This is a genomic window from Kitasatospora sp. NPDC001683, from assembly GCF_053596495.1.
In genome coordinates this window covers 1-82724 of the sequence record NZ_JBSFGK010000035.1, presented here as the reverse complement: position 1 = coordinate 82724, position 82724 = coordinate 1, and the positions used below count along the sequence as shown (strand labels likewise).

Genomic DNA, 82724 nt, shown 5'->3' with positions numbered 1-82724 from the left:
TGCTACCAGAGCACGTCCTACTTTCAGTAGGAAGAGTCCGTGCAACCCGGGCCTGGCGCTCCACAGTCGGACGGGCCCGGCACCTCCACAGGTGCCGGGCCCGTCCGCATTTGCCACCAGCGGCTCATGAGGGCAGGAATCCCTCCTTCTGGGGTGCTCCCTCGAATCCGTGACCGAGCGTTCGGCACGACGGCGACCCGCCACGGGACCCGCAAGGGTGCGTAATCCAAGTGGAGTCCGTGCACGAATCAGGTTGCCCCGAATTGCCGCAAGCGATGGAGCTGTTCGGGTTTCCGTCGTCAACGGCGGTTTCCTCCGGCCGGATCGATCGCGATCAGCCCTGCTCCGGGGCCGCCGACACCCTCCGCTCGCTCTCGCTCTTGCTCAGCCGGCCGAGGTACCACCGGGCGAAGGTCACCGGCTCGCCGCGCGCATCGAGCAGCGGGGCGAGGTCCTCCTCCTCACACGTTCCGCGAGCAGTGCCCGCACCAGTTCGGGATCGGGCCCCTGCCGGGGGAACGGCTCGGCCAGCCGGGACAGGTCGGCCAGATCACGAGCCGAACACCGCCCCGCTGCGGGGATCGTCCGCCAGCGCGCGCACCCGCTCCCGTACGCCCGCCCACACCTGTCGTTCGACTCGTTCGGCCATGGGCCCGCAGCCTGGACGGGAGTCCGGACACCGCCGGACCGGGGACCGGCGGAGTAGGACCAGCGTCCGATGGCAGCCCGCCCCGTGATCCCTAGGCTAGCTGCGCACCGACACCGCACCCCGCCCCCGCACACCTGGAGCCAGACCCATGCCGGCCGACGCCACCGCACACATCCGCATCGCCCGCCCCTCGCGGGACTTGGCGGCCGCCGAGCGCTTCTGGGTCGCGGGCCTCGGCCTCGACGTCCTGCACCGGCACACCACGGACGGCACCACCCCCGGCGAGCACTCGCTCCTCATGGTCGGCTGGCCCACGGCCGCCTGGCACCTGGAACTCGTCCACGACCCCGCCACGCCCGTCGAACCGCGGCCCACCGCCGAGGACCTGCTGGTCGTCTACCTCGGCGAACCGGTCAGCGACGCACTGGTGGAGCGGCTGGAGCAGCACGGCGGCCGGCGGGTGCCGGCGCACAATCCGTACTGGAACACCTGGGGCGTGACCGTCCAGGACCCGGACGGCTACCTGCTGGTGCTGTCCACCCGTTCCTGGGGCAACGCGTAAGCCTGCGGCGGGCGTTGAGGGGGACTCCTTCGTGCCGGAACCGGATTCCGGGGCCCGGCCGTCCTCTCAGGGTGCCGTCGTTCGCGGCAGGGAGGGGGTTCGGATCGTGATGTGGGCCGTCGTCGGGGTGCCGTTCGCGCTGCTACCGGTCGTCCACTGGCTGCTGCGCGCCCGGGCGACGCCGCTGCGGGCGCCCGTCGCCGCCGCGCTGCTGCTCTGGCTGGCGCTGGTGCTCGCGGTGGCGCTCGACCTGCTGCAGCTGCGCAGCGAGGCCGAGTTGTACCTGCTGTACACGCCGGTCGCCGAACTCGCGGTGCTGCTCGGGCTGTGGCTGGAACGGCGGATCGCCGGCCCGCGCACCGACCGCCCCGGCGGCTGGTCCCGGGTGGCGGGCATCGCCTTCCACACCCAGCTGGCCCTGGTCCTCACCGTGACCCCGCTGCTGGCGCTCGTGTTCTTCCACGAGGCGGACGTCCCCTCCGCGCGGGCCCTGCCGGCGCCGCCGCCCGGCTACACCAGCCTCGGCACCGGCCAGGGCTGCGGCAACGGCAACGGCGCCACCTGCTGGCGCACGCTCTACCTGGCGGGCCCGCCCGACCTGCCGACGGCGGAGGCCGCCGACCGGCTCCGGCCCCGGCAGCGCTGCGAGGCGAACGGCTGGCTGATCGACCGTCGTGAACTCTGCACCGAGGTGAGCACCGACGGCGCCACGATCGTCTACCGCGTCCACCTCGGCGGCAGCCTGTAGCTGCGGGAATGTCGTACCGGAACGGCACGATCAGCGCATGTCCGAAACCTTCGTCGACCTGGGATCCGTCACCGCACCGTCCGGGGTGCTGGTGCTCGGCATGGCCAGTTGGATCGACTACTGGCCGGAACCGGGACAGCCGCTCGCCGAGCGCGCCCGCACGGCGGCCGCCGCAGGCGGAGCCCACCTCCGGGCCGAGCAGTGCGAGGCCGTCGCCGTCCCGGCGGCCGCCGACCGGCCGCTGCGGGTACGGGCGACCACCTCGCCGTCGCCGTTCGACGGGGAACCGACGATCGCGACCCTGGAGATCGCCCTCGGACTCCCCTGGCCCGCCCGCACCTCGGAGCCCGTCCCGCTCGGCGACCTGCCCGTCGACCGGTGCGGCATGGTGATCGGCGACGCCACCGGGCTGGAGGCGTGGACCGGGCTGGACCACGAGAGGACCGACGGACTCGCCGACCTCACCTACTGGGGCCGCTACGCGGACGACGCGCACGCGCGGTTCGGCGGCGAGCGGATCGCCCGGTACGGCGCCGTCGGGCCGCACGGGTGGCTCGACCTCCCGATCGCCGAGGCGGCAGCCCGCGCGGCCGAACTCACCGCCTGGCGGGACCGCCACCACGGCAAGGGCCTCATGGTCTCGATCGACCAGCACAACGACCACTACCGCTTCCAGCGGGCCGCGTGGGGCCACCCGCTGCACGTCGGCGCGATCGAGGTCGGCGGCTGCCAGGTGCTCGGCCTCGACTGGGACCAGGGCGACCACTCGATCCGGCACCACGGCGAGCGGGAGTGGGGCCAGGTCCATCCGGTCACCCTGGCAGCCGACCCGGCCGGCGGTGCGGTGCTGCGCTGGACCATCCCGCCGTACGACTTCGACGGCTCGGATGCCTGACGGGGCTGTCCCTCACCCGGCCCGTCGGCGGCGGCGCAGTTCGCCGAGCCACTCCCGCACCTGCTCGTCGTCGTGCAGGTACTCGCCGCCGGGACCGGTGGGGAGGTCGATCCCGAAGAGCTTGCCCAGTGCCCAGAGGGAGAGTTCGTCCCACTCCAGCCAGTCGTCGAGGAACCACCGGGCCGCCCAGCGGTCGGCCTCGTCCCGGCTCACCCGGCCCTCGGCCACGGCGGCGAACCAGCGCTCGATCTCGTCCAGGTCGGGCTGGGGCCCGGCGGTGCCGCTCACTCGTCCTCGTCGCTGCCGGCCAGGGCGGGGCCGAGGTCGGCGGGCAGGTGGGCGACGGCCAGCGCGGCGGCTTCCTCGGCCGTCCCGACCTCGGCGATCAGGCCACCGTGCGGGAACCGTTGCACGCGGTACGGGTCGCCGTCGCGAGCGGGGTCGATCGCGACCACCGGCTTGCAGGGGTAACCGGTGCGGGGCAGGAAGCAGAGCGTCCCATGGCTGGTGACCGGGAACAGCTGCCGGAGCCTCGGCTGCGCGTGGGCCGCCTCGACCAGCAGGCCGAACCCGGTCAACTCCGGCTCCTCGGCGGCCTGTTCCCGGAGCCAATGCCACTGCAGCTCGACCACGGCGGCAGGCCCGCGCTCGTGGGCCTCGGCGGTTTCCGTGTACGTGAGGAACGGCACCTGTGCGCGCATCTCCCGCAGGCTCCCGCCGCCGCCCCAGGCCTCTGCGGCCCGGATGACGTCCCGGAGGTCCGTGGTGAAGCCCGTGATCATCTCGGCGCCCCGGCTCCAGCCGCTGACGCTGAACCAGCGCTCCTCAGCCCCGATGTGGACCTGGAGCGGCTTCCGCCCGGGGGCCGGGACCGCGATGCCCGCCGAGGAGGGCCCGCCCCAGGCGCCGGGCACCACGGTGATGTCCACGGCCAGTTCGGCGGCCGTCGCCTCCAGTGCGGCGGAGAGGCTGCCGGCGGCGACCAGGTCGGGGTAGAGATCAGGTTTCACCCTTCAAGTCTGACGATCCGACTTCCCGAAATCCAGAAAACGTCCTGATCCCATCGCTTCCGAACGAACCCGGCGGAAGCCGGTTTTCCGCTCGCGGAGGCATGGGTAGTGCGGAGGCGTTCGCACTCCGACGATTCCCAAGTCTCGCGCGGAGGCGAACCTTTGGGATTCCCATGGAAGGATTTCGAATGAACAGGATCGTCCGCAACGCCCTCGTGACCGTCGTGACCGCCGGTGCCCTCACCGCCGCCGTCGCCCCCGTCGCCATGGCCACCGAGCAGACCCGGTCGGTGGCCGGGGTGCAGGCGCAGATCAACAACCCGAAGACGGTCAAGGCCGCCGCCTACAACCAGGCCCGCAGCATCCTCGCCCAGGCCGGCAGCCAGACGGCCGCCAAGTCCCACCCGGCCCACGGCACCAGCGACGTCCCGGTCTCCTACGGCACCAGCCTGCTCGCCGCCGCCCGCGACGAGTTCCGCGCCGCCGACCGGAACCTCCCGGCCGCCCAGAAGAAGTCCGACATGTCGATCCCGCACTACAACGCCATCCACAGCGCCGCCAACACCATGGGCATCGACCGCTGGTGACCCACCCGGCCTGAGGCCCGCACCTCCTCCGGACGGAGGCCCGGCTCTCCTCCGAAAGACGGAGAGCCGGGCCCTTCGCCGGAAGGAGGACCGCCACCACCGCCCGGTGCGAGCGTGGCGCCATGACCACAACTCGCCTTTCCCGCCGCCGAATCGGCGTTACGCTCCTGGCCGCCGCCCTCGCCTCGCTCGCACCGGGTGCAGCGGCAGCCGCGCCCGCGAGCCAGGCCGCCGCCGGCTTACAGCCCGAACTGAACGCGCTGGTCGAGCAGGGCACCAGCACCGCCGCCCTCGCCGAGGTCCGCGACCAAGGGCGCATCACCTGGCGCGGCGCGGCCGGCACCGCCGACCTGGCCACTGGCCGATCGGCCCACGCCGACGGACGGTTCCGGATCGCCAGCGTCACCAAGACCTTCGTCTCGACCGTCACCCTGCAGCTGGTCGGCGAGGGGCGGATCGGGCTCGACGACCCGATCGAGCACTACCTCCCCGGCGCCGTACCGAACGGCGCCGCCATCACCGTCCGGCAACTCCTCAACCACACCAGCGGGCTGGGCAACTACCTGGACGACCCGAAGGTGCGCGACACCACCGAGGCGGGCAACCGGGAGTTCCTCGCCACCGGCCGCTGGATCGAGTACACCCCGGAACGGCTGCTGGCCATCGGCGCCGCCATGTCGCCGTACTTCGCCCCCGGGCAGGGCTGGCACTACTCCAACACCAACTACGTCGTCATCGGCATGCTCATCCGGCAGGTCACCGGGAACAGTTGGCGGGAGGAGGTGGAGAACCGGATCATCCGGCCGCTCGGGCTGCACCACACCACCCTGCCCACCACCTCCACCGCGATCCCCGGCCCGCACGCGCGCGGCTACTTCAAGCTCTCCGAGGGCGCGGCGGACGTCACCCGGCTCTCCCCGACCATCGCGGACGCGGCCGGCGCCGCCATCTCCACCACCGACGACCTCACCCGCTTCCACGCGGCCCTGTTCAGCGGCCACCTGCTCGCCCCGGCGCAGCTCGCCGAGATGACCGCCACCGTTCCGATCCCCGACGCGCCCGACCACGCCGAGTACGGGCTCGGCGTGGTCCGCTACGACCTCTCCTGCGGCCAGTTCTGGGGTCACCCCGGCGAGATCCCCGGCTACTCGACCGGCCTGCTCGGCACCCGGGACGGCAGCCGCCAGTACGCGATCTCCTACAACGAGTACGACAAGAGCGACCGCCGGAAGTCCGACCGGCTCTACCGGGCCTTCGAGGAGAAAGCCCTCTGCGACTCCCCGGCCACCTCGGGCTGAACCCCACCTCAACGGGCCCGCGCGCTCAGGGCTCCTGAGGGCGCGGGGCCCGGAGGTGGTCCGGTGATGCTAGAAGCCCGCGCCGGCAGTCGCATCCTGCCTGGGCAGCACCCGGGGCACGCTCGGGCTGCCGTCGGGGAGGACGTCGAAGACGGTGAGCTTCTCGCGGCCGGTCACGGTGATCTGGTCCGGGCCGGACCAGTCGATGCGGACGAAGTCACCGCCCCGGGTGTTCCAGGTGCCCATGCTCCAGTGACGGGCGGACCAGCCGCTGCCGGCCTCCAGCTCCACCTGGTAGACGGGGTCGGTCGAGAAGGCGACGTTGGTGACGGTCAGCACCCGGTCCGGACGGTTCGGGCTGACGAACCGATCCTCCCGACCTCCGTGGCTGCTGAACACCAGGGACAGGGCCAGGACCGGCACCGCGGCTACGACGAGGGGTGCCAGGACGGCCGCGCAGCCGATCTGCGCGAACCGGGTGCGGAACTCCAACTCGATCAGCAGCGAGGCCACGATCAGCACCACCGCCGTCCCGATGAGCAGGATCGGACGGTTGAGCCAGTGCTCGAGCACCACCAGGCCGCCGGAGCGCGAGGCGTGCCAGCCCGGCAGGTACGCCAGCAGCGCGAGGAGTGCCGCGCCTCTGAGCCCCCAGGCGATCTGTCTGCGACGCCTCGCCGTCATCCGTCCCCCCGGGCGGTCTTTTGTCGATCTTTGCGCGGACTTTACTACAGGGGGCTGCCGCGCCCGGGGCTGCTGACGGACCCTCCGTTACGGGACCAGGGACTCACCGCCCTGGAACCCGAACCCCAGGGCCTCAGGGCGCAGTGCCAGCCGGGGCCGTCGGGGCCGAAGGCCTGCGCGAAGACGACGTCGCTGTCCATGACGTGCAGGACGAGCACCCGCCCGGTCTCGGCGACGATCTCGGCGGCCGTTTCGACCAGGAGGCCGGTGCCCGGGGACGCCGGCGCGGCCCGGGCGGCGAGTCTCCCCGCCTCCCGGGCCGTCCGGCGGCACCCCCGTCACCGCCGGTAGAAGACGCTCCGCGACCAGAAGTAGCCGACCAGCGTGAGGCCGGTGCACCAGGCGACGGCTATCCAGCCGCTGTTGCCGATCCCGGTGCCCATCAGCAGGCCGCGCAGGGTCTCGATGATCGGGGTGAAGGGCTGGTACTCGGCGAACCACCGCAGGACGGTCGGCATCGAGTCCGGCGGGACGATCGCGCTGCCGATGAAGGGCAGGAACGTCAGCGGCAGCGGCGTGTTGCTCGCGCTCTCCGGCGTCTTCGAGACCAGCCCGATGCCCGCCGAGATCCACGTAAGCGTGAGCGTCACGAACAGCAGCAGCCCTGCGGCCGCCAGCCACTCCACCGGGCCCGCGCTCGACCGGAACCCCATGGCGAAGGCCGCACCGATCACCAGCACGAGCGCGACCACCGTCTGGATCACGCTCCCGACCACGTGCCCCGTCAGGAACGCCGATCGCGAGATCGCCATCGTCCGGAACCGGTTGACGATCCCCTCGGTCATGTCGACGCAGACGCCCACCGCCGTGGCGACCGAACCCGCCGTCGCCGTCATCAGGACGATCCCCGGCGTCACGTAGTCGATGTAGCTCCCGCCCCCGATGCCGGCTCCCAACGCGCCCCCGAAGGCGTAGTTGAAGAGCAGAAGCATCATCACCGGCATCACCACGACGGAGAAGGTCATCGCCGGATACCGCTGGGCGCGCTTGAGGTTCCGGCGCAGCATGGTCAGCGAGTCGCTGACCGCGTAGGTCGTCATCGCGCTCATCGCGCACCCTCCCCGGTGAGTTGCAGGAAGACGTCGTCCAGGTCGGCCGTCTCCACGACCAGCGACTCGGCTCGCACGGAGGCGTTGTCGAGTGCGTCCAGCACGGCCTTCACGGTGACCACGGAGTTGTCCCCCGGGATGTCCAATCGCAGCGCCTCCTCGTCAGCGGTGGCGTATTCGAACAGCGTGGCGGCGGCGTCCAGTTGCCCGGCGTCCGCGAACTGCAGCCGGATCCGACCGCCGGGGACGAACCGCTTCAGCTCCTCGGCCGTGCCCTCGGCGACGATCCGGCCGCCGTCCAGGACGGCTATCCGGTCGGCGAGTTGGTCGGCCTCCTCCAGGTACTGGGTGGTGAGGAAGATCGTCACGCCGTGGTCGGCGACCAGCCCCCGGATGATCTCCCACATGGTGCGCCGGCTGCGCGGGTCCAGTCCGGTGGTCGGCTCGTCCAGGAAGATCACCTCGGGGTCGCCGACCAGCGTCATCGCCAGGTCGAGCTTGCGCCGCATGCCGCCGGAGAAGGTGACGACGGGCTTGCGCGCGGCCTCGGTGAGGTCGAAGCGCCGCAGCAGTTCCTCGGCCCGCCTCCGCCCCTCCCGACGGCGGAGGTGGTTGAGGTCGGCCATCAGCAGCAGGTTCTCCTCCGCGGTGAGCAGGTTGTCCACCGCCGAGAACTGGCCGGTCACCCCGATCGCCTTGCGCACCCCGTCGGCCTCGCGGACCACGTCGTGGCCGGCCACCCGGACCGAGCCGCCGTCGGCCGGGATCAGGGTGGAGAGGATCTCCACCGTGGTGGTCTTGCCGGCGCCGTTGGGCCCGAGCAGGGCGAACACGGTGCCCGCCGGGATGGAGAGGTCGATGCCTCGCAGGACCGCCTTGTCCCCGTAGGACTTGGTCAGCCCGACCGCCGAGATCGCCGCCATCAGGCCCTCCGGATGGTGATGCTGCCGACCTGGGTGGTGCCACGGATCTCGACCGTCTCCCGGGCGTCGCCCGGGCCCTGCGCCGGGCCGAGGTCGTTGCGGACGGCGCCGAACTTGCTGTGCACGTCGAGCCAGGCCGCCGTGCCCTCCGCGATGCCGACCTCGACGTCCCCGACGCCGGCCTGCAGGTTGACCTTGCCCCGGACGACCTGGCCGAGCCGGATGTGCCCGTTCGCCGTCTTGGCCTCCACGCCCGCCTCGGCGGAGCCGACGTGGATCCGGCCGTTGGAGGAGTTGGCCGTCAGCTCGCCCCGCACCTCGTCGATCTCGGTGTCGCCGTTGCTGTTCTTGACGGTCAGCCAGCCGTCGACGGTGCCGACCTCGATCCGGCCGGAGCCGGTCACCTCGGCGTTCCCGGCGACGGTGCCGATCCGGATGTCCCCCATGTCGGTCTTGATCCGCACGTGCTCGGCCCGGTCGAGCTGGATCCGGCCCATGGAGGTCTTGATCCGGCAGTCGCCGAGCGGGCCCTCGGTGACGAAGTCCGACATCGGGGACTCGGCGTGCACCTCGGAGCCGAGGGGCAGCTCGACCGTGATCTCGATCGAACCCTTCCGGCTGGAGAACACGGTGCGCTGCTTGGGGCCCTTGACGGTGAGCCGACCGCCGGAGAAGTCGACCTGGGTCAGCTCGGCGGCCTTGACGTCGGCGTCCCTGGTCGCGGCCGTGGGCCGGACCTCGATCGTCGCGTCGGTGCGCTTGCTCGCCCGGATCCACACCGAGCCGATCTCGAAGTCCAGGGCGACGGAGATCGGTCCGTCGGTCTCGTACGTAGGCATGGCTGTCCCGTCCTCTTGGCTCGTGTGGGTGTTCCCGCTGGTCGCAGCGGGGGTGACGTTGAAGGGGCAGATGGTCGGTCGGTGCCGGAGGTGTCAGTGGACCCAGCCGGTGAAGCCCTGGCCGCCCACGCCGCGCGTGGTGCGGGTGCCGAGGTCGGCGGCCGGTCGGGCGGGCGGGCGGCCGCCCTCCACCGCGCCGGCGACGGCCCGGACCAGCCAGGCGTTGAGCGAGAGGCCCTCCTGTCCGGCGGCCTCCTCCGCCCTGGCCTTGAGGTTCGCGGGCAGGCGCAGGTTGATCCGGGCGGTGCCCGCCTCATCGGACTCCGGCACCACGGGCGGCACGAGTGGCGCCACCGGCGACGCCATCGGTGATGCCATCGACGGCGCAACGGGCGGCACTTCTCCGTGGAAGCCACCGGAGCCGGGCGGCGCGGTCACCACGAACTCGGGATCGAGGCCGCGCAGCCGCACGTCCACCGAGCCCGGGGCGAGGTCACGGGTGACTTCGCCCATGGCGGCCGAGAGGGCGTTGAGCAGGGTGAGCCGCACGGCCGACTCCAGTGGGAGCGTCAGCCGCTCGGCCAGCGCACGGGCTTCGTCCCCGCCGGTGGCGGCGGCCACCGCGAGCTCGTTCCGGAGGTTTTCGACGTACGGCGTGAGGTCCATGGTCAGAGCATGGCACAGCCATGGTGCCATGTCGAGGCATTTGTGGCAGCACTTTGGCACCACCACCCGGAAGGCCCGGCGCCACCAAACGGAACCGCCCCGCCGACCGAGGTCGACGGGGCGGTTCACCAGCGGAGACGTCAGCCCTGCTGCCAGCCGGCCAGGTAGGAGTCGATCTCGCCGACCAGACGTGCCTTGCCCGCCTGCTCCAGGAAGGAGGCCTCGACCGCGTTGCGGGCCAGTGCCGCCACCCCGGTCTCGTCCAGCCCCAGCAGCCGCGCCGCCACCGCGTACTCGGTGTTGAGGTCGGTGCCGAACATCGGCGGGTCGTCGCTGTTGACGGTCACCAGCAGCCCGGCGTCCACCATCCGCTTGATCGGGTGGTCCTCGATCCGCTCGACGGCCCGGGTGGCGATGTTGGAGGTCGGGCAGACCTCCAGGGGGATGCGGTGCTCGCCGAGGTGGTCGAGCAGCGCCGGGTCCTTGACCGCCTGGGTGCCGTGCCCGATGCGCTCGGCGCCGAGCTCGCGGATCGCGTCCCAGACCGTCTGCGGACCGGTGGTCTCACCGGCGTGCGGCACGGAGCGCAGGCCGGCCGCCCGCGCCCGGTCGAAGTACGGCTTGAACTGCGGCCGCGGCACACCGATCTCCGGACCGCCCAGGCCGAAGCTGACCAGGCCCTCGGGGGCCAGCTCGGTGGCGAGGCGGGCGGTGACCTCGGCCGCCTCCAGCCCGGCCTCGCCGGGGATGTCGAAGCACCAGCGCAGCACCACGCCGAGGTCCTTCTCGGCGCGCAGCCGGGCGTCCTCGATCGCCTCCATGAAGGCCACGTCCGGGATGCCGCGCTTGACCGAGGAGTACGGGGTGAGGGTCAGCTCCGCGTACCGGATGTTCTGCCGGGCCATGTCCTCGGCCACGCCGTAGGTGAGCGCGCGGACGTCCTCGGCGTCGCGGACCAGGTCCACCACGCTCAGGTAGACCTCGATGAAGTGCGCGAAGTCGGTGAAGGTGAAGTACTCGGCGAGCGCCGCCGGGTCCGTCGGCACCTTGGAGTTCCCGGCGTGCCGGGCGGCCAGCTCGGCGACGATGCGCGGCGAGGCGGAGCCGACGTGGTGGACGTGCAGTTCCGCCTTGGGCATCCCGGCGATGAACGCCTCGATGCTCCGGTCCGCGGCGCTGCCGCTACCAGTGGGGTTTCCGATCCGACTTCCGTCCGGCTGGACCACGGTGGTTCCCTTCTCCTGCTGCTCCGCGCCTTCTACGCGCGTATCGCGAATATCGGCCCAGGATAGGCCCAAACCCGGGCGCCCGGCTCTGGGCGCCGGGCCGGGGGCGGGCCGGGCGCCGGCCCGGGGTCAGCCGCCGAGCGCGGACGCCACGGTGTGGATCAGCAGCCCGGCCAACGCGCCGACCACGGTGCCGTTGATCCGGATGAACTGCAGGTCCCGCCCGACGTTGGCCTCGATCTTGCGGGAGGCGTCGTCGGCGTCCCAGCCCGCCACCGTCTCCGAGATCAGCGAGGTGATCTCGGCCCGGTAGGTGTCGACCAGGTACTGGGCGGCGTCCTGCAGCCAGCCGTCCACCTTGGCCTGCAGCCTGGCATCGGTGGCCAGGCGCTCACCGAAGCGGCGCACGCCCTCGCGGATGCGCCGACGCAGTTCGCTGTCCTCGTCCTCGGCCGCGCCCATCACCAGGGTGCGCACCGCCGCCCAGGTGGAGTTGATCAGGTCCTGCACCTCGGGGCGGTTCAGCAGCTCGCCCTTGGCCCGCTCGACCCGGGCGATGGTCTCCGGGTCGGTCTGCAGCTCGGTGGCGAAGTCGGCGAGGAAGTTGTCGATCGCGCCGCGGGCCGGGTGGTCGGGGTCGTCCCGGATCTCGGTGACGAAGCGCAGCAGTTCCTTGTAGACCCGCTCGCCGACCTGGTGGTCGAGGAACTTCGGCGTCCAGCCCGGGGTCTTCTGGCTGACCTTCCGGACCACGTCCTCGTGGTTGGCGGTCAGCCAGCCGTGCGCCCGGACGGCGACGAGGTCCACCACGCCGCGGTGCCCGCCGTCCGCGACCACCTTGCCCAGCATCCGGCCCATCGGCTCGGCCACCGAGGTGGCGGCGGCCCGCCGGGTCACCGCCTCGGCCACCACCGCCCGCACGTCGTCGTCGCGCAGCACCGCGAGCAGGCCGCGCAGCGCCGCCGAGGCCTCCTTGGTGACCCGCTCGGCGCTGCCCGGCGCGGCCAGCCACTCCCCCAGCCGGCGGCCGACGCCGAGTGCGGCGAGCCGGCCGCGCACCACGTGTCCGGCCAGGAAGTTGTCGCCGACGAAGTCGCCGAGCGAGCGCCCGAAGGCGTCCTTCTTGGTCGGGATGATCGCGGTGTGCGGGATCGGCAGGCCGAACGGGCGCCGGAACAGGGCCGTCACCGCGAACCAGTCCGCCAGCGCACCGACCATGCCCGCCTCGGCGGCGGCCGCCACGTACCCGGCCCAGGCGCCGGCGCCGGTCGCCTTGGCCCAGGTGGAGAGGGCGAAGACCAGGGTCGCGAAGGCCAGCAGGCCGGTCGCGATGGTCTTCATCCGGCGGACGCCGCGTCTCTTCTGCTCGTCGGCCGCGGTGAACCGGACTCCGGGGCCGGTCCCGCTGAAGGCTTCGTCACTCACCCCGCCAGTCTGCCCGGTGCCCGGCGCGGACGGGGGCGTGCCCCGCGATCACGCGCCCTGACCGGCGACCACCCGCCCTCAACCCCCGCCGCACGCCCCGGCTCACGCACCCAATTCACGCCCCGCCCGGCCGGCTCACGCCCCGCTGCACGCCCCGACTCACGACGCACCCCCGGCCCCGCCCACGGACGGCCGCCGAGGCGGCCACCGCGGCCGTGGTGTCGGTGGTGGCGCGCAGCCGGCCCGGTCCTCGGCGACCACCCGCTTGAGCGCCTGGCCCAAACCCTCCTCCCGAGGGAACGGCCGCTCGCCCCGGTTGACGCTCTCCACCACCCGGGGCGCGATGTCCGCCCCGATCACCCGGTGCCCCTTCAGCGCGAACCGCACGGCCGGCGGCAGACCCGGCCTGCCCGGCCCGCCGTGCAGACGTCCGGGCGCGTCATCCCCGTCGTCGGTTCACCGAGTTGGCCAGCCGGCGCCACGCCGGATGGCGCCGCAGGCCGCGCCGCAGCTGCTCCGGGACGACGCCCCGCCACAGCTGCTGGGCGAGGTTGAGCGGCGGGGCGTCCGCGACCAGCGGCTCCTCGCGCAGCAGGAACAGCTCGTCCGGCAGCGCGAGCCGGGCGTCCCGCAGCGCCGGGTAGCCCGCGTAGTGCCGCCGGCCGTCCACCACCACCGGTGGTTCGCCGTGCGCCGCCTCGTAGCGGATCTGGTCGCGCAGCGCCTCCGGCCGTACGGCGACGGCGAGTTCGAGCCGCAGCCGGGCCGCGACCGGCAACCGGTGGTACACCGCGCGGGCCCCGAACCGCTCGACCAGCCGGCCGACCTCCACGCACACCCGCCGCTGCAGCCCGTCGTCCAGCAGCAGGAAGCCGTCCTGGAGCAGCCGGGGCACGTCCCAGCCGAAGCTGCGGGCCCGGATCGCGTCCAACTCCTCACCGGGCTGCGCCAGGTCGGCGGCGACCTGCTGCAGCGCGGCGATCCCGCGCAGCCGGTCCGGCACCGAGGCCCGCTCGGTGACGTTGCCCCGGTCCTCGCGCAGCACCAGGAAGTAGCTGTCGTAGCCGGCGAGGACGGACACCCGGCCCGCGCGCAGGCAGGCCTCCAGGGTAAACGACTGGTCCGAGAAGACCTTCAACTCCTCGTTGTGGCACAGCCCGTGGCGCCGGATGAGGTCGAGCCGGAACAGCTTGGTGTCGGACAGCGCCCAGGCCAGCGCCGAGTCGGTGAAGCCGACCGACTCGGCGTCGGCGTGGAAGATGCCCTGCGGCACCAGCCGCCCGTTCACCCCGACCTGCTTGGGCACCACCACGTCCGAGCCCCAGGCGTCGGCGGCCGCGACCAGCCGTTCCAGCGCTTCCGGGCCGAGCCGGTCGTCGGCGCCGAGGAACAGCACGTAGCGGCCGCGGGCCATCGCCAGCCCCCGGTTGGCGGGGCCGGCCGGGCCGCCCGAGTTGGGCTGGTGGACCACCCGGAACAGCTCCGGGTGCCGGGCGGCGTACTCGTCCAGCAGCGCCTCCCCGCCGTCCGTGGAGCCGTCGTCGACGACCACCGCCTCCAGCCGCCCCGGCGCCAGGGACTGCCCGACCAGCGAGTCCAGGCAGGCGGTGAGGTACGGCATGGTGTTGTAGACCGCGACCACCACGGTCACGTCGGGTACGGTCATCGGGCGGCGGGCCTCCGGGGTGTGGTCGAGCGGGGTGCGGCCGAACGGGTTTGGCCAAGCGGGGTACGGCCGGGCGGGTTTGGCCGAGCGGGGGGTGCGGCCGAGCGGGGTTTGGTCGAACGGAACCTCGCCCCGTCAACTCGGCCGCCCGCCGGGGAGTCACGTGCCCTCCCCGGACGGGTGACCGGGCCCGAACACCCTCGCGAGTCGGCCGGCCGATCGCGACCTCGGCGAACGCCGGCCCGACCGCGCTAACCGATCGTGACCCTGGCGTACATCCGCGCGATCACGTCCTCGATGGCCGGCTCGCGCACCGAGAGGTCCACCAGCGGGTACCGCGCCGCGACCTCCGCCACGATCGGCGCCGCGCTCTCCCGCGCCGGGAAGGCCAGCCACTGGCGCGGCCCCTCGACCTTCACCACCCGCGCCCCGGCCACCTCGATCGGCGGCCGGGCCTCGGCCAGGTCGACCACCAGCGTCCGCTCGCTGCGCCCGGCGGCGTGCAGCCCGTCCAGTCCGCCGTCGTGGACGACCCGGCCGTGGTCGATCACCATCACCCGGTCGCAGAGCTGCTCGATGTCGGTGAGGTCGTGGGTGGTGAGCAGCACCGTGGTGCCGCGGTCGCGGTTGACCTCGCGCAGGAACTCGCGCACCTTGCCCTTGCTGACCACGTCCAGGCCGATGGTCGGCTCGTCCAGGTAGAGCACCTGGGGGTCGTGCAGCAGCGCGGCCGCGAGGTCGCCGCGCATCCGCTGGCCGAGCGAGAGCTGCCGGACGGGTGTGTCCAACAAGCCGGCCAGATCGAGCAGTTCGACGCAGCGGCCGAGGTTCTCGCGGTACCGCCGGTCGGGGATGCGGTAGATCCGACGGGCGAGTTCGAAGGAGTCGCGCAGCGGGAGGTCCCACCACAGGGTGGTGCGCTGGCCGAAGACCACGCCGATCCGGCGGGCCAGCGCGACGCGTTCGCGGGCCGGGTCGACCCCGGCGACGCGCAGCCGGCCGGAGCTGGGGACGAGGATGCCGGTGAGCATCTTGATGGTGGTCGACTTGCCGGCGCCGTTGGGGCCGATGTAGCCGACGCACTCGCCGGCCTCGACGGTGAAGCTGAGCCCGTCCACCGCGCGCACCTCGCGCTTGACCCGGCTGAACCGGCCGGTGCGGGCCCGCACGGTGAAGCTGCGGCGGACGTCCTGGAGTTCGATCAGTGCCATGGAAGTTCCTTACGGAGTACGGAGGTTCAGCTGCCGGTGCCGCGGTAGGCGCGCAGTCCGGCCCGCCAGGCGGTCCCGGCGGCGGCGACGCACAGCGCGGCGGCGACGGGGGAGGCGTACTGGAAGGCGGTGGGCAGCCCGAGCGGGTCGGGCCGGTCGAGGATGCGCAGGCTGGGCAGCCAGTTGACGAAGGCCAGCGGGACGCCGAAGACCACCCCGGCGACCAGTTCCTTGGCGAAGATGGTCGGCGGGTAGTGCAGCAGGGTCGCGCCGCCGTAGGTGAAGGAGTTCTGGATCTCCTTGGACTCGCCCCACCAGAACTGGACGGTGGCGCCGCCGACGTAGATCGCGCCGAAGATGACGGTGCCGCACACCAGCAGGACGGGCACCAGCAGCACCCGGTCCCAGGTCCAGTGCACGTCCAGGGTGGCCAGCGACCAGACGAGCACGATCACGGCCTGGAGCGGGCGGCCGAGCCGGCGCAGGCTGAAGCGCTCGGCGCACAGCTGGGACAGCGCGGGGGCGGGGCGGATCAGCATGGTGTCCAGCGAGCCGCTCATGATCCGCACGCCGAGGCCGTCGGCCGAGCCGACCAGCAGGTTGGCCATGCCGAGGGAGAAGGTCGCGGTGGCGTAGAGGAAGGCGATCTCCGGCAGGTTCCACCCGCCGAGCCGGTCGGTGTGCCGGAACATGATCACCAGGACGACGAAGTCGAGGGAGTGGGTGACCAGGCTGGCCAGCAGGTTCAGGAAGAAGGAGGCCCGGTAGGCCATCATCGAGCGCATCCACATCCGGGCGCACAGCCACCAGGAGCGGACCGCCCAGGACGTCCGGGCGGCGAACGAGTCAGCGGCGAACGAGTCAGCGGCGAACGAGTCAGCGGCGAGCGGCTCAGCGGCGAGCGGCTCAGCGGCGAGCGGCTCAGCGGCGAGCGGCTCAGCGGCGAGCGGCTCAGCGGCGAGCGGCTCAGCGGCGAGGGGATCAGCCACCCTGAACCACCACCCGGCGGGTCGCCAGCCACTGGGCACCCCGCCCGGCGGCGAGCAGCACGGCCGCCCAGCCGAGCTGGAAGCCCAGCGCCGGGAGCAGCCCGCTGCCCTCGGCCCGCTCCAGGAAGACGTCGGTCGGCACCTTGACCAGGGCCGCCCAGGGCAGCACCCGGCCGAGGTCGCCGAGCCAGCCGGGGAAGAGCGCGATCGGCAGCAGCATCCCGGAGAAGAACATCGAGACCACCAGCATCACCGCGCGCACCCCCTCCGAGTCGTGCAGCCAGAAGCCGGTGATCGAGACCAGGAACCGCAGCCCGAAGCTGACCAGCAGCGCGAGCAGGGCGGAGAGCAGGAAGAACACCCAGGTCAGCGGGTGCTCGGGCATCCGGGTGCGGAACACCAGCGCGCCCACCAGCATCGGCACGGTGCCGCGGACCAGCGCCTGGAAGCCGGCCCGGCCGAGGTCGGTGGCCAGCCACCAGCCCTGGAAGTCGACCGGGCGGTAGAGGTCGACGGCGATGTCACCGCTGCGGAAGCGGTCCTGGACGTCGTCCTGGAAGCCCCCGCCCCAGACCGCGATGGTGACCAGCAGGCCCTGGCTGACCCAGATGTAGGTGACGGCCTGGCTCTGGTCGTAGCCGCCGAGGCCCGGGCGGGCCTGCCAGAGCGCGAGGAAGGAGGAGGCCAGGATGATGCCGAAGACGGTGTTGGTGAAGGTGCCGGCCAGGGTGGCGGCCCGGTAGGTGGAGTAGCGGCGGAAGGCGCCGCGGGCGACGGCGGCGTACAGCCCGGCGGCGGATCCACCGGAGGTATCAGGGGGCCTCGCCCCGACGAGTGCGGCGTTCGGCATATTGTCTCCTTGTCGACAAATACGGGCAGACGGCTGCCCGCAGACGTCCGCGCACACCCCAGCGGCCCCGACCGACCACACCCGGGGGTACCGGGCTCGGCGGACGGAGCTGTCAGAAGTCAGTGCGCTATGCGATTTGCACCTTTCACCGTACCGCCGGCCCCCATCACCCGCACCCAAATTTCCGAGGCACCCCAAGACGCATCCCAGGACGCATCCCAGACGCACCCGGGGCGCCCCGAGACGCACGCCCAGGGCGCACGCCGCCCCCCGCACAACCGCGCACCTCAGCCCCCGGCCGCCGCTGAACTCACGTCAAATAGCAGATAATCCCGTCATGACCTCGAGCACCCGACGCCAGGCCAAACGGGCCGCCCGCCGCGAAGCCCGCCGCGCCCTCCCCCTCTGGCGCCGGCTCCTGCCCACCTGGCGGATCACCCTCGGCACCCTCACCGCCCTCCTGCTGCTCGCCGTCGGCGCCTTCGCCGTGCTCTACGTCATCGTCCCCGTGCCCGACCCCAACGCCCACGCCGTCGCCCAGAACAACATCTACCTCTACGCCGACGGCACCACCGAGATCGCCCGCACCGGCGCCGTCAACCGCACCGACGTCACCATCGACCAGATCCCCCTGCAGACCCAACAGGCAGTCGTCTCCGCCGAGGACCGCACCTTCTACCAGAACCGCGGCATCGACCTGAAGGGCATGCTCCGCGCCGGCTGGAACACCCTCCTCGGCAAGGGCATGCAGGGCGGCTCCACCATCACCCAGCAGTACGTCAAGAACTACTACCTCACCCAGGACCAGACCTTCGCCCGCAAGGGCCGCGAACTCTTCATCGCCCTCAAGGTCGACCAGCAGCGCAGCAAGAACGAGATCCTCGCCGGCTACCTCAACAGCAGCTACTACGGCCGCGGCGCCTACGGCATCCAGAGCGCCGCCCACGCCTACTACGGCGTCGACGTCTCCCAACTCACCCTCGGCCAGGGCGCCTACCTCGCCTCCCTGCTCCAGGCCCCCAGCCTCTACGACGTCAAGACCGCCACCCCCGCCAACCGCGAAAAGGCCATCGCCCGCTGGAACTACGCCCTCGACGGCATGGTCCAACTCGGCTTCCTCACCACCGCCGACCGCAACGCCACCACCTTCCCCGAACCCATCGACCCCCAGCCCGCCACCGGCCTCGCCGGCCAGGCCGGCTACCTCGTCGGCGTCGCCGACGACTACCTCATCTCCTCCGGCACCATCGACGCCGCCACCCTCAAGGCCGGCGGCTGGCGCATCACCACCACCTTCGACAAGCCCAAGCAGGACGCCTTCGTCAAAGCCGTCCAGGACGAACTCACCGGCGAACTCGACCCCAAGGCCCGCCCCACCACCGACACCGACGTCCGGGTCGCCGGCGCCTCCGTCGAACCCGCCACCGGCCGCGTCGTCGCCGTCTACGGCGGCCCCGACTACGCCAAACAGCCCTTCAACGACGCCCTGCGCCAGGACAACCAGATCGGCTCCACCTTCAAACCCATCGACCTCGCCGCCGGCCTGATCGCCCAGCACACCGTCGACGGCCACCCCATCACCACCGAAACCCGCTACGACGGCACCAGCGAACGCCCCGTCACCGGCGGCCCCACCCCCTACGCGCCCCCCAACGAGGACGACGTCGACTACGGCAACATCACCCTGCGCTACGCCATGGTCAAGTCCGTCAACTCCGTCTACGCCCAGGAAGGCGTGGACGCCGGGCTCGCCCGGGTCCGCGACACCGCCGTCAAACTCGGCATCCCCGACAACGTCCGCGGCATGGACCCCGCCAACACCTCGATGACCCTCGGCACCGCCACCCCCAGCGCCCTCGACCTGGCCGGCGCCTACGCCACCCTCGCCAACCACGGCCAGGCCCACACCCCCTGGTCCGTCCAGAAACTCGAACGCGTGAACCCCGGCGGCGCCATCGACGTCCCCAAGATGCCCGACCACAAGGCCGTCGACGCCATCGGCCGCACCGTCGCCGACTCCGTCACCGACGTCCTGCGCGACGTCGTCAGCCCACGCGGCACCGGCGCCGCCGCCCTCGACCTCGGCCGCCCCGCCGCCGGCAAGACCGGCACCACCGACGCCAACCTCTCCGCCTGGTTCGCCGGCTACACCCCCGAACTCACCACCACCGTCGGCCTGTTCCGCGAGAACCCGAAGAGCCACGCCAAGGAACCGCTGGCCGGCACCGCAGGCCTCACCCGGATCAACGGCGGCGCCTTCCCCACCAAGATCTGGACCGCCTACATGACCGCCGCCCTCGGCGGCACCCCCACCCAGCAGTTCGACCTCCAGACCGGCCACAGCGCCCCCGGCCCCGACAGCTGGCCCACCACCGGCACCCCCAGCAGCAGCTCCCCCAGCACCACCCCCAGCCCCGCCACCACCGGAGCCCCCGCGCCCACCCCCAGCCACGCACCCAGCGCACCCGCGGCCGTCACCGACCAGCCCGGTCCCGGCCCCGGCCCCGCCGCCCCCAGCCCGCAGAACCCCCAGCCCACCCCCAGCCAGGACCAGCCCCTCCCCACCAGCCGCCCCACCCAGACCCGACCCGCCCAGCCCAGCAACCCGCCCACCGCCACCACCGGACCCACCAGCACGGCGGTCGCCCCGGCCCCGGCCCGGTGACCCCGCAGCGCTACCCCTTCGCGACCAACTCCCGCTCCAACGGCGTCCGGAAGCGCGGCGTCACCCGCACCTCCCCCAACCACCCCGCCAACCGCCCCGCCTCCACCGCGACCGCCCGCTCCGCCTCCACCCCGACGTCCCGGAACAACCGCCACACCACCTCACCGTCCGCCCGCTGCGCCCAGCCGCCGACCACCTCACCGCACCACCACACCGTCGGCCCGGCGTTGCCCGCCCGGTCGAACAAGGCCGGCACGTCCTCCGACCGCAGGTACCAGTCCCGCCCCCGCCAGCCCATCACCGCCGGATCCAACGCCGGCAGCAGCGCCGCCCACGGCTCCACCGCCGCCACCGGCCCCTCGTCCCCCGGCAGCACCAGGGCCGCCGCACCGTCCGCCAGCGCCACCCCCCGCGCCCCCACGTCCGCCAGCGCCGCCCGGACGTCCCCCAGCGTCCAGCCCGTCCACCACTTCACGTCCTCCACCGTGGCCGGACCGTACGCCCCCAGCCAGCGCCGCACCACCTCCGCCTTCGCCGCCCGCACCGGCACCTCCGGCCACTGCGGCACCAGCGCCCACGGATAGCTGCTGCTCAACCACGACCCGCGCGGACGGCACCGGCGCACGTGCCCGTCCGAGGCCAGCAACCGCAGCAGCCGACTGCCCACGCTCTGCTTCGCCTCGTACGCCTTGCCCGCCGACATCAGCATCGTCTCGCGCAACTGCGGCACGTCCCGGCCGAGTTCCTGGGTCGTCGCCTCCCCGCGCACGGCCAGCGCGGCCAGCACCTCGCGCTCCGTCTCCGCCAGCCGGGCCGCGTCCCAGCCCTCGGCGTGGTCCCGCAGGTGCTTCAGCAGCGTCGCCCGCTCCTTCGCCGCGATCGCCCGCGCCGCCCCCGCACTCACATAAGGGGCCAGGCCCTCCGTCACCGCGAAGATCGTCCGCCGCATCGACAACAGCTTCACCAGCGAGACGTCCTCGTACAGCGCCCGGTCCACCTCCGCCGCCGACGGCTCCGCCAGCCGCGCACAGGCCGACAGGTACACCGTCGCCGCGTCCGTCGCGTGCAGGCCGACCACCGCGTCGGCCACGTCCTCCACCCGCGCCGCCCGCACCGAAGGCGCCAACAACTGCCGACGCCCCAACCGGGCCCGCCGCTCGCCATCACCAATCACCGGGACGCCCATACCCGGACCCTAGCGGCCGCCACCGACAGAACCCGCCAAGTGCTCCACCGCCAGCTCCGCGAACTCGGCCAGCAACGGCGACGACCGCCCCGCCGCCCAGGCCAGGCACACCCGGTGCGGCGCGACGTCCGAAACCGGCACGTGCACCACGTCCGAACGGGTGTAGAAGGCAGCCATCGACAACGGCAGCACCACCATCCCCTCCCCCGCCGCCACGTACTCCAGCTTCTCCTCCACCGTGTCCGCCCGCGGCCGCGACCGCTCCGGCCGCCGCCCCGACACCCCTGGCAGATCCCGCCACTCCGGCACCGAGTCCGGGTCCTGCAACAGCAGCTCACCACCCAACTCGGCCATCGCGACGGACACCTCACCCGCCAGCCGGTGCCCGGCCGGCAACACCGCCACCCGCGGCTCGGCGAACAGCGGACGCAGCACCAGCCCCCGCCGCTCCACCGGCAAGCGGACGAAGGAGACATCCACCCGGCCGTCCAGCACCACCCCCGCCTGGTCACTCCAAGACGTCCGCACCACCTCCACCACCAGCCCCGGATGCCGCCCACGCAACGCCCGCACCGCCGCCGTCACCGTCACCCCCGGCATGAACCCCACCACGAACCGGTCCGGCCCCTCACCCGACCGCCCCACCCGCCGCCGCAACGCCTCCGCCGCCGCCAGCAACGGCGGCGCATCCTCCAACAACTGCCGCCCCGCATCCGTCAGTTTGGTGGAACGACGATCCCGCCGGAACAACCGCGCACCGAACTCCGCCTCCAACGCCCGGATCTGCCGCGACAAGACGGGCTGCGCGATGTGCAACTCCACCGCCGCCCGCCCGAAGTGCAACTCCCGCGCCACCGCCACGAAATACCGCAGCTTCCGCAGATCGACGTCCACCGCCACCCCCGACTCCCCACTGATACCCCGAGGGTATGACAGCCGGCCGAACAGGTCTTGGACGGCAACACCCCACCCGCCGCAAGATCGACACAACACCCCAGCCACACGACGAAAGGCACCACCATGCCCCTCAAGGACCAGCACGTCGTCGTCCTCGGCGGCACCTCCGGCATCGGCCTCGCCACCGCCGCCCTCGCCGCCGAACGCGGCGCCCGGGTCACCGTCGTCTCCAGCCGGCCGGACAGCGCCGAACGCGCCCTCAGCACCCTGCCCACCGGCACCGCCGCCGAGACCGCCGACCTCACCGACAGCCACCAGGTCACCGCCCTGTTCGACCGCCTCGGCCCCCTCGACCACCTCGTCTACACCGCCGGCGACCCGCTCACCCTGCTGACCGTCGACACCATGGACCTCGACGCCGCCCGCGCCTCCTTCACCCTCCGCTACTTCGGCGCCCTCGACGCCGTCCGCACCGCCGTCCCGCTGCTGCGCCCCGGCGGCTCCATCACCCTCACCTCCGGCACCGCCGGCATGCGCCCGGTACCGGGCTGGAGCGTCGCCGCGAGCATCTGCGGCGCCGTCGAAGCCATGGTCCGGGCACTGGCCGTGGAGCTCGCCCCGATCCGGGTCAACGCCGTCCGCGCCGGGATGATCCGCACCCCGCTCTGGTCCGGCCTGCCCGAGACCGACCGCGAGCAGATGTACACGCAGACGGCCGCCGCCCTCCCCCTCGGCCGGATCGGCGCCCCCGAGGACACCGCCAAGGCCTACGCCTACCTGATGGAACAGCGCTTCGCCACCGGCACCGTCCTCACCGTCGACGGCGGCGGACTGCTCGCGTAGCCCGTCCGATCACAGGCGCGGCCCGATCACGGACAGAAGCCGATCACAGGTACAGGCCCGTCGAACCCTCCGTGTCCCCGAAGCGCGTCGCCGCCACCGCGTGCAGGTCGCGCTCGCGCAGCAGCACGTAGGTCGCGCCCCGGACCTCGACCTCCAGCTTGTCCTCCGGGTCGTACAGCACCCGGTCACCCGGCTCCACCGAGCGCACGCTCTGGCCGACGGCCACCGCCTCCGCCCACGTGCACCTTTTACTCAGCTCCGCGGTCGCCGGAATCAGGATGCCGCCGGTCGAGCGGCGCTCGCCCTCACTGCCCTCGATGCGCACCAGCACGCGGTCGTGCAGCATCCGGATCGGCAGTTTCTCGCCCAGCCGGTCGTGCCGCGTGGAGTCGTGCCCGTGGTCGGAATGCGTCGGGTTGTCGTTCGTACTCACGGTCCCGAAGGTACCGCCCCGGGGCGCGGAGCGTGACGCTGGCCCGGCATGCGGAAGGGCCGGTCCCGCCCAGCGGCGGTCCGGCCCTCCGGAACCACGCTCAGTCCTTGCGGCGCTTGCGGGACGAAGCGATCAGCACCACCAGGCCGACGCCGACCAGCGCCGCCGGAACGATCCGCTCCTTGCGCGGCTGTCCCTTCTCGTCCACGAACTGCGCCCGGACCTTCTCGACCAGGCCGTTCGCGGCCACGTACGCCCGGGCCGTCCGCTCCTCGACGGAGGCCATCGCCTTGGCCTTGACCTGCGCGGAGATGGTGCTCGGGTGGATCCGCACGGCCAGCTCGTCCAGGTTCGTCGCCAGCCGCTCACGGGTGCGCTCGATGTCCGCCTCGATCTGCGCGGCCGTCCGCTGCGGCTTGTCCTGCGTGCTCGACTCGCCCACTCGGGCCACCCCATTCACTTGCCGATTCGTTCCTGTCGTCCTGTGCGACCGACCCAGTTTGTCAGCTGCCGAGCACGGCCGCGCGGCCCCACCCACCAACGGGGGTAAGTTTGCCGTGGTACGACCGCCCGTCCCAGCCTCCAGGAGAGTACGACCGTGACTGAGCGACTCCAGCCCGGCGACACCGCACCCGCCTTCAGCCTGTCCGACGCCGACGGCAACCAGGTCTCCCTCGCCGACCACCTGGGCCGCAAGGTCATCGTCTACTTCTACCCGGCCGCCCTCACCCCCGGCTGCACCAAGCAGGCCTGCGACTTCACCGACAACCTCGAGGTCTTCGCGGGCGCCGGCTACGACGTCATCGGCATCTCCCCCGACCAGCCGGAGAAGCTCGGCAAGTTCCGCGAGAAGGAGGACCTCAAGGTCACCCTGCTCTCCGACCCGGACCACGAGGTCCTGGAGGCCTACGCCGCCTACGGCGAGAAGCAGAACTACGGCCGCACCTACCAGGGCGTGATCCGCTCCACGATCATCGTGGACGAGCAGGGCAAGGTCGAGCGCGCGCTGTACAACGTCAAGGCCACCGGGCACGTCGCCAAGCTGCTGCGCGACCTCAAGGTCGAGGCCTAGGAACGGAGCAGCGGTGGCGTCCCACCCCCCAACCGGGTGTGCCGCCACCGCCGGTCTCTGTCCAACTGCCCGGCCGGATCACGACTTTGACGTTCGTGTACTGCTCCGTCAACTTCTCGGGGCCGAAGCCCCGGGCTTGCGGGTAACACCCGGCTGGCTGTCGGGTGGCTCCAAACCCCCGACGGGCCGTAACCATTCACCCCGCTCGAAATCGACACCTCCCACTTCACGGGGCAGGCACACGGCCGCGGCAAGCACTCGCCCACCAGAATTCCCGCCGACCAGCTCCTCGTCCAGCGCTCCTCGAAGGCCCTGCGGCTCCCCGGCTCGCGGATCCGTAGCGCCCCCGCCGAACTCGGCCGCCCGGAGCTGTGCGAGGCCTGCGGCACCGGCCCCGAGTGGCTCGGCCAGCCAATGACACTGGAGGTCGACCACATCAACGGCGACTGGTCGGACAACCGGCCGGACGACCTCCGATTGCTCTGCCCGAACTGCCGCTCTGTCACTCCGACCTATTGCAGGCGGAAGAAGAGTGGCCGCTCCGCGCCGCACTGAATCACAGTATCCCCACCCCGGCCAAAGCCCTAGACTAAAGGCCATGCGGCCTTGGCGTAACAGGCAGCCGCGCGGGTTTTAGATGCCCGTGGGAGTAATCCCGTGAGGGTTCGAGTCCCTCAGGCCGCACCAGCCTTTGAATCGAAGGCCCGCCACCGAAGAGCATTCGGGGGTGGGCCTTCGTCGTTTCGGACTTCCCGTCAGCCCAGCAGGTCCTTCACCACCGGCGCCAGGGCGCGGAAGGCCTGGCCCCGGTGGCTGATGGCGTTCTTCTCGTCCGCCGTCAGCTCCGCGCAGGTGCGGGTCTCGCCCAGCGGCTGGAGGATCGGGTCGTAGCCGAAGCCGCCGTCGCCCGCCGGGGCGGTGCGCAGGGTGCCGAGGAGGCGGCCCTCGACGACGCGTTCGGTGCCGTCCGGCAGCGCCAGCGCGGCGGCGCAGAAGAAGTGGGCGCCGCGGTGGGCGGCGTCGATGTCGGAGAGCTGGGCGAGCAGCAGTTCCAGGTTGGCGCGGTCGTCGCCGTGCTTGCCGGCCCAGCGGGCGGAGAAGATGCCGGGCGCGCCGTTCAGCACGTCGACGCAGAGGCCGGAGTCGTCGGCGACGGCGGGCAGGCCGGTGGCGCGGGCGAGGGCGTGGGCCTTGAGCAGGGCGTTCTCGGCGAAGGTGACGCCGGTTTCGGGGACGTCCGGGATCTCGGGGTAGGCGTCGGCGCCGACGAGTTCGACGTCCAGGCCGGCGTCGCTGAGGATGGCGCGCAGCTCGGCGACCTTGTGCTGGTTGCGGGTGGCGAGGATCAGACGGGTGGACATATCGCCCACCCTACCGAGACCGCGGAGGGGATCAGCCGGTGCAGACCGAGGTGAGGTTGCCCGCCGCGTCGCCGAGTGGCTTGAGGTCGGGGGCCTGCTTCCGATCGATGGCCTGCTGGACCTTGTCGGCCTGCTTCTGCAGGTCGGTCACGGCTTTGGCGACGTCGGTGTTCTTGGAGTTCCTGCCGATCTGGTCGAGGTCGCCCTTGAGTTTCTGCAGTGCCTTGCCGGCGGCGGCCGAGTCGTTGCTGGAGTCGTCGTAGGCCTTGGTGAGGTCGGCGATGTCGCCGGTGACCTTGACGGCGGTGTTGCCGCAGTCGATGGCTTTCTGGGCGGCGGAGCAACTGACCATGCTGAGCGGGAGGATGGCGATCAGTCCGGCCACGGCGAGGGCGGCGGGGCGGGCGATGCTGGACTGCATCCGGTCCTCCTGGTGGGCGGGGGTTCCGTGGGGAGGGACGTGCGCCGCCGGGTGCGCGGTTCCCGCAGCGAGGGCGCTGCGGGAACCGTACGGGCTGGGGGCCGGGCGTGTACAGCGGGCCGTACACGTGTCCGGGGACGGGGACGGGGCTTCAGCCTTCGAGTGCCTTGCGCTGGATCTCGTCGAGTTCGGCGCAGCCGAGGGTGCCGAGGTCGAGGAGCCGGTTGAGGAGGTCGCGGTCGAAGGGGGCGCCTTCGGCGGTGCCCTGGACTTCGACGAAGCGGCCGTCGGCGGTGCAGACGATGTTCATGTCGGTTTCGGCACGGACGTCTTCCTCGTACTGGAGGTCCAGCATCGGGGTTCCGTCGATGATGCCGACGCTGACGGCGCTGACGCCGCCGGTGATGGGCTGGCCCTTGGCGCGGAGGAGTTTGCGGTCCCGGGCCCAGGAGACGGCGTCGACGAGGGCGACGTAGGCGCCGGTGATGGCGGCGGTGCGGGTGCCGCCGTCGGCCTGGAGGACGTCGCAGTCGAGGACGATGGTGTTCTCGGCGAGGGCGCGGTGGTCGACGACGGCGCGCAGGGAGCGGCCGATGAGCCGGCTGATCTCGTGGGTGCGGCCGCCGATGCGGCCCTTGACGGCTTCGCGGTCGCCGCGGGTGTTGGTGGCGCGGGGGAGCATGGAGTACTCGGCGGTGACCCAGCCTTCGCCGCTGCCCTTGCGCCAGCGCGGGACGCCTTCGGTGACGCTGGCGGTGCACAGCACCTTGGTGTCGCCGTAGGAGATGAGGACGGAGCCTTCGGCGTGCTTGCTCCAGCCCCGCTCGATGGTGATGGGGCGGAGCTGTTCGGGGGTGCGGCCGTCGATGCGTGACATAGCCACTGAGCGTAGCGGCTCGGAACTGCGGCCCCGGACATGCCCCGGACGTGCCCGGGACATGCCTCGGCCCGCCGTGCTGGTGAGCGGATCGGCGGGCCGTGGGGGTTCGAGCCGGTGGGCTCAGCTCACATCATGTCCTCGATGTCGGCGGCGATGGGGTCGGCGTCGGTGCCGATGACGACCTGGATCGCGGTGCCCATCTTGACGACGCCGTGGGCGCCGGCGGCCTTGAGGGCCACCTCGTCGACGAGGGAGGCGTCCTTGACCTCGGTGCGCAGGCGGGTGATGCAGCCTTCGACCTCTTCGATGTTGTCGATGCCGCCCAGACCGGCGACGATCTTCTCAGCCTTGCTGGCCATCTGGTTTCTCTCCCTCTGTCTCGGCCCTTCGGCGGCTCTGCCGGGTGCCGTCGTGCGCTGTGTCGGGTCCTCGACCGTCAGGTGGTGAGGTCCGTGCCGGTGGCTGACGCGAATTCAGTTGCGGGTGCGCTGCCGGGCAGCGCGACCAGCATGACCCGGGCCGGTCCGGTCTGCCACGTTAGTCCACTTTTGGCCCATTCCGGCGCGCAGGGTCCCTGCCGCCACCCGAGGATGACGATCAGCGGGGCTCGCGTCCCGGTGTCCGGCCTGCGTCCCAAAGTGGTCTACACCAATATATGGGTACTCCGATGAACGCAGGAAGGACCCCGGGTGTTCCCGGGCCCCGCCCGAGGGTCCCGCGGTGGGTCTCGCGGCGGCGACTGCGCTCGGAGGGCGGATGATGAGTTCGGCAGGTGCCGCGGCCCCGCAGACCACGTGGTGGCACGGCTTCTACGGCGGGCTCCAGAAGATGGGCCGCTCGCTGCAGCTGCCGGTCGCGGTGCTCCCCGCGGCAGGCATCCTCAACCGGCTCGGCCAGCCGGACGTCTTCGGCAAGGACGGCCTGGGCTGGACGGACGTCGCCAAGGTGTTCGCGGCGGCCGGCGGCGCCCTGCTCGACTCCGCGCTCGGACTGCCGCTGCTGTTCTGCATCGGGGTGGCCATCGGCATGGCCCGGAAGGCGGACGGCTCGACGGCGCTGGCGGCCGTGGTCGGCTTCCTCGTCTACTACAAGGTGCTGCACGCCTTCCCGGAGAGCTGCAAGCCACCGACGGTGCTGGTCAGCGACCAGTGCGTGGACTACTCCTCGGCGAAGGCGGCCAGCGCGACGTACCAGAACCCGGGGGTGCTCGGCGGCATCCTGATCGGCCTGATGTCGGCCTGGCTGTGGGTGCGGTTCCACCGCACCAAGCTGGTCGACTGGCTGGGCTTCTTCAACGGCCGCCGCCTGGTCCCGATGATCACCGCCTTGGTCGGCATGCTGACCGCGGTCGTCGCGCTGTGGGTGTGGCCGCCGATCGGCCGCGGTCTGAACGACTTCTCGCAGAACCTCGCCGATCTCGGCGCGGGCGGCGCGGGCGTCTTCGGCGTCTTCAACCGCGCCCTGCTGCTGATCGGTATGCACCAGTTGCTGAACACCTTCGTCTGGTTCCAGTTCGGCGAGTTCACGAAGGCCGACGGCGCCATCGTGCACGGCGACATCCCGCGTTTCCTGGCGGGCGACCCGACGGCCGGCCAGTTCCAGTCCGGATTCTTCCCGATCATGATGTTCGCGCTGCCCGCCGCGGCACTCGCGATCGCCCACTCGGCCAAGCCGCACCGCCGCAAGGAGATCTACGGACTGATGCTCTCGGTCGGCCTGACCTCCTTCGTCACCGGCGTCACCGAGCCGATCGAGTACTCCTTCGCCTACATCGTCCCGGCCCTGTACGGGGTGCACGCGCTGCTCACCGGCGCCTCGATGGCGGTCACGTGGGGGCTCGGGGTGCACGACGGCTTCAGCTTCTCGGCCGGCCTGATCGACTACGTCATCAACTGGGGGCTGGCCACCAAACCGTGGCTGATCATCGTCATCGGACTCTGCTTCGCCGTGGTGTACTACGCGCTCTTCCGGTTCATCATCGTCAAATTCGACCTGAAAACCCCGGGGCGCGAGGACGAGGCGGAGGTGGAGGACGTCACCAAAGCCTGATTGACCGCCGCCCGGAACACCGGTCACAAAGGCCCTCGGACCCATTGGACCCGGGGTCTTCGGCATTTCTGGAAAGGACCGAATTCCCTATTCGCCGCCCACCGAAAAGTCAATTCGGTCGCGATCCGTCCGGCCGGTGGCGGTCCGGACGGGTGCCGACCACAGACGGGGGACGTCCCACCGGCACGTCCGCGACCCTCCGGTCACTCTCAGCAGTCGCCGCACGCACCGGGAAGCAGCCCGGTCGTCCGAGCCCGAGCCCACGACCCCACCCCGGCCCGGTCGCCGCACGGGCTCCGCGCTTTTTGTTGCGCAAATAGCCAAAATCACAATCGTGACTGAAATCATGATCGTCGTTCCGCGGCCAGGTTTCGATTTCATAGCGCTTCCCGGTGGCAGCGCTATCCGGGGTTCCCCGACTTCTCCACCCGTGCTACAAAACTGGTCTACACCACGTGTGGTGTAGACCAGTTCGCGGTTCGGCCCCTGTGCCTCCCCCGACCGACCGCCATGCCGTTAGGAACCCACCCCCATGAGTCAGTCTGCGCAGGCACCGGCGCCCGCCACGGCTCCGGCCACCCCCAGCCCCGCCAAGCAGTTCGGCCAGAACCTCCTCCAGGGACTGCAGAAGATCGGCCGCAGCCTCCAGCTGCCCATCGCGGTGCTCCCCGCCGCCGGTCTGCTGATGCGTCTCGGCCAGGACGACGTCTTCGGCAAGGACGGGCTCGGCTGGGACAAGGTCGCCTCGGTCTTCGCCGCCGCCGGCAACGGTGTCTTCGGTGCCCTTCCGATGTTGTTCGCGGTGGGCATCGCGATCGGCTTCGCCAAGAAGGCGGACGGATCCACCGCCCTCGCCGCGCTGGTCGGCTTCCTGGTGTACCAGAAGGTGCTCACCGCGTTCCCGGTCGCCGAGGGCCACATCGCCGACGGCAAGTGGGTCGAGCCGGTCTACCAGGACCCGGGCGTGCTCGGCGGCATCGTGATCGGCCTGCTGGCCGCCGTGCTGTGGCAGAAGTACCACCGCACCAAGCTGGTCGACTGGCTCGGCTTCTTCAACGGCCGCCGCCTGGTCCCGATCATCATGGCCTTCGTCGGCACCGCCGTCGGTGTGCTCTTCGCCCTGACCTGGGGCCCGGTCGGCGATGCCATCAAGAGCCTGAACGACACCCTGATCGGCGCCGGCTCGTTCGGCGCGGGCGCCTTCGGTCTGGTCAACCGTGCTCTGCTGCCGGTCGGCATGCACCAGTTCGTGAACTCCTTCGCCTGGTTCCAGACCGGTGACTTCACCGGCCCGGACGGCGTCGTCGTCCACGGTGACCTGCACCGCTTCTTCGCCGGGGACCCGACCGCCGGGCAGTTCATGTCGGGCTTCTACCCGATCATGATGTTCGCGCTGCCCGCCGCCGCGCTGGCGATCGCCCACACCGCCAAGGCCCATCGCCGCAAGGCCGTCACCGGCATGATGGTGTCGCTGGCCCTGACCTCCTTCGTCACCGGTGTCACCGAGCCGATCGAGTTCTCCTTCGTCTTCATCGCCCCGCTGCTGTACGTCATCCACGCGGTGCTGACCGCCGTCTCGATGGCCGTCACCTGGGCGCTCGGCGTGCACGACGGCTTCACCTTCTCCGGCGGCCTGATCGACTACGCGCTGGCCTGGAGCAAGGCCACCAGCCCGTGGCTGATCATCCCGATCGGCCTGGTCTTCGCCGCGATCTACTACTTCGTGTTCCGCTTCGCGATCACCAAGTTCGACCTCAAGACCCCCGGTCGCGAGGACGACGAGGAGATCGAGGACGTCACCAAGGCCTGACGCCCCGCCCGGCCGCTCCGAAGGCCCCGCCCACCGCCGCTCCCCTCTTGGCGGCCGGGCGGGGCCTTCGGCATGTCCGGCAGGTGGAAACGGCGGTTGACGAACCGACGGACGCCCTGGTCAACTGAAACCGTGTACCCCTCGTGCCCGCTGGTGACCCGTAGCCACATCGACTTCGGTCGCGTGTGGTCCGCGGCGTGTCGCGGCTGAGCCGACCCCTTCCCCCGCCGCCGCCCGGCTGAGTCCCCGCCCGGCGCCGGCCGTCCTCCTCCCCTCTCCACGCGACCGCGCGCCCGTACCCGCACCCGCACCGCCGTTCCGGTACGGGTTCCGCCGCAGCCGCGCGCATCCGCACGAGGAAAGCCAGGCTCGCCATGCCCCGCCAACTGCACCTCTCCGCCGCCATCGATGCCGCCATCGACGCCGCCCCTGACCGCCCCGGCCGCTTCGACGCCGGCCACTACGCCGCCCTCGCCCGCCTCGCCGAGCGCGCCGGCCTGGACTTCGTCACCCTGGACGACTCCTTCACCGCCGAACCGAGCCGCCCCGACGCGCTCGCCACCCTCGCCCGGATCGCCCCGCTGACCTCCCGGATCGGCCTGGTGCCCACCGTCACCACCACCCACACCGAGCCCTTCCACACCTCGATCTCGGTCAACACCCTGGACTGGGTGAGCGAGGGCCGGGCCGGCTGGCTGGTCGGCGTCTCCACCACCGAGGCCGAGGCCAAGGCCTTCGGCCGCCGCCCGGTCGCCGCCGAGGACGAGCTGTGGGCCGAGGCGGCCGACGCCGCCGAGGTCGCCGCCCGGCTCTGGGACAGCTGGGAGGACGACGCGGAGATCCGCGACACCGCCACCGGCCGGTTCATCGACCGCGACAAGCTGCACCACATCGACTTCGAGGGCCGGCACTTCTCGGTCCGCGGGCCATCCATCACCCCGCGCCCGCCCCAGGGCCGCCCGGTGGTCACGGTGCCGGTGGCCGCCGCCGACCTCGCCCAGGACGCCTCCCCGGGCGGGCGGGCCCGGGTCGCCACCGCGATCCGGTACGCCGACGTCGTGCTGCTCGACGCCCCCGACGGGGCCACCCGACTGACCTCCGCCACCGAACTGCGGCTGCGCTCCGGCGAACAGCTGCGCGTCCTGGCCCGGCTCGACGCCGCCCTGCCCGACCGGGCCGCCGAGCACCGGCTGCTCGCCGAACTCACCGCCACCGGCACCGGCGTGGACGGCTTCCACCTGGTCCCCGCCGAGCCCGAACGCGACCTGGCCGCCCTCGCCGAGCGGATCGCCCCCGCCCTGCGCGACGCCGGGCTGCTGCGCACCGGGTACCCCGGGTGCACCCTGCGCGACCACCTCGGCCTGGCCCGCCCGGCCAGCCGCTACACCACCGCCCACACCGCGAACAGCCGCCCGACCACCGACTCCGTCCTCGCCGAGGTGACCCGATGACGGACCGTCCGCTCAAGCAGATCCACCTCGCCGCGCACTTCCCCGGCGTCAACAACACCACGGTGTGGAGCGACCCGGCCTCCGGCAGCCACATCGAGTTCGACTCCTTCCGCCACCTCGCGAAGACCGCCGAGCGCGGGAAGTTCGACTTCTTCTTCCTCGCCGAGGGCCTGCGGCTGCGCGAGACCAGGGGCCGCATCCACGACCTGGACGTGGTCGGCCGCCCCGAGTCGATCACCGTGCTGAGCGCGCTGGCCGCCGTCACCGAACGGATCGGCCTGGCCGCCACGGTGAACGCCACCTTCAACGAACCGTACGAACTCGCCCGCCGCTTCGCCTCCTTGGACCACCTCTCCGGCGGCCGCGCGGCCTGGAACGTGGTCACCTCCTCGGACGCCTTCACCGGGGAGAACTTCCGCCGCGGCGGCTATCTGGACCGCGCCGACCGCTACTCCCGGGCCGCCGAATCCGTCCAGCTGGCAAGGGAGTTCTGGGACGCCGGGGCGGAGCCGGTACGGCACCGCGGTCCCCAGTTCGAGGTCGAGGGCCGGCTCTCGCTGCCCCGCCCGCCGCAGGGCCACCCGGTGGTCATCCAGGCCGGAGACTCCGCCGAGGGCCGGGAGTTCGCCGCCGCCACCGCCGACGTCGTGTTCAGCCGGCACTCCGAATTCGCCGCCGGCCAGGCGTTCCACGCCGACGTCAAGGGCCGGTTGGCCCGGTACGGGCGCAAGCCGGACGAGCTGAAGATCATGCCCGCCGCCACCTTCGTCCTCGGCGACACCGACGCCGCCGCGGCCGAGCGCGCCGCCGAGGTCCGCCGGGCCCAGGTCGGACCGGGGACGGCGATCGCCTTCCTGGAGCAGGTCTGGGGCGTCGACCTCTCCGACCACGATCCGGACGGTCCGCTGCCGGGCGTCGATCCCGACCCGGACAGCGCGCTGGTCCAGGGCCGGGTCCGCATCCCGGACCCGGTGGGCACCGCCGAACGCTGGCGGGCCCTGGCCGCCGAGAAGGGGCTGAGCAGCCGCGAGTTGGTCATCGAGGTGACCGGTCGGCAGTCCTTCATCGGCTCCCCCGCCACCGTCGCCGAGCGGATCGACCACTTCGTGCAGCAGGACGCGGCCGACGGCTTCGTCCTCGTCCCGCACCTGACCCCGGGCGGCCTGGACGAGTTCGTCGACCAGGTCGTCCCACTGCTCCAGGAGCGCGGGGTGTTCCGCACCGAGTACACCGGCCCGACCCTGCGCGACCACCTCGGCCTGCCGGTGCCCGGGCGGAGCTGAGTCGGATCAGACCTCGTACACCGCGCCGGCCCGGGCCAGCTCGACCGGGCCGGCGTAGGTGGTGGCGGCGTCACGCCGGTTGCGCTCGGCGTCGGTCCACGGCGGGATGTGGGTGAGGACGAGCCGACGGGCCCCGGCCGCGGTGGCGTGCTCGCCGGCCTCCCGGCCGTTGAGGTGGACGGCCCGGTAGGTGTCGCGGCCGTCCTGGTACGCGGCCTCGCAGAGGAACAGGTCGGTGTCGCGGGCGAGTTCCACCAGTGCGGGGCTCTCACCGGTGTCGCCGGAGTAGACCAGCGAGCGGCCGCCGTGCTCCAGCCGGAAGGCGAAGGTGTCGACGGGGTGGTTGACCTGCGCGACGGAGACCCGGAACGGGCCGAGCTCGAAGCTGCCCGGAGTGAGCGTGCGGAACTCGAACACCTCCTTCATTCCGGGGTTCTCCGGCATGTCGTAGGCGCGGGCGAGCCGCTCGGCGGTGCCGGCCGGGCCGTACACCGGCAGCAGGGCGGGGCAGCCCTCGGCGCGGTAGTTGCGGGCGACCCAGTAGGCGCACAGGTCGACGCAGTGGTCCGCGTGCAGGTGGCTGAGCAGGACGGCGTCGACCTCGTAGAGGCTGGTGTACTTCTGCAGCGCGCCGAGGGCGCCGTTGCCGAGGTCCAGCACCACGCGGTAGCCGTCGGCCTCGACCAGGTAGCTGGAGCACGGCGAGTCGACGGACGGGAAACTCCCCGAACACCCCACCACGGTCAGTTTCATCCGAGCCCCTCCGCCCCGACACGTCCTGGCTGCTGCTGGGCTGCTTTCCACGCTGTTGAGGCGGCATGGAGAACAGCATGGAAAAAACGGCATGGAAAACGGCAGGCCGGGCCGGTGGACCGGCCGGTAGCACTGCGTTGGTGTGTCGAGGGTAAGGGCGGACCGTCACTTTGCCCCCGTCCCCGTGCCGCGCTGTGGCTGGAATCACCCAGACCGCCCGGGCGGGAACGGCGCCGTGGGATCAGCGGTGCCGGGGGCGGTTGCGGGCCCAGCCGCGGACGGTCTCGGGGTACCAGCGGGGGTGTCCGCTGCCGTCGATCACGTCCGGCTCGGGCAGCAGCCCGTGCCGCCGGTAGTTGCGGACCGTCTCCGGCCGGACGTTGATGTGCCGGGCGATCTCGGCGTACGACCAGAGTTCCGAACTCCTCACGCGCCCACCTCGCTTCGCTCGGCAGGGGCATTCGCCCATTCGCACCTTTCGACGGTTCGCTCACTTCGTTCGCTCACGAGGGCACCTCCGGGGGGACGGGGGCGGACGTTCGTGAGGCAGCCTGTCCGGGCGGCACCGGGAGGTTGCCGACAGAACGGGCGTCGTGGCGGTTCCGTGACGAACCGGGAACAATTCACGGACAAATGCTCAACTGTCACAGCCGCCACGGTGGTGGCGTTCACCACCGGCCCGGTACGGTACGCCGCATGACTGGTATCCGGGTGGTCCTGGCCGTGGCGGGCATCGCCGTGCTCGCGGCCGTCGCTGCGGCGCTGGCGAGGCGCACCCGGCCGGCGGCGCGCCCGGCCGGTCCGACCCGCCCGGCCGGCCCGCGGCCGCGCCCGGCCACCGGGGCCGGCCCGGAGGCGCAGGAGATCTGGTGGGCGGAGGTGCCGTTCGAGGACGGCCCGGGCGCCAAGGACCGCCCCTGCCTGGTGCTGCGGGTGCACGGCCGGACCGCCACCGTCGCGAAGATCACCAGCAAGCACCACGCCGAGCGCCCGGGCGTGCTGCCGCTGCCGCCCGGTTCGGTGGGCGACCGGCAGGGCCGGGCCAGCTGGCTGGAGACCGACGAGCTGCGCGAGGTGCCGCTGTCGGCCTTCCGCCGCCGGGCCGGCACGGTGGACCGGCAGGTCTGGGCCCGGGCCCAGCGGGCGCTACAGCACTAGGCCCAGAGCTGGCCCTGCAGCGCCTCGACCGCCGCCTCGGTGGACTCGGCGGTGTAGATGCCGGTGGACAGGTACTTCCAGCCGCCGTCGGCGACCACGAAGACGATGTCCGCGCGCTCCCCGGCGGCCGCCGCCTTGCGGCCGACGCCGATCGCGGCGTGCAGGATGGCGCCGGTGGAGACGCCCGCGAAGATGCCTTCCTGCTGGAGGAGTTCGCGGGTGCGGCGGACGGCGTCGGCGGAGCCGACCGAGAAGCGCGTGGTGAGCACCTCGGCGTCGTAGAGCTCGGGGACGAAGCCCTCGTCGAGGTTGCGCAGCCCGTACACCAGGTCGTCGTAGCGGGGTTCGGCGGCGACGATCTTCACGCCGGGGACCTTCTCGCGCAGGTAGCGGCCGACGCCCATCAGGGTGCCGGTGGTGCCGAGGCCGGCCACGAAGTGGGTGACGGTGGGCAGGTCGGTGAGGATCTCGGGGCCGGTGGTGGTGTAGTGGGCGCCCGCGTTGTCGGGGTTGCCGTACTGGTAGAGCATGACCCAGTCGGGGTGCTCGGCGGCGATCTCCTTGGCGATCCGGACGGCGGTGTTGGAGCCGCCGGCGGCCGGGGAGGAGATGATCTCGGCGCCCCACATCCGGAGCAGTTCGCGCCGTTCCTCGCTGGTGTTCTCGGGCATCACGCAGACCATCCGGTAGCCCTTGAGCTTGGCGGCCATGGCGAGCGAGATGCCGGTGTTGCCGCTGGTGGGCTCGAGGATGGTGCAGCCGGGGGTGAGCCGGCCGTCGGCCTCGGCGCGCTCGATCATGTGCAGCGCGGGGCGGTCCTTGATCGAGCCCGTGGGGTTGCGGTCCTCCAGCTTGGCCCAGAGGCTGACCAGGCCCTCGGTGTTGCCGGGGACGGCGGCGGACAGCCGGGGCAGGCGGACCAGCGGGGTGTTGCCGACGGCTTCGAGCGGACTGTCGTATCGCAAGGGAGGCCTCCGGCCACGGCGGTGAGGGTGAAGAGGGGCGGCTCCCCCGCCACCGGGCCGGAGGCGGGGAGCCGGGAGATCAGCGGGCGCCGCCGGCCACGGCGGGCAGGATGGTGACGCTGTCGCCGTCGGCGACGGCGGTGGAGATGCCCTCCAGGAACCGGACGTCCTCGTCGTTCAGGTAGACGTTGACGAAGCGGCGCAGCTCGCCGCCTTCGAGCAGGCGGGCGGCGATGCCGGGGTGGCGGGCGTCGAGGTCGGCGAAGAGTTCCCCGAGGTTGCTGCCGGTGCCCTCGACGGCCTTGGCGCCGTCGGTGTAGGTGCGGAGGATGGTCGGGATGCGGACCTCGATGGCCATGGGTGCGCTCCTGTGCGAATCGTGGAGGTGGGTGGGCCGCAACGGGCGCGGCGGGGCGGAGGGTGCCCGGGGCTCGACGCCGCCGGGGTGGCGGCGGGGCCCGGGTGGGGCGGGGCGGCTCTCAGCGCGAGCGCGCGGGCGTGCCGGGACAGATCGCGCCGGCGTGCCGGCACAGGTCGATGTGCAGGCGCGCCACGAGGCGGGTGCCCGGGGCCTGGTTGCTCACATCGACGGAACGCATGGGCTCATCGTATAGATTCCCGGGCCCGCTCCGACACGCCCGTCTCGTGATCCGGATGTTGTCGTTTCCGATGCTGAGACGACGGGGCCCGCCGACCGTTCGTGGCTGGGCGGCGGGCCGGGTCCGGGTGGGTGCCGGTCAGGCCGGGTAGGCCTCGACGACCTGGACGTCTTCCTCCGTGATCTCGCCGTCCACGATGCGGAACGAGCGGAACTGGTAGGGGTCGTCGTCGCCGTTGCCGTCGGCGGTGGAGACCAGGACGTAGTGGGCGAACGGCTCGGAGGCGTAGCTCACGTCGGTGCGGGAGGGGTAGGCCTCGGTGGCGGTGTGCGAGTGGTAGACGATCACCGGCTCCTCGTCCAGGTCGTCCATCTCGCGGTAGAGCTTGAGCAGGTCGCCCGAGTCGAACTCGTAGAAGGTGGGCGAGCGGGCCGCGTTGAGCATCGGGATGAACCGCTCGGGCCGGCCGCTGCCGGCCGGTCCGGCGACCACGCCGCAGGCCTCGTCCGGGTGGTCGGCACGGGCGTGGGCGACGATCCGGTCGCGGATTTCTCGGGTGATGGTCAGCATGTGGTCAGGATAGACACGCCCCGGCGGCCGTCCGCCGGGGCGTCCGAGGCGCGGTCAGTGGGTGTCCACGTTCCCGTTGACGGCGTGCAGGTGGTCGTGCGACTGGGCGTGGACGGCCTGCGGGTTGCGGCGCTTGAGCAGCTGGTAGCCGATCACCAGCAGCAGGGCCCAGCCCGGGAAGACGTACAGCGAGATCCGGTTGTCCTTGTCCAGTCCGATGAGGACCACGACCAGGGCCAGGAAGGCGAGGGCGGTCCAGCTGACCCAGGCGCCGCCGGGGGCCTTGAAGGTGGGCGGGGGCAGGTGGCCGGCCCGCCAGGCCTTGCGGTAGCGGATCTGGGAGATCAGGATCATCGCCCAGGTCCACAGTCCGCAGACCGTGGCGACCGAGGTGATGTACTCGAACGCCCGTGCCGGGACGAGGTAGTTGAGCACCACGCCGGCGCCCATCAGCAGGCAGGAGAGGGTGATCGCGAAGGCCGGGGTGCGGCGGCTGTTGAGCTTGGTGAGCCGTCCGGGGGCCTGGCCGCGCAGGGCGAGGTCGCGCAGCATGCGGCCGGTGGAGTACATCCCGGAGTTGCAGGAGGAGAGTGCGGCGGTGAGCACCACGAAGTTGATGATGCCGGCCGCGGCCGGGATGCCGATCTTGCCGAAGGCGGCGACGAACGGGCTGACGCCGGGCTGGAACTCGCGCCAGGGCACGAGCGAGAGGATGACCACGAGGGCGCCGATGTAGAACAGCGCGATGCGCCAGGGCAGGGTGTTGATGGCGCGCGGCAGGGTCTTCTCGGGGTTCTCGCTCTCGCCCGCGGTGACGCCGACGAGTTCGACGCCCAGGTAGGCGAACATGACGATCTGCAGGGTCATCACGGTGGCGCCGATGCCCTTGGGGAAGAAGCCGCCGTCCTGCCACAGGTTGCCGATCGACGCGGTGTCACCGGCCTTGCTGAAGCCGAGGGTCAGTACGCCGATGCCGATCAGGATCATGCCGATGATGGCGGTGACCTTGACCATGGAGAACCAGAACTCGATCTCGCCGAAGAGCTTCACCGAGATCAGGTTGGCCGCGTAGAGGATGACGAGGAAGGTCAGTGCGCTGGCCCACTGGGGTATGCCGGGTGCCCAGAACTTGACGTACACGGCGGCGGCGGTGGTCTCGGCCATGCCGGTGACGACCCAGAACAGCCAGTACGTCCAGCCGGTGACGTAGCCGGCGAAGGGGCCGAGGAACTCTCGGGCGTACTCGGCGAAGCTGCCGGAGACCGGGCGGTACGTGAGCAGTTCGCCGAGGGCGCGCATGATCACGAAGATCACCAGGCCGGCCACCGCGTAGGAGAGGATGAGGCTCGGTCCGGACTTGGAGATGGCGGTGCCGGCGCCGAGGAAGAGGCCGGTGCCGATCGCGCCGCCGATCGCGATCATCTGTATCTGGCGGCTGCCCAGTCCCCGCTCGTATCCCTCCTCGTCCGGTTTCTCGTCGACCACCTGATCGTAGATCTGCTCGGCCATGGTCACCGTCCTGGTGGGTCTCGTTCGTGGGGTGAAGTCGTACCACGCACGGTCCGGATACCGGTGTTCATCTGAGCGATATTTGAGCATGACCTGCTATGTTTTGCCCGATTTATGCGAAAATGCCCCGGCCGATCGTCCACATGCTGGACGGAGCGGCCGGGGCTTGCCCGAAAGCGGGCAGGATCGCCCTGGAGCGTGGGGGGAACCGCTCGGCGGTCAGTCGGTGATCGCCTCCAGCAGCGACTCCTGGAGCGCCCCCAGCCACAGGTAGGCCATCACCAGCGGCTTGCGCTCGTCACTGTCCGGCAGCTCGTAGAGGCCCTGCTCGTCCTCCTCGGAGACCTCCAGCCGCACCCCGAGGGTCAGCCGCAGGTCGTTCAGCGCGCCCAGCCAGTGCAGGCAGTCGGCGGCGGCCAGCTTGAGCACCCCGGCGCCGCCGAGGCCGTCCAGAGCCCGGACCACCTGGAGCGCGTCATCGCGCTTGCGGGCCCGCAGGTCGAGCTCGGTGTAGCGGCGGAACTCCCCGGAGGCGGCCCGGCTCTCGGCGTCGTCCGGCGCGGCCGGGTCGCCGTAGGCGTCCGGGAAGAGCCGGGCCAGCGCCGGGTCGGCGGGTGCCTCGGTCGGGCCCTCGGCGAACAGCGCCGCCAGCGGGTCGTCGCCGTCCCCGCCCGGGCCGGGGCCGATCAGCTCCAGCATCTGCACTTCCAGCGACCGCAGGATGGAGGCCTCCACCTCGTCCAGCACGATCGCCGCGCCACCACCGCCAGCGCTCTCGAACAACCCAGCCATCTGTATCGGTCAGCCCGTCTTCGTCGTCTTCGGCCGCACCGCCGCACCGGCGGGCGGACAGTCACTGTGCGCCGGATGGGCGGTCAGTCGTGCTGCAGCGTCGCCCACAGACCGTAGCCGTGCATCGCCTGGACGTCCCGCTCCATCTCCTCGCGGGAGCCGCTGGAGACCACCGCCCGGCCCTTGGTGTGCACGTCCATCATCAGCTTCCGGGCCTTGTCCTTCGGGTAGCCGAAGTAGGCCTGGAAGACGTACTGGACGTAGCTCATGAGGTTGACCGGGTCGTTGTGCACGATGGTCACCCAGGGCGTGTCCGGCTCGGTCACCGGTTGTCCTTGGACCTCCGGGCGCTCGATCTCCACGGGCGCGACACTCACCGCCGGGCCTCCTCGTTGCACACTCGTTCCGTCATTCCTCATGGCCCATGCTGCCATCCGGGGGACACCCGGGCGATTCCGGCCCGGCCCTCGCGACGAGAAATCGTCACTCTGACGCTAAGTGGTAGTAGCATCATCCTCATGGACGCCACTTCAGTGCGCGCGGCCGGGTCGACCGCGCTGCTCACCGACCGCTACGAGCTCACCATGCTGCAGGCCGCCCTGCGCAGCGGGGCCGCGCACCGCCGCTCCGTCTTCGAGGTGTTCACCCGACGCCTGCCCGGCGGCCGCCGTTACGGCGTGATGGCCGGCACCGGCCGGGTGCTGGACGCCGTCGAGGACTTCCGCTTCGGCACCGCCCAGCTGGACTGGCTGTCCGACCAGGGCGTGGTCGAGGACGACACCCTGCGGTTCCTCGCCGACTACCGCTTCCGCGGCGACATCCACGGCTACCCCGAGGGGGAGGTCTACTTCCCCGGCTCGCCGGTGCTCACCGTCGAGGGCAGCTTCGCCGAGGCGGTGATCCTGGAGACGGTGATCCTGTCCATCCTCAACTACGACTCGGCGATCGCGGCCGCCGCCTCCCGGATGACCGCCGCCGCCGGCGGCCGCCCGGTGATCGAGATGGGTGCCCGCCGGGCGCACGAGCAGGCCGCCGTCGCCGCCGCCCGGGCCGCCTACATCGCCGGCTTCGCCGCCACCTCCGACCTGGAGGCCGGCTTCACCCACGGCATCCCGACCACCGGCACCTCCGCGCACGCCTTCACCCTGGTGCACGACAGCGAGCGGGACGCCTTCCAGGCCCAGATCGCCTCGATGGGCAAGGGCACCACGCTGCTGGTCGACACCTTCGACCTGCACGAAGCGGTCCGCACGGCCGTCGAGGTGGCCGGCCCCGAGCTGGGCGCGGTCCGGATCGACTCCGGCGACCTCACCCTGTTGGCCCACCGGGTCCGCCGCCAGCTGGACGAGCTCGGCGCCGAGCAGACCCGGATCATCGTCACCTCGGACCTGGACGAGTACGCGATCGCCGCCCTCGCCGCCGCCCCGGTGGACGGCTACGGCGTCGGCACCAGCCTGGTCACCGGCAGCGGTCACCCGACCTGCGCGATGGTCTACAAGCTGGTCGCCCGCGCCGAGACCCCGGACGGCCCGCTGGTACCGGTCGCCAAGCGCGCGGCCGGCGGCAAGACCAGCATCGGCGGCCGCAAGTGGGCCGCCCGTCGGCCCGACGCCGAGGGCGTGGCCGAGGCCGAGGTGATCGGCACCGGGCCGGTCCCGGACGAGCTGCGGTCGCACCTGATGCAGGTGCCGCTGGTGCTGGCCGGCGAGACCGTCGGCCGCGAGCCGCTGACCGCCGCCCGCGACCGGCACGTCCGGGCCCGCGCGGCGCTGCCGCTGTCGGCCACCCAGCTCTCCAAGGGCGACCCGGTCATCCCCACCGAGCTGATCGACTGATCCCCCCGATCCGCCCCCCACGGGCGGCCGCGCGGCCCGGCGACGGGTCACGGACCCGCCGCCGCGCGCCACAGACCTTCCGCCCCCGCGCGCCACTCCCTAGAGTCAGCCGTAGAGTCCCCAGGGCCCTCCCGAGCCGTCCGGCGTCCGCGAGGACCCCGCCACCGGGGCGCACCGCCCCCACATCCGAGGATGCGAGCCATGCACCGGGCACTGATCGTCGTCGACGTGCAGAACGACTTCTGCGAGGGCGGCAGCCTGGCCGTCGCCGGCGGCGCCGAGGTGGCCGCCGCCATCACCGACCTGATCGCCGAGTCCTCCCCCGGCTACCAGCACATCCTCGCCACCCGCGACCACCACATCGACCCGGGCGAGCACTTCTCCGCCGAGCCGGACTACGTCTCCAGTTGGCCGGTGCACTGCGTGGCCGGCACCGAGGGCGTGGGCTTCCACCCCAACTTCGCGCCCGCGGTGATCTCCGGGGCGGTCGAGGCGGTCTTCGACAAGGGCGCCTACTCGGCGGCCTACAGCGGCTTCGAGGGGCTGGACGAGAACCGTCGCGGCCCGGTGGAGTGGCTGCGCGAGCGGCAGGTCGAGGAGATCGACGTGGTCGGCATCGCCACCGACCACTGCGTCCGGGCCACCGCCCTGGACGCCGTGCGGGCCGGCTTCACCACCCGGGTGCTGCTCGACCTCACCGCCGGGGTGGCGCCGGAGACCACCGCCGCCGCGCTGGAGGAGCTGCGGGCGGCCGGGGTCGAGCTGGTCGGCGAGCCGGTGGTCCGTCCGTCCTGAGTCGTACTCGGCGCGGGGACGGCGCTCAGACCACCAGCAGCTCCACCACGTCCGTCCCGCCGGCCCGGTAGGCCTCGCGCAGCTCGCCGCCGACCGCCTCCGGGTCGGCGGCGAGCCGGGCGCCGGAGACGTACACCACGCGGATGCCCAGGTACTCCATCCGGTGCTGCCCGCCGCGCACCCAGGCGGCCTCGCCCTCGCTGACGCAGCGCAGGTCCGAGTCCACCTCCACCGCGACGCCGCGCTCCGGCCAGTAGAGGTCCGGGATGCCGATGTAGGTGCCGCCGCGCATCCGCAGCTCCGGGCCGGCCAGCGGGGCCGGCAGCAGCCACTCGTCCACCAGCCGGTCCACCTGCTCCAGCACGAAGTCCCGTTCCGCCGAGAGGAGTTCGTCCAGGGCGGCGCGCACCCGGGGCTCCGCGGTCAGTCCGGAATCGACCAGCTCGGTGACCAACTCCCGCACCGTGCACCGGCTCTCCGGACGGGCGACGGCCTCCCGCAGCACCTCGCGCACCGGCACCGCCGCGTCCCCGTCCGCCGTCCACTCGCACAGCGCGTCCGCGACCGCCCGGGCGACCGGCGCGCAGGCCAGGCCGTGCACCGAGCGGGCCACCAACTCCCGTTCGGTGCGCAGGATCCGCACGTCACCGGCGTCCTTGAGCCGACGCTGACGGGGCACCAGGACGTCCACCCCGGTCACCGCGGGCAGCCGGGGCACGCTGGCGAAGCCGTACAGCGCCAGGGCGGCCGCGCCGGTGATCACCGCGCCCTCGCGGCGGCCCTCCTGCCGGCCGTTCTGCGCCGCGTACAGCAGCGCGGCCCACATCCGCTGCTCCGGGGTGGGATCGCCGGACTGCAGCAGGTAGACCCGGGGCAGCAGCCGCTGCCAGGGGCCGCCCCGGCGGCAGTGCTCGGTGATGACCCGGGCCGGCACGCCCCGGGCGCGGAGCTGGCTCGCGGTGACGACGTTCTGCTGACGCTGCGCCAGCTCCTCCAGGGAAGGCGGCGGCGTGGGGATCCGGTAGCTCATGCCGACACCATCCCCAACCGGCGCGCCGCGCGTGACACAGCCTGACGCACTGTTACCCAACCGTCGCGAAACCGGGACCAGCCTGCACTAAAGTCCCCATACCCTCACCCATTTGGAGTAAATGACGTTCATACGGCTATCAGATTTGCTCGAAAACGATCGCCGACCTGGCCGTCTGACCCAGGGTGATCAAGGGCATACGGCGAGGGACCCTCCGGACGTCAATCGCGCCTCCGGGATTGCCTAGGCTTACGTCATGTCACGTGACGAGACCGCCGGCCTCCGCGCGGCCCAGCTTCGCCTCGGCCGTCTGCCCGGATACGTCCGCCGCCCGGACCCGGCCCGCCGCAGCGGTGAAAAGGGCCATACGTACAAGAAAGGCTGGGAGGTCCGCTTCACCGCCCGGAGCGAGGCCGAGATAGCGGAGATCCGCGACCTGGTGGTCGCCGCCGGGTTCGCCCCGGCCAGACCCTTCTTCAAGGGGCACCAGCTGATCCAGCCGGTCTACGGCATGGCCGCCGTGCAGGCCTACCTGGCCGCTAGACAGGCGGCCGAGGAACACGCCGAGCGGGTCGCGCTCGGCCGCCGCCGGCGCGAGACGGGGGCGCACCCCGGCGCGCCCCGCACCGGGGGGGCGCACCCCGGCGCGCCCCGCACCGGGGGGGCGCACCCGGGCGGCGGGCACGCCGCGACCGGGGCTGCGGCGGCCGCAGCACAGCCGGCCCGGTGCCGGGCCGGCGAGTCGTTCCCCACCCAGGTCGAGCGTGGCCACAGCGCCGACGACCGGCTCTCCCCCACGGAGGTCCTCCCGAAGTCCTGACCGGGCGGCAGCGCGCCGCCCCGACCCGCGCCCCGGTCGCCGCGAGCCGCCGGGGCGCACTCGACGCCCCCCACCCCCTCCCGCCCCGGCGCAACCCCCGTCGTGAGTGCGGTTGCACAGGCGGTTGCGCGCGCCCGGCTTCGCGCCCTGGGCGTGGACGCCGGCCCCGACAGGCCCTACGGTGACACCTCAACTGCCGTGCGAATACTGCCGCCCACACCCTCTGACCAGCCCCGACACGCTCGCACCTACGTCCCCCGCAGCACTGCGCACCACACCCCCGACCGGCCCCCGACCGGCAGTACCGCCGCCGCGCCGCACCGATCGTCAACGGAACCGGCCGAGCGTCGGCGGGTTCCGGGCATTCCATCAGATTGGTCACCCAGCGCACCGAGGGCCTACCGTAGAGTGAGCACAGATGATCGACCGCCAGAAGTCCATCTCCCCTTCCGAGAAGACGAGATGACCAATCGTCACACGAGCGCGGCCGAGCCTCCCCCGGGGCCCGGCGAACCGGAGGACGTACCGCTGGAGTTCGCGGCCTTCTGCGAACTCCACCGTCCCCGGTACCTCAGCTACGCCAGGGTGTGGCTGACCGAGCACGCCGACGCGGCCACCGCCGTCCAACAGGCCTTCGCCGAAATCGCCCTGCAGTGGCGGGAGTTGCTCACCAGTCCGAACCCGACCGCGCTCGCCTGGCAGATCCTGCGCGGCACCGTCGCCGAACACACCCGGCAGCCGGTCGCCGCCCCCGACCGCCACCCCGCCGACGACGACCTGGCGATCCTGCACTACGTCGTCGGCCTCGCCGCCCCCGAGATCGCCGACGTCATCGGCACCGACACCGCCAGCGTCGCCGGACGGCTCCGGCGCACCATGCTGCACGAGGCCTCCGGCTGGTGAGCCGCCCTGCCGAGCCGCGCCGGTGAGCCGCCCCCTGGTGAGCCGCCCCGGCCGCGTCAGACCCGCTCGCCCGTCACGTCGAACAGGTGGTGCACCGGGTCGTGGATCAGGTAGCGGGCGAAGGACTCGACCGTGAACCGCGCCCCGTCGCTGCGGTCCCCGGTCCGTTGCCACTGCTCGCCCGACACCGCCTCGAACGCCGCCGCCAGCGCCTCCCCGGCCTCCGCCAGCTCCCCGGCCACCACCTGCGGCCGCTGCTCCCAGTAGCGCTCTGCGGCCGCCGTCTCGTCCTGGTCCCAGTTCGGGAACAGCGGGCCGTCCTGGTCGAGCATCAGGTCCAGCCGGACCAGGAACAGCCGGAAGACGTCCCGGACGTGGCAGGCGTACTCCAGGTGCGACCAGACCTCCGGGCTCGGCCGACGGCGCACCCCGTCCTCGTCGCCCGCCAGCACCGCCAGCCAGCTCCGCGCGTTGTCCCGGACCATCCCGGCGACGTCCGTGGCGGCCACCGCCGGGGTGTCCAACCCGCAGTCGGGGCAGGGACGTTCCAGCACCCAGGTCCAGTCCTTGGTGTCGGGGACGATCGCGTCGGCGGGGCTGGCGTCGGTGGGGCCGGCGTCGGTGGGGCCGGCGAGGTTCTCAGGAGTGCTCATGGGCCCAGCATCGCGGCCCCGCACCCCGGCCCACCAGCGGCAAGGACGCCAGCGACCGCCGAAATACTGCCAGCGGCCTTCCCGCCGTCCGCCGCACCAGACCGGCTCAGCGCTCCGCGCGCTCGTACTCCAACCGGGCCGCCAGCAGGCTCCCCAGGTTCTCGCGGCTCCACTCGCACACCGCGTCCATCGGCCCGAGCAGCGTCCGGCCCAGCGGCGTCAACGCGTACTCCACCCGCGGCGGGTTCTCGGCGTACTCCGTGCGCACCACCGCGCCGTCCTGCTCCATCGAACGCAGCGACTCCGCCAGCACCTTCGCGGTGATGCCCGCCAACGGCACTCGCAGCTCGGAGAACCGGCGCGGACCGCCCTCCAGACAACGGATGATCCGCCAAGCCCACTTGCGGCTGCCCAGCACCGGCACGGACTGCACCGGGCAGTCGGCCGGGAAGAAATCCGCCGGCAGCGGCGCCGGCACGGTCTGCGTCATGCCCCGACGGTACCCGGGCCGCCGGACCCGGAGAAGCCGGTTCCGTTGAAGTAACCGGCACCCCCCGGTCTACCGTCACGGCAACGGCGGACGACGCGTCCGCGACCGACCCACCGGAGACCCCCATGACCAGCACCACGCCCCGACAGCAGCAGCGCGCGGACGTCATCGTCTACGGCGCGGGCGGCCAGGTCGGCCGCGCCGTCGTCACCGAGGCCCGTCGACGCGGCCTCACCGTCACCGCCGCCGTCCGCGAGCCCGAGCGCCACGCCGACCTCGCCGCGGACGGCGTCACCCTGGTGCGCTGCGACGTCACCGACCCCGCCGCCGTCGCCGCCACCGCCCTCGGGCACCGCGCCGCCATCGCCTCCGTCTACACCCCCGACACCCCCTCCGGCGAGTTCTACCGCGCCGCCACCACTGCCCTCGTCACCGGCCTCGGCCGGGCCGGCGTCCCCCGCCTGCTCAGCGTCGGCGCCGCCACCACCCTGCAGACCGCCCCCGGTGTCGCCGTCCACGACGACCCCGATTTCCCCGAGGCCCACCGCACCTTCTCGCTCGGCCACTCCGCCGCCCTCGACCTGCTGCACGACTCCCCCAGCACCCTCGACTGGGTCGTCGTCACCCCGCCCATGGACCTCGACCGCACCGCCCCCGGCACCGGCCGCTACCGGGTCGGCGGCCCCCACGTCCTCGGCCCCCGGATCGCCCAGGCCGACCTCGCCGTCGCCCTCGTCGACGAACTCACCACCCCCACCCACCACCGGGAGCAGATCGCCGTCGCCGAATAGATCCCGGCACGAACCGGGCCCCGCAGGCATCCTGGGCCCGATGGCCACGAACCCCTCAGCCCTCGCGGTGAAACCCACCCTGCACGGCCCAGCGCCCGCCAAGCCCACCACTGGGACGACCGCTACTGGGACGTCCTCCACATGGCCGCCCTACGGGACGACTGGCTCAGCACTCACTGACCGGGCCCACCATAGGGCGGCGCAGCGGCACGCTTGCGGCGGCGCCTCGCCATCAGCACCGCGGCCGCGGCCGCGCCGAGCACCACGACACCGGCGGCCGCGGCGGCGATCACCAGGCCGGTGTTGTCGCTGCCACTGCTGGTGGAGGTGGCTTCGGGGGCTACGGAGGGTTGGTCGGCGGAATCGCTGTCATCGTCGGTCGGCGGTGTGCCCTTCGACTCCAGTCGCTTCACCAACGGGTTCTCCTTCGGCCCGTTGTCCACGGCAGAGTTCGGCTCAAGCGCCTTCGCGGGAGCGACAATGCCGTAGCCGTAGTGATCGTTCGGCACCACGGTCCCGTTCGCGGGAACAGTCGCCGACTTGATCATTCGGTTGATCACCTGTCCCGCCGACAGGTTCGGGTACTTGGACCGGATGAGCGCCGCAGTGGCAGAGACGTAGGCAGTGGCCTCAGAGGTACCGTCTCCCTCCCCATAACCCGTCGAGGTTTTCGCTGTGGCGTGGTAGATGTCCACCCCGGGCGCGACGAGCGTGGTCTCAGGACCCGATGTGGACTTTTCCCACACCGCCCCTTTGGAGTCAATTGCCCCGACGGCTACCACCCCTGGAAAGGCTGCCGGATATTCGACATCCATATTCGCGCCGGTGTTGCCTGCGGCAGCAACCAGCACAACGTCTCTCGACACCGCGTAGTTGACGGCCTTACGCAACTTCGAATCGAAGCGAAAGTCCTTCCCTCCGAGGGAGATATTGACGACCTTCGCACCGTGATCCACCGCAAAACGAATCGCGTCCGCGAATGCGGCGGGCTGAGGAGTGGAATCATCGCCTTGCGTTCCTACCTTCACCGGCAGGATCTTCGCCTTCGGCGCCAGGCCCGCAACGCCTGCCTTTGCCCCGTGCCCATGTCCCGCGATCAGGCTCGCCATAGCAGTGCCGTGACCGTCGGCGTCCACACGACCGTCCGTAGTGCCGCCGGAGAAGTCAGCCCCGGGAAGCACCTGCCCGGTCAGATCCTGATGATCTTGGTTCACTCCAGTATCGATCACGGCGACGATCACCCCGTCACCTTGGCTGGCCGGCCAGACCTTGGCCTCCGCCTCGAAGGTCTTCAGAGCCCACTGCTGGTCCCTGATCTGATCAGCCGATGCCACTGGTGCGGCGGCGACGCAGACCACTGCTCCAGCGGCGAGGACCGCCGTACCACGCGCCAACAGGCGGCTCGTCAAACCCGGTCACCCCACTCAACGAGGCATCCCGCAGATCACCGACCTGCGGGATGCGATCAGATCACCCGTCCGTTTGCGGACCGGCCTCATTCCACCACGTTCGGATTGGCCGACTTGTCCGACGCCCAGGTCTCCTCGTCTTCCACGAGGTAGTCCGGACGCTCTCCGTCCTTCCCGTGGTCCTTCTTTCGGCGTTGCGCTTCACTCATCGGGATCCCGGGAGACATGATTCCCGAGCTACGGGCCCCGGGTTCGGCACCCAGCCGACCGCGAGCCCCCAGTCCGGATCCTCCTTCGGTGAAGGCCTGCTTGCCGCGTGCTCCACCGCCGGGAGGCGCCGTCTCACGGACAGCACCACCGGGCTTGGCCAGGGATCCACCGACCTGCTTGGCGCCGGGCGTTCCACGGCCCCCAGCCCCGACGCCCGGGTAGATCTCACCGCCACCGCCGACGCTAGCGGCTCTCCCTCCACGTGGACCCGAACCCTCCAGCGGCGTCGAGCTACTGGGGAATCCCTTGTCGCCGAATCCGGTCTTGCCTTGCCCAAAGCCGGGCCCGACCGGAGCAGTCTGTACAGTCGGCCCCACAGGGCTCACGGTCGGCTGTCCACCGCCGCCCGTGATCGGTCCAGTCACCGGACCCGTGACCGACGTCGTGCTCAGGCCTGACGTCTGGGTCCCGGAAGTAACAGGGCTCGGGACACTTCCGCTCGGACGCGAGACCGGCGTGCCCGAAATACCGGCACCGGAGCTGGTGCTTGCTGCGGTCGACGGCTTCGACGGTGCCTGCGCCCTGCCTCCCTTGATGCCCGGGTCGGTCGGGGTGGACGCGCTCCTTGATGGAGGACTGGACACCACCGATGGTGCAGAAGCCCGAGACCGCTGCGGCGCGCTGGCAACCGCCGACCTCACCGAAGTACCGCCAGATCCGAAAGAGGTACCCGACACCATCGCCGCGACTGCAGCGGCCGCCCCACTCGAGTCGTCTTGTGATGTCTTGTCAGGATCACCCCGCTTCGCCGGCTTGAGGTTCAAAGTCGGAGCCTTCAGGGCCGGCGTCGCGATGCGGTAGTGCATCGCGAGGGTCTGCATGACGGCCGCCGCTTCGGCCTTCTTCCGGTCGGTGAGCTGGATGTGGTCGTCCTCGGTGCTGAAGACGTCGCCGACGGTGTCCTTGAACTTGTCCCAGTTGCCGGGTTCCTCGGGCATGTCCCGCTTGGCCGTGGCCATCGCCTCGGACATGTTGTGCAGCGTGTTGGCCGCGTCGTTCGCGTACGCGGCGGCCTCGTTGATGCTGGCGGCGAGGGTGAGCATGGAGGTGTGGAAGGAGTCGCTGGTGGTGCCTTCCCAGGTGCCGGCCGCCTCGGTGCTGACCGTGGTGAGGGTCTTGCGGATCTCCTTGAGGGTGGTCGCCGCCTTGCGCCAGGGGTCGCCGGCGGCCATCACCGCGCCGGGGTCGAGGGCCTGTGCCATCTTACGGAGATCGGCATGGCTGTACTTGGTGAAGTCGGTGTAGACCACGGGTGGTTCACCTCCGGTCGGATGGCTGGTCAGATGGTGGCGTTGCCGCGCTGGGACGGGACCTGGTTCTGCTCGTACGCGGCCTCGCTGCTGGCCGAGGGCTGGGCCACGGACCAGCCGTCGCCGGAGAGCTTGAGGTTCGTGGCCACGTGCTGGTCGTGTTCCTCGTAGTTGGTCGCGGTCAGCTCGGCGTTGCGCTGGGCGTCGTTGACGGCGCTCTGGAGCTGGTTGAGCACGTCCCGCAGCGCGTCCCGCATGGTGCTGTAGCGGTCGTGGATCTCGGTGGCCTCGGCGAAGGTGCCGAACGCGGTCTTGCCGAGGCCGCTGCGCCCGTGGGTGGCGTTCCCGTTGGCATCCTTCTCGAATTCCTTGAGCAGCAGCCGTACTTGGCCGGCGAAGGTGCGCAGTTGCTCGATCTCGACGCGGTAGCCCTGGTTGGCTCCGCCGGTCGAGCCGGTACCTGATCCCATGGCGGCGCCCCCCGTGCGTCCGTTCCTGGCGTTCGGGGCCGGCCGGGCCCCGGTGTCATGTCTAACACACCGGGCCCGAATCCCGCCCGGTGCACGGTCAGTTCGCGGTCGTCCGGGTGCGCTGGGCTTCGGCGAGGGCGCGGCGGCAGAGGGAGTCGGCGTGCCGGGTGGTCTCGGGCAGCCGGTAGCGGCGGGCGAGGTCGAGGGTGGTGCGGACGGCGCTGTCGAGGCCGATGCGGTGGCCGACGGAGACGTAGACGGGTTTGACGCCGGGCCGGGTGCGGACGGCCCGGCCGACCTCCTCGCCGGTGGCGGGGTCGGTGAGGGGGGTCCAGGAGCCGCGTTCCGGGGCGGGGTCGTGGTGGTCGAAGGTGAAGGGGGTCTTGGCGACGCCGAGGGTGCGCAGTCCGGTGAGGACGCCGAGGTGGCTGGCGAGGCCGAGGCGGCGGGGGTGGGCGAGGCCGTAGCCGTCGCAGACGACGGTGTCGGGGGTGCGGGTGAGGGCGGCCAGCGCGTCGAGGACGGCGGGGAGTTCGCGGAAGGCGAGCAGTCCGGGGACGTACGGGAAGGCGATCCGGTCGACGGCGGTGGCCTCTTCGACGACGTCCAGGGTGTCCCGGTCGAGCAGTACGGCCGCGGCGACGACCAGGTCGTGGTCGTCGTCGTAGGCGACGTCGACCCCGGCGATGAGCCGGCAGGGGGCGTCGTCGTCCTCGGCCCGGACGAGCGGCCGCAGCCGTTCCTGTTCGGCGAGCGCCTGGGCCTCGGTGGTGGGCCAGTCGGCGGGGATGGGCACGGTCGGTTCCCCCGGTCTGCGTGGTGTCGGACGGGCTCCACCGTACCGAGGGGTGTGGACGACCCCGGGGTGAGCCCGTGCGCCCCCTGTGCCACCGACCCCGCCAGCTAGCCTGATCGTGCCGAACTCCCTTGCCGGGTAGGACTCCTGGAGCCGGCACCATTCCCGCCCGTTTCCCCCGACGTGCGAAGGACCCCCGCCATGCCGCGTCCGTCCGCTGCCCAGTACTGCCTCGGCTCGTTCACCGTCGTCGCCACCACGGTGGCACTGCTGGCCGTTTCCGGCGCCTCGGGCGTCCTGGAGGTCGCGGTGCTGGTGGGGTTCGCGCTGGCGCTCGGCACCGGGGTGACGGTGCTCTCGCTGTCCGTCTCAACCCGCTCGGCCGCGGTCGCCGACGGTTCCGGGGCCTCCCCGGCCGCTGCCGGGCACGAGTACGCCCGGCAGCGCTGATCCGCCGCCGGGCGCCGTCGTCCCGCTGCCGCGGTCAGACCTCGGTGGTGACCACCACGGTCTTCGCGGCCTTGTCGTGGATGCACTGCCGGTAGGGACTGTCGAAGACGCCGAAAAGGCCGTCGATGATCCACCACAGGGCGGCGCAACAGAGCACGGCCGGGAGGATGTAGACGGCGGCCCGGGTCCAGGCGGCGGACTGGGCGGGTACGTTCCCGTCGATCAGCATGGCGACGCGGATCTTCATCGCCTTCTTGCCGAGGGTCTGGCCGTCCCGGCTGAGCATCAGGGCCTCGTAGACGAGGTAGATGGCGCAGCCGAGCCAGAAGGCTTCGGTGCTGCCCTGGCGCGTGCCGAGGTCGACGAAGAGTCCGACGACGATGACGCCGACGGCCTGGATGAGGACGTAGTCGATGAGGCGGGCGATGATCCGCTTGGGCCAGGTGCCGATCGGCGGCATGCCGGGGACGGGGCCGCCGCCGGGGGTGCCGTACATGCCGGGGCCGGTGCCGTAGCCGGGCGGGGGCTGGTCGTACGGCTGTCCGCCGTGGGGCGGTTGGCCGTGCGGGGTCTGACCGTGGGTCGGTCCGCCGTAGTTGCCCCGGTAGGCGCCGGGGCCCTCGGACGGGGTGCCACCGGGGGTGCCGGACGGGCCCTCGGACGGGGTGGGGCGCGGCGGTTCGCCTTCCGGCGTGCCGCCGCCCGGGGTCGGGGGCCGCTTGTCGGAGGAGGGCTGACCGCCCCCCTCCGGCTGGGGGCCTGAGGGGTCGTGGGTGCTCATCCCCCGAGTAGAACATCACACATTCTCAAGGCTTGGGACATTCAATCCGTTTTGCCATCGGCCGACCGGCCCCGGCGTACGCGGGCGGCCCCGGGAACGGGCACGGCGGCCTCAGCCACGGACCACCCGGGTCCGGGCCGCCCGGTCCTGCCAGCCGCGCCGCGCCGGACGGTCGAACACCGGCCAGACGAGGCCGAGCAGCAGCACCACGCCGAGTTGCCGGACGATCCACCGCAGCAGCGAGCGACCGAGGCTCAGCCGGGTCCGGTCACCGATGGCGGTGGCGTCCACCACCCGGATCCGGGCCAGCCGCTTGCCGAAGGTCTGACCGGTCCGGGCGATCGGCAGCACCTCGTAGACCAGGCTGACGAACACCAGGATGCCGAGCAGGGCGGCGAGCTTGCCCAGCACCACGTCGTCCACCAGCCAGACCTGCACCTGGCGGCGGGTGAGGGAGCTGGCCATCCTGGCCTGGTCGAGCTTCTGTTGGAGGTGGTCGGAGACCGAGCTTCCGAGCGGGATCCCGGCCGCGACCGCGACCACCAGCAGCACCGCGGTGTCCACCACCCGGGCCACCAGCCGCCGCCCCAACCCGGCGGGCACCGGGGCCGTCCGACGGCGGCGGACGGTGGCCTCCCGGGCCGGCCGCACCACGGGCAGCGGGGCGGCGGGAGCCGCGGCCGGCCCAGGCACCGGAACCGGGACGGGAGTCGACACCGGGGCCGGGACTGCGGCCCCGGCCGAAGAAGCCTCCGCACGGGCCGGAACGGTCAGCTCCTCCGCCGCCACCTCGGCCGCCACCTCGACCACCGGCACCGCGACGGCGGTCGCGATCGGCGCCGGCACCTCGCGGACCGCCACCGCCACGGCGGGTGCGACGGCCGTGGCCACCTCCACGGCAACAGGAGCGCGCTCCGCCTCCGCGCGCCCCTCCTCTTCCTCGGGCGCCCCCGGAAGCACTCCCCAGGACACCCAGCGCGGAGACCCGCCCGTCTCCGTCAGACCGCGCTGCGCCCGCGGGTCCGCCTGCCATCCGGAGGCCCCGGACACCCCGGCGGCCTCCTCCGCAGCGGGCTCGACGGTGCGGAACACCGGTCCGCCGATCACCTCCGCGACCCGCGGCCCGACCACGAAGGACGCCCCGCCGGTGGTCTGGTCGAGGTACACCGGCCCGGTGTCACCGGAGCCCGGAACCCCCCGGAACGGCGACGGGGACGGGGACGGTGACGAGGACGGCAACGGGCTCGGCGACTCGTTCGGCGAGGGCGATGGCGCGGACACCCCCGGCCCCGGCGCCGGCCCCGGCCCCGACACCACCGGAGGCGGCACCGTCCGCGCCGCCGCCGCCACGTCGGGGGCGGGCCGCCGGGAGACGAACCGGGGCGGTTGCAGTACCTCGCCCTCGGCGGGCGCGGGCCGGGTGGTGCCCGGCACCCAGGCCGAGCCGCCCCAGTACCGGACGAAGCCGGGGATGGAGGGGTCGGGGTAGTAGCCGGGCTCGGGCGCGACGGCCGGGTCGCCGTCGGCGGCGAAGGAGCGGTCCGTCATGGGGTCTTCTCTCCTGTCAGGTCCTGACGAGGGCCGTGGGGGGCGGGCCAAGGCCTCGGCAGGCCGAAACGGGTCGACGCAGATCGGAACAGGTCGGAACGGGTCGGAACGGATCAGGGCGACGCTCGGCGCGCGTGGGGGCACCACCGAAGGCGGACAGTCGCCGGGTAGTCACAAAGGGTAGTGCCTCCCCGGAGTGCCGACGAGAAGTTGCCGATTCCCCGGACAACGCAGGGCCGCCCGGGGTAAGGAACCGGGCGCACGACGGGCGCCCGCACGCCGCCACCCCGGCCCCTCACCACCCCCGCACGCCCCCGCGCGAAACTTCCCGGAGAAATCCCGCAAACGCGTGTAAGAGCCGGAACGAACCGCCCTCTCAAAGGCCACAGGGCCCCGAACCGGGCACCGACCGAAGGCAGAGAGGAAGACGATCATGGACCGCCCCGTCAGCGTCGTGGAGCACGAACTGGAGTTGAACCTGGTGCTCTCCCCGGAGCACAGCGTCCCCGTCCCGGCCCGGCTGACCTACGGCAGCCACGACCCGTACGCGGTGTACATCACCTTCCACCTGGACACCGGCTCCCCGGTGACCTGGGTGTTCGCCCGCGAGCTGCTGGTCGAGGGCACCTTCCGCCCGTGCGGCCAGGGCGACGTGCGGATCTGGCCGACCCGCTCGGGCCGACGCAGCGTGCTGTGCCTGGCGCTGAGCTCGCCCGCCGGGGACGCGCTGCTGGAGGCTCCGCTGCCGGCCGTCGCGGCCTGGCTGGAGCGGGCGCACCGGCTGGTCCCGCCGGGCAGCGAGCTGGCCGCCGTCGACATGGACGGCTCGCTCGCCGAGCTGCTCGCGTAGGCGTGCCGGTCGTGCGCCGCAGCGTGCACCGGTACGTCCAGGAAGTCCGCGCCGCCCGGGAACTCCGGCGCGCGCGGGACGGAGGTGGCAGGAGCGACGGCGCCCCCGCCGGCTCAGCGGGCCGCGGGGGCCTGCTGACGACCGCGGGCGGAGTCCGGGCCGCCGCCGTCGCGCTGTCCGGGCAGCCGGACCAGCGGGGCGCCGGCGGAGCGCCTCCGGGCCCTTATCCGGACGGCCGCGGCGAGCAGGAAGCAGAGCCCGACCCACGGATAGATCGAGGTGGGCAGCTGGCGCAGTGGCGACATGTGGAGGACGGCCGCGCCGAGCGGCTTCGCCGCCCACATCGCGAAGGACAGGAAGGCGAGCAGGGTGGCCCAGAAGGCGACCCGCCAGCGCAGCCGGCGGACGGCGGCCGGGCGCGCGTGCTCGACGGAGGCCTCGGCGGCGAGCAGGACGAGCATCGGTACGCACCAGACCCAGTGGTGGGTCCAGCTGATCGGGGAGATCAGCACGGCGGTGACGGCCGCGACGCAGACCCCCCAGGCCTCGGCCCGGGGCAGCCAGCGGCCGCTGCGGGCGGCCCAGGCGGCGACGGCGAGGCCGGCCAGCGCGACCAGGCCGACGCCGAGGGTGGCGAGGATGCCGGGGTCGGAGGTGTGCAGCAGCCGGGCGAAGGCGCCGCGCAGCGACTGGTTGTCGACGATCTCGGTCTTGCCGACCCGGGAGGAGTCGTAGAGGTACTTGGTCCAGAAGCCCCAGGTGGCGTCGGGCAGGAAGAGCGTGCCGAGCAGGAAGGTGCCGAGGAAGGTGAGGGCGGCCGTGAAGGCGGCCCGGACCCGGCCGGTGATCAGCAGGTAGACGGCGAACAGGCCGGGGGTGAGCTTGATGCCGGCGGCGATGCCGATCGCCACGCCCTTGCTGCGGTGCCCGTCCGACCGGGTGAGGTCCCAGAGGATCAGGCAGCCGAGCGCGAGGTTGATCTGGCCGTACCGGAGCGTGGTGAAGACGGGTTCGAGCCAGACGCCGAGGCCGGTCACCAGGACCACGCCGATCGGCCGCAGCTCGCGGCGCGGCCAGCCGACCAGCTTGAAGGACAGGTGGGCCAGCAGGGCGAGCAGTCCGAGGTTGCCGAGAGTGATCGCCACCCGGAGGAAGGGGATCGGGAACCAGGTGGTCGGGACGAACAGCATCGCGGCGAACGGAGGGTAGGTCGCGGGCAGGTTCCACTCGGTGACGCGCAGCGCGTACAGGTCGGTGCCGTGGGCGACGGCGGCGCCCTCGGCCCGGTAGACGATCATGTCGACCATCGAGGTGTGGACGAAGTGGCGGACCACTGCGTACACGACCAGCGACAGCAGCGCCAAGGACGAGGCGACCAGCATCGGGCGGCGGGGGGCCTCACGCAGTGCGCGCACGGGGGCGCCGAGCGCGATCCGCAGCCGGTCGGACAGGGGGGCGGGCGAAGGGGCGGGTACGGTCCGCACCGGGCTGCGCTCGTCTTGCACCGCTGTCACTGTCCACTCCGTCCACCGCTCGGCCAACCAGCGACGATACCGGATGCGACCCGCCCCGTCCTGGGCACGAGCGACTACGCAAAGTGACGAAAGTGCCCCGACCGGCCGTGCTCGGCTGCGGGCTGGGCACGGACGGCCGGGGCAGTCGGGGAGGCCTGGAGGAGCCGAATGGCCCCAGCCGAAGTCACCCGCCCAGGGGCCGCGGCGACAGGCAAACGGCCGACCCGCGCCATCGACGCCAACCGCGATGAGGGGCCGGTTCGACGGGTTGACCGAGCGGTGAAGGGTCCCTTGGGCCGCAGTTGAGGAAGGGCCCGGCTAAGGAAGGGCCCGGCCGGAGGGGGCCCGTTCCGCGGTCATTTCGGGAACAGCGCGCCCCGGGTCCGCCGTCGCCCGGCCCGGGCGGGCGGCGCCTCCTCCTGGCGGGTGCGCAGCCGCAGGCGGGTCTCGGCACCGCCGAGCACGGCGGAGCGGCCGAGCGCGAGGTCCCCGCCGGTGGACTCGGCGAGCTTGCGGACGATGTCCAGTCCGAGGCCGGTGGAGCCCTCCCCGCCGTGGCCCTCGCCGCGCTTGAGGGCGACGGCCGGGTCGCGGTAGCCGGGCCCGGCGTCGCCGACCAGCACGATCACCGAGGAGTCGGTGGCCAGGACGTCGACCGAGAAGGCGGTGCCGACGGCGGTGTGCCGGAAGACGTTGCCGAGCAGCGCGTCGACGGCGGCGGCCAGGTCCCCGCGCTGGACGGGTGCCGGCGCGGGGCGCTCGGCGCCGGCCAGTCGCCAGCGGCGGCCCTCGTCCTCGGCCAGCGCGGACCAGAAGCCGACCCGTTCGCGGATCACCTCGGCGGCGTCGCAGCCGACCGCGAGGGCGGGCGCGTCCTCGGGGGCGCGGCGGGCGGAGCGAATGATCTGGTCGACCTCGCGCTCGAGCTGGGCCACCGCGTGGCGGGTGGCGTCGGCGGCGTCGCCGTCGCCGAGCGAGGCGGCGTTGAGTCGCAGCACGGTCAGCGGGGTGCGCAGCCGGTGCGACAGGTCGGCGGCCAACTCGCGTTCGGCGGCGAGGAGTTGCACCACCCGGTCGGCCATGGTGTTGAACGCGTGGGCGGCTTCGCGCAGTTCCTCGGGGCTGCCGTCGACCTGCTTGCCCTCCACCGGGACGCGCACCGCGAGGTTCCCGGCGCCGAGCGAGCGGGCGGCGGCGGCGAGCCGGCGGGCGGAGGCGACGATCCGGCCGCCCATCCGGTCGGCGACCAGCACCGAGATGGCGACCAGGCCGAGCGCGACCGCGGAGAGCACCAGCCAGGCGGTGGAGACGCCCCGGGTGAGGTCGCTCTCGGCGACGAACACCTCGAGCACGGCGGTCCGGCCGGTGTCCACGGCGACCGGCTGGAGCAGCGCGTAGCCGCCGGGTACGGCGACGGTGAAGGACCGGCCCTGGCCGCCGGCCGTCGCGACGTCCGCCGCGGTGGCGCGCCCCTCCCCGATGGTCGGGCCGCCGGGGCCCGCGCCGTCCCCCGGCACCCCGCTCCCCGCCGGCACCGGCAGGTGCACCGCCATCCGCCCCTGCGCCCCCGCGTCGGTGCTGGCCAGTGCCCGGTCGACGGCGTCCTGGTCGGTGGTGATCACCAGCGCCGGCCCGAGCGCCGCCGCCTGCCGTTCGGCGGCGGTGAACGCCCTGTCCCGGGCGGTCTGTTGGGCCATCAGGCCGAGCGGGATGAGGAAGGCCAGCGCGACCATGGTGGTTCCCGCCACCGCGGCCTTGACCATGGCCCAGCGCAGCGAGTGCGCGAACCGCTTCACGTCCGGTGCTCCGCGGGGCCCCCGGCGGCCTCCAGCCGGACCCCGACGCCCCGGACGGTGTGCAGGTAGCGGGGGCTGGCGGCGGTCTCGCCGAGTTTGCGGCGCAGCCAGGAGAGGTGGACGTCGATGGTCTGGTCGCCGCCGTAGGTCTGCCGCCAGACCTCGGCGAGGATCTCCTTGCGCGGCACCACGACGCCGGGCCGGGCGGCCAGGAAGGCCAGCAGGTCGAACTCACGCCGGGTCAGATCGAGGAGCCGCCCGTCCAGGACGGCCTCGCGCCGCTGGAGGTCGATGGCCAGTCCGCCGACCCGCAGCACCTGGGCGACGGGCGCGGCGCCGCTGCCGAGCCGGCGCAGCACGGCGGCCATCCGGGCGCTCAGGTGCTCCCCGGAGAACGGTTTCACCAGGTAGTCGTCGGCGCCGTCGTTGAGCAGCCGGACGATCTCGGCCTCGTCGTCCCGCGCGGTGGAGACGATCACCGGGACGTCGGTCAGGCCGCGGATCATCTTGAGCGCCTCGCTGCCGTCCAGGTCGGGCAGGCCCAAGTCCAGGATCACCACGTCGCAGCCGACCTGGGCGACCTCCCGCAGCGCCTCCAGGGCCGTGCCCACGCTGCGGACCGCGTGACCGGTGTCGGTCAGATGGCGGATGAGCGCGGACCGTACGAAGGGGTCGTCCTCGACCACGAGCACTGTTGCCATGGCCCTGCACGGTACGCCATCGGCGGGCAGTGGTCTGTACCTCGGGGGTGGGTCCGGTGCCGGTCCGGACAGCGGGCAACTGCCTTGCCCGGCAGCGGGGGTGCCGCTCCGCGCCGGCCGGGAGATGCGGCAGGATGTGCGGACGATGCGGAACGGACTGGTACAGCTGTGCGCCTGGGCGGCGGCCACCGGGGCGGCGGTGGCGCTGTCCTGGCTCGGCGTGCACGCGGTGCTCACCGGGGCCGCGTTCGAACAGCCCGCCGCGCTGCCGCTGCCCTCCCCGAAGGCCGGCGGCACGTCGTACGGTGCGAGCGCCGCGCCCGTCCCGGCGCCGACGGCGGACACGCCGGCCCAGCCCGCCGCCCCGACCGCGGCCACCACCGCCGCGCACGCCCCGGCCGACGGCCCGGCGACCACCGGCACCGCGGCCACCCCACCCGCCAGGCGGCCGACGCCCACCGCCACCTCCACGGTGCGCAGCTACCCGGTCCCCGGCGGCCGGGTCGCCCTGGACATCCGCGCCGACCGGGCCTCGCTGGTCTCCGCCACTCCGGACCCGGGCTGGCAGATGCAGGTGTGGAACGGCGACCAGTGGATGCGGGTGGACTTCACCAGGGAGAACCAGGCCAACTCGGTGTTCGTCTACTGGAACGGCCACCCGCCGGTCGTGGAGACCGCGGTCCGCTGATCCGGCGTCCGGTGACCGGCGCGGTAGGCGTACGGACCACCCGTCGCCCGGGGTGGGGCCCGGGGCACGGGAGGTCGGCTGGAGGGTGGCGCCGGGCCCCGACGCGCGACTGTTCCGTTTCATCCTGGTCAAGCTGTGCCCCGGGGCGGGAGAATCGGCGGCGCCGCTGTACAGAATGCCCACCGGAGGACGGAGCCGCGATGCCCCCCGCCCACTCCCCGAGCTCCCCCGGCTCGTCCGACTCTTCCGCTCCCCAGGGCGCTGCCACGGGCGGCGGGAACGACTCGATCGACGCCCTGGACGGCCGACTGATCCGGCTGCTGGCGGAGGAGCCCCGGATCGGCGTGCTGGAGTGCTCGCGCCGGCTGCAGGTCGCCCGCGGCACCGTGCAGGCCCGGTTGGACCGGCTGCAGGCCAAGGGGGTGATCAGCGGGTTCGGCCCGGAGGTGGATCCGGCGGCGATCGGCTACCCGGTGACGGCCTTCGCCACCCTGGAGATCTCCCAGGGCCAGGGGGCGGACGTGCGGGCGCACCTGGCGCGGGTACCGGAGGTGCTGGAACTGCACACCATCACCGGGATCGGGGACATGCTGGTGCGGATCGTGGCCCGGTCGAACGCGGACCTCCAGCGGGTGATCGACCGGGTGGTGGGCTTCGACGGGATCGTCCGCTCCTCCACCGCGATCGTGCTGGAGAACCCGGTGCCGTACCGGATCCTGCCGCTGGTGGACCAGGCGGCCGCCGAGTAGAGGCCGGCGGCGCCGGGTGGAGCCCTGGGGCGGGGTCAGCAGCTGGGGACGCTGCCGCCGCTCTTCAGCGCCTCCAGCGCCGCGACCGAATCCGCGAGCGTGCCCACCGGCACCAGCCGCAGCGTCTTGGGGGTGTTCACCTTGGCGTCCGTGCACTCGTCCTTGGGGAGCAGGAACACCGTCGCGCCGTCCCGGGCCGCCGCCTGGGTCTTCAGCGGGACGCCGCCGACCGGGCCGACGGTGCCGTCGTTGTCGATGGTGCCGGTGCCCGCGATCTTGAGCCCGCCGGTGAGGTCGCCGCCCTTGCCGTCGCCGGCGAGCTTGTCGACGATGCCCAGGGCCAGCATCTGCCCGGCGCTCGGGCCGCCCACGTCGCCGAGGTCGACCTTGACCTTGACCTGGTCCGGCGAGAGGTGGAGGTAGCCGAGCGCGGCCGTGGTGGCGCTGTCCTGCGACTCCGCCATCTGCTGGGCCGTCTCCTCGTTGGCCTTGGCCGGGTTGCTCTGCGGGTACACCACCTCGGTCGGCTGCACGGCCTCCTCGGGGTCGAACCAGGCCTGCAGCGAGCGCAACAGGGTGTTCCGCTGCTCCGGGGTGGTCGCGGTGATGGTGACCATCCGCAGCTCGCCCTGGGTGCTGCGCAGCGGCGCCCCGGTGATGGTGAGCACCGGCTTGTCCTGGTACGTGCCCAGGGTGTCCGCGGTCAGGCCCGGCCAGGTGATCGTGTACGGCAGCGGGACGAACGCCGCCACGCCGAACAGCGCGGCGACCAGCACGCCGCAGAGCGCGAGCGCGCGGGTCCGCGGGGACGAGAGGGCCTGGGTCAGCTTGGTGTCGGACACAAGGGGAATCCAAACACACCCGGCGCTGTGATTCGCCCGCTCCGCTCTGGCACTCCCTCCTCCGTCGGTCGCTTGTCGCTCATCGCTTCCAGCACCGGCGCAGGCGCTACCTCAGCGCGTCGGCCACCTCGGTGGCCGCCTCCACCACCCGCGGGCCGACCCGCTCGGGCACCAGCCCGTTGAGCATCACCACACCGACGCTGCCCTCGATGCCGCTCAGCCCGAGCAGCGCGGCCGCCGCCCCGCTGGCCCCGGACTGCTCCTCCGCACGGGTGATGACGAAGCCCTGTTCGGGCCGGCGCTGGCTGGGGAAGGCGCGGGCCTCCAGGATCGCCCGGCCGGCCGCGCTCTCGCCGAGCGGGTGGCGCAGTCCGGTGCGGTAGGCGACGTGGAAGTCGGTCCAGCTGGGCTCGACCACGGCGACGGCCAGCGCCTCGTTGCCGTCCACCAGGGTGAGGTGGGCGGTGGCGCCGAGGTCCTCGGCGAGGCTGCGCAGGGCGGGCAGCGCGGCCTCGCGCAGCAGCGGGTGCACCCGGTGGGCCAGCCGCAGCACGCCCAGGCCGACCCGGGCGCGGCCGCCGATGTCGCGGCGGACCAGGCCGTGCTGTTCCAGGGTGGCGAGCAGCCGGTAGACCACGGTGCGGTTGACGGCCAGCCGGGCGGCCAGCTCGGTGACGGTGAGCCCGCGCTCGGAGTCGGCGAGGAGTTTGAGGACGCGGACGCCGCGGTCCAGCGTCTGGGAGGTCTCGGCAGTCACGACGGGCAGTCCTTTCCGCGGCGCTCGCGGGGCGTGCGGCGCCGGGCCCGGGGGGGGTGTCGCGCGCAGGTGGGGGTGGCCGCGCTCGGGCCGCGCGGTGTCGCCCTTGACGACCGCACGGTCCTGCGGAGCCCGTCCCGCGGGGGGTTGCCCGGCGGAAGAGCGTGGGGGAAAGGTAGTGAAGGAAAGGACGCGGCGGAAGTGGTTGTCCAAAATTCGGGCGTGATCGTCATCGACGCCGCCGGGAATTCCGGACGAACCCCGCCATTTCGCCGCGCCTGTCAGAGCGTCAGTTCGATCCGGGTTCGATGTTCGGACACTCCGGAACGGACGGTTCCGGACCGCTCCGGCCCGGACCCGCCCGCCGGGCCGTTACTTCGCCCACTCCCGGATCCTGGCGATCCGCGCCTTCAGCTGGTTGGCGGTGGCCTGGGCGGTGAGCGGCCCGCCGCACTGGCGGCGCAGCTCGTTGTGGATGGTGCCGTGCGGCTGGCTGGTGCGGTGGTGCCAGGCGGCCACCAGCGCGTTCAGCTCCTTGCGCAGCTCGCGCAGCTCCTGGTGGGTGACCACCGGCCGCTGCTCGGCCGGCAGCTCCAGCAGGTCGGCCTCCTCGGCGGGCTTGGTCTTGCTGCGCTGGATCTGCCGGTGCTGGCGCTTCTGCAGCAGCATCTGCACCTGGTCGGGTTCCAGCAGGCCCGGGATGCCGAGGTAGTCCTCCTCCTCCTCGCTCCCCGGGTGGGCCTGCATGCCGAACTCCATGGCGTTGTACAGCACCCGGTCGAAGACCGCCTCGGAGCCCAGCGCCTCGTAGGAGAACTCCTCGCCGCCCGCGCCGTCCGGCCCGTCGTTGGCCCGCTCGGCCTCGGCGAGCAGCCGGTCCTCCTCGTCGAAGAGGCCGTCGCCCTCCTTCTTCGGCCGGTCCAGCACGTGGTCGCGCTGGAGCTCCATCTCGTTGGCGAAGCCCAGCAGCATCGGGATGGTCGGCAGGAACACCGACGCGGTCTCGCCGCGCTTGCGGGCGCGCACGAAGCGGCCGACGGCCTGGGCGAAGAACAGCGGGGTGGAGATCGAGGTGGCGTACACCCCGACGCACAGCCGGGGCACGTCGACGCCCTCGGACACCATGCGGACCGCGACCATCCAGCGCGAGGTGCCCGCCGCGTAGTCGGAGATCCGCTTCGAGGCCTCGGCCTCGTCGGAGAGCACCAGGGTGACCTTCTCGCCGCTGATCTCGCGCAGCATCTTGGCGTAGGCGCGGGCCACGTTCTGGTCGGTGGCGATCACCAGTCCGCCGGCGTCCGGGATGGCCTTGCGGACCTCGGTCAGCCGCCGGTCGGCGGCCTGGAGGACGGACGGGATCCACTCGCCCTGCGGGGACAGCGCGGTGCGCCAGGCCTGGGCGATCAGGTCCTTGGTCATCGGCTCGCCCAGCCGGGCCTCCAGCTCGTCGCCGGACTTGGTGCGCCAGCGCATGTTGCCGCTGTAGCTGAGGAAGATCACCGGGCGGACGACGTGGTCGGCGAGCGCGTGCCCGTAGCCGTAGGTGTAGTCGGCGACGGACTTGCGGATGCCGTCGCTGCCCGCGTCGTAGGCGACGAACGGGATCGGGTTGGTGTCCGAGCGGAACGGCGTCCCGGTCAGCGCGAGCCGGCGGGTGGCCGGCTCGAAGGCCTCGAAGCAGGCCTCGCCCCAGGACTTGGAGTCACCGGCGTGGTGGATCTCGTCCATGATCACGAGGGTCTTGCGGGCCTCGGTGCGGTTGCGGTGCAGCATCGGGTTGACCCCGACGCCCGCGTAGGTGACCACGATGCCGTGGTAGTCCCGGGAGAGCGGGCCGGAGGAGTACGCCGGGTCCAGCCGGATGCCTATCCGCGCGGCGGCCTCGGCCCACTGCTTCTTCAGGTGCTCGGTCGGCGCGACGACCGTCACCTGCTGCACCAGGTGGTTGTGCAGCAGGTACGAGGCGAGGGTGAGCGCGAAGGTGGTCTTGCCTGCGCCCGGGGTGGCGACCGCGAGGAAGTCGCGCGGCTGGGTCTCGATGTACTTGTCCAGCGCACCCTGCTGCCAGGCCCGCAGCTTGCCCGCGGTGCCCCAGGGGGCGCGGCCGGGGAAGGCCGGGGAGAGGTGGTGCGAGGCGGCGGGCGCGGCGTGGCCGGCGGCCCGGACGGGCTCCTGCGGCTCCGGTGCGTCGGAGAACAGCGGCATCGAGGAGGCGGCGGCAGTACTCACGGTCTCCGAGGGGGATCATCGCAGGTCAGAGGCGGTTTTGCGGCCTCGTCCCACGGTCGGGCGGCGATCGGACAACCCGCCCAGCGTACCGGTCCGGGGCTGTTCGGACCTCCAGGCCGGACCCCGCGCCGGGCCCGGACGGCCGGAAATCGATGTGACGCATGACACATTCCTTCGTCGTAAGAGCCGGTGCCCCCGGGACTCTCACGGGGTGAGGCCGCGCCAACCCCACTGCCGTCGCGCGGCCCGCACCGAACGAAGGGACCGACCCTTGTACGCCGCCGTCGAAGAGACCGTCCAGGCCCGACTGATCCTCTCCCCGCACCGCTCCGTCCGGCTGCGCACGGTGCTGTCCTACCTGCCGGAGGACCCTTTCGCGGTCTCGATGGCCTTCCCCGCCGAGTTCTCGCTGGACGAGGCCGAGGATGAGCGGAGCGCCGAGGACATCGTCTGGGTGTTCGCCCGTCAGCTGCTCTCCTCCGGCCTGGAGTTGCCGGCCGGCCTCGGCGACGTCCACGTCCGGCCCACGGTCGGCCGGCGCACCATGGTCGAGCTGCGGGCCCCGGAGGGCACCGCGCTGCTCCGGTTCGACACCACCGACCTGCGCCGCTTCCTGTGGCGCAGCCGCCTGCTCGTCCCCGAGGGCGAGGAGCACCTGCACCTGGACGCCGACCGCGCGCTCGCCCAGCTGCTCGGCTGACGAGGCGCCCGGCGTCCGGGAGCGCCCCCGCGCTTCCGGACGTCACAGAGCGTCGACCACCGGCCGCGGAACTGTTACTCGCCCGCTCGCCTCCGGGCGCTCCCGATCCGATGCCGACGGTCGGCACTCGGTCGCTCCTGCGTCGCTCCCTCGTTTCTCCCTTTCGGCACCGGCGCGCCCTTTGGCTCGGGGCGGCTCTCAGCCCGACAGCTTGCGCATCAGCCGGACGCCCTGGGCCGGCGTGAGGTGCGGCAGGTAGGCCTTGCCGATCGCCCTGGTGATGCCGGGCAGCGCGGCCGGGTCGGGGTAGGCCATGTACATCGGCCGGTACTCCGGCTGGAACTTCGCCTTGAACGCCAGCAGCGAGCGGAAGCCGTACACCGGCTCCAGCACCCCGCCCATCCAGTCCAGCATCCGCTGCAGCCCGGTGGGCTCCTCGTCCTGCCTGGCGCGGGCCAGCGGCGCCCCCGACAGCGACAGGAAGCGCGCGCCCTCGCCCTTGAAGCCGAGCGCGGCGGAGGCGATCAGGAACTCGTTCACGCCGCGGAAGCCGTCCGAGCGCCGCCGCATGAAGTCCAGCGTCCAGCCGACCGGCACTCCGTCCTCGTACACCGGCATCCAGCTGGTCAGCCCGTGCACCACCCGCTCGCCGTCCAACGCGACCAGCACCCGCACGTCCGGGTCGTCCAGCTCCTCCAGCCCGCCGAGGGTGAACCCCATCTCGGGCAGGCCCTTCTCGGAGACCCACTCCTCGGAGATCGCCCGGATCTGTTCCCGCAGCGCGAGCGGCGCCTCGTGGTACGTCCACCACTCCGCGGTGACGCCCTGCTTGCCGGCCTTGTTCAGGGCGGTGCGGATGTCCTGCCACTTGCGGCCGGTGAAGGCCAGCTCGGGCAGCGGCACCACGGTGTCCTCGGCGACCTGCACCGAGCGCCAGCCCAGCTGCGCGGCCGCCGCCCTGGTCTCGGCCGAGACGCTGTAGAAGCACGGCGTCCAGCCCCGCGCGTCGCAGTACCGGGCGAAGCCGGCCACCGCCCGGGCCCAGTCCTCCGCCGCGCCGAACGGGTCGCCGGTGGTCAGCGCCACGGTGCCGACCACCCGGTAGGCGACGGCCGCGCGGCCGCGCTCGTCGAACCAGTAGTGGTTGCCGTCCCAGGTGGTGATGAAGGACAGCGTCCCGCCGCCGTACGCGGTGAGCAGCGCCCGGGCCCGGGCGGCCGCCGCCGCGTCGGTGCGCAGCATCGGACGGCGGAACGCCGACAGCAGCGCGACCAGCGCGACCACCCAGAACGCCAGCCCGCAGTACGTCTCCAGGACCAGCGCCACCGGGCCGACCGCGATCGGGTAGTCCGGCAGCAGGTCGTTGTAGGCGGGCGGCAGGAACTGGGCCGGCAGCCCGCTCGCCAGCCCGCGCAGGCCCGCGCCGGGCTCGAACTGCCCGGCCACCAGCCGGCCGAGGCCGACGTACGCCGCCGAGGCGGCCAGCGCGGCCCCGCCGACCACCACGGCCAGCCGGCGCACCGCCCGGCCGGACAGCCGCAGCCGGAACCGCTGCCGGGTCGCCAGCAGCAGGACGGTGGTCAGCAGCGGCAACAGCATCGCCTCGACGAAGTACTGCACCACGTCCCCGCTGACCGGCCCGGCCTCGAAGTACAGCCAGCCCAGCAGGGCCACCCAGAGCAGCTCGGTGGCGACGGTGATCCGCCAGGCGAACCGCAGGCCCCGGCGCAGTCCCTCGGCGAGCACCAGCAGCAGCGCCGGGAACAGCGCGGCCATCAGCCGGCCGGGGGTGTCGAAGATCCGCTCGACGGCGTGCGCCCGGGCGCAGTCGTGCGCCGAGACCGCGCAGAAGTCGGCCACCTCCTCCGGGCTGAGCCGGTGTGAGAGGTACAGCTCGGAGAAGGTGTTGAAGGGCCCGCTGGCGTTGTCGTACAGCGAGGCGATCAGCGGCCCGCAGGCGGCGGCGACCAGGCAGAGCGCGACCAGCACCCGGGTCTCGGTGTGCGAGGAGCGGTGGCTGCGCAGGTACGGCCGGGCGTGGCTGAGCAGCGCGCCCGCGCCGAGGCCGACCAGTGCGGCGGCGCAGCGCTGGACGCTCTGCAGGTGGCCGACGTACAGGGTCATGACCAGCGGGACGAGCAGCACCAGCAGGTGCAGCCGGCGGCGCCAGAGCACGGTGAGCCGGTAGCCGAGCACCCCGGCCAGGGCGAACAGGCCGACGCCGGGCCCGACCGAGGTCTGGTCGGCCACCGAGGCGGTCCACTGCTCGCCGGCCGCGGAGCCGAACTCGACCAGCCCGGTGCCCAGCAGGGTGCCGGCGACCTGCCCGCCGATCAGCACCGCGAGGGTGCGCAGCCGGCCGAGCCGGCGCTCGGCGGCCGGGCCGACCAGGAGCAGCAGCAGGCTGGTGAACGCGTACGCGCCGATGCCGGGGCACCACAGCAACGAGCTGACCGGCGTCCACCACCGGCCCTCGCCGAGCGTGGGCAGGCCGACGCCGGTACGGGCGAGCAGCCGCGCGGACGGCCCGCCGGACAGGCTCCCGGTGGCCGCGCCGAGCACCCAGAGCCCGGCCAGCAGCGTCAGCGTCAGCGGCGCCGAGCACAGCTGGTCGCCGAGCACCCGGGCCGCCCGGCGGATCCGCTGCGGTCCCGGCTCCGGCGTGCGGGTGACCGGGGCGAGGCCGGCGCCCTGCTCCTGGGTGGCGGCCCGGGGTGCCGTGATCTCCTCGTCCTGCCGCTGCGTCCGTTCCCGCCGGCTGGCGGTGGCCGGTGCGGTGCCCGTCCCGATCACCGGGTGAGCCCTGTCTGCTGGGCCAGCCACGGGATCTGCTGGACGATGCCGGGGCGGAAGACGACCCAGCCGTGGGCGCCCGGCATGAGTTCGAACTTCGCCTTCGTCCCTGCGGCCTGCGCGGCCTGGTAGACCTTCTCCATCTGTGGCCTGAACTCCCTGTCGTTCTCGCCGACGACGAAGGCGACGTTGGTGTCCGGGAACCTGCCGCGCGCCATGACGTGCAGCGGGTCGACCGCCTCGAACTTGGCCTCGTCGCCGCCGAAGGCCGCCTTGACGGTGTCCTCCCGGGTGCCCAGGGTGGGCTCCTCCTGCCCGGACATGTCGAGCACGGTGCCGTACACGTCGGGCGCGTTGACCCCGAGTTGCAGCGCACAGGTGCCACCCATCGAGGCACCGCCGATCGCCCAGGACTTCCGGCCGGCGGCGGTCTGCAGGTTCTTGTGGATCCAGTTGGGCACGTCCACCGCGAGGTAGGTCTGGGCCTTGGCGATCTTCGAGTCCAGGCAGAGCGTGTTGGCCCAGGTCGAGCCGAGCTGATCTGCCATCACCACGATCGGTGCCAGACCGCCGTGCTCGGCGGCGAACGCGTCCAGCGACTGGTTGATCTGCCCGGAGAGAACCCAGTCCCCCGGCGCACCGGGTTGACCGGAGAGCATGACGACGACCGGCAGCAGCGGTCGCGGGGTGGCCTGGTAGGCGGGCGGGAGGTAGACGTACGCGTCGCGCGCCTTGAAGCCGGACTTGGTGCCGGGGATCGGCACCACCGAGACGGTGCCCTTCTCGGGCAGGTTCGCGGGCGGCCGCCAGAGCTCGTCGAGCACCTGCTCCGGCGGGGCGGACAGGGTCTGCGCGGCCTTCGCGGTGACCAGGTCGTCCGTCTTGGTCAGCCACGGCGCCAGCATCACCCGCCCGCTGGGGAACTGACCGAAGCCGATGTTGACCTCGGAGGCGGCCATCAGCAGGACCAGCGCGCTGAGGCCGAGGGCGAGGCCGCGGCGCGGCCAGGACAGCCGGCGCATCCGGTAGCCCGCCAGGCAGAAGCCGAGCAGGGCGACGGCCACCCACCAGGTGACGTACCGGGGCGTGCCCTCCGGGAAGGGGTGCCACCAGCCGTCGACGACGACGTCCAGCAGCAGGCTGAGCGCCGCCGCGGTGATCAGTGCGGCGGGCAGGCGGAACCGCCACCAGCGGCGTTCGCGGCCCAGCGACAGCGCGAGCAGCGCGGCCCAGCCGGCGACGGACACGGCGTGCGGGATCGGTCCGTGGGTGAGCGGCCAGTCGATCGGGTTCCAGCGGGTGGCCAGGGTGAGCGTGGTCATGCGGCTTTGCCCGGCGATGTGGTGTCGGCCAGGAATCCGTAGGCGACGACGTTGCCCTCGTAGCCGTGTTCCTCGCTGTACGCGCCGCCGCAGGTGATCACCCGCAGCTGAGCGTCGGCGGCCTGGCGGTAGACCCGGTCGTCCGGGAAGTCCTTTCGGTCGTGCACTTCGATGGCGTACAGCTGGTAGACGGCGGTGGCGCCGTCGGCCCGGGCGATCTCGATCCGGTCCCCCCGGCGGAGCGCCCCCAGGTGGTAGAAGACGGCCGGCCCGGCCCGGTTGTCGACGTGTCCCACCAGGATGGCGGTGCCGCGCTGGCCGGGGCTGGCGCCGCCGCGGTACCAGCCCGCGAGGTTGCGGTCGGTCGCGGGCGGGGTCTGCAGGTGGCCGTCGGAGTCCAGGCCCAGCTCGGTGACCGGGGCGTCCAGCCGGACGGCCGGGATGCGGATCCTGGTCGGGGTTGACGGGCCGAGCGGCGGGACGACGGAGACCGGGGCGAAGCCGAACAGCGCCTGCCCGGCGCCCGGCGCGGGCGGCAGCACGGGCGAGCCGCCGTCGTGCAGCAGCCAGGCGCCGAGCACCAGTGCGGCGCCGGCCGCCAGGGTGCCCGGCCAGGGGCTCCTGCTCTGCTGGTCGCCCACGGGTGCTCCGCTCTGCCGGCCCGGATTCCATTCCTGGGAGTTTCCTGGGAACTCATTCAATCGGATCGGACCCTAAGGCACGTCCCCACCACGGTCGTATCCGCACCCGCCGATCGGCAGGGTCGACGCCCCCGATCCCGCGCCGAGTCGACATTCGGACACTCAGCGTGACCACGTTGTTCCGCGGACGGGCGCGGTGCTACCACCCGTCGAACAGCATCGACGTTCCGGCCCGCCGGTTCGGTTGCGTCAATCGGGCGATCGATCACGACCGTTCGCTGCGCCTCTCCGACCGTTCCGGACCGCGTGCCATGCTGACCCGGTCACGGGCTCCTTCCCCCTCCGGTCCCACCGGACTTCCGCACGCCGCACGCGAGCCGCCCCCACGACGCCCGCGCCCCCGCACCTCGCTCGCACGCCGCCCGCCTGCCGAACGCCTCATGAACGGAGTGACCATGGACGCGCTCTCCCGCCGCACCCTGCTGGCCGCCGGAGCGGCCACCGCCGCCACCCTGGCGGCGGGCTGCGGCAGCGACCGGGCCGCCGGCGGCGGGGAGTACGCGGCCCTCGGCGCCGTCCCCGTCCCCCCGGCGCCCCACGAGCAGAGCGCCACCCCGGCCCCGGCCCCGCAGAAGCCGCAGGTCGTGCTGATCGGCGACGGCTCCACCTCCGACACCGGCCCGCAGCCCCACCAGCCCGTCGTCGAGCGGCTCCAGCCCGGCCAGCGGCCCCCGCAGTTCGTGGTCTTCTCCTGGGACGGCGCCGGCGAGCTCGACAACGGCCTGTTCACCCGCTTCCGCCGGCTCGCCCAGGAGCACAACGCCTCGATGACCTTCTTCCTCAGCGGCCTCTACCTGCTGCCGGAGTCCAAGAAGGACCTGTACCGCCCGCCGCAGCACAAGGTCGGCGCCTCCGAGATCGGCTACCTGAGCGACCAGCACATCCGCGCCACCCTGGAGAACGTGCACGCCGCCTGGCTGGAGGGCCACGAGATCGGCACCCACTTCAACGGCCACTTCTGCGGCTCCACCGGCGTCGGCCAGTGGTCCCCGGAGGAGTGGGACAGCGAGATCCAGCAGGCGATGGACTTCGTGACGAACTGGCGCACCAACACCGGCTTCACCGACCTGCCGGCGCTGCCGTTCGACTACCGCAAGGAGCTGATCGGCAGCCGCACCCCCTGCCTGGAGGGCCAGCGCAACCTGCTGCCCACTGCGGTCAAGCGCGGCTGGCGCTACGACAGCAGCGGCAACGGCACCCAGGTGTGGCCGCAGAAGATCCAGGGCGGCGCGCTGTGGGACCTCCCGCTGCAGTCCATCCCCTTCCCCGGGCACACCTTCCAGGTGCTGTCGATGGACTACAACATCATGTTCAACCAGTGCGGTCCCAACACCAAGGCCGACCCGGCGCTCCACCCCGGCTTCCAGGCCCAGGCCCGGGACTCCTACCTGATGGGCTTCGACCGCACCTACAACAGCAACCGGGCGCCGTACATCATCGGCAACCACTTCGAGGAGTGGAACGGCGGCATCTACATGAACGCCGTCGAGGACGCGCTCAAGTCGATCGCGGGCAAGCCGGAGGTCCGGCTGGTGTCCTTCCGCCAGCTGGTGGACTGGCTGGACGCCCAGGACCCGGCGGTGCTGCGCAAGCTGCGGAGCCTCGGCCCGGGCCAGTCCCCGGCCGGCGGCTGGGAGAACTTCCTCGGCATCCCGGCGGCGCCGCCGCTCCCCTCCCCCACCGCCACCGCTGGCTGACCGTCAGGCCCTGGTGCGGACCCGGCCGGCGAGCAGCGCCCCCAGCGCCGCCACCGCCGCCATCACCAGCAGGATCACCGCGAAGGCGCCGGGCGAGCCGGCGGCCCCGGCACCCTCGTGGGCGGCGGCCGGCGAGCCGCCGCCCAGCGCCGCGAACAGCACCCCCGCCAGACCGGTCAGCAGCACGTTGCCCAGCGCGTCGCTCATCTGCAGCGCGGCCGAGTTGGCCCCGGCGTCCTCCGGCGCGGAGAGCTTCATCATCAGCACGCTGACGCTGGCGACCGTCAGACCCATTCCGACGCCGCCGACACCCCAGGCCACCGACGCCGTCCAGGCCGGCACCGCCGGGATCAGCACCAGTGCGGCACCCGCGATCGCCACCGCGGTCAGCACGAAGCCGCCCCGGATCATCGCCCCGCGGTAGCGCTCGGCCCCCGGCCGCCCCTGCAGCCACGAACCCAGCGCCCAGGAGAGCCCGCCGCTGGTCAGGGTGAGCCCGGCCAGCGTCGGCGAGAAGTCGCGCTGGGTGGTCATCATCAGCGGGATGAAGGCCTCGGCCGCGAAGAACGCCCCCGCCGCCACCCCGCGCAGCAGGATCACGGTCGGCAGCCCGCGCCCGGCCCGCAGGGTCCGCTTCGGCAGCAGTCCCAGGACGGCCGGCACCAGCAGCGCCGCCCCGGCGATCCCGGGGAGCAGCCCGACCAGGTCGCGCCGCTGGCCCGCGTACTGCAGCAGGCCGGCGCCGACCGCCGCCATCGCGGCCAGCAGGGTGCGGCGGCGGTCGAAGTCCGCGCCGCGGGGCACCGGGTGCTCCCTCTCGGAGCGGGCCAGCGCCGGGCCCATCACCGCCAGCGGCAGCAGGATCAGCACCGGCACGGACAGGAACACCCAGCGCCAGCCGAGGTGCTGGGTGACGGCCCCGGAGACCAGCGGTCCGACGATCGAGGGCAGCACCCAGGCCGAGGAGAACGCGGCGAACACCGACGGGCGCAGCCGCTCAGGGTAGGCCCGGCCGACCACCACGTACAGCGCGACGATCACCAGCCCGCCGCCCAGGCCCTGGATCGCCCGCCCGGCCACGAACACCCACATGCCGGGCGCCGTCCCGGCCACCACCAGACCGGCGCCGAACACCGCGATGCCGGTGAACAGCGGCCGCAGCGGACCGCGCCGGTCGCACCACTGACCGGAGACGACCAGGGCGAACAGGGTGGTGGTGAAGTAGCCGGAGAAGGCGAAGGCGTACAGCCCGAGGCCGTCCAGCTGGCGGGCCGCGGTCGGCATCGCGGTGTTGACGGCGGTCGCCTCGAAGGCGATCACCAGGACCACCGACACGATCCCCAGCGTCAGCGCGCGGAAGCGGCCGCCGAGGACCCCGCCACCCGGGTCGGTTCCGGAGGGTGTCGGGGCGGGGTCGACCGAGGTGGGGGAGGCAGTGGTCATACGTGACATCGTAAGTTCCGTCCGCGCCGATGACCCCTGACCCGGGTCGGTGATCGGATCGGTCGGCGGCCCTAGGACCGGTGGCCCGGGCGATCGGTGCAGCACCTTGAACCCCACCGCGCCGGAGACGATCAGCAGCAGGCAGCCGATCCGGGCCGGTGCCGATCGGGATGGTGCGCATCGCGTACGCCAGTCCGCCCATGCTGAACAGCAGCGCGACGCCGAAGAAGAGGGCGGCCGGATTGCCGCTGAACTGCCTCGTCTTGTCGTCACCGGGTACGACGCGCTCGTCCGGGGTGGCGGGAAAACGGCCACCGCTTCCGACGGCAGCACACATTGCCATACAGAATTTACAAAAGTTCGTTGACCGCATTCGGGCGATCGGCCATCCTGAATTCACTGGCCGTGTGCCCGAGTGGCTCAGGGAACCGTCTGCAAAGCGGTGTACGCGGGTTCAATTCCCGCCACGGCCTCGGAAAAGGGAATTGCCGGTCGACCCGGAGAAGTCGACCGGCAATTCCGCATTCCACGTTCCGGATAAATGCCGGACCGGGCCCCTCCGCTCAGGCCGTGACGGCGTCCTCCGCCCGGATCGGCAGCCGGCCGACCGGCAGCCCGGTGGCGGCCCGGACGGCGGCCGCGACGGCCGAGGGGGCGACCACCGCGGGCACGGCGCTGACCGCCTTGGCGCCGAAGGTGGCGACCACGTCCCGCTCCTCCAGCAGCGCGGCGATCCGCACCTCCGGGGTGTCCAGCGAGGTGGGCAGCCGGTAGCCGGTGAGCGAGGGGTTGCCCAGCAGCCCGCCCGAGGTCTGCAGGTCCTCCATCAGCGCCAGGCCCACGCCCTGGGCCACGCCCGCCTCGATCCGGTCCTCGATCTGGCGCGGGTTCAGCGCCCGGCCGACGTCCTGGGCGACGGTCATCTCGACCACCCGGACGGCTCCCAGCTCGATGTCCACGTCCACCACCGCGCGCATCGCGCAAAACGAGATGGAGACGAAGGCGTCGCCGTGCCCGGACTCGTCCAGCGGCTCGGTCGGGTGCGGGCGGCACTGCGCGGTGGCCCAGAGCTCCTTGCCCTCGAGCGCCTCGGCGACCGGCATGCCGAGCACCCCGTCGTAGGAGGTGATCTTGCCGTCGGCGATCTGCAGCAGCTCCACCGACATCCCGAAGTTGGCCGCGATCGGCTGCAGCAGCTGGTGGCGGACCATCAGCGCGGCCCGCTCGACCGCCCCGCCGGAGACCCAGGTGTGCCGACCGCGCCCGGAGGGCCCGGCGATCGACTGGTCGCTGTCGGCCGGCGCGATGTAGACCTCGCTGACGCCCAGCACGGTCTGCACGATCTGCCGGGCCAGCGTGGCGAAGCCCTGGCCGGCGTCGACGGCCGCGCAGATCACCGTGGCGTGGTCGCCGCTGACCCGCACGGTGGCGGTGGACACCTCGTCCTCGCCCTCGGCGCCCAGCATGTGCACCATGCCGACGGCGTAGCCGATCCCGCGCCGCACCGCCGCCGGGTCCCCGGCGCCACCGGGCCCGCCGGGCAGCAGCCACTCGGCGTCCGGGTCGTCCACCGGCAGGGCCGGCAGCGGCTCGGCGGCCACCGCGTCCAACAGCGCCTTCACCGGCGCCGGGCAGGTGACGGCCTGTCCGGTGGGCAGCGGGTCGCCGGTGGACATCGCGTTGCGGCGGCGGATCTCCACCGGGTCCACGCCCACCCGGGCGGCCAGCTGGTCCAGCTGCGACTCGTACGCGAAGCAGGCCTGCAACGCGCCCTCGCCGCGCATCCGCCCGGCCGGCGGGTTGTTGGTGCGCACCGCCCAGGCGTCCACGAACACGTTCGGGCAGACGTACGGGCCGACCGAGAAGGCCGTCGCGGCGGCCAGCGCCTCGGCCGAGACGTCCGCGTAGGCGCCGCCGTCCAGCAGGATCTGCGCCTCCACCTTCACCAACTTGCCCTCGGCGTCGGCGTGGTGGCGGTAGCGCAGGAGCGCGGGGTGGCGCGAGGCGTGGGTGTGGAAGGACTCCTCGCGGGTGAGGGTCATCTTCACCGGGCGGCCGGTGCGCAGCGCCAGCAGCGCCAGGGTGACCTGGAAGGAGAGGTCCTCGCGGTCGGTGGTGGCGCCGGGCACGCCGGTGACCACCAGTCGGACCCGGTCCGGCTCCAGGCCCAGGCAGGCGGCGGTGCGGTCGCGGTCGCCGTGCGGGTCGGTGGAGGACAGGTGCAGTTCCACGCCGCCGTCCGGGCGCGGCACGGCCAGGCCGGCCTCGGCGCCGAGCGGGGCCGGGTCCTGCCGGCCGACCTGGTAGAGGCCCTCGACCACGATCTCGCCGGCCGCTTCCGGGTCCCCGGTGCGCAGCGGCAGGTGGCGGAACAGGTTGCCGTCCGGGTGCAGCGCGGGGGCGGTGAAGGACTGCTCGGGGTCGGTGACCGCCTCCAGCGGCTCGTAGTCGACCGCGATCAGGCCGACCGCCAGCCGGGCGGTGTCCGGGTGGTCGGCGGCGACCGCGGCGATCGGCTCGCCGTGGTGGCGCACCACGCCGGCGGCCAGCACCGGCCGGTCGGCGACGATCGGGCCGGCCGGGGCGCCGTCGGGCAGGCCGTCCGGGCCGGGCGGCAGGTCCGCGGCGGTGACCACGGCGTGCACCCCGGGCAGGGCGAGCGCGGCCGAGGTGTCGATGCCGCGGATCCGGGCGTGCGGGTGCGGCGAGCGCAGCACCGCGCCCCACAGCAGCCCCTCGGCCCACAGGTCGGCGGCGTACGGGTAGATGCCGAGTGCCTTGGGCAGCGCGTCGCTGCGCAGTGGGGAGCTGCCCAGGCCGAAGGGCTCCGGTGCGGCGCCGCCCTCGCCGCCGTCCTGCTGGAGTGCTGCGCCGATGTCGGTAGGCGACGTCATGATGCGTGGTCGTCCTCGGGGAGCCGGATTCCGTGGGCGGGGGTGGCGCCGTAGGGGACGCCGGTGGTCGGGGCCCCGTGCGGGTCCGCGTACGGGGTGCCGTGCGGGGGCGTGCCGTCGTGGACGGCACCGGGCAATGGGGTGCCGTGCGCGGGGGTGGGCTCGTAGACCGGGGCGTCGTAGCCGGTGTCGTAGCCGTGCTGCTGCTGGTGGCCGTCCGGGTAGCCGGCCGGCACGTAGGTGCCGTGCGCCGGGGTGGCCTGGTACGGCTGCTCGGGGTAGCCCTGCGGCGGGTAGTACACCTGGTCGTCGGCGGCCTGGGCGGGGATTCCGGGCTGCATCGCGGTCAGCGCGGAGGTGTCGTACACGCCGGTGTCGTAGCCGCCGTCGCCGTAGGGCTGCTCGGCCGGCGCCGGCACCTGGGCGGGTGCGGCGACGGGCTCGGCGGGCGGCTGCGGGACGAGCTCGATCCAGGCCTCGGCGTCGGCGTAGACCGGCGGCTCGACGGCCGGCTCCGGCTCGACGGCGGCGGGCTGCTCGGCGGGAGCGGCCGGGGAGCCCGGCGAGGCCACGGCGGCCGGAGCGGCCGGGGCCCCGGCCTCGGCGGGCGGTTCGGTGGCGGCCTCCTCGGCGGCGGCCGCGGCGGCCCGCTCCGCCTCCTCGGCCTCCAGCGCGCGGGCGTCCGCGACGGTCTGGACGGCGGCCAGCACGCCGCGGTAGCCGGTGCAGCGGCACAGGTTGCCGCACAGCGCCTGCCGGGCCTCGACCTCGGTGGGCCGGTGGTTGCGCTGGAGCAGGTCGTGCACGGCCATCGCCATGCCGGGGGTGCAGTAGCCGCACTGCACGGCGCCGGAGGCGGCCAGCGCCTGCTGGACGTCACTGGCGCCGCCGCCGGCCGACAGCCCCTCGACGGTGTTGATCTCGCTGTCGGCGGCCAGCGCGGCGGGCACCAGGCAGCCGGCCACGAGCTGGCCGTCCACCTGCACCGAGCAGGCTCCGCACTCGCCCTGCTCGCAGCCGTCCTTCGCGCCGGCCAGGCCGAGCCTCTCGCGCAGCACGTAGAGCAGGCTCTCGCCGATCCAGGCGTCGGTGACGGGCCGTTCGAAACCGTTGACCCGCAGCGTGTAGGAGGCGCACGGGCGCAGCTCCCGGCTGACCTGCGGAGCGAGGCCGAGCGGATCGGCGTCGAGGGTCTCGATGGGGTCTGTGGTCACTTCAGCGCCCTTCCCAGTGCCCGTCGGGCCAGCACCGATACGGTACGCCGCAGCCGAACGGCGGCCGCGGTCGGCCCCTCGGTCACGGCCTCCCAGGCGCCCTCGGCGCCGTAGTTGTCGGGGACGCAGGCGGCGGCCACGTACTCGCCGAAGGCGGCGCCCGCGGCCGGGTCGATCTCCCGGCTGCCGTCCCAGTCGATGCAGCCGGCCACCCAGGCCTCGGCCTCCAGCGGGCGCAGCGGCACCGGGGCGACGGCGCCGACGGCGCAGCGCACGGCCCGCCGGGCCGGGTCGAGGACGAGCGCGACGGAGGCGGTGGCGCGGGCCGGGCCGCTGCGGCCGGTGGCCTTGAGGAAGACCTGCGGCGCGTGCAGCAGCGGGACCCGCACCCAGGTGAGCAGTTCGCCGGGGCGCACCGGGTCGAGTCCGGTGAGCAGGTGACTGACCGGCACCTCGCGGCTGGCGCCGGCCCGGGCGAGGGTGACGGTGGCCTCCAGCGCGGCGAGCACCGGAAGGGTGTCGCCGGCCGGGGCGGCGGTGACGATGTTGCCGCCGAGGGTGCCGACGTTGCGGACCTGCGGCGGGCCGGCGGTGCGGGCGGCGTCGGCGAGGGCGGGGATGAGCGCGGCGAAGTCGGGGCGGTCCATCCGGGCGTGGGTGAGTCCGGCGCCGAGCACGGCGGTGCCGCCGTCCTCGTAGCGCCAGCCGCGCAGTTCGGTGATCCGGCCGAGGCCGACCAGGGCGGCGGGGCGCAGCCGTCCGGCGTTGACGGCCTCCATGAGGTCGGTGGCTCCGGCCACCGGTACCGCGGCCGGGGCGGCGGCCAGCGCGTCGACGGCCTCGTCGAGCGAGGCCGGCAGCATGATCGTCCGGTTCACCTGGGTCCCACCGTGCTCCACTTGCTCATCGATCGCCTGCCGCCCGCGGCCGCGGCCGCACCGTCCGCGTCAGCTGCCCGGCCTGGCCGTAGGGTACGGGCGATCGGGCCGGGTTGGGCAACTCTGGCACACAATGCTCGATGATCATTTCGGGACCGGTGAACGGGACTGCCCGATTGGGACGGATACCGGGCGGTATCTTCCCCGACCCTGACCGGACCGGGGAAGATGTTCATCTTTTCTTGACGTCGGATGACCGTCCACAAGTTCCCGATGGACACACCAGCGCACCGGAGCACCGGCTCAGCGCACCGGCGGCGGCCCCTCGATCGGCCGCCCCGCCACCCCGGGCCGACGCTGCCAGGGATGCGGGCCGTCCAGCGGGCGGTACTCGACGCCCAGCGCGTCCAGCACCGCCAGGTGGCCGCGCAGCCGCCGCTCGAAGCCCGGGTAGTCGCGCTCGGCCGGCTCGGCGGGCAGCTGGGGCCAGGCGACCTCGGCGAAGGCGACCAGCCGGGGGAAGGCCCGGTAGTCGACGTCCCGGGCGCTGTCCGCGAACTCGCTCCACAGGTTGGCCTGGGTGCCGATGACGTGCCGGGCAGCGGCCTCGTCCAGCTGCGCCGGGACCGGCTCGAAGCGGTAGACGTCCTCCAGCGTGCGCACGAAGCCGACCGGGATCGGCTCGTCCGGCCCGTCCGCCTGCCGGTGGTCGAGGTAGACGTGCTGCTCCGGGCACATCACCACGTCGTGCCCGGCCCTCGCCGCCGCGATCCCCCCGCCGAAGCCGCGCCAGGAGGACACCGCCGCGCGTGGCGGCACGCCCCCCTCCAGGATCTCGTCCCAGCCGATCAGCCGGCGGCCGCGCTCGGCCAGCCAGCGGTCGAAGTGCCGGATGAGGTGGCCCTGCAGCTCGTCCTCGTCGGCCAGGCCCAGCTCGCGGATCCGGGCCTGGGCGGCAGCGCTGTCCTTCCACTGTTCCTTGGGGCACTCGTCGCCGCCGAGGTGGACGAACTCGGACGGGAACAGCTCCAGGACCTCCTCCAGCACCCCCTCGAAGAAGCGCAGGGTCTCCTCGGAGGCGTTCAGCACGTGGTGGCTCACCCCCCAGTCCGTCCAGACGCCGAGCGCGGCGGTGTCCACCACATCGGTGTTGCCCAGCTCGGGGTAGGCGGCGACGGCGGCCTGGGTGTGGCCGGGCAGGTCGATCTCCGGGACGACGGTGATCCCGCGCGCGGCCGCGTACGCGACGATCTCGCGCAGGTCGTCCTGGGTGTAGTGGCCGCCGTGCGGGCGGCCGTCCCGGTGCTGCCCGGCCCGGTAGCCGACCATCGAGCGTTCCCGCCAGGCGCCGCGCCCGGTCAGCCGCGGGTAGCGCTTGATCTCGATCCGCCAGCCCTGGTCATCGGTCAGGTGCAGGTGCAGCACGTTGAGCTTGTGCGCGGCCAGCAGGTCGACGAAGCGCAGCACGTCGGACTTGGGCAGGAAGTGCCGGGCGACGTCCAGCAGCGCGCCGCGCCAGCCGAACCGGGGTGCGTCCGCGATGTCCGCGCCGGGCAGCACCCAGCCGTCCCGGCGCAGCGCGGAGCGGCGGTACGCGTCCGGCCCGAGCAGCTGCCGCAGGGTCTGCGCGGCCCACAGCGCGCCGGCCGGCCCGCCCGCGGCGAGCAGGGCGTGACCGGGGCGCACCGAGATCCGGTACGCCTCGGCGGCCAGGGTGTCGTCCAGGACCAGTTCGATGCCCGCACCCGGGCGGCCCGGAGCGAGCGGCAGCCCGGTGGCCGCGGACAGCGTGCCGCGCAGCCAGCGCTCGGCGTCGGCCAGGCCGGGCGGCGCGGTCAGCGCGGTGGTGGCGTCGAGCGGGAAGTCCTCGTCCGGGCGCCGGACGGCAGTCGAAGGTGCGGGGATGAGGTCCATTCCGCCATATTGCCCAGGCCCGGAACGATTGGCATAGACCACGTCGGAAACGCGGTGCCATGCGAAACGGCGCCCAGCGGACGGTTACTGCTTGTCGCCGTCGCCGCCCTGCGGCTTGCCGATGCCGTCGTAGATCTCCTTGCACATCGGGCAGACCGGATACTTCTTCGGGTCGCGCCCGGGTACCCACACCTTGCCGCACAGCGCCACGACCGGGGACCCGGAGAGCGCGCTCTCCATGATCTTGTCCTTCTGGACGTAGTGCGCGAAGCGCTCGTGGTCGCCGTCCCCGTGGGACACCTGCGGGACGGGCTCGACCAGGGTGCCGGTGCCGAGGCCGCGCTCGGGCTCAAGAGTGCTCATAGGTGCCAAGTCTATGGGCGCCCGCGGAAACCGGGCCAGTGTCGCGCCGCGGCCCGGGTCCCGGGGCGGGCGCTCAGTTCATCGTCGGGTCGTCCGGGTAGGTCGCCAGCAGGGCCAGCGGGCCGCGCTGGCGGCGCAGCACCGAGCGCCACAGCCGCTCCGGCTCGGGGCTGGAGACGTCCCCGGGCTCGCAGTCCACCAGGTACCAGGCGCCGCTCTCCAGCTCCGCCTCCAGCTGGCCCGGCGACCAGCCGGCGTACCCGGCGAAGATCCGCAGGCTGCCCAGCTCCCCGGCCAGCACCTCGGGCGGCGCCTCCAGGTCCACCAGGCCGATCGCGCCGTGCACCCGCCGCCAGCCGAGCGGCTCGCCGCCGCCCGGCTCGCCCGGGGCGACCGCCAGGCCGAGCGCCGAGTCCAGCGCCACCGGGCCGCCCTGGAACACCACCGCGGGCTGGCCGACGAGTCTGGCCCAGCCGTCCAGCACACTGCCCACCTCGACCGGCGTCGGCCGGTTGAGCACCACGCCGAGCGCCCCCTCGGCGTCGTGGTCGAGGAGCAGTACCACCGCCCGGGCGAAGTTCGGGTCGGTGAGCACGGGCGTCGCGACGAGCAGACGGCCGGTGTGCGACCGGCCTCCGTGCGAATGGGCCGCCGTCATGCCACACATGATCCCGCAGAACGGCACCGGTCGGACACCGCAACACTCGAAACCCCGCCACGCCGGACGAACACCCGTACGGCCGAACCGGCGGGCGGGGGCGGGACCGGAGAGAGCACCATCACGGGAGAGGCACACGGGAACCATCGGGACGCCCACTACCATCTACGGTTGGTGGACGCCCCTCTACGGTGCCGACTCGGATTCTCCGGGGGCCCGAACGCGCCCGTACGCCCGTACCACCGGTCCACCACCGGCTCCGCAACGGAGCCGTTCCCACTCCTCTGGCACCCCGGATTGCGAGAACGATGACCGACGACGTCCTGCTGGTCCACGGCGGAAACCCGCTCGAAGGCGAGATCCGCGTCCGCGGTGCGAAGAACCTGGTCCCCAAGGCCATGGTCGCCGCCCTCCTCGGCCAGGGCCCCAGCAGACTGCGCAACGTCCCGGACATCCGCGACGTCAAGGTGGTCCGCGGCCTGCTGCAGCTGCACGGCGTGACCGTGCGCACCGGCGACGAGGACGGCGAGCTGATCCTCGACCCCTCGCACGTCGAGAGCGCCAACGTCGCCGACATCGACGCCCACGCCGGCTCCTCGCGGATCCCGATCCTGTTCTGCGGCCCGCTGCTGCACCGCCTCGGCCACGCCTTCATCCCGGGCCTGGGCGGCTGCGACATCGGCGGCCGCCCGGTCGACTTCCACTTCGAGGTGCTGCGCCAGTTCGGCGCCTCCATCGAGAAGCACCCGCAGGGCACCTACCTGGTCGCCCCGCAGCGGCTGCGCGGCACCAAGATCGAGCTGCCCTACCCCTCGGTCGGCGCGACCGAGCAGGTGCTGCTCACCGCCGTGCTCGCCGAGGGCGTCACCGAGCTGCGCAACGCGGCCATCGAGCCGGAGATCGTCGACCTGATCTGCGTGCTGCAGAAGATGGGCGCGATCATCACCCTGGGCACCGACCGCACCATCCTGATCACCGGCGTGGACGAGCTGAACGGCTACACCCACCGCGCCCTGCCGGACCGCCTGGAGGCCGCCTCCTGGGCCTGCGCGGCGCTCGCCACCAAGGGCGACATCTACGTCCGCGGCGCCCGCCAGCTGGAGATGATGACCTTCCTCAACACCTTCCGGAAGGTCGGCGGCGCCTTCGAGGTGGACGACGAGGGCATCCGCTTCTGGCACCCGGGCGGCGAGCTCAAGGCCATCGCCCTGGAGACCGACGTGCACCCGGGCTTCCAGACCGACTGGCAGCAGCCGCTGGTGGTCGCGCTGACCCAGGCCACCGGCCTGTCCATCGTGCACGAGACGGTGTACGAGTCCCGGCTGGGCTTCACCGGCGCGCTGAACCAGATGGGCGCGCACATCCAGCTCTACCGCGAGTGCCTGGGCGCCACCCCGTGCCGCTTCGGTGCGCGCAACTTCCTGCACTCCGCGGTCGTCTCCGGCCCGTCCAAGCTGATCGGCGCCGAGCTGGTCATCCCGGACCTGCGCGGCGGCTTCTCGTACCTGATCGCGGCGCTGGCGGCCGAGGGCACCTCGACCGTGCACGGCATCGACCTGATCAACCGCGGCTACGAGAACTTCATGGAGAAGCTGCGGGACCTCGGCGCCCACGTCGAGCTGCCCAGCGAGCAGCTGGTCGACGCGTAACGACCGGCCCTGACGGCGAGAGGCCGGGCTCCCCGCGGGGAGCCCGG

At 72.8% G+C, this 82724-nt stretch carries 80 protein-coding genes, 2 tRNA genes, 1 pseudogene and 1 riboswitch; of the genes and pseudogenes, 28 read left to right on the top strand and 55 right to left on the bottom strand.

The window, feature by feature from the left end; translation table 11 throughout:
* The first annotated feature begins 797 nt into the window (after window positions 1–797).
* From ACWCYO_RS20490 to ACWCYO_RS20480, 3 genes are all read left to right on the top strand, one after another.
* Complete coding sequence (locus ACWCYO_RS20490; RefSeq protein WP_449785003.1) at window positions 798–1211, top strand: VOC family protein; 414 nt, start codon at window positions 798–800, stop codon at window positions 1209–1211.
* 106 nt (window positions 1212–1317) lie between these two features.
* Window positions 1318–1959, top strand: a complete 642-nt coding sequence (locus ACWCYO_RS20485; RefSeq protein ID WP_449785002.1) for a hypothetical protein — start codon at window positions 1318–1320, stop codon at window positions 1957–1959.
* 37 nt (window positions 1960–1996) lie between these two features.
* On the top strand, window positions 1997–2854 hold the full coding sequence (locus ACWCYO_RS20480; protein WP_449785001.1) for a hypothetical protein: 858 nt from the start codon (window positions 1997–1999) through the stop codon (window positions 2852–2854).
* Between the two features lie 12 nt (window positions 2855–2866).
* Here ACWCYO_RS20480 and ACWCYO_RS20475 read toward each other — a convergent pair whose 3' ends face one another.
* Together ACWCYO_RS20475 and ACWCYO_RS20470 are read right to left on the bottom strand one after the other, a co-directional pair.
* Window positions 2867–3142, bottom strand: coding sequence for a hypothetical protein (locus ACWCYO_RS20475; protein ID WP_270146740.1), 276 nt, complete (start codon window positions 3140–3142; stop codon window positions 2867–2869).
* Complete coding sequence (locus ACWCYO_RS20470) at window positions 3139–3864, bottom strand: DUF6193 family natural product biosynthesis protein (RefSeq protein ID WP_449785000.1); 726 nt, start codon at window positions 3862–3864, stop codon at window positions 3139–3141. Before ACWCYO_RS20470 ends, ACWCYO_RS20475 begins: the two co-directional genes overlap by 4 nt.
* A gap of 188 nt (window positions 3865–4052) precedes the next feature.
* On the opposite strand from ACWCYO_RS20470, the gene ACWCYO_RS20465 reads away from it, so the two are divergent.
* On the top strand, window positions 4053–4451 hold the full coding sequence (locus tag ACWCYO_RS20465) for a hypothetical protein (RefSeq protein ID WP_270146738.1): 399 nt from the start codon (window positions 4053–4055) through the stop codon (window positions 4449–4451).
* Between the two features lie 122 nt (window positions 4452–4573).
* Complete coding sequence (locus ACWCYO_RS20460) at window positions 4574–5749, top strand: serine hydrolase domain-containing protein (RefSeq protein ID WP_270146737.1); 1176 nt, start codon at window positions 4574–4576, stop codon at window positions 5747–5749.
* 69 nt (window positions 5750–5818) lie between these two features.
* On the opposite strand, the gene ACWCYO_RS20455 is transcribed toward ACWCYO_RS20460, so the two are convergent.
* The 11 genes from ACWCYO_RS20455 to ACWCYO_RS20405 form a co-directional block, all read right to left on the bottom strand.
* Window positions 5819–6433, bottom strand: a complete 615-nt coding sequence (locus ACWCYO_RS20455) for a hypothetical protein (RefSeq protein ID WP_449784999.1) — start codon at window positions 6431–6433, stop codon at window positions 5819–5821.
* Between the two features lie 338 nt (window positions 6434–6771).
* On the bottom strand, window positions 6772–7533 hold the full coding sequence (locus ACWCYO_RS20450) for an ABC transporter permease (protein ID WP_405000830.1): 762 nt from the start codon (window positions 7531–7533) through the stop codon (window positions 6772–6774).
* A 5-nt stretch (window positions 7534–7538) separates the two neighbouring features.
* Entirely contained in the window at window positions 7539–8465 is a 927-nt protein-coding gene (locus ACWCYO_RS20445; protein ID WP_449784998.1) for an ATP-binding cassette domain-containing protein, read from the bottom strand.
* Window positions 8465–9304, bottom strand: a complete 840-nt coding sequence (locus ACWCYO_RS20440; RefSeq protein ID WP_449784997.1) for a DUF4097 family beta strand repeat-containing protein — start codon at window positions 9302–9304, stop codon at window positions 8465–8467. The genes ACWCYO_RS20445 and ACWCYO_RS20440 overlap by 1 nt, the downstream gene beginning before the upstream one ends.
* A gap of 93 nt (window positions 9305–9397) precedes the next feature.
* Window positions 9398–9970, bottom strand: a complete 573-nt coding sequence (locus tag ACWCYO_RS20435) for a toxin-antitoxin system HicB family antitoxin (protein WP_449784996.1) — start codon at window positions 9968–9970, stop codon at window positions 9398–9400.
* A 140-nt stretch (window positions 9971–10110) separates the two neighbouring features.
* On the bottom strand, window positions 10111–11130 hold the full coding sequence (locus tag ACWCYO_RS20430) for an adenosine deaminase (RefSeq protein WP_449785007.1): 1020 nt from the start codon (window positions 11128–11130) through the stop codon (window positions 10111–10113).
* 195 nt (window positions 11131–11325) lie between these two features.
* Window positions 11326–12621 carry a DUF445 domain-containing protein gene (locus ACWCYO_RS20425; protein WP_270146731.1) on the bottom strand — a complete coding sequence of 432 codons (1296 nt, stop codon included), beginning with the start codon at window positions 12619–12621 and terminating at the stop codon, window positions 11326–11328.
* A gap of 439 nt (window positions 12622–13060) precedes the next feature.
* A complete protein-coding gene (locus ACWCYO_RS20420) occupies window positions 13061–14287 on the bottom strand; it encodes a glycosyltransferase family 2 protein (protein WP_449784995.1) in 1227 nt (408 codons plus the stop codon).
* 251 nt (window positions 14288–14538) lie between these two features.
* Entirely contained in the window at window positions 14539–15498 is a 960-nt protein-coding gene (locus ACWCYO_RS20415; protein ID WP_449784994.1) for an ABC transporter ATP-binding protein, read from the bottom strand.
* 26 nt (window positions 15499–15524) lie between these two features.
* A complete protein-coding gene (locus tag ACWCYO_RS20410; protein ID WP_449784993.1) occupies window positions 15525–16487 on the bottom strand; it encodes an ABC transporter permease in 963 nt (320 codons plus the stop codon).
* A complete protein-coding gene (locus tag ACWCYO_RS20405) occupies window positions 16480–17337 on the bottom strand; it encodes an ABC transporter permease (RefSeq protein ID WP_270146727.1) in 858 nt (285 codons plus the stop codon). The genes ACWCYO_RS20410 and ACWCYO_RS20405 overlap by 8 nt, the downstream gene beginning before the upstream one ends.
* Window positions 17338–17674: 337 nt before the next feature.
* On the opposite strand from ACWCYO_RS20405, the gene ACWCYO_RS20400 reads away from it, so the two are divergent.
* Window positions 17675–20002 (top strand): transglycosylase domain-containing protein, encoded by a 2328-nt coding sequence (locus ACWCYO_RS20400; protein WP_270146726.1) that lies wholly within the window; start codon window positions 17675–17677, stop codon window positions 20000–20002.
* A gap of 10 nt (window positions 20003–20012) precedes the next feature.
* On the opposite strand, the gene ACWCYO_RS20395 is transcribed toward ACWCYO_RS20400, so the two are convergent.
* Both ACWCYO_RS20395 and ACWCYO_RS20390 read right to left on the bottom strand, forming a co-directional pair.
* Entirely contained in the window at window positions 20013–21188 is a 1176-nt protein-coding gene (locus ACWCYO_RS20395; protein ID WP_449784992.1) for a winged helix DNA-binding domain-containing protein, read from the bottom strand.
* Between the two features lie 9 nt (window positions 21189–21197).
* Window positions 21198–22088, bottom strand: a complete 891-nt coding sequence (locus ACWCYO_RS20390) for a LysR family transcriptional regulator (RefSeq protein WP_449784991.1) — start codon at window positions 22086–22088, stop codon at window positions 21198–21200.
* 120 nt (window positions 22089–22208) lie between these two features.
* Between ACWCYO_RS20390 and ACWCYO_RS20385 the strand changes: the two genes are divergently transcribed.
* Window positions 22209–22928, top strand: coding sequence for an SDR family oxidoreductase (locus ACWCYO_RS20385; protein ID WP_449784990.1), 720 nt, complete (start codon window positions 22209–22211; stop codon window positions 22926–22928).
* 43 nt (window positions 22929–22971) lie between these two features.
* Here the strand turns inward: ACWCYO_RS20385 and ACWCYO_RS20380 are convergent, their stop codons facing one another.
* Both ACWCYO_RS20380 and ACWCYO_RS20375 read right to left on the bottom strand, forming a co-directional pair.
* Window positions 22972–23274 (bottom strand): GroES family chaperonin, encoded by a 303-nt coding sequence (locus ACWCYO_RS20380; protein ID WP_079136310.1) that lies wholly within the window; start codon window positions 23272–23274, stop codon window positions 22972–22974.
* A 187-nt stretch (window positions 23275–23461) separates the two neighbouring features.
* On the bottom strand, window positions 23462–23803 hold the full coding sequence (locus tag ACWCYO_RS20375) for a DUF3618 domain-containing protein (RefSeq protein ID WP_270146723.1): 342 nt from the start codon (window positions 23801–23803) through the stop codon (window positions 23462–23464).
* Between the two features lie 156 nt (window positions 23804–23959).
* Between ACWCYO_RS20375 and bcp the strand changes: the two genes are divergently transcribed.
* The 3 genes from bcp to ACWCYO_RS20360 all read left to right on the top strand — a co-directional run bounded on the left by bcp (window position 23960) and on the right by ACWCYO_RS20360 (window position 25120).
* The gene (gene bcp / locus ACWCYO_RS20370; protein WP_270146722.1) at window positions 23960–24433 is read left to right on the top strand and encodes a thioredoxin-dependent thiol peroxidase; all 474 of its coding nucleotides are present in this window, start codon (window positions 23960–23962) and stop codon (window positions 24431–24433) included.
* 414 nt (window positions 24434–24847) lie between these two features.
* Window positions 24848–24988 (top strand): HNH endonuclease, encoded by a 141-nt coding sequence (locus ACWCYO_RS20365; RefSeq protein ID WP_449784989.1) that lies wholly within the window; start codon window positions 24848–24850, stop codon window positions 24986–24988.
* A gap of 45 nt (window positions 24989–25033) precedes the next feature.
* A tRNA-Leu gene (locus ACWCYO_RS20360) sits at window positions 25034–25120 on the top strand.
* Window positions 25121–25188: 68 nt separating this feature from the next.
* On the opposite strand, the gene rdgB is transcribed toward ACWCYO_RS20360, so the two are convergent.
* The 4 genes from rdgB to ACWCYO_RS20340 all read right to left on the bottom strand — a co-directional run bounded on the left by rdgB (window position 25189) and on the right by ACWCYO_RS20340 (window position 27535).
* Window positions 25189–25794: an RdgB/HAM1 family non-canonical purine NTP pyrophosphatase gene (gene rdgB, locus ACWCYO_RS20355; RefSeq protein WP_270146721.1), complete on the bottom strand. Its 606-nt coding sequence runs from the start codon at window positions 25792–25794 to the stop codon at window positions 25189–25191.
* A gap of 31 nt (window positions 25795–25825) precedes the next feature.
* On the bottom strand, window positions 25826–26215 hold the full coding sequence (locus ACWCYO_RS20350; protein WP_270146720.1) for a hypothetical protein: 390 nt from the start codon (window positions 26213–26215) through the stop codon (window positions 25826–25828).
* 151 nt (window positions 26216–26366) lie between these two features.
* Window positions 26367–27092 (bottom strand): ribonuclease PH, encoded by a 726-nt coding sequence (gene rph / locus ACWCYO_RS20345; protein ID WP_270146719.1) that lies wholly within the window; start codon window positions 27090–27092, stop codon window positions 26367–26369.
* Window positions 27093–27220: 128 nt separating this feature from the next.
* A complete protein-coding gene (locus ACWCYO_RS20340) occupies window positions 27221–27535 on the bottom strand; it encodes a PTS glucose/sucrose transporter subunit IIB (protein ID WP_270151229.1) in 315 nt (104 codons plus the stop codon).
* Between the two features lie 319 nt (window positions 27536–27854).
* Here ACWCYO_RS20340 and ACWCYO_RS20335 point away from each other — a divergent pair, with 319 nt between their 5' ends.
* The 4 genes from ACWCYO_RS20335 to ACWCYO_RS20320 all read left to right on the top strand — a co-directional run bounded on the left by ACWCYO_RS20335 (window position 27855) and on the right by ACWCYO_RS20320 (window position 33688).
* Window positions 27855–29144 (top strand): PTS transporter subunit EIIC, encoded by a 1290-nt coding sequence (locus ACWCYO_RS20335; RefSeq protein ID WP_449785006.1) that lies wholly within the window; start codon window positions 27855–27857, stop codon window positions 29142–29144.
* Window positions 29145–29676: 532 nt separating this feature from the next.
* Window positions 29677–30954 (top strand): PTS transporter subunit EIIC, encoded by a 1278-nt coding sequence (locus ACWCYO_RS20330; RefSeq protein ID WP_270146718.1) that lies wholly within the window; start codon window positions 29677–29679, stop codon window positions 30952–30954.
* A gap of 374 nt (window positions 30955–31328) precedes the next feature.
* A complete protein-coding gene (locus ACWCYO_RS20325) occupies window positions 31329–32405 on the top strand; it encodes an LLM class flavin-dependent oxidoreductase (protein WP_449784988.1) in 1077 nt (358 codons plus the stop codon).
* Complete coding sequence (locus tag ACWCYO_RS20320; protein ID WP_449784987.1) at window positions 32402–33688, top strand: LLM class flavin-dependent oxidoreductase; 1287 nt, start codon at window positions 32402–32404, stop codon at window positions 33686–33688. Before ACWCYO_RS20325 ends, ACWCYO_RS20320 begins: the two co-directional genes overlap by 4 nt.
* A 6-nt stretch (window positions 33689–33694) precedes the next feature.
* Here ACWCYO_RS20320 and ACWCYO_RS20315 read toward each other — a convergent pair whose 3' ends face one another.
* Together ACWCYO_RS20315 and ACWCYO_RS20310 are read right to left on the bottom strand one after the other, a co-directional pair.
* Window positions 33695–34441 carry an MBL fold metallo-hydrolase gene (locus ACWCYO_RS20315; RefSeq protein ID WP_270146715.1) on the bottom strand — a complete coding sequence of 249 codons (747 nt, stop codon included), beginning with the start codon at window positions 34439–34441 and terminating at the stop codon, window positions 33695–33697.
* Window positions 34442–34682: 241 nt separating this feature from the next.
* Window positions 34683–34871: a MerR family transcriptional regulator gene (locus ACWCYO_RS20310; protein WP_270146714.1), complete on the bottom strand. Its 189-nt coding sequence runs from the start codon at window positions 34869–34871 to the stop codon at window positions 34683–34685.
* Window positions 34872–35137: 266 nt separating this feature from the next.
* On the opposite strand from ACWCYO_RS20310, the gene ACWCYO_RS20305 reads away from it, so the two are divergent.
* Window positions 35138–35599 (top strand): type II toxin-antitoxin system PemK/MazF family toxin, encoded by a 462-nt coding sequence (locus ACWCYO_RS20305; protein ID WP_449784986.1) that lies wholly within the window; start codon window positions 35138–35140, stop codon window positions 35597–35599.
* Here the strand turns inward: ACWCYO_RS20305 and ACWCYO_RS20300 are convergent.
* The 7 genes from ACWCYO_RS20300 to clpS form a co-directional block, all read right to left on the bottom strand.
* Window positions 35596–36564, bottom strand: a complete 969-nt coding sequence (locus ACWCYO_RS20300) for a PLP-dependent cysteine synthase family protein (RefSeq protein WP_270146712.1) — start codon at window positions 36562–36564, stop codon at window positions 35596–35598. The genes ACWCYO_RS20305 and ACWCYO_RS20300 overlap by 4 nt on opposite strands.
* A 79-nt stretch (window positions 36565–36643) precedes the next feature.
* On the bottom strand, window positions 36644–36922 hold the full coding sequence (locus tag ACWCYO_RS20295) for a MoaD/ThiS family protein (RefSeq protein WP_270146711.1): 279 nt from the start codon (window positions 36920–36922) through the stop codon (window positions 36644–36646).
* 121 nt (window positions 36923–37043) lie between these two features.
* Window positions 37044–37163, bottom strand: a complete 120-nt coding sequence (locus ACWCYO_RS20290; RefSeq protein WP_317621128.1) for a putative leader peptide — start codon at window positions 37161–37163, stop codon at window positions 37044–37046.
* 138 nt (window positions 37164–37301) lie between these two features.
* The gene (locus tag ACWCYO_RS20285) at window positions 37302–37733 is read right to left on the bottom strand and encodes a M67 family metallopeptidase (RefSeq protein ID WP_270146710.1); all 432 of its coding nucleotides are present in this window, start codon (window positions 37731–37733) and stop codon (window positions 37302–37304) included.
* 54 nt (window positions 37734–37787) lie between these two features.
* A complete protein-coding gene (locus tag ACWCYO_RS20280) occupies window positions 37788–39242 on the bottom strand; it encodes an amino acid permease (protein WP_270146708.1) in 1455 nt (484 codons plus the stop codon).
* Window positions 39243–39461: 219 nt separating this feature from the next.
* Window positions 39462–40034 carry a DUF2017 domain-containing protein gene (locus ACWCYO_RS20275; RefSeq protein ID WP_270146707.1) on the bottom strand — a complete coding sequence of 191 codons (573 nt, stop codon included), beginning with the start codon at window positions 40032–40034 and terminating at the stop codon, window positions 39462–39464.
* 83 nt (window positions 40035–40117) lie between these two features.
* Window positions 40118–40411: an ATP-dependent Clp protease adapter ClpS gene (clpS, locus tag ACWCYO_RS20270; protein ID WP_270146706.1), complete on the bottom strand. Its 294-nt coding sequence runs from the start codon at window positions 40409–40411 to the stop codon at window positions 40118–40120.
* 141 nt (window positions 40412–40552) lie between these two features.
* On the opposite strand from clpS, the gene ACWCYO_RS20265 reads away from it, so the two are divergent.
* Together ACWCYO_RS20265 and ACWCYO_RS20260 are read left to right on the top strand one after the other, a co-directional pair.
* Complete coding sequence (locus ACWCYO_RS20265) at window positions 40553–41869, top strand: nicotinate phosphoribosyltransferase (RefSeq protein ID WP_449784985.1); 1317 nt, start codon at window positions 40553–40555, stop codon at window positions 41867–41869.
* Window positions 41870–42070: 201 nt separating this feature from the next.
* Window positions 42071–42664, top strand: coding sequence for an isochorismatase family protein (locus ACWCYO_RS20260; RefSeq protein WP_449784984.1), 594 nt, complete (start codon window positions 42071–42073; stop codon window positions 42662–42664).
* A gap of 25 nt (window positions 42665–42689) precedes the next feature.
* Here ACWCYO_RS20260 and ACWCYO_RS20255 read toward each other — a convergent pair whose 3' ends face one another.
* A complete protein-coding gene (locus ACWCYO_RS20255) occupies window positions 42690–43694 on the bottom strand; it encodes a hypothetical protein (RefSeq protein WP_449784983.1) in 1005 nt (334 codons plus the stop codon).
* Window positions 43695–43950: 256 nt separating this feature from the next.
* Between ACWCYO_RS20255 and ACWCYO_RS20250 the strand changes: the two genes are divergently transcribed.
* Both ACWCYO_RS20250 and ACWCYO_RS20245 read left to right on the top strand, forming a co-directional pair.
* A complete protein-coding gene (locus ACWCYO_RS20250; RefSeq protein ID WP_449784982.1) occupies window positions 43951–44514 on the top strand; it encodes a hypothetical protein in 564 nt (187 codons plus the stop codon).
* Between the two features lie 462 nt (window positions 44515–44976).
* Window positions 44977–45417 carry an RNA polymerase sigma factor gene (locus tag ACWCYO_RS20245; protein WP_270146701.1) on the top strand — a complete coding sequence of 147 codons (441 nt, stop codon included), beginning with the start codon at window positions 44977–44979 and terminating at the stop codon, window positions 45415–45417.
* Between the two features lie 56 nt (window positions 45418–45473).
* Here the strand turns inward: ACWCYO_RS20245 and ACWCYO_RS20240 are convergent, their stop codons facing one another.
* Together ACWCYO_RS20240 and ACWCYO_RS20235 are read right to left on the bottom strand one after the other, a co-directional pair.
* Window positions 45474–46070, bottom strand: coding sequence for a DinB family protein (locus tag ACWCYO_RS20240; protein ID WP_449784981.1), 597 nt, complete (start codon window positions 46068–46070; stop codon window positions 45474–45476).
* 106 nt (window positions 46071–46176) lie between these two features.
* Window positions 46177–46560, bottom strand: coding sequence for a winged helix-turn-helix transcriptional regulator (locus ACWCYO_RS20235; protein ID WP_449784980.1), 384 nt, complete (start codon window positions 46558–46560; stop codon window positions 46177–46179).
* 125 nt (window positions 46561–46685) lie between these two features.
* Between ACWCYO_RS20235 and ACWCYO_RS20230 the strand changes: the two genes are divergently transcribed.
* Window positions 46686–47351, top strand: a complete 666-nt coding sequence (locus ACWCYO_RS20230) for an NAD(P)-dependent oxidoreductase (RefSeq protein WP_449784979.1) — start codon at window positions 46686–46688, stop codon at window positions 47349–47351.
* Window positions 47352–47524: 173 nt separating this feature from the next.
* Here ACWCYO_RS20230 and mycP read toward each other — a convergent pair whose 3' ends face one another.
* The 4 genes from mycP to ACWCYO_RS20210 form a co-directional block, all read right to left on the bottom strand.
* Entirely contained in the window at window positions 47525–48760 is a 1236-nt protein-coding gene (mycP, locus tag ACWCYO_RS20225) for a type VII secretion-associated serine protease mycosin (protein ID WP_449784978.1), read from the bottom strand.
* 86 nt (window positions 48761–48846) lie between these two features.
* Window positions 48847–50280: a WXG100 family type VII secretion target gene (locus ACWCYO_RS20220; RefSeq protein ID WP_449784977.1), complete on the bottom strand. Its 1434-nt coding sequence runs from the start codon at window positions 50278–50280 to the stop codon at window positions 48847–48849.
* Between the two features lie 29 nt (window positions 50281–50309).
* On the bottom strand, window positions 50310–50750 hold the full coding sequence (locus tag ACWCYO_RS20215; protein ID WP_270146695.1) for a hypothetical protein: 441 nt from the start codon (window positions 50748–50750) through the stop codon (window positions 50310–50312).
* Between the two features lie 97 nt (window positions 50751–50847).
* A complete protein-coding gene (locus tag ACWCYO_RS20210; RefSeq protein WP_449784976.1) occupies window positions 50848–51546 on the bottom strand; it encodes an endonuclease V in 699 nt (232 codons plus the stop codon).
* Between the two features lie 201 nt (window positions 51547–51747).
* Between ACWCYO_RS20210 and ACWCYO_RS20205 the strand changes: the two genes are divergently transcribed.
* Window positions 51748–51996, top strand: a complete 249-nt coding sequence (locus ACWCYO_RS20205) for a hypothetical protein (protein WP_270146693.1) — start codon at window positions 51748–51750, stop codon at window positions 51994–51996.
* Between the two features lie 34 nt (window positions 51997–52030).
* Here the strand turns inward: ACWCYO_RS20205 and ACWCYO_RS20200 are convergent, their stop codons facing one another.
* Together ACWCYO_RS20200 and ACWCYO_RS20195 are read right to left on the bottom strand one after the other, a co-directional pair.
* Window positions 52031–52777 (bottom strand): RDD family protein, encoded by a 747-nt coding sequence (locus ACWCYO_RS20200; protein WP_270146692.1) that lies wholly within the window; start codon window positions 52775–52777, stop codon window positions 52031–52033.
* Between the two features lie 111 nt (window positions 52778–52888).
* Window positions 52889–54325, bottom strand: coding sequence for an RDD family protein (locus tag ACWCYO_RS20195; protein ID WP_449784975.1), 1437 nt, complete (start codon window positions 54323–54325; stop codon window positions 52889–52891).
* A 433-nt stretch (window positions 54326–54758) separates the two neighbouring features.
* Between ACWCYO_RS20195 and ACWCYO_RS20190 the strand changes: the two genes are divergently transcribed.
* Window positions 54759–55175: an SsgA family sporulation/cell division regulator gene (locus tag ACWCYO_RS20190; RefSeq protein WP_270146690.1), complete on the top strand. Its 417-nt coding sequence runs from the start codon at window positions 54759–54761 to the stop codon at window positions 55173–55175.
* A gap of 113 nt (window positions 55176–55288) precedes the next feature.
* On the opposite strand, the gene ACWCYO_RS20185 is transcribed toward ACWCYO_RS20190, so the two are convergent.
* The 3 genes from ACWCYO_RS20185 to ACWCYO_RS20175 all read right to left on the bottom strand — a co-directional run bounded on the left by ACWCYO_RS20185 (window position 55289) and on the right by ACWCYO_RS20175 (window position 59186).
* Entirely contained in the window at window positions 55289–56689 is a 1401-nt protein-coding gene (locus ACWCYO_RS20185) for a glycosyltransferase 87 family protein (protein WP_270146689.1), read from the bottom strand.
* 356 nt (window positions 56690–57045) lie between these two features.
* The gene (locus ACWCYO_RS20180; RefSeq protein WP_449785005.1) at window positions 57046–58464 is read right to left on the bottom strand and encodes a sensor histidine kinase; all 1419 of its coding nucleotides are present in this window, start codon (window positions 58462–58464) and stop codon (window positions 57046–57048) included.
* Window positions 58465–58481: 17 nt separating this feature from the next.
* The gene (locus tag ACWCYO_RS20175; RefSeq protein ID WP_449784974.1) at window positions 58482–59186 is read right to left on the bottom strand and encodes a response regulator transcription factor; all 705 of its coding nucleotides are present in this window, start codon (window positions 59184–59186) and stop codon (window positions 58482–58484) included.
* Window positions 59187–59331: 145 nt separating this feature from the next.
* Between ACWCYO_RS20175 and ACWCYO_RS20170 the strand changes: the two genes are divergently transcribed.
* Together ACWCYO_RS20170 and ACWCYO_RS20165 are read left to right on the top strand one after the other, a co-directional pair.
* Entirely contained in the window at window positions 59332–59874 is a 543-nt protein-coding gene (locus tag ACWCYO_RS20170; protein WP_449784973.1) for a hypothetical protein, read from the top strand.
* Between the two features lie 200 nt (window positions 59875–60074).
* Window positions 60075–60623 (top strand): Lrp/AsnC family transcriptional regulator, encoded by a 549-nt coding sequence (locus ACWCYO_RS20165; protein ID WP_449784972.1) that lies wholly within the window; start codon window positions 60075–60077, stop codon window positions 60621–60623.
* Between the two features lie 35 nt (window positions 60624–60658).
* Here ACWCYO_RS20165 and ACWCYO_RS20160 read toward each other — a convergent pair whose 3' ends face one another.
* The 3 genes from ACWCYO_RS20160 to ACWCYO_RS20150 all read right to left on the bottom strand — a co-directional run bounded on the left by ACWCYO_RS20160 (window position 60659) and on the right by ACWCYO_RS20150 (window position 64427).
* On the bottom strand, window positions 60659–61465 hold the full coding sequence (locus ACWCYO_RS20160; RefSeq protein ID WP_449784971.1) for a S16 family serine protease: 807 nt from the start codon (window positions 61463–61465) through the stop codon (window positions 60659–60661).
* 106 nt (window positions 61466–61571) lie between these two features.
* A complete protein-coding gene (locus tag ACWCYO_RS20155; RefSeq protein ID WP_270146684.1) occupies window positions 61572–62222 on the bottom strand; it encodes an IclR family transcriptional regulator in 651 nt (216 codons plus the stop codon).
* A 372-nt stretch (window positions 62223–62594) separates the two neighbouring features.
* Complete coding sequence (locus ACWCYO_RS20150; protein WP_270151223.1) at window positions 62595–64427, bottom strand: DEAD/DEAH box helicase; 1833 nt, start codon at window positions 64425–64427, stop codon at window positions 62595–62597.
* A gap of 295 nt (window positions 64428–64722) precedes the next feature.
* On the opposite strand from ACWCYO_RS20150, the gene ACWCYO_RS20145 reads away from it, so the two are divergent.
* On the top strand, window positions 64723–65151 hold the full coding sequence (locus ACWCYO_RS20145; RefSeq protein ID WP_270146683.1) for an SsgA family sporulation/cell division regulator: 429 nt from the start codon (window positions 64723–64725) through the stop codon (window positions 65149–65151).
* Between the two features lie 198 nt (window positions 65152–65349).
* Here the strand turns inward: ACWCYO_RS20145 and ACWCYO_RS20140 are convergent, their stop codons facing one another.
* Genes ACWCYO_RS20140 through ACWCYO_RS20130 form a run of 3 tightly spaced genes read right to left on the bottom strand, consistent with a single transcriptional unit; the run spans window position 65350 to window position 69907 of the window.
* A complete protein-coding gene (locus ACWCYO_RS20140) occupies window positions 65350–67944 on the bottom strand; it encodes a bifunctional lysylphosphatidylglycerol flippase/synthetase MprF (RefSeq protein ID WP_449784970.1) in 2595 nt (864 codons plus the stop codon).
* Window positions 67941–69266, bottom strand: a complete 1326-nt coding sequence (locus tag ACWCYO_RS20135; protein ID WP_449784969.1) for an alpha/beta hydrolase-fold protein — start codon at window positions 69264–69266, stop codon at window positions 67941–67943. The genes ACWCYO_RS20140 and ACWCYO_RS20135 overlap by 4 nt, the downstream gene beginning before the upstream one ends.
* Window positions 69263–69907, bottom strand: coding sequence for a class F sortase (locus ACWCYO_RS20130; protein WP_270146680.1), 645 nt, complete (start codon window positions 69905–69907; stop codon window positions 69263–69265). The genes ACWCYO_RS20135 and ACWCYO_RS20130 overlap by 4 nt, the downstream gene beginning before the upstream one ends.
* Before the next feature lie 455 nt (window positions 69908–70362).
* On the opposite strand from ACWCYO_RS20130, the gene ACWCYO_RS20125 reads away from it, so the two are divergent.
* Window positions 70363–71664: a hypothetical protein gene (locus ACWCYO_RS20125; protein ID WP_449785004.1), complete on the top strand. Its 1302-nt coding sequence runs from the start codon at window positions 70363–70365 to the stop codon at window positions 71662–71664.
* 3 nt (window positions 71665–71667) lie between these two features.
* Here ACWCYO_RS20125 and ACWCYO_RS20120 read toward each other — a convergent pair whose 3' ends face one another.
* Entirely contained in the window at window positions 71668–73107 is a 1440-nt protein-coding gene (locus tag ACWCYO_RS20120) for an MFS transporter (RefSeq protein WP_449784968.1), read from the bottom strand.
* A gap of 252 nt (window positions 73108–73359) precedes the next feature.
* Window positions 73360–73425: riboswitch (guanidine-III (ykkC-III) riboswitch) on the bottom strand.
* A gap of 83 nt (window positions 73426–73508) precedes the next feature.
* Between ACWCYO_RS20120 and ACWCYO_RS20115 the strand changes: the two genes are divergently transcribed.
* A tRNA-Cys gene (locus ACWCYO_RS20115) sits at window positions 73509–73580 on the top strand.
* 90 nt (window positions 73581–73670) lie between these two features.
* On the opposite strand, the gene ACWCYO_RS20110 is transcribed toward ACWCYO_RS20115, so the two are convergent.
* From ACWCYO_RS20110 to ACWCYO_RS20085, 6 genes and pseudogenes are all read right to left on the bottom strand, one after another.
* On the bottom strand, window positions 73671–76001 hold the full coding sequence (locus ACWCYO_RS20110) for a xanthine dehydrogenase family protein molybdopterin-binding subunit (RefSeq protein WP_270146678.1): 2331 nt from the start codon (window positions 75999–76001) through the stop codon (window positions 73671–73673).
* 560 nt (window positions 76002–76561) lie between these two features.
* Window positions 76562–77140: pseudogene (locus ACWCYO_RS20105) on the bottom strand ((2Fe-2S)-binding protein); the annotation flags it as partial.
* A 71-nt stretch (window positions 77141–77211) separates the two neighbouring features.
* Window positions 77212–78078: an FAD binding domain-containing protein gene (locus ACWCYO_RS20100; protein ID WP_046385723.1), complete on the bottom strand. Its 867-nt coding sequence runs from the start codon at window positions 78076–78078 to the stop codon at window positions 77212–77214.
* Window positions 78079–78396: 318 nt separating this feature from the next.
* On the bottom strand, window positions 78397–80007 hold the full coding sequence (locus ACWCYO_RS20095; protein WP_449784967.1) for a beta-N-acetylhexosaminidase: 1611 nt from the start codon (window positions 80005–80007) through the stop codon (window positions 78397–78399).
* Between the two features lie 84 nt (window positions 80008–80091).
* A complete protein-coding gene (locus ACWCYO_RS20090) occupies window positions 80092–80370 on the bottom strand; it encodes a DUF3039 domain-containing protein (protein ID WP_030283993.1) in 279 nt (92 codons plus the stop codon).
* Between the two features lie 73 nt (window positions 80371–80443).
* Window positions 80444–81037, bottom strand: a complete 594-nt coding sequence (locus ACWCYO_RS20085; protein ID WP_405000700.1) for a YqgE/AlgH family protein — start codon at window positions 81035–81037, stop codon at window positions 80444–80446.
* A 299-nt stretch (window positions 81038–81336) separates the two neighbouring features.
* Here ACWCYO_RS20085 and murA point away from each other — a divergent pair, with 299 nt between their 5' ends.
* A complete protein-coding gene (murA, locus tag ACWCYO_RS20080; RefSeq protein ID WP_270146675.1) occupies window positions 81337–82677 on the top strand; it encodes a UDP-N-acetylglucosamine 1-carboxyvinyltransferase in 1341 nt (446 codons plus the stop codon).
* Window positions 82678–82724: the final 47 nt, after the last annotated feature.

Excerpts from the sequence above, each read along its gene's own strand:
- ACWCYO_RS20490 (WP_449785003.1), top strand. The coding sequence starts at position 798 with ATGCCGGCCGACGCCACCGCACACATCCGCATCGCCCGCCCCTCGCGG.
- ACWCYO_RS20480 (WP_449785001.1), top strand. The coding sequence starts at position 1,997 with ATGTCCGAAACCTTCGTCGACCTGGGATCCGTCACCGCACCGTCCGGG.
- ACWCYO_RS20465 (WP_270146738.1), top strand. The coding sequence starts at position 4,053 with ATGAACAGGATCGTCCGCAACGCCCTCGTGACCGTCGTGACCGCCGGT.
- ACWCYO_RS20460 (WP_270146737.1), top strand. The coding sequence starts at position 4,574 with ATGACCACAACTCGCCTTTCCCGCCGCCGAATCGGCGTTACGCTCCTG.
- ACWCYO_RS20455 (WP_449784999.1), bottom strand. The coding sequence starts at position 6,433 with ATGACGGCGAGGCGTCGCAGACAGATCGCCTGGGGGCTCAGAGGCGCG.
- ACWCYO_RS20450 (WP_405000830.1), bottom strand. The coding sequence starts at position 7,533 with ATGACGACCTACGCGGTCAGCGACTCGCTGACCATGCTGCGCCGGAAC.
- ACWCYO_RS20445 (WP_449784998.1), bottom strand. The coding sequence starts at position 8,465 with ATGGCGGCGATCTCGGCGGTCGGGCTGACCAAGTCCTACGGGGACAAG.
- ACWCYO_RS20440 (WP_449784997.1), bottom strand. The coding sequence starts at position 9,304 with ATGCCTACGTACGAGACCGACGGACCGATCTCCGTCGCCCTGGACTTC.
- ACWCYO_RS20435 (WP_449784996.1), bottom strand. The coding sequence starts at position 9,970 with ATGGACCTCACGCCGTACGTCGAAAACCTCCGGAACGAGCTCGCGGTG.
- ACWCYO_RS20420 (WP_449784995.1), bottom strand. The coding sequence starts at position 14,287 with ATGACCGTACCCGACGTGACCGTGGTGGTCGCGGTCTACAACACCATG.
- ACWCYO_RS20415 (WP_449784994.1), bottom strand. The coding sequence starts at position 15,498 with ATGGCACTGATCGAACTCCAGGACGTCCGCCGCAGCTTCACCGTGCGG.
- ACWCYO_RS20405 (WP_270146727.1), bottom strand. The coding sequence starts at position 17,337 with ATGCCGAACGCCGCACTCGTCGGGGCGAGGCCCCCTGATACCTCCGGT.
- ACWCYO_RS20400 (WP_270146726.1), top strand. The coding sequence starts at position 17,675 with ATGACCTCGAGCACCCGACGCCAGGCCAAACGGGCCGCCCGCCGCGAA.
- ACWCYO_RS20395 (WP_449784992.1), bottom strand. The coding sequence starts at position 21,188 with ATGGGCGTCCCGGTGATTGGTGATGGCGAGCGGCGGGCCCGGTTGGGG.
- ACWCYO_RS20385 (WP_449784990.1), top strand. The coding sequence starts at position 22,209 with ATGCCCCTCAAGGACCAGCACGTCGTCGTCCTCGGCGGCACCTCCGGC.
- ACWCYO_RS20380 (WP_079136310.1), bottom strand. The coding sequence starts at position 23,274 with ATGCTGCACGACCGCGTGCTGGTGCGCATCGAGGGCAGTGAGGGCGAG.
- ACWCYO_RS20365 (WP_449784989.1), top strand. The coding sequence starts at position 24,848 with ATGACACTGGAGGTCGACCACATCAACGGCGACTGGTCGGACAACCGG.
- rdgB (WP_270146721.1), bottom strand. The coding sequence starts at position 25,794 with ATGTCCACCCGTCTGATCCTCGCCACCCGCAACCAGCACAAGGTCGCC.
- ACWCYO_RS20350 (WP_270146720.1), bottom strand. The coding sequence starts at position 26,215 with ATGCAGTCCAGCATCGCCCGCCCCGCCGCCCTCGCCGTGGCCGGACTG.
- rph (WP_270146719.1), bottom strand. The coding sequence starts at position 27,092 with ATGTCACGCATCGACGGCCGCACCCCCGAACAGCTCCGCCCCATCACC.
- ACWCYO_RS20335 (WP_449785006.1), top strand. The coding sequence starts at position 27,855 with ATGAGTTCGGCAGGTGCCGCGGCCCCGCAGACCACGTGGTGGCACGGC.
- ACWCYO_RS20330 (WP_270146718.1), top strand. The coding sequence starts at position 29,677 with ATGAGTCAGTCTGCGCAGGCACCGGCGCCCGCCACGGCTCCGGCCACC.
- ACWCYO_RS20325 (WP_449784988.1), top strand. The coding sequence starts at position 31,329 with ATGCCCCGCCAACTGCACCTCTCCGCCGCCATCGATGCCGCCATCGAC.
- ACWCYO_RS20320 (WP_449784987.1), top strand. The coding sequence starts at position 32,402 with ATGACGGACCGTCCGCTCAAGCAGATCCACCTCGCCGCGCACTTCCCC.
- ACWCYO_RS20315 (WP_270146715.1), bottom strand. The coding sequence starts at position 34,441 with ATGAAACTGACCGTGGTGGGGTGTTCGGGGAGTTTCCCGTCCGTCGAC.
- ACWCYO_RS20305 (WP_449784986.1), top strand. The coding sequence starts at position 35,138 with ATGACTGGTATCCGGGTGGTCCTGGCCGTGGCGGGCATCGCCGTGCTC.
- ACWCYO_RS20295 (WP_270146711.1), bottom strand. The coding sequence starts at position 36,922 with ATGGCCATCGAGGTCCGCATCCCGACCATCCTCCGCACCTACACCGAC.
- ACWCYO_RS20290 (WP_317621128.1), bottom strand. The coding sequence starts at position 37,163 with ATGCGTTCCGTCGATGTGAGCAACCAGGCCCCGGGCACCCGCCTCGTG.
- ACWCYO_RS20285 (WP_270146710.1), bottom strand. The coding sequence starts at position 37,733 with ATGCTGACCATCACCCGAGAAATCCGCGACCGGATCGTCGCCCACGCC.
- ACWCYO_RS20280 (WP_270146708.1), bottom strand. The coding sequence starts at position 39,242 with ATGGCCGAGCAGATCTACGATCAGGTGGTCGACGAGAAACCGGACGAG.
- ACWCYO_RS20275 (WP_270146707.1), bottom strand. The coding sequence starts at position 40,034 with ATGGCTGGGTTGTTCGAGAGCGCTGGCGGTGGTGGCGCGGCGATCGTG.
- ACWCYO_RS20265 (WP_449784985.1), top strand. The coding sequence starts at position 40,553 with ATGGACGCCACTTCAGTGCGCGCGGCCGGGTCGACCGCGCTGCTCACC.
- ACWCYO_RS20260 (WP_449784984.1), top strand. The coding sequence starts at position 42,071 with ATGCACCGGGCACTGATCGTCGTCGACGTGCAGAACGACTTCTGCGAG.
- ACWCYO_RS20255 (WP_449784983.1), bottom strand. The coding sequence starts at position 43,694 with ATGAGCTACCGGATCCCCACGCCGCCGCCTTCCCTGGAGGAGCTGGCG.
- ACWCYO_RS20250 (WP_449784982.1), top strand. The coding sequence starts at position 43,951 with ATGTCACGTGACGAGACCGCCGGCCTCCGCGCGGCCCAGCTTCGCCTC.
- ACWCYO_RS20245 (WP_270146701.1), top strand. The coding sequence starts at position 44,977 with ATGACCAATCGTCACACGAGCGCGGCCGAGCCTCCCCCGGGGCCCGGC.
- ACWCYO_RS20240 (WP_449784981.1), bottom strand. The coding sequence starts at position 46,070 with ATGAGCACTCCTGAGAACCTCGCCGGCCCCACCGACGCCGGCCCCACC.
- ACWCYO_RS20235 (WP_449784980.1), bottom strand. The coding sequence starts at position 46,560 with ATGACGCAGACCGTGCCGGCGCCGCTGCCGGCGGATTTCTTCCCGGCC.
- ACWCYO_RS20230 (WP_449784979.1), top strand. The coding sequence starts at position 46,686 with ATGACCAGCACCACGCCCCGACAGCAGCAGCGCGCGGACGTCATCGTC.
- ACWCYO_RS20215 (WP_270146695.1), bottom strand. The coding sequence starts at position 50,750 with ATGGGATCAGGTACCGGCTCGACCGGCGGAGCCAACCAGGGCTACCGC.
- ACWCYO_RS20205 (WP_270146693.1), top strand. The coding sequence starts at position 51,748 with ATGCCGCGTCCGTCCGCTGCCCAGTACTGCCTCGGCTCGTTCACCGTC.
- ACWCYO_RS20200 (WP_270146692.1), bottom strand. The coding sequence starts at position 52,777 with ATGAGCACCCACGACCCCTCAGGCCCCCAGCCGGAGGGGGGCGGTCAG.
- ACWCYO_RS20195 (WP_449784975.1), bottom strand. The coding sequence starts at position 54,325 with ATGACGGACCGCTCCTTCGCCGCCGACGGCGACCCGGCCGTCGCGCCC.
- ACWCYO_RS20190 (WP_270146690.1), top strand. The coding sequence starts at position 54,759 with ATGGACCGCCCCGTCAGCGTCGTGGAGCACGAACTGGAGTTGAACCTG.
- ACWCYO_RS20175 (WP_449784974.1), bottom strand. The coding sequence starts at position 59,186 with ATGGCAACAGTGCTCGTGGTCGAGGACGACCCCTTCGTACGGTCCGCG.
- ACWCYO_RS20170 (WP_449784973.1), top strand. The coding sequence starts at position 59,332 with ATGCGGAACGGACTGGTACAGCTGTGCGCCTGGGCGGCGGCCACCGGG.
- ACWCYO_RS20165 (WP_449784972.1), top strand. The coding sequence starts at position 60,075 with ATGCCCCCCGCCCACTCCCCGAGCTCCCCCGGCTCGTCCGACTCTTCC.
- ACWCYO_RS20150 (WP_270151223.1), bottom strand. The coding sequence starts at position 64,427 with ATGCCGCTGTTCTCCGACGCACCGGAGCCGCAGGAGCCCGTCCGGGCC.
- ACWCYO_RS20135 (WP_449784969.1), bottom strand. The coding sequence starts at position 69,266 with ATGACCACGCTCACCCTGGCCACCCGCTGGAACCCGATCGACTGGCCG.
- ACWCYO_RS20125 (WP_449785004.1), top strand. The coding sequence starts at position 70,363 with ATGGACGCGCTCTCCCGCCGCACCCTGCTGGCCGCCGGAGCGGCCACC.
- ACWCYO_RS20120 (WP_449784968.1), bottom strand. The coding sequence starts at position 73,107 with ATGACCACTGCCTCCCCCACCTCGGTCGACCCCGCCCCGACACCCTCC.
- ACWCYO_RS20110 (WP_270146678.1), bottom strand. The coding sequence starts at position 76,001 with ATGACGTCGCCTACCGACATCGGCGCAGCACTCCAGCAGGACGGCGGC.
- ACWCYO_RS20100 (WP_046385723.1), bottom strand. The coding sequence starts at position 78,078 with ATGCTGCCGGCCTCGCTCGACGAGGCCGTCGACGCGCTGGCCGCCGCC.
- ACWCYO_RS20095 (WP_449784967.1), bottom strand. The coding sequence starts at position 80,007 with ATGGACCTCATCCCCGCACCTTCGACTGCCGTCCGGCGCCCGGACGAG.
- ACWCYO_RS20090 (WP_030283993.1), bottom strand. The coding sequence starts at position 80,370 with ATGAGCACTCTTGAGCCCGAGCGCGGCCTCGGCACCGGCACCCTGGTC.
- ACWCYO_RS20085 (WP_405000700.1), bottom strand. The coding sequence starts at position 81,037 with ATGTGTGGCATGACGGCGGCCCATTCGCACGGAGGCCGGTCGCACACC.
- murA (WP_270146675.1), top strand. The coding sequence starts at position 81,337 with ATGACCGACGACGTCCTGCTGGTCCACGGCGGAAACCCGCTCGAAGGC.